Annotated in this window: 85 protein-coding genes, 1 other RNA gene and 14 pseudogenes (1 of these 100 cut by a window edge); 57 read left to right on the top strand and 43 right to left on the bottom strand. The window is 43.2% G+C overall.

Annotated elements, in window-relative coordinates; translation table 11 throughout:
• Positions 1-68 precede the first annotated feature (68 nt).
• The 6 genes from CCS41_RS08640 to rfaC all read left to right on the top strand — a co-directional run bounded on the left by CCS41_RS08640 (position 69) and on the right by rfaC (position 6,384).
• A complete protein-coding gene (locus CCS41_RS08640; protein ID WP_072549734.1) occupies positions 69-1,061 on the top strand; it encodes a lysozyme inhibitor LprI family protein in 993 nt (330 codons plus the stop codon).
• Positions 1,062-1,270: 209 nt separating this feature from the next.
• On the top strand, positions 1,271-2,782 hold the full coding sequence (gene pitA, locus CCS41_RS08635; RefSeq protein ID WP_072549735.1) for an inorganic phosphate transporter PitA: 1,512 nt from the start codon (positions 1,271-1,273) through the stop codon (positions 2,780-2,782).
• Positions 2,783-2,840: 58 nt separating this feature from the next.
• On the top strand, positions 2,841-3,287 hold the full coding sequence (gene uspA, locus CCS41_RS08630; RefSeq protein ID WP_072549736.1) for a universal stress protein UspA: 447 nt from the start codon (positions 2,841-2,843) through the stop codon (positions 3,285-3,287).
• A 78-nt stretch (positions 3,288-3,365) separates the two neighbouring features.
• Positions 3,366-4,301, top strand: coding sequence for an ADP-glyceromanno-heptose 6-epimerase (rfaD, locus tag CCS41_RS08625; protein WP_072549737.1), 936 nt, complete (start codon positions 3,366-3,368; stop codon positions 4,299-4,301).
• A gap of 56 nt (positions 4,302-4,357) precedes the next feature.
• A complete protein-coding gene (gene rfaF / locus CCS41_RS08620; protein WP_072549738.1) occupies positions 4,358-5,419 on the top strand; it encodes an ADP-heptose--LPS heptosyltransferase RfaF in 1,062 nt (353 codons plus the stop codon).
• The gene (gene rfaC / locus CCS41_RS08615) at positions 5,419-6,384 is read left to right on the top strand and encodes a lipopolysaccharide heptosyltransferase RfaC (protein WP_072549739.1); all 966 of its coding nucleotides are present in this window, start codon (positions 5,419-5,421) and stop codon (positions 6,382-6,384) included. The genes rfaF and rfaC overlap by 1 nt, the downstream gene beginning before the upstream one ends.
• Before the next feature lie 145 nt (positions 6,385-6,529).
• Here the strand turns inward: rfaC and rpsT are convergent, their stop codons facing one another.
• The 12 genes from rpsT to CCS41_RS08555 form a co-directional block, all read right to left on the bottom strand.
• The gene (rpsT, locus tag CCS41_RS08610) at positions 6,530-6,793 is read right to left on the bottom strand and encodes a 30S ribosomal protein S20 (RefSeq protein WP_072549740.1); all 264 of its coding nucleotides are present in this window, start codon (positions 6,791-6,793) and stop codon (positions 6,530-6,532) included.
• A gap of 267 nt (positions 6,794-7,060) precedes the next feature.
• Positions 7,061-8,734 (bottom strand): kdo(2)-lipid A phosphoethanolamine 7''-transferase, encoded by a 1,674-nt coding sequence (gene eptB, locus CCS41_RS08605; RefSeq protein WP_072549741.1) that lies wholly within the window; start codon positions 8,732-8,734, stop codon positions 7,061-7,063.
• Between the two features lie 62 nt (positions 8,735-8,796).
• A complete protein-coding gene (gene folA, locus CCS41_RS08600; RefSeq protein ID WP_072549783.1) occupies positions 8,797-9,306 on the bottom strand; it encodes a type 3 dihydrofolate reductase in 510 nt (169 codons plus the stop codon).
• 14 nt (positions 9,307-9,320) lie between these two features.
• The gene (gene carB, locus CCS41_RS08595; protein ID WP_072549742.1) at positions 9,321-12,620 is read right to left on the bottom strand and encodes a carbamoyl-phosphate synthase large subunit; all 3,300 of its coding nucleotides are present in this window, start codon (positions 12,618-12,620) and stop codon (positions 9,321-9,323) included.
• Between the two features lie 15 nt (positions 12,621-12,635).
• Entirely contained in the window at positions 12,636-13,805 is a 1,170-nt protein-coding gene (carA, locus tag CCS41_RS08590; protein WP_072549743.1) for a glutamine-hydrolyzing carbamoyl-phosphate synthase small subunit, read from the bottom strand.
• 229 nt (positions 13,806-14,034) lie between these two features.
• Positions 14,035-14,847, bottom strand: coding sequence for a 4-hydroxy-tetrahydrodipicolinate reductase (gene dapB, locus CCS41_RS08585; protein WP_072549744.1), 813 nt, complete (start codon positions 14,845-14,847; stop codon positions 14,035-14,037).
• Between the two features lie 81 nt (positions 14,848-14,928).
• Positions 14,929-15,882 carry a 4-hydroxy-3-methylbut-2-enyl diphosphate reductase gene (ispH, locus tag CCS41_RS08580; protein ID WP_072549745.1) on the bottom strand — a complete coding sequence of 318 codons (954 nt, stop codon included), beginning with the start codon at positions 15,880-15,882 and terminating at the stop codon, positions 14,929-14,931.
• Entirely contained in the window at positions 15,863-16,333 is a 471-nt protein-coding gene (fkpB, locus tag CCS41_RS08575; protein WP_072549746.1) for an FKBP-type peptidyl-prolyl cis-trans isomerase, read from the bottom strand. Before fkpB ends, ispH begins: the two co-directional genes overlap by 20 nt.
• Positions 16,334-16,339: 6 nt before the next feature.
• Positions 16,340-16,852 (bottom strand): signal peptidase II, encoded by a 513-nt coding sequence (gene lspA / locus CCS41_RS08570; protein WP_072549747.1) that lies wholly within the window; start codon positions 16,850-16,852, stop codon positions 16,340-16,342.
• Complete coding sequence (gene ileS, locus CCS41_RS08565) at positions 16,852-19,668, bottom strand: isoleucine--tRNA ligase (protein ID WP_119797478.1); 2,817 nt, start codon at positions 19,666-19,668, stop codon at positions 16,852-16,854. Before ileS ends, lspA begins: the two co-directional genes overlap by 1 nt.
• 32 nt (positions 19,669-19,700) lie before the next feature.
• Positions 19,701-20,777, bottom strand: coding sequence for a bifunctional riboflavin kinase/FAD synthetase (gene ribF, locus CCS41_RS08560; protein ID WP_072549749.1), 1,077 nt, complete (start codon positions 20,775-20,777; stop codon positions 19,701-19,703).
• 425 nt (positions 20,778-21,202) lie between these two features.
• Positions 21,203-21,382: a hypothetical protein gene (locus tag CCS41_RS08555; RefSeq protein ID WP_119797477.1), complete on the bottom strand. Its 180-nt coding sequence runs from the start codon at positions 21,380-21,382 to the stop codon at positions 21,203-21,205.
• Positions 21,383-21,450: 68 nt separating this feature from the next.
• Here CCS41_RS08555 and CCS41_RS17695 point away from each other — a divergent pair, with 68 nt between their 5' ends.
• A complete protein-coding gene (locus CCS41_RS17695) occupies positions 21,451-21,510 on the top strand; it encodes a hypothetical protein (protein ID WP_420836463.1) in 60 nt (19 codons plus the stop codon).
• Between the two features lie 420 nt (positions 21,511-21,930).
• Here CCS41_RS17695 and CCS41_RS08545 read toward each other — a convergent pair whose 3' ends face one another.
• Positions 21,931-22,626, bottom strand: a complete 696-nt coding sequence (locus CCS41_RS08545) for a LysO family transporter (protein ID WP_162860036.1) — start codon at positions 22,624-22,626, stop codon at positions 21,931-21,933.
• Between the two features lie 193 nt (positions 22,627-22,819).
• Positions 22,820-23,581: a 2OG-Fe dioxygenase family protein gene (locus tag CCS41_RS08540; RefSeq protein ID WP_083429568.1), complete on the bottom strand. Its 762-nt coding sequence runs from the start codon at positions 23,579-23,581 to the stop codon at positions 22,820-22,822.
• Between the two features lie 596 nt (positions 23,582-24,177).
• Here CCS41_RS08540 and CCS41_RS08535 point away from each other — a divergent pair.
• Entirely contained in the window at positions 24,178-25,278 is a 1,101-nt protein-coding gene (locus tag CCS41_RS08535; protein ID WP_072549751.1) for a methyltransferase, read from the top strand.
• A gap of 253 nt (positions 25,279-25,531) precedes the next feature.
• On the opposite strand, the pseudogene CCS41_RS08530 reads toward CCS41_RS08535, so the two are convergent.
• Positions 25,532-25,708, bottom strand: a pseudogene (locus CCS41_RS08530) (transposase); the annotation flags it as partial.
• Positions 25,709-26,529: 821 nt separating this feature from the next.
• Here CCS41_RS08530 and rlmKL point away from each other — a divergent pair.
• Together rlmKL and CCS41_RS08515 are read left to right on the top strand one after the other, a co-directional pair.
• A pseudogene (gene rlmKL, locus CCS41_RS08520) lies at positions 26,530-28,664 on the top strand (bifunctional 23S rRNA (guanine(2069)-N(7))-methyltransferase RlmK/23S rRNA (guanine(2445)-N(2))-methyltransferase RlmL).
• A 5-nt stretch (positions 28,665-28,669) separates the two neighbouring features.
• The gene (locus CCS41_RS08515) at positions 28,670-30,601 is read left to right on the top strand and encodes an ABC transporter ATP-binding protein (RefSeq protein WP_072549752.1); all 1,932 of its coding nucleotides are present in this window, start codon (positions 28,670-28,672) and stop codon (positions 30,599-30,601) included.
• Between the two features lie 44 nt (positions 30,602-30,645).
• On the opposite strand, the gene CCS41_RS08510 is transcribed toward CCS41_RS08515, so the two are convergent.
• The gene (locus CCS41_RS08510) at positions 30,646-32,028 is read right to left on the bottom strand and encodes a hypothetical protein (protein WP_162860035.1); all 1,383 of its coding nucleotides are present in this window, start codon (positions 32,026-32,028) and stop codon (positions 30,646-30,648) included.
• 297 nt (positions 32,029-32,325) lie between these two features.
• Between CCS41_RS08510 and rmf the strand changes: the two genes are divergently transcribed.
• Complete coding sequence (rmf, locus tag CCS41_RS08505) at positions 32,326-32,496, top strand: ribosome modulation factor (protein ID WP_072549754.1); 171 nt, start codon at positions 32,326-32,328, stop codon at positions 32,494-32,496.
• A gap of 78 nt (positions 32,497-32,574) precedes the next feature.
• Here rmf and fabA read toward each other — a convergent pair whose 3' ends face one another.
• Together fabA and CCS41_RS08495 are read right to left on the bottom strand one after the other, a co-directional pair.
• The gene (gene fabA, locus CCS41_RS08500; RefSeq protein WP_072549755.1) at positions 32,575-33,111 is read right to left on the bottom strand and encodes a bifunctional 3-hydroxydecanoyl-ACP dehydratase/trans-2-decenoyl-ACP isomerase; all 537 of its coding nucleotides are present in this window, start codon (positions 33,109-33,111) and stop codon (positions 32,575-32,577) included.
• Positions 33,112-33,237: 126 nt separating this feature from the next.
• Positions 33,238-34,983 carry an AAA family ATPase gene (locus tag CCS41_RS08495; RefSeq protein ID WP_072549756.1) on the bottom strand — a complete coding sequence of 582 codons (1,746 nt, stop codon included), beginning with the start codon at positions 34,981-34,983 and terminating at the stop codon, positions 33,238-33,240.
• A 218-nt stretch (positions 34,984-35,201) separates the two neighbouring features.
• On the opposite strand from CCS41_RS08495, the gene matP reads away from it, so the two are divergent.
• Positions 35,202-35,651: a macrodomain Ter protein MatP gene (gene matP, locus CCS41_RS08490; RefSeq protein WP_072549757.1), complete on the top strand. Its 450-nt coding sequence runs from the start codon at positions 35,202-35,204 to the stop codon at positions 35,649-35,651.
• Positions 35,652-35,728: 77 nt separating this feature from the next.
• On the opposite strand, the pseudogene CCS41_RS08485 reads toward matP, so the two are convergent.
• The 4 genes and pseudogenes from CCS41_RS08485 to aspA all read right to left on the bottom strand — a co-directional run.
• Positions 35,729-36,569, bottom strand: a pseudogene (locus tag CCS41_RS08485) (tRNA/rRNA methyltransferase); the annotation flags it as partial.
• 109 nt (positions 36,570-36,678) lie between these two features.
• Positions 36,679-37,209 carry a DedA family protein gene (locus tag CCS41_RS08480; RefSeq protein ID WP_072549758.1) on the bottom strand — a complete coding sequence of 177 codons (531 nt, stop codon included), beginning with the start codon at positions 37,207-37,209 and terminating at the stop codon, positions 36,679-36,681.
• A gap of 191 nt (positions 37,210-37,400) precedes the next feature.
• Entirely contained in the window at positions 37,401-39,146 is a 1,746-nt protein-coding gene (locus CCS41_RS08475; RefSeq protein WP_072549759.1) for a protein-disulfide reductase DsbD, read from the bottom strand.
• 155 nt (positions 39,147-39,301) lie between these two features.
• A pseudogene (gene aspA, locus CCS41_RS08470) lies at positions 39,302-40,756 on the bottom strand (aspartate ammonia-lyase).
• 379 nt (positions 40,757-41,135) lie between these two features.
• On the opposite strand from aspA, the gene CCS41_RS08465 reads away from it, so the two are divergent.
• Positions 41,136-41,642, top strand: a complete 507-nt coding sequence (locus tag CCS41_RS08465; RefSeq protein WP_072549760.1) for an FxsA family protein — start codon at positions 41,136-41,138, stop codon at positions 41,640-41,642.
• 34 nt (positions 41,643-41,676) lie between these two features.
• On the opposite strand, the gene ffs is transcribed toward CCS41_RS08465, so the two are convergent.
• An RNA gene (ffs, locus tag CCS41_RS08460) (signal recognition particle sRNA small type) lies at positions 41,677-41,773 on the bottom strand.
• A gap of 418 nt (positions 41,774-42,191) precedes the next feature.
• Here ffs and nrdA point away from each other — a divergent pair.
• The 5 genes and pseudogenes from nrdA to CCS41_RS08435 all read left to right on the top strand — a co-directional run bounded on the left by nrdA (position 42,192) and on the right by CCS41_RS08435 (position 47,016).
• Positions 42,192-44,491, top strand: a pseudogene (gene nrdA / locus CCS41_RS08455) (class 1a ribonucleoside-diphosphate reductase subunit alpha).
• A 15-nt stretch (positions 44,492-44,506) separates the two neighbouring features.
• A complete protein-coding gene (gene nrdB, locus CCS41_RS08450; RefSeq protein ID WP_072549762.1) occupies positions 44,507-45,637 on the top strand; it encodes a class Ia ribonucleoside-diphosphate reductase subunit beta in 1,131 nt (376 codons plus the stop codon).
• A 4-nt stretch (positions 45,638-45,641) separates the two neighbouring features.
• Positions 45,642-45,902 carry a class I ribonucleotide reductase maintenance protein YfaE gene (yfaE, locus tag CCS41_RS08445; RefSeq protein WP_119797740.1) on the top strand — a complete coding sequence of 87 codons (261 nt, stop codon included), beginning with the start codon at positions 45,642-45,644 and terminating at the stop codon, positions 45,900-45,902.
• Between the two features lie 382 nt (positions 45,903-46,284).
• Positions 46,285-46,745 (top strand): annotated as a pseudogene (locus CCS41_RS08440) (beta-eliminating lyase-related protein); the annotation flags it as partial.
• Positions 46,744-47,016, top strand: coding sequence for a hypothetical protein (locus CCS41_RS08435; RefSeq protein WP_072549765.1), 273 nt, complete (start codon positions 46,744-46,746; stop codon positions 47,014-47,016). The pseudogene CCS41_RS08440 and the gene CCS41_RS08435, both read left to right, overlap by 2 nt.
• A gap of 302 nt (positions 47,017-47,318) precedes the next feature.
• On the opposite strand, the gene CCS41_RS15660 is transcribed toward CCS41_RS08435, so the two are convergent.
• From CCS41_RS15660 to CCS41_RS08410, 6 genes and pseudogenes are all read right to left on the bottom strand, one after another.
• Positions 47,319-47,480 (bottom strand): hypothetical protein, encoded by a 162-nt coding sequence (locus CCS41_RS15660; RefSeq protein WP_162860034.1) that lies wholly within the window; start codon positions 47,478-47,480, stop codon positions 47,319-47,321.
• Positions 47,464-47,802, bottom strand: a complete 339-nt coding sequence (gene glnB / locus CCS41_RS08430; RefSeq protein ID WP_072549766.1) for a nitrogen regulatory protein P-II — start codon at positions 47,800-47,802, stop codon at positions 47,464-47,466. Before glnB ends, CCS41_RS15660 begins: the two co-directional genes overlap by 17 nt.
• A gap of 8 nt (positions 47,803-47,810) precedes the next feature.
• Positions 47,811-49,459, bottom strand: a pseudogene (locus CCS41_RS08425) (NAD+ synthase).
• A 40-nt stretch (positions 49,460-49,499) separates the two neighbouring features.
• Entirely contained in the window at positions 49,500-50,837 is a 1,338-nt protein-coding gene (glrR, locus tag CCS41_RS08420; protein WP_072549768.1) for a two-component system response regulator GlrR, read from the bottom strand.
• On the bottom strand, positions 50,824-51,546 hold the full coding sequence (gene qseG / locus CCS41_RS08415) for a two-component system QseEF-associated lipoprotein QseG (RefSeq protein ID WP_240313738.1): 723 nt from the start codon (positions 51,544-51,546) through the stop codon (positions 50,824-50,826). The genes glrR and qseG overlap by 14 nt, the downstream gene beginning before the upstream one ends.
• A gap of 60 nt (positions 51,547-51,606) precedes the next feature.
• Positions 51,607-53,039: pseudogene (locus tag CCS41_RS08410) on the bottom strand (sensor histidine kinase).
• A 570-nt stretch (positions 53,040-53,609) separates the two neighbouring features.
• On the opposite strand from CCS41_RS08410, the gene ompX reads away from it, so the two are divergent.
• From ompX to CCS41_RS08345, 12 genes are all read left to right on the top strand, one after another.
• A complete protein-coding gene (gene ompX, locus CCS41_RS08405; protein ID WP_072549771.1) occupies positions 53,610-54,134 on the top strand; it encodes an outer membrane protein OmpX in 525 nt (174 codons plus the stop codon).
• A 176-nt stretch (positions 54,135-54,310) separates the two neighbouring features.
• Positions 54,311-55,891 carry an ABC-F family ATPase gene (locus tag CCS41_RS08400; protein ID WP_072549772.1) on the top strand — a complete coding sequence of 527 codons (1,581 nt, stop codon included), beginning with the start codon at positions 54,311-54,313 and terminating at the stop codon, positions 55,889-55,891.
• A 106-nt stretch (positions 55,892-55,997) separates the two neighbouring features.
• Positions 55,998-57,953, top strand: a complete 1,956-nt coding sequence (gene thrS, locus CCS41_RS08395; RefSeq protein WP_072549773.1) for a threonine--tRNA ligase — start codon at positions 55,998-56,000, stop codon at positions 57,951-57,953.
• Positions 57,954-57,956: 3 nt separating this feature from the next.
• Positions 57,957-58,508, top strand: a complete 552-nt coding sequence (gene infC, locus CCS41_RS08390) for a translation initiation factor IF-3 (protein WP_072549774.1) — start codon at positions 57,957-57,959, stop codon at positions 58,506-58,508.
• A 160-nt stretch (positions 58,509-58,668) separates the two neighbouring features.
• Positions 58,669-58,872 carry a 50S ribosomal protein L35 gene (gene rpmI, locus CCS41_RS08385; RefSeq protein ID WP_072549775.1) on the top strand — a complete coding sequence of 68 codons (204 nt, stop codon included), beginning with the start codon at positions 58,669-58,671 and terminating at the stop codon, positions 58,870-58,872.
• A 39-nt stretch (positions 58,873-58,911) separates the two neighbouring features.
• The gene (rplT, locus tag CCS41_RS08380) at positions 58,912-59,295 is read left to right on the top strand and encodes a 50S ribosomal protein L20 (RefSeq protein ID WP_072549776.1); all 384 of its coding nucleotides are present in this window, start codon (positions 58,912-58,914) and stop codon (positions 59,293-59,295) included.
• Positions 59,296-59,620: 325 nt separating this feature from the next.
• Complete coding sequence (gene pheS, locus CCS41_RS08375) at positions 59,621-60,604, top strand: phenylalanine--tRNA ligase subunit alpha (RefSeq protein ID WP_072549777.1); 984 nt, start codon at positions 59,621-59,623, stop codon at positions 60,602-60,604.
• Between the two features lie 14 nt (positions 60,605-60,618).
• Positions 60,619-63,006 carry a phenylalanine--tRNA ligase subunit beta gene (gene pheT / locus CCS41_RS08370; RefSeq protein WP_072549778.1) on the top strand — a complete coding sequence of 796 codons (2,388 nt, stop codon included), beginning with the start codon at positions 60,619-60,621 and terminating at the stop codon, positions 63,004-63,006.
• 4 nt (positions 63,007-63,010) lie between these two features.
• On the top strand, positions 63,011-63,310 hold the full coding sequence (locus tag CCS41_RS08365; protein ID WP_072549779.1) for an integration host factor subunit alpha: 300 nt from the start codon (positions 63,011-63,013) through the stop codon (positions 63,308-63,310).
• A 357-nt stretch (positions 63,311-63,667) separates the two neighbouring features.
• On the top strand, positions 63,668-64,384 hold the full coding sequence (locus CCS41_RS08360; protein ID WP_072549780.1) for a helix-turn-helix transcriptional regulator: 717 nt from the start codon (positions 63,668-63,670) through the stop codon (positions 64,382-64,384).
• Between the two features lie 578 nt (positions 64,385-64,962).
• Positions 64,963-65,337, top strand: a complete 375-nt coding sequence (locus CCS41_RS08350) for an IS4/Tn5 family transposase DNA-binding protein (protein ID WP_119797475.1) — start codon at positions 64,963-64,965, stop codon at positions 65,335-65,337.
• A complete protein-coding gene (locus tag CCS41_RS08345; protein WP_162860033.1) occupies positions 65,327-66,331 on the top strand; it encodes an IS4 family transposase in 1,005 nt (334 codons plus the stop codon). The genes CCS41_RS08350 and CCS41_RS08345 overlap by 11 nt, the downstream gene beginning before the upstream one ends.
• A 10-nt stretch (positions 66,332-66,341) precedes the next feature.
• On the opposite strand, the gene CCS41_RS08340 is transcribed toward CCS41_RS08345, so the two are convergent.
• From CCS41_RS08340 to glnA, 4 genes are all read right to left on the bottom strand, one after another.
• The gene (locus CCS41_RS08340) at positions 66,342-66,821 is read right to left on the bottom strand and encodes a transposase (protein WP_240313906.1); all 480 of its coding nucleotides are present in this window, start codon (positions 66,819-66,821) and stop codon (positions 66,342-66,344) included.
• Between the two features lie 25 nt (positions 66,822-66,846).
• A complete protein-coding gene (locus CCS41_RS17190) occupies positions 66,847-67,041 on the bottom strand; it encodes an IS630 transposase-related protein (RefSeq protein WP_119797472.1) in 195 nt (64 codons plus the stop codon).
• A complete protein-coding gene (locus tag CCS41_RS17185; protein ID WP_119797471.1) occupies positions 67,032-67,211 on the bottom strand; it encodes an IS630 transposase-related protein in 180 nt (59 codons plus the stop codon). Before CCS41_RS17185 ends, CCS41_RS17190 begins: the two co-directional genes overlap by 10 nt.
• A 440-nt stretch (positions 67,212-67,651) precedes the next feature.
• Positions 67,652-69,037, bottom strand: coding sequence for a glutamate--ammonia ligase (gene glnA, locus CCS41_RS08325; RefSeq protein WP_420836472.1), 1,386 nt, complete (start codon positions 69,035-69,037; stop codon positions 67,652-67,654).
• A 287-nt stretch (positions 69,038-69,324) separates the two neighbouring features.
• Here glnA and typA point away from each other — a divergent pair, with 287 nt between their 5' ends.
• The 3 genes and pseudogenes from typA (at position 69,325) to CCS41_RS08310 (ending at position 73,633) form a co-directional block, all read left to right on the top strand.
• Positions 69,325-71,157, top strand: a complete 1,833-nt coding sequence (gene typA / locus CCS41_RS08320) for a ribosome-dependent GTPase TypA (RefSeq protein WP_072550666.1) — start codon at positions 69,325-69,327, stop codon at positions 71,155-71,157.
• An 88-nt stretch (positions 71,158-71,245) separates the two neighbouring features.
• Positions 71,246-72,174: pseudogene (gene fabY / locus CCS41_RS08315) on the top strand (fatty acid biosynthesis protein FabY).
• A gap of 157 nt (positions 72,175-72,331) precedes the next feature.
• On the top strand, positions 72,332-73,633 hold the full coding sequence (locus CCS41_RS08310) for a cytosine permease (protein ID WP_072550664.1): 1,302 nt from the start codon (positions 72,332-72,334) through the stop codon (positions 73,631-73,633).
• Between the two features lie 180 nt (positions 73,634-73,813).
• On the opposite strand, the gene CCS41_RS08305 is transcribed toward CCS41_RS08310, so the two are convergent.
• Together CCS41_RS08305 and cysQ are read right to left on the bottom strand one after the other, a co-directional pair.
• Positions 73,814-74,551 (bottom strand): PAS domain-containing protein, encoded by a 738-nt coding sequence (locus CCS41_RS08305; protein ID WP_162860032.1) that lies wholly within the window; start codon positions 74,549-74,551, stop codon positions 73,814-73,816.
• Positions 74,552-75,206: 655 nt separating this feature from the next.
• Positions 75,207-75,953, bottom strand: a complete 747-nt coding sequence (cysQ, locus tag CCS41_RS08300; protein ID WP_072550663.1) for a 3'(2'),5'-bisphosphate nucleotidase CysQ — start codon at positions 75,951-75,953, stop codon at positions 75,207-75,209.
• A 527-nt stretch (positions 75,954-76,480) separates the two neighbouring features.
• Here cysQ and rsfS point away from each other — a divergent pair.
• The 14 genes and pseudogenes from rsfS (at position 76,481) to lipA (ending at position 98,944) form a co-directional block, all read left to right on the top strand.
• The gene (gene rsfS, locus CCS41_RS08295) at positions 76,481-76,801 is read left to right on the top strand and encodes a ribosome silencing factor (RefSeq protein ID WP_072550662.1); all 321 of its coding nucleotides are present in this window, start codon (positions 76,481-76,483) and stop codon (positions 76,799-76,801) included.
• 355 nt (positions 76,802-77,156) lie between these two features.
• Positions 77,157-77,588, top strand: a complete 432-nt coding sequence (locus CCS41_RS08285) for a hypothetical protein (RefSeq protein ID WP_162860031.1) — start codon at positions 77,157-77,159, stop codon at positions 77,586-77,588.
• Between the two features lie 197 nt (positions 77,589-77,785).
• Positions 77,786-84,349 carry a TcdA/TcdB catalytic glycosyltransferase domain-containing protein gene (locus CCS41_RS08280; RefSeq protein ID WP_119797469.1) on the top strand — a complete coding sequence of 2,188 codons (6,564 nt, stop codon included), beginning with the start codon at positions 77,786-77,788 and terminating at the stop codon, positions 84,347-84,349.
• A 17-nt stretch (positions 84,350-84,366) separates the two neighbouring features.
• Positions 84,367-87,510 (top strand): C80 family cysteine peptidase, encoded by a 3,144-nt coding sequence (locus CCS41_RS08275; RefSeq protein ID WP_119797468.1) that lies wholly within the window; start codon positions 84,367-84,369, stop codon positions 87,508-87,510.
• A gap of 44 nt (positions 87,511-87,554) precedes the next feature.
• On the top strand, positions 87,555-88,958 hold the full coding sequence (locus CCS41_RS08270) for a hypothetical protein (protein ID WP_119797467.1): 1,404 nt from the start codon (positions 87,555-87,557) through the stop codon (positions 88,956-88,958).
• A gap of 20 nt (positions 88,959-88,978) precedes the next feature.
• On the top strand, positions 88,979-90,526 hold the full coding sequence (locus CCS41_RS08265) for a hypothetical protein (protein WP_119797466.1): 1,548 nt from the start codon (positions 88,979-88,981) through the stop codon (positions 90,524-90,526).
• Positions 90,527-91,112: 586 nt separating this feature from the next.
• Positions 91,113-91,676, top strand: a complete 564-nt coding sequence (locus tag CCS41_RS08260) for a hypothetical protein (RefSeq protein WP_162860030.1) — start codon at positions 91,113-91,115, stop codon at positions 91,674-91,676.
• Between the two features lie 521 nt (positions 91,677-92,197).
• Complete coding sequence (rlmH, locus tag CCS41_RS08255; protein WP_072550659.1) at positions 92,198-92,668, top strand: 23S rRNA (pseudouridine(1915)-N(3))-methyltransferase RlmH; 471 nt, start codon at positions 92,198-92,200, stop codon at positions 92,666-92,668.
• 41 nt (positions 92,669-92,709) lie between these two features.
• Positions 92,710-94,614, top strand: coding sequence for a peptidoglycan DD-transpeptidase MrdA (gene mrdA, locus CCS41_RS08250; RefSeq protein WP_072550658.1), 1,905 nt, complete (start codon positions 92,710-92,712; stop codon positions 94,612-94,614).
• Entirely contained in the window at positions 94,607-95,719 is a 1,113-nt protein-coding gene (gene mrdB / locus CCS41_RS08245; RefSeq protein WP_072550657.1) for a peptidoglycan glycosyltransferase MrdB, read from the top strand. The genes mrdA and mrdB overlap by 8 nt, the downstream gene beginning before the upstream one ends.
• Positions 95,720-95,776: 57 nt before the next feature.
• A complete protein-coding gene (gene dacA / locus CCS41_RS08240; RefSeq protein ID WP_119797465.1) occupies positions 95,777-96,988 on the top strand; it encodes a D-alanyl-D-alanine carboxypeptidase DacA in 1,212 nt (403 codons plus the stop codon).
• Positions 96,989-97,009: 21 nt separating this feature from the next.
• Positions 97,010-97,272 (top strand): annotated as a pseudogene (gene ybeD / locus CCS41_RS08235) (DUF493 family protein YbeD).
• Between the two features lie 3 nt (positions 97,273-97,275).
• Complete coding sequence (gene lipB, locus CCS41_RS08230) at positions 97,276-97,941, top strand: lipoyl(octanoyl) transferase LipB (protein ID WP_072550654.1); 666 nt, start codon at positions 97,276-97,278, stop codon at positions 97,939-97,941.
• Between the two features lie 37 nt (positions 97,942-97,978).
• Positions 97,979-98,944, top strand: a complete 966-nt coding sequence (gene lipA, locus CCS41_RS08225) for a lipoyl synthase (RefSeq protein ID WP_072550653.1) — start codon at positions 97,979-97,981, stop codon at positions 98,942-98,944.
• A gap of 42 nt (positions 98,945-98,986) precedes the next feature.
• Here the strand turns inward: lipA and CCS41_RS08220 are convergent, their stop codons facing one another.
• A complete protein-coding gene (locus CCS41_RS08220; RefSeq protein WP_072550652.1) occupies positions 98,987-99,697 on the bottom strand; it encodes a Bax inhibitor-1/YccA family protein in 711 nt (236 codons plus the stop codon).
• Positions 99,698-99,947: 250 nt separating this feature from the next.
• On the opposite strand from CCS41_RS08220, the pseudogene CCS41_RS08215 reads away from it, so the two are divergent.
• From CCS41_RS08215 to CCS41_RS08200, 4 genes and pseudogenes are all read left to right on the top strand, one after another.
• Positions 99,948-100,504, top strand: a pseudogene (locus tag CCS41_RS08215) (transposase); the annotation flags it as partial.
• Between the two features lie 233 nt (positions 100,505-100,737).
• Positions 100,738-101,700, top strand: coding sequence for an IS110 family RNA-guided transposase (locus CCS41_RS08210; protein ID WP_072550650.1), 963 nt, complete (start codon positions 100,738-100,740; stop codon positions 101,698-101,700).
• A 14-nt stretch (positions 101,701-101,714) separates the two neighbouring features.
• A pseudogene (locus CCS41_RS08205) lies at positions 101,715-101,930 on the top strand (transposase); the annotation flags it as partial.
• A gap of 97 nt (positions 101,931-102,027) precedes the next feature.
• Positions 102,028-103,122 carry an ISAs1 family transposase gene (locus tag CCS41_RS08200; protein WP_119797464.1) on the top strand — a complete coding sequence of 365 codons (1,095 nt, stop codon included), beginning with the start codon at positions 102,028-102,030 and terminating at the stop codon, positions 103,120-103,122.
• Positions 103,123-103,283: 161 nt separating this feature from the next.
• On the opposite strand, the gene CCS41_RS17690 is transcribed toward CCS41_RS08200, so the two are convergent.
• From CCS41_RS17690 to CCS41_RS08180, 3 genes are all read right to left on the bottom strand, one after another.
• Positions 103,284-103,475 carry a transposase gene (locus tag CCS41_RS17690; protein WP_240313880.1) on the bottom strand — a complete coding sequence of 64 codons (192 nt, stop codon included), beginning with the start codon at positions 103,473-103,475 and terminating at the stop codon, positions 103,284-103,286.
• Positions 103,476-103,740: 265 nt separating this feature from the next.
• The gene (locus tag CCS41_RS08190; RefSeq protein WP_119797707.1) at positions 103,741-104,109 is read right to left on the bottom strand and encodes an IS630 transposase-related protein; all 369 of its coding nucleotides are present in this window, start codon (positions 104,107-104,109) and stop codon (positions 103,741-103,743) included.
• 583 nt (positions 104,110-104,692) lie between these two features.
• Positions 104,693-105,478 carry an N-acetylmuramoyl-L-alanine amidase gene (locus CCS41_RS08180; RefSeq protein WP_072549702.1) on the bottom strand — a complete coding sequence of 262 codons (786 nt, stop codon included), beginning with the start codon at positions 105,476-105,478 and terminating at the stop codon, positions 104,693-104,695.
• A gap of 776 nt (positions 105,479-106,254) precedes the next feature.
• Here CCS41_RS08180 and CCS41_RS08175 point away from each other — a divergent pair.
• Positions 106,255-107,871, top strand: a complete 1,617-nt coding sequence (locus CCS41_RS08175) for a peptide ABC transporter substrate-binding protein (protein ID WP_072549701.1) — start codon at positions 106,255-106,257, stop codon at positions 107,869-107,871.
• A 97-nt stretch (positions 107,872-107,968) separates the two neighbouring features.
• Here the strand turns inward: CCS41_RS08175 and CCS41_RS16080 are convergent, their stop codons facing one another.
• Positions 107,969-108,118: a hypothetical protein gene (locus CCS41_RS16080; RefSeq protein WP_205411406.1), complete on the bottom strand. Its 150-nt coding sequence runs from the start codon at positions 108,116-108,118 to the stop codon at positions 107,969-107,971.
• Between the two features lie 262 nt (positions 108,119-108,380).
• Here CCS41_RS16080 and slyA point away from each other — a divergent pair, with 262 nt between their 5' ends.
• Positions 108,381-108,824 carry a transcriptional regulator SlyA gene (gene slyA / locus CCS41_RS08165; protein WP_119797462.1) on the top strand — a complete coding sequence of 148 codons (444 nt, stop codon included), beginning with the start codon at positions 108,381-108,383 and terminating at the stop codon, positions 108,822-108,824.
• Between the two features lie 82 nt (positions 108,825-108,906).
• On the opposite strand, the gene CCS41_RS08160 is transcribed toward slyA, so the two are convergent.
• The gene (locus tag CCS41_RS08160; protein WP_072549699.1) at positions 108,907-109,374 is read right to left on the bottom strand and encodes an outer membrane lipoprotein; all 468 of its coding nucleotides are present in this window, start codon (positions 109,372-109,374) and stop codon (positions 108,907-108,909) included.
• A gap of 272 nt (positions 109,375-109,646) precedes the next feature.
• Here CCS41_RS08160 and pdxH point away from each other — a divergent pair.
• Together pdxH and tyrS are read left to right on the top strand one after the other, a co-directional pair.
• Positions 109,647-110,314: pseudogene (pdxH, locus tag CCS41_RS08155) on the top strand (pyridoxamine 5'-phosphate oxidase).
• Positions 110,315-110,429: 115 nt separating this feature from the next.
• Positions 110,430-111,703: pseudogene (gene tyrS, locus CCS41_RS08150) on the top strand (tyrosine--tRNA ligase).
• Positions 111,704-111,971: 268 nt separating this feature from the next.
• On the opposite strand, the gene sodC reads toward tyrS, so the two are convergent.
• Both sodC and CCS41_RS08140 read right to left on the bottom strand, forming a co-directional pair.
• Entirely contained in the window at positions 111,972-112,511 is a 540-nt protein-coding gene (gene sodC / locus CCS41_RS08145) for a superoxide dismutase family protein (protein ID WP_072549714.1), read from the bottom strand.
• 223 nt (positions 112,512-112,734) lie between these two features.
• The gene (locus CCS41_RS08140) at positions 112,735-113,505 is read right to left on the bottom strand and encodes a 4'-phosphopantetheinyl transferase family protein (RefSeq protein ID WP_072549696.1); all 771 of its coding nucleotides are present in this window, start codon (positions 113,503-113,505) and stop codon (positions 112,735-112,737) included.
• Positions 113,506-113,813: 308 nt separating this feature from the next.
• Between CCS41_RS08140 and CCS41_RS08135 the strand changes: the two genes are divergently transcribed.
• Both CCS41_RS08135 and CCS41_RS15655 read left to right on the top strand, forming a co-directional pair.
• Positions 113,814-114,956 carry an alginate lyase family protein gene (locus CCS41_RS08135; RefSeq protein ID WP_205411405.1) on the top strand — a complete coding sequence of 381 codons (1,143 nt, stop codon included), beginning with the start codon at positions 113,814-113,816 and terminating at the stop codon, positions 114,954-114,956.
• A 183-nt stretch (positions 114,957-115,139) separates the two neighbouring features.
• On the top strand, positions 115,140-115,343 hold the 5' portion of the coding sequence (locus tag CCS41_RS15655) for a hypothetical protein (protein ID WP_119963657.1). Its footprint extends 588 nt past the window's final position; 204 of the gene's 792 nt are visible here — the first part of the coding sequence; the start codon lies at positions 115,140-115,142; the stop codon falls past the right edge of the window.

Raw genomic sequence — 115,343 nt, 5'->3', positions numbered from 1 at the left:
GGAGTAGAATGCACTGTCATTGTAATGCTACTTAATTTTTGACCTATTTTCATTAGGCTTATAAAAATATGAAGATTGTTTATTTCCATTTAGTATGTTGGCTATTTTATGGCCTTATTTCATATTCTGCTCTTGCTATGCCTTGTCAAAGTGTATCGACGCCGGTCGAATATACAATATGTAATAATGATAATTTACGATGGTTAAATGATGTACTCTATGATATTTACCAAAAAGTTCTTGTTAATAAAAATACACAAGAAGTTTACCAGCAACATTTAGATTGGTTGAAAGTACGTAATAGTTGTACCACTGATGGTTGCATTGAACGGGCTTATTATCAGGGGATCGCTTTACTTTCCGATGTTGATGACAAATTTGACTGGGCAGGTAATTGGTGGAATTTAACCGCGACTAATGGCAGTGGTGGCAACATACAGATTAATGAAGTGAGCCAGTGGACAGCTTGTATGAACAGCAATATTTGGGCAGGAATTAATCATGGCAGCTATCGGGCTGAGATCCGGAAAACAGCAGGCTTAGGTATTGTTAATCATATCGCCGATACCAGCGATTGTCAGTTACTGTTGATCCCGCTGAAAAATGCTTCTATTGAGGTTTATAGCAATGCTGATTGGGGCTGTCAATTGTCGATGCCGAAAGATGTTTTTATTGACGGACATTATACTCATGCGGATAAAGATCCGCGGTCTGAAGCCACATTATTTTCTCTTGGTATTTTTACTGAAGAATATTTGGATAAACTGTTCAAGCAATTGGTAAGTGATTACTATAGCCGTTTCGTTAAAACAGCAAATGTTTATGTTTACAGTAATGATTTGGATAATATGGGTGCGAAAGTATTGTCATTATGGGTGAGGGGGATGGCAAATAAACAGGCGGCGATTATTATGTATACGCCCGGTGGAAAAATATGGGCAGCCTGTGTTGAACCTGATCGTTTGGGAGAATTAAAGGTAAATTATTGGAGTAATGTTTCTACGGATAAAAATAAGATGCCAAAGACATTGACCGTATGGCAGCAAAATTTTATCGATTAAATGGCAGCAAAGGATGTTGATTTTTGGAGCACGTTAAAAAATAGCAATGAGATAAAAATAAGGTAACTTATTGATATAAAATATAGATATTCCATATAAAGTGACGAGGAGCCGAGCTAAAGAAAAAAAAGGTTATATTTTTCTTTTCCCTAACCCCCATTGTCGCAGATAATGGAATGCGTTGATGTCCAAAAATGGCGTAACATTATATGCTGCATCTTTTTGCTGGTCTTGATTTCCATACTGGCCTAATGTTGGTTCTTGCTCTGTTTTTTGTACTATTTTATGAAGCCATTAACGGTTTTCATGATACCGCTAATGCTGTTGCAACAGTGATATATACTCGTGCGGTACGTTCGCAAGTTGCTGTTGTCATGGCGGGGATATTTAACTTTCTTGGCGTGATGCTGGGTGGTTTAAGTGTCGCTTATGCTATTGTTCATTTGCTGCCGACCGATTTGCTACTCAATGTGGGCTCAGCCCACGGGCTAGCGATGGTTTTTTCTATGCTACTGGCAGCGATTATCTGGAATCTTGGTACTTGGTATTTTGGTATACCTGCTTCCAGCTCGCATACACTGATTGGTTCTATCATTGGTGTAGGATTAACTAATGCCTTGATAACCAGTGCATCGATTGTCGACGCATTAAATGTTCCCAAGATGATACAGATCTTTTTGTCGTTGATTTTATCCCCTTTGGTAGGGTTGATTATCGCGGGCCTGATGGTATTTCTACTACGCCGTTATTGGAGCGGAACGAAGAAACGCCAACGTATTCATTTAACACCTACCGAACGTGAAAAAAAAGACGGCAAACGTAAGCCACCTTTTTGGACACGTATCGCCTTGATCGTTTCCGCTATCGGCGTTAGTTTTTCTCATGGTGCTAATGATGGTCAGAAAGGGATTGGTCTGATTATGCTAGTATTAATCGGTATTGCACCGATGGGGTTCATCGTGGATATGAACGCCACCAGTTACGATATTGCACGTACACGTAATGCGGTGACTAATCTGCAACAATATTATCGGCAGCATAGTACCGAGTTAGCTCCGGCTATCGAACCCAAGCTCTTGACTCCTCTTCCGACTCCAACCACAGTGAATACAGCAGTGAATACCACGACGCAATTTCACTGCGACAGCGTCTCGGTTATTCTGGCACTTGACCATGCAGCTACCTTATTGAATAATTTGCAAAGTTATGATCGACTGAATGCAGATCAACGCGGTCGTATGCGTCGTTTGCTGCTGTGCGCAGCGGAAACCGCAGCCATCGCCGCTAAATCACCTGAGACCAGTGCTGAAAATCGGCGTTTTTTGCATGATCTGCGTAAAGATTTACTCGAAACGGTGGAATATGCTCCCACCTGGATCGTCGTCGCCGTCGCTTTGGCGCTTTCGTTGGGAACAATGATCGGCTGGAAACGTGTTGCGGTAACTATCGGTGAAAAGATCGGTAAAAAAGGCATGACCTACGCCCAAGGTGTTTCGGCACAAATGACGGCAGCGGTTTCCATCGGCATTGCTAGTTATACAGGTATGCCGGTTTCCACCACTCAAGTACTTTCTTCGGCGGTTGCAGGTACTATGCTAGTCGGTGGTAGTGGCTTACAAAATAAGACGGTGAAAAACATTACACTAGCCTGGATTTTGACCTTGCCGATTTCTATCGTGCTTTCTGGAACATTATATTGGATAGCGTTGATGTTCCTTTAGAGCCTATTCGAAATCGTAATGAGCGATGTTCACTTAATTTTATGGAAGGAATAGATATATGGCTTATAAACATATTTTGATTGCGGTTGACCTTTCTTCCGAGAGTAAAATGTTAGTGGAGAAAGCCGTTTCTATCGCCAGACCCTATGATGCAAAAATTTCTCTTGTCCACGTAAATGTTAACTATACAGCGCTTTCCTCCAGCCTAATGGACGTACATATTGGTGATATGCAAGAGTCTATTTCTGAAAAAACTGATGATGCATTAAAGCAATTAGCGGACGAGGCAGGTTATCCTATCGAACAAACACGAAACGCCAGTGGTAGTTTGGTGTCGGCTTTGGTTAAGATTATTGAAGAATGCCGTATAGATTTAGTCTTGTGTGGTCACCATCAAGACGTCTGGAGTAAGTTTGTATCTTCCGCTCGTGAGCTGATCAACTCCTTGCCGGTCGATATGTTGATCGTGCCGCTACTCGAGGTTAAAGAAACTGAAAACAGTTAGCTCTATGTTGAAAAGGATTAACTGTATTAGATCGTGTAACATGGTGCCTAACCGAAAGAGTTAGCAGGAGTGAATACAATGATTATCGTCACTGGAGGCGCCGGTTTCATTGGCAGCAATATCATTAATGGGCTGAATAAGGAAGGGTATAAAGATATTTTAGTGGTCGATAATCTAAAAGATGGCACCAAGTTTATTAATTTGGTCGATCTCGATATTGCCGATTATATGGACAAGGAAGACTTTATCGCTGGCATTGTTGCTGGAGACGACATGGGCGACATTGATGCTGTTTTCCATTTGGGAGCTTGCTCTTCAACCACTGAGTGGAATGGCAAGTATATAATGGATAATAATTATCAGTATTCCAAAGATATCTTGCATTTTTGCCTCGATAACGATATTTCTTTTTTATACGCCTCTTCCGCTGCTGTCTATGGTAATCGCACAGATAATTTTATCGAAGAGTGTCAATATGAAAAACCTCTTAATGTATATGGTTATTCTAAATTCCTCTTTGATCAATATGTACGAGGCATTTTACCTGAGGCGGTTTCACAGATCTGTGGTTTTCGTTACTTTAATGTTTATGGTCCACGTGAAAGCCACAAAAATAGTATGGCGAGTGTTGCTTTTCACCTGAATAATCAAGTCAATGCGGGTGAGAGTCCTAAATTATTCTTCGGTAGTGAAAATTTTAAACGTGATTTTATCTACGTGGATGATGTCACTGCAGTGAACCTCTGGTTCTGGAAGAACGGTATTTCTGGGATTTATAACTGTGGTACGGGTCATGCGGAATCATTCCAAACGGTAGCTGACTCGGTGGTGGAGTACCATCAGAGTGCACCAGTGTCATACATTGAATTTCCTCAACAACTAAAAAAGCGCTATCAAAGCTTTACGCAAGCTAACCTGGGTAAACTACGTGCCGCCGGTTATGGGGAACCTTTTAAAAACGTCTCTGAAGGCGTGAAAGAATATTTAACCTGGCTCAATATCCTTAATGATTAAGGATACAAAGTGAATGTGTAGCACCCATGATCACAGTAAGGAAGGAGATAAATGGCATGAAAATACTGGTCATCGCTCCTTCATGGGTTGGCGATATGATGATGTCGCAAGGCATGTACCGCACGCTCAAAGTAAAACACCCGACAGCAAGGATCGATGTAATGGCGCCTCAGTGGTGCCGTCCATTATTAGCGAGAATGCCGGAAGTGAATCAAGCGTTACCGATGCCACTGGGCCACGGTGTTTTAGCGATTAGTGAACGCCGCCGTTTGGGTATATCTCTACGTGAAACCCAATATGAGCGTGCCTACATATTGCCTAACTCATTCAAATCAGCGTTAGTGCCTTTTTTTGCCAATATTCCACAACGTATCGGTTGGCGTGGTGAGATGCGTTATGGCTTACTCAATGATATTCGTGTGTTGGATAAATTGGCTTTCCCAATGATGATACAACGCTATATCGCGCTGGCTTATGATAAGCAAAATGTACGTTCAGCCGCCGATTTGCTACAGCCGTTGCTCTGGCCGCAATTGCAAGTTCGGGATGAAGAAATCTTAGAAATAACCACCCTATTTGACCTTACTGATCAGCGCCCTATTATCGGCTTCTGTCCTGGTGCTGAATTTGGCCCAGCCAAACGCTGGCCCCACTACCATTATTCTACATTAGCCCAACAACTCATTGATAATGGTTACCAGGTTGCTTTATTTGGCTCAGCAAAAGATCATCCAATTGGTGAACAGATCCGTTTGGCCATCAACAAAAATAATCACCATAACTGTTTGAACCTGGCAGGTCAGACTTCACTTGAACAAGCGGTGGTACTGATCGCCGCCTGTTGCGCTCTGGTGAGTAATGATTCAGGATTAATGCATATCGCTGCCGCCTTGGACAAACCCCTCGTTGCTTTATACGGACCAACCAGTCCAGATTTTACTCCGCCATTGTCGAAAAAAGCCAAGGTGATCCGTTTAACGACTGGCTACCACAAAATACGTAAAGGCCCTGCTGCTCAAGGCTATGATCAGAGTCTGATTGATATCACACCCGAACAGGTTATGACAGTCCTTAACCAGCAATTATCATCTGAATTTCCAGCAAAAAAGGCTTATTGATGCACATTCTCCTGGTTAAGACTTCGTCAATGGGCGATGTGCTGCACAGCTTGCCAGCGCTGACCGATGCGCTGACCGTTATCCCCACGCTGCGTATCGATTGGGTAGTGGAAGAAAATTTTCGTCAAATTCCCAGTTGGCATCCAGCGGTTGATCACGTGATACCGGTAGCCATCCGCCGCTGGCGTAAAAGCTGGTTTAGCAGTAATACCCGTCAAGAACGTGATGCTTTTAAGCAGCAAATACAACAACGTCATTATGACCTTGTGATTGATGCACAGGGTCTGATGAAGAGTGCCGCGTTAATTACTCGCCTAGCCAGGGGAATAAAACATGGTCTCGATTATAGAAGTGCACGAGAGCCTTTAGCGAGCTGGTTTTATCATTATTGCCATCATATTGATAGACAACAACATGCAGTAGAACGTATCCGTCAGTTATTTGCCCAAAGCCTTCATTACGATAAACCTCAAAGCGACGGTAATTATGCGATTGCTCAGCGTTTTTTACATACGTTGTCCGCTGATGCAGGGCAATATTTAGTATTTTTACATGCAACAACGAGAGCCAATAAACATTGGCCGGAGACGCACTGGTCTCGACTGATTGAATTGGTACAACCGACGGGTTTAAAAATTAAATTGCCTTGGGGAGCAGAACACGAATATCAGCGTGCTATACGTTTAGCCGCTTCTTTCCCTCATGTGGAAGTATTGCCTGAGCTTCAGTTGCAACAAATCGCTGAAATTCTGGTTGGAGCCAAAGCCGTGGTTTCCGTTGACACCGGGCTAAGTCATCTGACTGCGGCCTTGGATCGTCCCAACATCACGTTGTTTGGTCCAACAGATCCTGGTTTGATTGGTGGCTATGGGAAAAATCAAAATGCGGTGCTCTCCGAGCAAAAGAAGATGTCTACTCTCTCAGCCGCCACTGTCATGGCTAAATTGGAAAAAATCATTTTGTGAATAGCTTACAAGGGGATACGTTAAGGTCCTACAAGCTTATCATGCTAATAGATAAACTATTTAGTAGGAACAAAAAAGCCGATCAGAGATCGGCCTTTCTTCAAGGATCTATTACACCTGATTTTTTTCTTCTGAACAGCGCTTATCAAAGCATTTTCTTGATTTGCTTTGATAAGTTTGACTTATGACGTGCTGCTTTATTTTTGTGGATAAGACCTTTGCAGGCATGACGATCCACTATAGGTTGCATCTCTTTAAACGCTTCTTGCGCGGCAGCTTTATTGCCCTTGGCAACGGCGGCATAAACCTTCTTGATAAAGGTACGGACCATCGAACGACGACTAGCATTATGCTGACGGCGCTTTTCAGATTGTTTAGCGCGTTTCTTAGCTGATTTGATATTAGCCAAGGCATGACTCCCAAATATATTCTACCGAAGACAACTCAAAGGCCAGAAACCTACTCTCTTAGCCTTTGTTTGTCAATGAATTTGTGCAAACAAGCGCCTTTATGTACGGACAACACTTGCTACCTTGCAGTGGAACGCGATTCTATCAGTTTCGTTCTATGGAATACAGCGTTGTGAATAAGAAAATTCGATCTACCGTAACAATCCTGGTTTTTCCTCGTCTGAACGGAGCTCATGACGATTTCAAACAGATCCCAAGAGTCTTAATTATTTTGGCGACAGGTGACACCAGTTGTTTTTTTCCACGATCCCTCCATCCGGCGAACTGTAGCCCAAGCAACCCAAAATACTATCAAACAATTGAGTCTGTTTTTTCCTCGCATCAAGGCGCTGTTGATCTCGCAGTCGATCAAAATGTGCTCTATGTTGTGGCTCCTGTAAATACTGATCAGAAGCCCAAACAAGTATAGGTACTCGAAACTGTTCCGCGGGTGCCACCTCACGAGGCGTACTGTGAAAAAAGGCATTTTCATCAATTGACTCGCCATGATCCGCGGCATAAAACACGATCGCTTTCTTATTCCGTACCTGATCAATAACTGCTTTGATAAAGGCATCAACATAGCGCACCGTATTATCGTAAGCATTAATCAGTTCAGCTTTACTACAAAAAGCATCGGTGCCCATACATTCCGGCTGGTAATAAGCGAAACTACGTGGATAACGCTGAGAATAATTATAATGTGAACCGATAGTATGCAATACCACCAGGTGCTTACCCTTTGGATAATGCGTTAGAGACTTCCATAATTCATTCACCAGCATCATATCTCGCATCGGTTGATTGTCATCACGTTTTTCAGCAGCAAGTAACTCACGGAACGAATAACTATTAGCATTCAGCAAACTGTAAAACCAGAGATCGCTTTGTATCGAGAATGCTTCAGAGGTAAAACCCAATGATCTCAACACAGCAAAGACATTTTGTTCTTTTAAGGTACGTTGTGGATCGTCTGCCGTTCCCCCTTCACGTACAAACATACAGCGAAGTGACAGCCAGGTCGCGGTATCACAGGATTGCCCTTTAAATGCTACTAAATTCTTTTCTCGAGAAAGAAACGGCGTGGTATCGCGAGAGTAACCCAATACACCCATATGATCCCAGCGTGTGGTTTCACCAATGATAAACACCACATAAATATCATCGATATCTGCTGGTGCCACATATTGATATTGATCCGTTGGATTTAGCAGAGAAGTTTGGTTCTGGATTTGATGAATTTGCGTATAAGTAAACAAAGCAAGAGGCGTTAGCCAGTTAGCAGGCAGATAGGAATGCGCCACAACACCCCCGTAGCTGGGTACCTCGATGTTATGCTTCTTCGCGTATTCTTTATGTACGTAACCCATGAATTTCAGCGGCAGCCAAACCAATAGACTCGTCACAACCAGTAGCAATAAAGATCTTAAACGCTGACCCGGTGTTTTAATCTTCTCAAGTAGAGTAAATTTTAGCGGAGGGTACCAGATAAGTAACAAGGGCAAAGTGCTAACCAACAACATCCAGATAATAAAATGGTTGCTGATCATCTCCTGGGCAAGCGTCCGATCGAGGGTCATAACCGATGCAACCACACCGTATCCGATCACTACGTTAAAAAAAGTCATATAATAACTAGCAGCAACAGACATTATCGCCAACAGAGTCGCAAATACCCGGAAAAATAGTCGCCCACCCAGTGAAGCCAAGCGCATCAGAAAAAAAGTCAATGAGGTAATGGCGACCATTTCAGTCAAAACTGAAAAAAGGCTAATCCACCCAAGACCAAGCTCTAACGGATTAAATCGCCGATAAAAAACCATACTATTCAACAGAATACCAATGTATATCGCGAGCAAAAATGAAACCTTTGATTGAGACAGTGATTTAAGAAGCTGCATCCCTCGGTACTCCGATTTTTTAATCTTGAATTCGCAGTACTCACTACGGTTCTGCAAGAGGTCTATTTTAAAATTTCACGCCGTTCAAGGATCTCAAAACAATAACGATAAGCATTGGTCTCATCCGCATTACAAGACTTTGTAAACGATCTACGCCATTCATTGGCTGAATAATATGGAAAGTAAGTATCACCTGTCACTTCGGCATCAATATGCGTTAAATAAAGTCGATCGGCGTACGGCAGAAATTGAGTATAAATGTTGCCGCCACCCACTATCATCACCTCTACCGCATCTCCCGCTGTCGTATTTTGTGCTACAGCTAACGCCTGCTCAATTGAAGTCACCCAGGTCACTCGATGATCACCGCCCGACTGGCTGCTTAGTATAATATTTAAACGCTTAGGGAGAGGACGCCCAATGGATTCGAAGGTTTTACGTCCCATCACGACAGGTTTACCCAGCGTATTCGCTTTAAACCATGCGAGATCGGCCGGCAAATGCCAAGGCATCGCATTCGTCATACCAATTACGCGATCCTTCGCCAACGCAGCGATCAGACTGATCATCATTTTATTCGCGGTGTTCATTTAATTTCGTCATGCATTTCTTGCACTGAAATAACACGTTCGGTCGGATCAGCATTGAGCGCCATTGTGGTCGCAAAACCGCCGTTTAGCGTGGTGTCATAATGCACCTTATACTGTAAAGCACTACGGCGTAGTAATTTAGAATCTTCAATCGCTTGACGCCCCGCTGTTGTATTCACAATATAAGTATATTCTCCATTTTTAATTCTATCCTGAATATGTGGACGTCCCTCACAGACTTTATTGACTAAACGCGGGTTAATCCCAGCCTCTCCCAACACGATTGCCGTACCATGTGTTGCATCCAGCTCAAAACCTTGTGCTAGTAGCTTGGCCGCCAGATCAACCACCCGCGCTTTATCACCCGCCCGTACAGATAACAACACACGTCCTCGTTTTTTTATCCCGGATTGGCTCGCTAACATCGCTTTAGAGAAGGCTTCAGAAAAGGTTCTGCCCACACCCATCACTTCGCCGGTTGAGCGCATTTCGGGGCCTAAAATCGGATCAACGCCCGGGAATTTATTAAAGGGCAACACAACTTTTTTTACCGAATAATAAGGTGGGATCACTTCAGCTAATACACCCTGTTGCGTCAATGATTGACCGACCATGACTCTAGCGGCAATTTTTGCTAAGGGCACACCGGTCGCTTTAGAAACGAAAGGGACGGTACGGGCAGCACGCGGGTTAACTTCAATCAAGTAAACTTCTTGATTTTTTACCGCAAATTGCACATTCATCAAACCTCTGACACAGAGCTCAAATGCGAGTTTTTCTACCTGCTGACGCATAGTATTCTGGATTTCCTGGCTCAGAGTATAAGCCGGTAATGAACAGGCAGAATCACCAGAGTGTACACCTGCCTGTTCAATATGTTCCATGATACCGCCAATCAGCACACGTTCACCGTCACAAATGGCATCGATATCGACTTCAACTGCATCATCTAGAAAACGATCGAGCAATACTGGCGCATCGTTAGAAACATTCACCGCATTTTGGAAATAACGACGTAGATCCTGTTCATCGTAAACGATTTCCATTGCTCTTCCCCCTAGTACATAGGAAGGGCGTACCACCAGTGGATACTCCAAGACATTGGCTTTTTCAACCGCCTGCTCGAGTGTGGTAACGGTGGCATTAGCCGGTTGTTTTAAACCCAAGCGATTAACTGCCTGTTGGAAACGTGCTCGATCTTCTGCGCGATCAATTGCATCAGGATTCGTGCCGATGATAGGCACGCCGGCAGACTCTAACTCACGCGCCAATTTCAGTGGTGTTTGACCGCCATATTGCACAATAACACCCTGTGGCTGTTCGATCCGCACGATTTCCAATACATCTTCCAAGGTGACAGACTCGAAATAAAGTCGATCGGAGATGTCGTAATCCGTTGAAACCGTTTCCGGGTTACAGTTCACTATAATGGTTTGATAACCGCTTTCACGCAATGCGAGGGAAGCATGTACACAACAATAATCGAATTCAATACCCTGACCAATACGGTTAGGTCCACCGCCCAGAATCATGATTTTCGGTTGATTATGGCTGGGATTAGATTCGCATTCTTCCTCGTAGGTTGAGTACATATAAGCGGTGTCAGTGGCAAACTCCGCTGCACAGGTATCAACCCGTTTATAAACCGGATGAAGAGCAAATTTGTGGCGCAATTTACGTACTTCACTTTCAGAAACACCGACTAATTTTGCTAAACGTGCATCAGCAAAACCTTTACGCTTCAGTTGGCGTAAAAATACAGCATTGAGACCGTTGATACCACATTCAATGACGCTTTCTTCTAAACGCACCAACTCTTCAATTTGTATCAAAAACCAGCGATCAACATTCGTCAGATTGAAAACACCATCAACCGACATACCTGCACGGAAGGCATCAGCAATATACCAGATGCGCTCAGCACCGGCTTCTTTCAGTTCACGACGGATTTTGCTCAGCGCCTGGGGATCATCCAAACTAATCTTGGCATCAAAACCTGTTGCACCGATTTCTAATCCACGCAAAGCTTTTTGCAATGATTCTTGCTGATTACGTCCAATGGCCATCACTTCGCCTACGGATTTCATCTGTGTTGTCAGACGGTCATTAGCCCCGGCGAATTTTTCAAAATTAAAACGTGGAATTTTAGTGACGACATAATCGATGGCAGGCTCGAAAGAAGCAGGAAAAGAAGCAAAGCTTACTGTATTTTGCGGGTTCTGAGTGACAGTTTGCTCACCACCTTTGCGCAAAATATCTGCCGACGTACCGCCACCTGTGATGTCATTCATCAATTCATCCAGCGTATAGCCCACAGCGAGTTTAGCGGCAATTTTTGCAATCGGGAAACCGGTCGCTTTTGATGCCAATGCGGAAGAACGTGAAACACGCGGATTCATTTCAATCACTATCAGCCGGCCATTTTTAGGATTAACCGCAAATTGTACGTTAGATCCTCCGGTTTCTACGCCAATCTCACGCAATACTGCCATTGAAGCATTACGCATGATTTGATATTCCTTATCGGTCAACGTCTGTGCCGGCGCAACAGTGATGGAATCACCGGTATGGATCCCCATCGCATCAAAATTTTCGATCGAGCAGACAATGATACAGTTGTCATTTTTATCGCGAACCACTTCCATTTCATACTCTTTCCAGCCAATGAGTGATTCATCGATCAGCAATTCTTTGCTGGGTGACAGATCCAGACCACTTTGGCAAATTTCTTCAAATTCTTCGTGGTTATAAGCTATCCCTCCACCGGCACCACCCATAGTGAAAGAAGGACGAATAATGCAGGGGAAACCGACCTCAGCCGCCACCGCTAACGCTTCTTCCATATTATGTGCAATACCGGAACGTGCGGTTTCCAGGCCGATTTTTTTCATCGCGATATCAAACAAACGGCGATCTTCTGCTTTATCAATAGCCGCCGCAGTGGCACCTATCATGGTAACACCAAATTCAGCTAAAACACCTTTATGTTCCAATTCTAAAGCACAGTTCAAAGCCGTCTGTCCGCCCATTGTCGGTAACACGGCATCTGGGCGCTCTTTTTCGATGATTTTACGTACCACTTCCCAATGGATTGGCTCAATATAGGTGGCATCCGCCATTTCAGGATCAGTCATAATGGTTGCCGGATTGGAGTTAAGCAGGATCACCCGATAGCCTTCCTCCCGTAGTGCTTTACAAGCCTGAGCGCCGGAATAATCGAATTCACAGGCCTGACCAATAACAATAGGCCCTGCGCCTAAAATCAGGATGCTTTTTATATCTGTACGTTTTGGCATGATCTGTGCTCTTGATTAGTGACTGTCATGATGTTGTGATTGTGTTTGATAGGTTTTCATCAACTCGATAAAGTGATCAAACAAGGGGGCCGCATCATGTGGACCAGGACTGGCCTCAGGGTGGCCTTGAAAACTGAACGCAGCCTTATCCGTACGCGTGATCCCTTGTAAAGAAGCATCAAATAAAGAACGGTGGGTGGCGCGTAAATTAGCCGGTAAACTTGCTTCATCTACCGTAAAACCGTGGTTTTGAGCAGTAATCATCACCGAATTGCTGCGCAAATCCTGCACCGGATGGTTAGCACCGTGATGACCGAATTTCATTTTTATGGTTTTCGCACCACTTGCCAATGCCAATAGTTGATGACCTAAACAGATACCAAATAGTGGAATATCAGTTTCAAGTAAACGTTTAATCGCAGTGATCGCGTAGTCACAAGGCTCGGGATCACCTGGGCCATTGGATAAAAAAATGCCATCTGGATTTAATTGTAGTACGTTTTCCGCCGGCGTCCGCGCTGGAACCACCGTCAAACGGCAGCCTCGATCAACCAGCATGCGTAGGATATTATGCTTAACACCATAGTCATAAGCCACCACATGGAAGGGCAGGCCAGTTAATTTTTGCGCCTCTGGCAGTTTTCTCTTCTGTACCGAACTCCCCTGTAACCAAACATAGCTTGCTTTGGTGCTCACCTCTTGCGCCAAATCCATCCCTTTTAGACCAGGAAACTGTTTTATTTTTTCCAATGCTAAGGTGAGCAATGCATCGGAAGGATCACCCACAATAATACAGCCATTTTTTGTGCCTTTATCACGGAGCAAACGCGTCAGCTTACGCGTATCGATATCCGCAATAGCAACAACATGATGACGCTGGAGGTATTGAGATAGATCTTCTTCATTACGATAACTGCTGGCGATCAAGGGTAAATCACGGACAATCATGCCTTGAACCTGTATTGTGGCAGATTCCTCATCGGCACTATTGGTGCCGGTATTACCGATATGGGGATAAGTGAAAGTGACGATTTGGCGAGAATAGGAAGGATCAGTAAGGATTTCTTGATAACCAGTCATTGATGTATTAAAGACCACTTCCCCCACTGCCGCCCCTACTGCTCCTATCGATCGACCGTGAAATTGGGTTCCGTCTTCGAGAACCAATAGCGCTGACTTAATCAAAATATCCTCCAGGTAATGAAAAACCAGATTATTTGCCTATTAATTTATCTGAAGAACATGTAAATCAATATAAAATCGTTGTTAACGTTAATTTTTTGGCAAATTGGGCGCATTCTAATAGTGGGCGATCGGTTTGTCCACTTATCGCGAGCGCTTTCTTCGTAAGCATTCACGTCCGCTAACATGAGACTTCTTGCAAAACCGTCGCGAATTCACAGCCCGCAGCAGGTTATGCAAGAGGCCTATTATCAAGCACATCATGCATATTAAATAGACCACATAGTTTGTGATTGTTTTTTAACCAAATAGCAGCTTTAACTGCGCCATTAGCAAATGTCATCCGGTGGGTAGTTTTATGGGTGATTTCGATTTGCTCACCGATATCGGCAAACAGGGCTGTATGTTCACCGATAATATCCCCCGCGCGGATAGAAGCGAAACCGATGGTACCCGATTTACGTTCATGACCACTACGAGAATAAACCGCACAATCTTGTAAATCACTGCCTAATGTTTGTGCAATGACTTCGCCCATCGCCAGAGCCGTTCCTGAGGGGGCATCCACTTTGTGACGATGATGTGCTTCGATAATCTCAATATCACTGTATGCCCCCATCACTTTTGCTGTTTTTTCTAATAGTTGTAACATCAAATTCACACCAACACTGAAATTGGCAGCACATACGACAGCAATATCTTTGGCTGCCTTTTCAATCATCCTTTTTCCTTGCTGATCAAAACCCGTGGTACCAATTACCATGGCCTTTTTGTGTTGACGACAAAATTTCAGATTCACTAAAGTTGCCTGTGGTGTAGTGAAATCAATAAGAACATCAAAATCATCAACAGATGCGTACAAATCATCGCTGACCATGACATATAATCGATCAATACCGGCTAGCTCACCGGCATCGTTCCCCACGAGTTCTGACCCCTGACGCACCAATGCTACAGCCAACGTCAGTGCTTTGCTGTGTACAACAGCCTGAATAAGTTGTTTGCCTATGCGACCCGCTGCACCTGCTACAGCAATGCGTATCATTTTAGTTGTTAAATCCTAGTCATGTTAATAGGTAAATCAGATGTCGGGCAATCTGTGCAAAATATCTGTTTAAATGCATAATTAATCAAGCTGCTTAACACTCACTCGCAGTTCTTTGGGCACTTCAAAAACAATATTTTCTTCACGACCGATAAGCTCAACAGACTCTTGAGCACCTAATGATTGTAAGCGTTTGATAACCTGTTGTACCAAAATATCAGGTGCTGAGGCACCCGCTGTGACGCCGATACAGCGAATATTCGTTAGCCAATCTGCTTGAATATCAGACGCGGAATCGATCAAATAGGCTGGTTTTCCCATACGTTGTGCTAGCTCAGCAAGACGAGTGGAGTTGGAAGAATTTTTAGAGCCAACAACGAGCACAGAATCCGTTTTCTCCGCTAAATTGCGTACTGCTTCCTGGCGGTTGGTGGTGGCATAGCAAATATCGTCTTTACGCGGGCCAATAATCTGTGGGAAACGCTGCCGCAAGGCATCGATCACCGTTGAAGTATCATCCACCGATAGCGTGGTTTGTGTCATAAAACACACATTATTTTCATCCTTGACGACCAGTTGCCAAACATCTTCTGCGGACTCCACTAAATACATGCCGCCTTGTGGATTATTGTATTGACCCATAGTGCCTTCCACTTCAGGATGCCCCGCGTGACCGATGAGAATAGCCTCTTTACCCTTACGGCTGGCTCGTGCGACTTCCATATGAACTTTTGTCACTAATGGACAGGTAGCATCAAGTAACAGATGTAATTGACGGGCTTGGGCTTCTGCCCGTACCGCTTGGGAAACACCATGAGCGGAGAAGACCAAAATAGCACCATCGGGCACCTCTGAAATATCTTCAATAAAAACAGCGCCACGCTGAAACAAGCTATCAACTACATAGCGGTTATGTACCACTTCATGCCGCACGTAGATAGGCGTACCAAACATCGCTAAAGCACGTTCAACAATGCTGATTGCCCGATCGACACCCGCACAGAAACCACGTGGATTAGCCAGTAATATTTGCATGGCTTGTCTCCTGTTTGGGATCAATTTCCAATACGTCAATAGCAAAACTGAGTGCTTGCCCTGCTAACGGATGATTAAAATCAACAGTGATCGATCCCTCGGCTACTGCGCGCACGATACCTGGCATTTCACCACCATCCATTGCGGTAAACAACATGATAGTACCCGTATCAGGGATACCGGTTTGAGCAAAATCACACGGCGAAAAAGAGTGAATCAAATCGGGGTTTGCCATGCCAAAAGCCGTTTCCGCTGATAAAGTAAAATTGCGCTTATCACCAACCTGTAATCCTAGCAATTGTTGTTCTAATGCCGCGGATAAACTGTTATCGCCTAAACGAAACAGTGCGGGTTTACCCTGAGCACGTGTTGACTCTGCCGTTGAACCATCCGCCAATTGCAATGTGAAATGTATCAACACTGTGCTGTTTTTCTGTATCCGAACTGACATCACCCGTTACCTTTTTTTAGCACCGTTTTCTCTATTTCGCACAGGCTCCAGGAACCCGTCGAGTACCACCAATATCGCGCCGATACAAATCGAAGTATCAGCCAGATTAAACGTTGGCCAGTGCCAATCATTGACGTAAAAATCGATAAAATCAATGACCACACCATGTACCATGCGATCAAATAAATTACCCAGTGCCCCGCCAATAATCAATGCATAAGCACAATTTATCATGTGTTGCTTGCTGCTCGAACGGTACATGAATACCATCAGTATCAGCGAGATAACCACGGCGATAAAAGCAAACAACCAACGCTGCCAGCCATTTTTATCCGCCAAAAAGCTGAAAGCCGCTCCAGGATTTTGTGCATAGGTGATATTTAACAAGGGGATCAATGTCATGCTTTCATGCAATGAAAAATGCGCGATAACCCACTGTTTACTAGTTAGATCTAATACCAGTACTACTGCCGCCAGCCATAGCCAGCGCAATCCAGTCGAACTAAGCTGTTTACTCATTAAGCAAATCTACGTTCTTCACCGTTACCGGCAATATTAGTGACACAGCGACCACATAATGTTGCATGTTCCGCTACCAAACCGATATCCCGCGTATAATGCCAGCAACGCGGACATTTCTCACCCTCCGCTTTATTAAAAGCGATTTTCAAACCACTAATCAGCTCACTTTGCTTGGCTCGATCATCGACAACAACGTATTCTTTTACCTCTACCGCCGAAGTGATCAAGATAAAACGTAATTCATTTTCTAGGCTCTCCAATCGAGCAGCCAGTAATGGCTCAGCATACAAGGTAACAGCCGCGTCTAATGATCCTCCGATTTGCTTATCATTACGCGCCTGTTCAAGTACTTTGTTCACTTCCGTGCGAACTTTAAGCAACTCTGCCCAAAAGGCGTCGTTCATGTTTTCATGTGCACCCAGCGTAAACAAAGCATCATACCACTCTTGTGTAAAGACGTAAGCTTGACGTTCACCTGGTAGATATTGCCAAATTTCATCTGCAGTGAAAGACATAATTGGTGCCATCCAACGTACCAACGCCTGGGCAATATGAAACAAGGCCGTTTGACAACTACGACGTGCCACACTGTCGCTTTTGGCCGTGTATTGACGGTCTTTAATGATATCCAGGTAGAAAGATCCCATTTCAACCGAGCAAAATTGCATTAAGCGTTGTACCACCAGATGAAAATCATAATTTTCATAAGCAGCAATGATCTCTGTTTGTGCCGCCTGAGCGCGCGCCACCGCCCAACGATCCAGAACGGTCATCGCTTCGGGTTGTATTTGATGTTGCTGTGGATCAAAACCGGTGAGATTAGCCAACAAAAACCGCGCGGTATTGCGAATACGGCGGTATGAATCGGCAGAACGTTTTAGAATTTCGTCGGAAACCGCCATTTCACCGCTGTAATCTGTGGAAGCAACCCACAAACGTAAAATGTCGCCACCCAGTTGATTGATTTTGTCTTGTGGATTGATGGTATTACCGATGGATTTAGACATTTTTCGTCCTTGCCCATCAACAGTAAAGCCATGAGTTAACACTTGTCGGTAAGGTGCCTTGCCCTTGATCGCCGTCGCAATCATTAACGATGACATAAACCAACCGCGGTGTTGATCAGAACCTTCCAGGTATATATCGGGTGAATGTCCGTTAAACTCGGGACGGGCATCGACAACAGAAGCATGTGTCGAACCTGAATCAAACCAAACATCGAGGGTATCAGGGACTTTAACGTAATCGGCCGCATCTTCGGCCAAAATTTCCGCCACATCCAGATCCCACCAAGCCTGAATACCGTGTTGTTCCACTCGTTTAGCCACTTCCTCGATCAATTCAAGGCTACGTGGATGCAGCTCTTGCGTCTCTTTATGGACAAACAGAGACATTGGTGTACCCCAGGTTCGTTGGCGTGAAATGCACCAGTCAGGGCGTTTCGCTACCATCGTTTCAATACGCGCCTGCCCCCAATCTGGGATCCAATGTACGTTTTTAATCGCTTGCAATGACTGTTGACGCAGCCCTTGTTGATCCATACTAATAAACCATTGCGGGGTAGCACGGAAAATAATCGGCGTTTTGTGACGCCAGCAGCAGGGGTAACTGTGTACGAGTTCTTCAACATGTAGCAATGTGCCACCGTCATTCAAGATTTTAACGATAATATCGTTCGCTTTTAATACAAATAAACCGTCCAATGCCGGGTGAGTTGCCTTTAAATAACAACCGTTAGCACCCACGGGATTGGCAATTTCTAACGCGTATTTTTGTGCAGCAACAAAATCCTCCGCCCCGTGGCCCGGCGCAGTATGCACCGCGCCAGTACCCGCATCTAGTGTCACATGATCACCCAAAATGATAGGCACATCAAAAGCCATAAAAGGATGCTGACAGCGCAATAGTTCCAAATCGGTACCGTTACAACTCCCCAGGATTTGCCATTCTGTGATAGCGGCACGTTTCATGACGCTAGCAACTAAATCGGCTGCAAGGATCAGGCATTCACCGTCGATCTGCACCAGTTGATAAACAAATTCACGGTGCAATGCTATTGCCCGATTCGCGGGCATTGTCCAAGGTGTGGTTGTCCAAATCACCACAGAAACAGGATAATCTAAGGCAGTAACAGAGAATTTGTCACAGATCGCGGCCACATCAATTACCCTAAAACACACATCAATAGCAGTAGATGTTTTGTCATAGTATTCAACTTCCGCTTCCGCCAGTGAGGAACCACAATCGGTACACCAATGCACCGGCTTGGCACCTCTATGTAAATGACCATTAGCAATAACCCGACCCAAGGCACGAATAATATTGGCTTCGGTTTTAAAATCCATCGTCAAATAAGGGTTATCCCAATCACCTAATACGCCAAGGCGGATAAAGTCTTTTTTCTGCCCCTCAATCTGCTCGCTAGCATACTCCCGACAAGCACTGCGGAACTGCGCAGCACTGACTTTTTCACCTACTTTGCCGATAAGCTGTTCAACTTTATGTTCGATAGGCAGCCCATGACAATCCCAACCCGGGACATAATGTACATCGTAGCCCATCAAACCCTTAGATTTAATAATAATATCCTTAAGAATTTTATTAACCGCATGACCAATATGAATATTACCGTTCGCATAGGGAGGACCATCGTGCAGGATGAAGATTTTTTTGCCTTTTTTAGCTTTACGGATCATTCCGTATAAATCTTGCTGATACCAACGTTTAAGCATTTCAGGTTCACGTTTGGCGAGATCTCCACGCATCGGGAAGCCTGTTTGCGGCAAATTAAGGGTATTTTTATCGTCACTCATGAGATTTTTTGTTCCGTTCTCGGCTAAAAATATTAAATCTGTGTCTCCAACTCGAAAAATTTCCGAGCTACCAGCACATCATTGGCAATTTGCTGTTGTAAAGCATTAAGTGAAACAAAACGACGTTCATCGCGTAATTTTGTGAGTAGCACCACCTCAATGCGGCACCCATAACAGTCCATCGTTAAACCTTTCGCCAAAGCTATTCTGTGATGTGAACTCTGTGGAGTATAACGCTCACCATTTTCATGCACCTGAGTTCTTTTCGTGTGCCGTGTGCCGAGCATTTTACCTTCACATGATAGATTAGGGTCGCGCAAAAAATCTGTTAACAGGTGAACTTCAAGTTGTTGATGGATCCCAGCCACTGTTGGGCGGGTACCAATATTAGCAACAGCAGGCAAAGGTTCGTGACTCAAGCCATGGACATTAACCACGTAGACCCCTTTAACCGGAGCAGCTAGACGTTTTAACGGCACATTTGCCGTAGGGAAACCTAATGTTCGTCCCACCTGATCGCCACGAACCACACGTCCAGAAACACTGTAAGGACGACCGAGCAAGGCTGTCGCCAAAGCAAGATCAGCATTTTGCAATGCCTGCCGGATAGCAGTACTGCTGATGCGTAAACCACAATCGCAAAAACTGCTGGTGTTGATAACATCAAAAGCAAATTCTGCCCCTGCTTGTTGCAACAATTTAACATCCCCTCGACGATCGGCGCCAAAGCGAAAATCATCGCCAACAGTCAAAAATTTAATGCCCAATTTCTCTACCAGTAACTCTGTAATAAAAATGCGTGCACTGATAGCCGCGAAGAAGGAATCAAATTTGACACATAATAAATAATCTACCCCCGTTTGCGCTAAATACTTGATTTTATCACGCAAAGGAGTTAAACGAGCGGGAGCTTTTTCTCCGGCGAGAAGTTCCAATGGCTGCGGTTCAAATATCATTACCATCACTGGTAACCCTAGACGCTGGCCTTCGTGTTTTAACTGCTGTAACAACGCCTTGTGCCCACGATGGACACCATCAAAGTTACCAATAGTCAGCACACAACCATGGTGACATGCCCGAACATTGTGTATACCGCGAATCAGCTCCATACCCAGCTCAAAACAATAGGAATCGGTGGATTATACCTCGTACAGCGATTAAGGTTAACCGGCAATTATGACCTTTGTTAAAGGTTATTTTACATTAGAGCCGGTTCCCAATCTTTTCGCTGTATTGGGAAGAGGAAAAAATAGGCAAAAACGCGCCGTCTACTCTTTGTATACACAAAAGGGAGAAAATGAGCATTTTTGACGAAGTATCAGCGAGCACAAGAGATTTTTAACAGGTTTTTTGAGCTCTTGAATAACCTGCTGCGTGGTGTGAATTCGGCGTTACGTGGCGATTACAATCTTCATATGCTTGTATGTTAACGAATATAGCTGTGCAATTTAATTTTGATTGCCTAACGGGTACATTGAGGAGTAAATCTACGGGTGGCTCATATTTGAGTGCTAATCAAAATTAAATTGCACAGCTATATCGCCTCCAATACCCATCTAGCAGCATTGACTTTCGAGAAAATATTGAAACATTGCTCGATAGCGTCTGCTGTAGCTCTTCCTGCCCGAAACCCATAAGAATGTGGGCCTGCTTTGGTTTCCGAGAGAGGTTTCATGGTCAGCAGATAAAGTGCCTGCATTGCACGGTCAATCATAAAAAAGCGGGGTCAGGGCTGAAAGGGGGTGATATAGCTGGCCTGATGAAAAACATTTCTCATCATGGTTGTGTCTGTCACCGAGAAATAAAATATCAGGGGGTAAAGTTTTGTCTTCGAAGACGTGACGTTCCTGTAGCCGATTAGGCAGTGGCACTTCGACTTGCTGCAACACTGATCGGGCGGGGTGAGACAGCACTGGGTGCATTAGACTTGTTGCCTGACCACTGTTTGCAATCAAAAAATCATTACCTATAGAGTTCAAGTTCTTTAGATTTTATTCCGTAAAATTCATCTTGGGAGGTGAGATATAATATCGAATATTATCTCATTTTACGGGGCTGCTGTGTAACATCAGTTAATAAATCATCATGGATCTCTGGAAAAATGAAAGGGATTTAGCTTCTACAGGAAAGTTGCGCCTTGTATTTAGGAATGAGTGTTTTTTATACAAAAATTATTCTGTAATAACGACAGTATTCTACCGGGTCAGCAGAATAAATATATGCTCATTTTACTGTGAAGGAAATTTTTTAAATTCCTACTCCTCAACTAAAAATAAAAATAAAGAAAGGGGCTAATATTGTCAGTATTAAACCGCTGACAATTGCATACTTTATACTTTCTTCGTCACAGTTTTCTTTTACAAACGGGAGCGCAGAATCTAATGCGGCTGCACCTGATACGCCGATAGCACTATGAGGATAATGGCTGCCAAAGATATATAATAAAAATATGCTGAAAAATTCTCTGAATAAATCAACCATGAAAGCAAGGCTCCCATGATCTTCTCCAAGGATATTGCCTACCATTGCACCTGAAAGAGAAAACCACCCATAGCCAGTTGATAAAGCCAGCGACTCTATAAATAAGTGTTTTGTCAGTAGCGAGAATATAAATGCACTGATGATTGTTGCTATTATCGTCAAAAATGGCAACTTGAGGTGGTGTAGACTTATTTTTTTTAGATTAATGCTTACAAGATCAATGCCGACAAGATATATTACAAAATATAAAACATAAGCACTCGATAAGTTATAGTCGGCTAATTTTATTTTGCTGATATAATAGATAAAGACACCGATTAAAAAGAAACTTATCGCTTTAACACAGCTTATAACAGGATCCATAAAATATTTTCCTGTATTTTTTATTTTTAGCCCCATTGCTTTGCTTGGCTTCCTCAACAAAATAAAAAATGTCGTGACGGATATGATGAATGAAAATAGTAAAGCGTGTAACACGATACTCCCCCGATGCGGGGAGAAGTGAAAATTTCACCAAATTCAATACCCATCATTAAAAGCAGGAGCATAACGAAATGAGCCATCTGCCTGGTAATAAATTTTTTACTGGCGTCTTTTAGCAGCTTTCCGGTGGCAAAGCCCAGCATCAATAAGGCTCCGATTGTTACTATGGAAAATAATGATCCCAACATTATATGTCCTGTTTGGTTTTTGAGTAATCAATCAAAATTATACACCGTTCTGCTTTCCCATTGGAATCTTTAATTTTATATATTGGTGATACATAGTGGCTGACGGCTTCATCGCAAACAGCAAAGCTATCAAGAAACTCATGCAATGTGAATTCATTTAAAATTTCTTGCTTGTCTACCTCCTCCAGTCGCTTATTTTTAGCTGAAACTTTACCGATAAAGTTTATTCCTCCCGCTGTATTTTCCTTTCTGGAGATTAAATGAGCAAAAGTGAAAGGTTCGCCATCTTGATGGAAGCAATTTGGTGAGCTTATCCCAGGCTTTGTGTTATCACTGCATTCTATTTTAATGAAATGTACACCAATATATATCGGTAAATAATGTGTTTTTAGATTGAATGTATCGTTAAAATTATTAATAATTATTTTTTTTAAAAAGTGATTGTTTTTGATGTTTTTACTCAGAGAATGAAAATATCGCATATTACCATGCTCAGGGTTGTTATTTCCTTGATCATAGCCTGATAAATGGTTTCCGTTTTCATCTTGTATCGTCGGGATCCATAGTATTTCTGGCTCATTAAACCAAGGCAATAGTAGTGCACTGCCATATCGTCTAAAGCGGGCAACATTTTCAGGGGCATAGTTATCTAACGCTAACATATTAAATTCAGCTGAAATTTCTTCTTTTTCTTTTTTTTCACAATCGATATCCAGGTGATAATTAGCAAACCCATGCTTTACGAGTTGTTCCTTAACCATATTCCATCATCCTTGTTATGAATAAAAATAGCACTTGTCAAAAATAATATACCGTTGTTTATTACTACAATATTTCTCTAAAAAAATTATAGAGTGAATTCAACCGGTAAACACAGCATCATACTTCAACATAGCCAAGCCCTATACATCAAAAAAAATAATACAAATTCAGAATTTTATTTAGAAAGCTGGCTAAAATCCAATTTCAGCGACGACTAACACCACCAATGTGCTGGAGATCCTGGAATATGGCTGGGGTGCTCTTGCTATCGGTCAGTGAACAGGCGGAAGATAAAGCGACACCGAATATCAGTGATGGTTATATATAGGGAGATATAATAAATTTCAAACAGAGTAAAATCGTTAATGGAATAACAGTAAATAGTTTAATAATTTTATCCATATTTTGCTACATTATGCAGGGCAAAATATTTATCTATCATTGACGAATAAATTTTATTTGTAATGCTGAATAATAAAATAGATATATTTAAATTGATGAACGATCCCATTATATCAAGCCTATAAAATTATCCATATTAGATCACAAAATCACCTATTAACTTATTTAATAATAATTAATTAGAGGTTTTAAAATGACTATAAAAGAGATGGTGCCACCTGTGTATAATAATCAACCCATGGTAAATATTGTCATGGGTCTGTATATTGGCCCTACAGTGCTTATTGCACACGAATTAGGTATTTTTAAATATCTTGCTAAATATTCTAGAGAGTTTCAACCTATAGAAAATATTCAAAAAAACATAAAAAAAATGGATAAGGAATTTGAATCGAGGCCTCTAAAATCTATTTTATCTGTTACACAAGTAGCAGGATTAGTTAAATCAGATGGCCATGGCTACATGTTAACCGATATGGCTCTAGAATATCTTAATGAAAACAGTCCTCACTATTTTGGTCATGCCTTCGATTTCATGTGGAGAACCAGGAAGAGTTTCTCTATAGATGGTTTGATGGCTGCTATCATGGCAAATAAACCACAGGCAAAAAATGCGTACGAATTAGATCTTGTAAAAAAAGAAGATATAAAAGATGAAGAAAATCAAATACCCGAATTAGCGGAAAAAGCCATGCATTCGTTACGTTTAGGGGCTGACAGTAGCTGGGTAGGGAAAATAATTTTGACCCCGTATCACAGGCTGTTAGATATTTGCAATCACACTGCTACTGGGGCTATCAGTGCCGTCAAGCGTTATCCACATCTTCAAGCCTGTACTTATGGCTTTGCTGAAGGATGCAAAAATGCGATTAAAGAGTATGGTCTTGAAAAGAAGATCACAGTGATTGACTCTGCCGGAAAAAATATCTCAGGGAAGGAAAATCCATTTTACAGCGTAGAGGCTGATATCCATTTTTATTCCAATGTGTTGCATAATTGGGCATTTACTGACATTGAACAGATTATACAGCACAGTTATAAAAGCCTAGTCGGTGATGGCATAATCATTATACATGAGATGTTCTGGAATCAAGTTTCAGCAGCACCCTCTGCTGCAGCTGGATATAACATGTTGTTGCAATATTGGACAGAGGGACAACAACTTTCTATAGGTTATATAACGACTGTACTTAAAGATACTGGTTTCAAGGTACTCGATCCCATACCCACCTGGGGTGATTACAGTATGGTAATCGGCTATCGGGCTAAGAAACCAGAAATTGAGAAGCAGTAATAACCGGTATTTTTTAAAAAGCACTTAATTATTGACACCAGGTGGACCCGTTTACCATCTGGTGTTTTTAATCAAGGCTTCTTTCTAAGCCTATTATGTGACACGAACTCTGCATTGCATTGTATGCTGAATTTTGTGGGTAAATATTTTTTATATTATATAGTGTCGTCATGAAATTTTGAGCCATAGAGCAAGGCATCGTATTTGTACAGCAGCGATAAAAACGGCGATGCGTATTCTTCCAACCACCCTAATCAGGCGATAAATCACGCCAGGGGGCGCCGGTTCTCACTATCCAGAACACCGCATTAATACATTGCCGGTTATCTCGAGCTATACCAACACCGGTGCCTTTTTTTCCCGGCAGATGAGGTTCCAGTTGGCTCCAAATAGGATCGGATATATCGTGGAGGCGATGGGCTAAACTCATTTTTAAATCATCTCAGCAATTATCGTTATTTGTTACATGATAATCTATTTTCTATTACCTGACGATGCTCTTTAGAAGAGTGCTTCTACTGGGGAGAGAAGGGAGTCTCTGTCACAGCAAATCCGATTTCTTGCATGAATATCACCTGTGATGGCGTTGACTATGAAAAACGCAGCCAGTATAAAAATAGCCTGATTAAGATCAATACCCTCCTATGAATTTTACTGTATGTAGGATGACGTTTTTTGTCATCCAAAGTTTTATATAAAATAGATGCCAAATAACCACATAAATTAACGGAAATAAGAATGGACTGATATAAAATATCGCTCTTCAGGATAAGCATGAAATATATAACGGATTTAGCATTGCCCACTGATGGGCAGAATAAGTCCCTCACTCTTTTCCCAACTTGTTGGCTAACATAACCTTGCGCATCCTGTTAGCGATTTACCCAAGCATTCAAAAGGCTCACAGGCTATGTAACAGACAGTACATCCTATTATTCCGTAGATGGGGGGCAAGCGGCGTCTTGCCAGGCGTTTACTCCTGTTTTTTCCACAACATGAATGTTACGTCTAACCTTATGTCTGTTGCCTAATAAAATTCTTTTTTATCAGGCAAACAACGGTAATATTAACGTACAATGGTGTAAATAATAGGTCAAAATGAAGAGGTAACTGATTGATAAATAGTGACTGAAAAGTTGTGTTTTATCTTTTTTTGTTGCCTGTAATTTAGGCGAAAATATTTTATTTATTTGTTTTTAATGGGTTATTTTATTTTGTGGCTACTTATTTTATCGAAGGTGATAGTACGGTATGGATCCCCGATTTTTCAATAAACTGTTTGCCAGCACCGCGCGCGGTCTTGAAGAACTGCTCAAAAACGAACTTGAAATGCTGGGCGCTAGCAACTGTAAGTTAGTACAGTGTGGAGTGCATTTTCAGGGTGACGATCGGGTGTTGTACCAAAGTCTACTGTGGAGCCGCTTAGCTTCACGCATTTTGTTACCACTCAATGAATTTAGTGCCAATAATGATCAGGATCTGTATCTTGGCGTGCAATCTATTGATTGGTCGACTATCTTTTCAGTCGATAAGACGTTTGTGGTGCATTTTAGTGGCGTTAATGACAGAATCCGTAATAGCCAATATGGTGCGTTAAAAGTAAAAGATGCCATTGTCGACAGTTTTGTCAGTAAAACAAAACAACGCCCCTCAGTGGCTAAACAACAGCCAGATATCCGTATTCATGTTTTTTTACAGCGTAATACGGTCAGTATAGCGCTGGATCTTAGTGGTGATGCGCTACACCAACGTGGTTATCGTGAGCTAGCGGGTCAGGCACCACTTAAAGAAAATTTGGCAGCCGCGATTATTCTACGTTCTGGTTGGCAATCAGGTACACCCGTGGTTGATCCCCTATGTGGCTCTGGTACTTTTTTGATCGAAGCGGCCATGATGGCTGCAGATCGGGCGCCCGGGCTATATCGTCAGCATTGGGGTTTTAGCGCTTGGCAGGTTTTTAATAAGGAGTTATGGCATCAACTGATCAGAGAAGCGCAAATGCGGTTTACTGCTGGTTTACAGCGGGCAGGTTCGTGTTTCTTTGGCTCTGATAGTGACCCACGGATGATTGAGATCGCAGCATTAATGCTGTTCTGGCAGGGGTTGCTGAGTTAATAACCTTTAATACTCATGATATCAGCAAGCTGGTTAACCCTTTACCGCAAGGTGTTGTCGGCAATATTATTAGTAACCCACCTTATGGTGAACGACTAGAAAGTGAACCAGCGTTGATTGCGTTGCATAATTTGCTCGGACGTGTAATGAAGACTGCCTTCGGCGGTTGGCGTTTATCCCTGTTTAGTGCTTCACCTGGTTTACTGAGTTGTTTACAACTGCGTGCCGAACGCGAGTTTAAAACCAAAAACGGCGCACTGGATTGTATACAAAAAAACTATCAGTTGTCCGCGACTCGACATTGTACTCGCGGCATACATATCGCTGAAGACTTTGCCAATCGCCTGCGTAAAAATAAGCGTAAATTGGAAAAGTGGGCGCAACAACAGGGGATCGAATGTTATCGCCTGTATGATGCTGATTTGCCAGAATACAATGTGGCAGTAGATCGTTATGGCAGTAAAATTGTTGTACAAGAGTACGCCGCCCCAAAAACAATTGATGAAAAAAAAGCACGGAAACGGTTATTTGATGTGATAAATGCAACTCTAGCGGTGTTGGAGTTACCATCCAATCAACTAATACTGAAAACCCGTGAACGGCAGAAAGGGAAGAAGCAATACGAAAAGTTGGCACAGCAAGGCGAGTTTTTTTTAGTCAATGAATATAACGCTAAATTATGGGTTAATTTGACCGATTATCTCGATACTGGATTGTTTCTTGATCACCGCATTGCCCGCCAAATGCTTGGCAAAATGAGTCAAGGAAAAGATTTTCTCAACCTATTCGCTTATACGGGCACGGCAACGGTTCATGCAGGTTTGGGCGGCGCACGGAGCACTACGACGCTAGATATGTCACGTACCTATTTACAATGGGCGGAGAAAAATTTGCAAGCCAACAGATTAAACGGTCAACAGCATCGTTTGATTCAAGCAGATTGTTTGTCTTGGCTAAATAGTAGTCGTGGGCAGTTTGATATTATCTTTGTCGATCCGCCAACTTTTTCCAATTCCAAACGTATGGAAACCACTTTTGATGTACAGCGTGATCATTTGTGCTTGATAAACTCGCTTAAGCGATTATTGCGTACTAATGGAACCATTATGTTTTCTAATAATAAACGTGGCTTTCAAATGGACTTGATGGGAATAGAAGCACTTGGGCTGGTAGCGAAAGACATTAGTGTACAGACACAATCGACCGATTTTGAGCGTCATCGCCAGATACATCACTGTTGGTTGCTAACGCACACCAGTAAGGAAGAATAGAAACTATGTCATTAATTAGCGTCTCTAATGCCTGGTTGTCGTTCAGCGACGCTCCGCTATTAGATCATACTGAATTGCATATTGAACCGAATGAGCGCGTCTGTTTGGTAGGGCGTAATGGTGCAGGGAAATCCACTTTACTCAAAATTTTGAGTAAAGAAGTGACGTTGGATGACGGGCGTATCATTTATGAACAGGATTTGCGAGTAGCACGTTTGCAACAAGATCCACCGCGTAATGTGGATGGCACAGTATTTGATTTCGTCGCTGAAGGCGTGCAGGAGCAATCTGAACATTTGCGTGCTTATCACGTGGCTCTACAGCAGGTAGAGCAGGATCCCAGCGAGAAAAATCTTAATTGCCTGGCTGCATTTCAGGCAATTATTGATCATCAAGATCTGTGGCAATTGGATAGCCGTATTCATGACGTATTGGAACAACTTGGTTTATCAGCCGATGTACCTCTGTCGTCATTATCCGGCGGCTGGTTACGTAAAGCGGCACTGGGTCGTGCATTAGTTAGCTCACCACAGGTATTATTACTTGATGAACCAACTAATCATCTTGATATTGAAACCATCAACTGGTTAGAGAACTTCCTAAAGGAATTTCAAGGTAGTATGGTGTTTATTTCCCATGATCGCTCTTTTATCCGCACTATGGCGACGCGTATCGTCGATCTTGATCGGGGTAAGTTAGTCTCGTGGCCAGGTGATTATCAATGTTATCTTGCCAGTAAAGAAGAAGCGTTACGGGTTGAAGAATTTCAAAATGCAGAATTTGATCGCAAATTAGCGCAAGAAGAAGTTTGGATCCGTCAAGGTATTAAAGCACGCCGTACTCGTAATGAAGGTCGAGTGCGCGCGTTAAAAGCTTTAAGGGCTGAGCGGTCACAACGTCGTGAAGTGATGGGAACCGCCAGGGTACAGGTAGAAGAAACGGTGCGTTCCGGCAAAATTGTTTTTGATTTAGAAAAAGTGCATTATCAAATTGACAGTAAAATTCTTGTACAGGATTTTAGCGCACAAGTACAACGTGGCGATAAAATTGCCTTAGTTGGATCCAATGGTTGTGGTAAAACGACCTTATTGAAACTCATGCTGGGGCAGCTTAAAGCGGATCATGGTAAAATACATTGTGGCACCAAACTGGAAGTAGCCTATTTCGATCAGCATCGTGCTGAACTCGATCCAGAACGTACGGTGATGGACAACCTAGCTGAAGGGCAACAAGACGTGATAGTCAATGGGCGGCCGCGTCATGTGTTGGGTTATCTGCAAGATTTCTTGTTCCAGCCTAAACGTGCGATGACACCGGTTAAAGCCTTGTCGGGAGGCGAACGTAACCGTTTATTATTGGCTAAATTATTTTTAAAACCCAGCAACCTATTGATTTTAGATGAACCAACCAATGATTTAGATGTAGAGACATTAGAATTGTTGGAAGAAATGGTGAATAGCTATCGGGGCACAGTGCTGTTAGTCAGTCATGATCGCCAGTTTGTCGATAACTCAGTCACGGAATGTTGGATTTTCTCAGGAAACGGTCAAATCAGCAGCTTTGTTGGTGGCTATTATGATGCCCATCAGCAGCGTGCAGCAGCTAGGCCTATGCGTCAGGTGGAGCCAGAGGCTTTAGTGACGAAAAAAAATACAATAGCAAAGAAATCAGTGCTAAAAAGTAGCACCCACACGGCCAAACATCAGCCCAAAAAATTCAGCTACCAGCTACAGAGAGAATTGGACCAACTTCCCGAAAAGTTGGAGCAACTCGAAGCTCAAATTGGCGTACTGCAAACCCAGTTAAACGATAGCCATTTTTTTTCTAAATCTAAGGCAAAAATTCAACAGGTTAAAAAAGATCTGAAAGAAACAGAAGCTGCATTAGAGGTTGCCTTTGAGCGCTGGGAACTATTAGAAGCACAGAAAAATGGCTAGAAATTTTTCTGTGCTGTTCACAAAGGATACAGATCGATGGTGGGTTATCGACTACAGCTTACACGACCTGCAGCAACTCTACTAAGTGAGAGAAAAGCATGCGTGGTGCTGTTGGCGCATCCAGTGAGCAGGCTAGAAAAATTTGCTGAGTTGATGCTGTTCACTACTAAATTGGATACACCTTTTAATCTATTTCCCACAAAATGGGATGTATTCTTTAATCCGTTCACCACGGAAAAGGATATATCGTTTAATCCATCATGCGCTAGATAACGTACTTTAGTTGTTAACATTCCTCCTGTTTTTTTATCTGCAGCGGTATATAGTGCTGTAGCTCCACTGCATATGAAAGCACTATACGGGCTACCTAAGCCACAATAATATAAACCTAAGCTAATCAATGTTAGCTGCATGTTTTCATGTATTGGTATCCTATTTAACCAGGGGGTATATTCTAAAAGCATATCTGTTATCAATGGAGCAAATGTCACTGTCGTAGCTGTGGCTAAATTAGGAAAAGTAGGGTTAGCAAGACAAGAATAGACTATACCCATTTGGTTTCCGACACGAGCAGCCAGTACGGCATTCGACCCCACCTCATCACTACCAGCAGGTGTTCTCAGTAACCATCCACCAATCATAGCACCAATGCCAGTGGCCCATTTTACCGGCTCAAGTTGTGGCTGTAGAGGGTCCGAAAGCCGAGCGAATGCAAACCCAACGGTACTGGATGAAGCCCCTGCCGCCGAGGTATTACCCGATGCCCAGCCTAGCAGACCGGCTACGCTTCCAATACATGCTGCCGTGGTAGCATCGCTCATATTTGCATCATTGCCGGCAGCAACAGATCCGGCTATCAACGTACAGCCTACAATATGTGTCAATACTGACCCGCCCTGCATATAAGCAATGACACCCAACGTGATACCCTCAGATATTTTTTCAGAATGAAATTTTATTACCACGCAGCAAATAAAAGTAGCGCCAACTAATCCCACAGCAGCCATAAAAGGTATAGAGACTACCGGTGCTAGCACTCCAACAAGAGCATAAACAGCTATTGCACCAGCTAAACCAAATTTACAGGCGTTGAATATTTTTGTTGGATCGAGTTGTAACCGATTTAGCTTGAACCATCGGTTGTCTGCTACTTGTGGCATCGAGCTTAGTTCTCTCGAAACTAAGGGGTTAACGAGATATGAAGGCTCTACCTCGTGAGAAGCTACAGGTAAGCCAATAGCATGGGTATCTGATTGATACGCGTTATTAGAGCAAGTTATAGGATTACACATCATCTGAAAAGTATTACCTGTTGAAATAATGCTATTTCTAATTCTACTACTTTGATCTGCCAATGCTCTGTGTCCGTAACTCACTACTGGCAATAGGCGTCCTGAAAATGAAACCCCTGGTGAAGTTGGCATCATAGACTCCTTATCATTTGCATTATGATTTGTATTTTTTATGTTTCTAAAATGTTATATATGTAAAATAATTAATAATGGAGAGTAACGCATACTTTTAAAATCATATTATTTATATTTAGTCAATAATTATATAAGGAAATAAAATTAAAACTAACGTATTGGCGTCACTTAAAAAATATTGGCGTGAATATTGCGTATTGCTTTTTGTTATTAAAACGGTTATCTCTGGTATGTGGTCGTGTACAAAGCGACCATTGTTTTTTTTCCAGCAAAGTTATCAAGTGAGGGAAACAAGGCATGAAGAGACTGAAACGAGATCGTCTGCAAAGGGCATTATCACGGGGTTATCAGGCGGGTATTACCGGGCGTTCAAAGGAGAAATGCCCCTATCAATCATTGAAAGCGCGCGGTTATTGGTTAGGAGGCTGGCGACAAGCCATGGAAGACAGAACGGTGGTCGTTACTTAGGTAAAGGCTCTGATGCGCTGTAGAAAGATGAAAAAACCTCCGCAAAGCGGAGGTTTTTATGCGTTTGACGTAACTGCGTCAAAACATGGAGTCATCTTTAAACAACCCCACTTTCAAATCGGTAGCAGTGTAGATTTGCTTATCATCAACCAATACTTTTCCGTCGGCAATGCCCAAGAACAATTTAGACTTGCAAATACGTTTGAAATTAATTTGATAAGTGACTTTTTCGGCTGTAGGCAATATTTGACCACTAAATTTTACCTCGCCAACACCGAGTGCTCGGCCTTTACCTTCACCACCTAGCCAGCCAAGATAAAAACCCACCAATTGCCACATGGCATCGAGACCCAGGCAGCCAGGCATCACGGGATCATTGATAAAATGACAACCGAAGAACCACAAGTCTGGGTTGATATCCAGCTCGGCTTCAACGTAACCTTTTTTATGGCTACCACCGTCACCTGTAATGTTAACAATACGATCTATCATTAACATATCACCGGCTGGCAATGCTGGCCCATGTATCCCAAAGAGTTCACGACGGCTTGATGCTTGAAGATCTTCTTTTGTATAAGAACGAATTCCTTTAGCTGATTCGCTTTCATCTACCATATTCTCAGTAAACCTTATTTTTATTAGCGAGTATTAAAACTGTTAACAGTAGTATCGGGTACAATGCAGCTGTATAACTCCCCCGATGACAGCATATATCAGTCCATGTAAGCTGAGCCAATCTAATCAGCGTAGCCAGTTTAACCAGCGGAATAGCCAATGTCTCCGCCGTTCATGCATATTCACTTGTGCGATTCGTTCCTGGATTATACCTAATAGGTTCGTTTGTTGTTCATCTGAATAGGACAGACCTGTCAGTAATGGCAGCGTTTCAGCTACCGTAGACACAGCCCATAGATGGAATTGACCATTTTTAACCGCTTCAACAATCGGTTGATGTAAACAAAGATGGCGCACGTTGTTACAAGGAAGTATCACTCCTTGCGTCCCACTTAAGCCACGTCGTTGACAGATTTCGAAAAAACCCTCGATTTTTTCGTTGACACCACCAATAGGCAGAATATTCCCAAACTGATCGACAGAACCCGTTACCGCAATCTGTTGATTAATGGGTTGTTGAGAGAGCGCACTGATCAAGGCACATAATTCAGCCAATGAAGCACTGTCACCATCAATATCACCATAAGATTGCTCAAAAACTATCGATGCAGAGAAAGGCTGCTGCTGTTCTAACGCAAGCTCAGAAATTAAAAAGGCCTGCATAATCATCATTCCTTTGGCATGAATATTGCCTCCTAGCTCTACTTTACGTTCCACATCCACAAATTCGCCATCACCAAGGTGTACAACACAACTTATACGTGTTGGCTCCCCAATCATGCGCGGATGACCTGGGTATTCCAGCACAGACAACCCGTTGATTTGACCAACGACCGATCCTTCAGTCTGGATCAAGATTTGCCCCAATTCAATTTCATCCTGTAACCGTCTGGCAAGATAATTTTGCCGCCAATCCCGCATATTCAAAGAGATGTTCAACGCGTTGGCGGTAATAGTTTCTTGTTTTTCTTCATGTAGTAAAGCTTCGGCTAATTGATGACTGAGCCAGCTCGGACAGAGTGGCAAGTAATCTTGATCACCGCTGTAACGAATTGCTTGTTGAAATAAGACTGCCCACGCGTCAGAGGCCAACGGAGGCAAGTGATCTTCTTCCCGTAAGGCGTTAATGTAACCACACCATAATGACATATCATTAACATTGTTCAGTGGTAACTCAGCCTCACATTCACCATAGACAGATAACTCACCCAATTCTGGCTCTATATCATGGAAATCTCCCAAACCCAGCCGATCTCCAACGATAACCAAACGCAGATCGAGCGGTATTGTGGGGATCTGGAGTGGCAAAGGACGTGTTTCATCAGAGGATAGCCATTCGAAACGCTGTTGTATGACCATTTGCTTAAGACGTAGCCACATCAAAGGTTGCGCAAGCAATGGGCGCACTGAAAGGACTAATACACCGCCATTCACTTGATGTATCAAGCCAGGCTGTAGGCTGATTTGATCTTTATGACATCTAACGCAGCCAAATAATTGCTCTGGCTCGATCCATTCTTGATAGAGACAACTTGCTTTCGCTACGAAGGCTTCATCACCTTTCTGAGCCGGTTGCCAAATCATTTTGTTGTCTTGCATCCGATAGTCACCACCACAAAGGATAAGATCCTGTGGCCGAAATTTTTTTATCGTCTGAGTGATTAGGGCAAGATAGTGGCTATTCTCCGGCGCTTTAATCTGCATAAAACGTGATTTTGACTGTGGATGGCAAAATAGCTTTATGCTGCTTTTTAACCGCAGCTGTACCTCGGAAAAAGGCACCGCAGCCAATTGGTCGGCACTAGAAAATAATGCTTCATAGGGTGCGGTATCGGGCAGTAGAGACTGCCATTCAAGTCGTTTATTAGTCAAAATGTTAGATGCAATTGTTAAAAAGGAAAGGGCGATTATACAAGAATAAAGTAAACTGCATAGTAAAGTAGGTGGCTGTAATCGGAGACTAAACGAATATCCGATGATATCCGATGATATTCGTACGAAGAATCGCCGAATAAGACGTTTTTTATACGGTGAAATTTTTTATAAAGCTGTTATGCTTTTAAAGTTACGCGGTCACTGAAGAGCTCTCCATGAAATATCAACAATTAGATAACATTGAAAGTGGTTGGAAATGGGCGTATCTGGTAAAAAAACACCGTGAAGGTGAAAAAATTACCTGCTATATCGAGCAAAGTGCTGCCGATGAAGCCGTAGCGCAATTACTAAAGCTGGAAAATCAACCCGTGAAAGTGCGGGCATGGATTGACCAGCATATCAACGCAGCCCTGTGTGACCGTCTGAAGCAGACTATCCGAGCCAGGCGCAAACGCCACTTCAACGCTGAACAGCAGCACACTCGTAAAAAATCTGTCGATTTAGAGTTTTTGGCATGGCAGCGATTGTCGGCATTGGCCCGAAACCGTCAGATGACACTCTCAGAAACACTGGCTCAGTTGATTGAAGATGCCGAACTGAAAGAAAAATATGCGGCCAATATGTTATCTCTCAAGCAAAATCTAAAAGACATTCTTGGTAAATAAGACCACACCTTTAAGAGCCTATTCGAAATCTCTTGTGCTCGCTGATACTTCGTCGAGAATGTGCTCAAAATCCCTATTTACTGCCTTTGACGCCACCACTCCGCAATATAATAGCGGTTGCAACCGAAACATTGAGACTATCGACTGAACCGGTACCAGCGATAGTGACGTTAATATCACCTTGTTGCCAGATATTTTCTGTCAAACCATGACTTTCCTGCCCGAGTAGCAGTAGCATTTTGTCAGGTAATATGGTTTTTGCCAGGCTTTCCCCTTTATGACTGGAGGTAGTCACTATGCTGTAACCCGCTTTGCGAAAAGCCTCCAACGCCAGTAGAAAATCATCCGTTTCGATGGCCTTAATGTGTTCCGCTCCCCTTCAGCAGTACGTACTGCTGCTCCAGATTCTAGCAGTGCTGAATTCGGTAACAACAGTGCATTAACACCAAAATGCGCGCAGCTACGCATAATTCCGCCAAGATTATGAGGATTGCTTACATTTTCTAATGCCAATACGCAATTTTTTTCAGCTGCTTGCTGCAAATACGCTTCTACACTCAGTCCCTGACGTTTTTTAATTAAAAAACAGATACCACCATGATGCTCGGTACCCGAAACGTTGCTCAATTCTTCTGCATCAACAACACGATAGGCTTTGTGATTGGCGGCCATCCATTTCAGCGTTTTCCGGAAACGTGGTGTTACTGATTGCAGCAGTCAGGCACGTACGATGGCATCTTTACGATGGTGAAACAATGCCTGGCACGCGTTTTCACCATAGACACGTGTTTCTTCAGTTCGTTGGCGGCGTAACTGCTCGGGATCAATTTGACTGTGACCACTGATACCTAGGTGATCCACTTCTGACTCTGCTAACCGCGCCCGAGATACCCTTTTCCATGGTGAAGGGGCAGGGCTAAGCTCTTTTGGAGATGTCGGGTGGCGCGGCTTATCCTGTTGTGCCAATCTGCTACGGTGCTTTTTGTTCATTATCTTTCTCCAGCAACGCATAGAGCGTGCCGATTAATCAACCCATCCAATGAGCAAGCCATTGAATGCCGAATGCTCCCGGGGCTAATATACCGAAAGCCCAAATAAGGGCAGAGGTAACATTAGCAAACTGAAAATGACCCTGTGGCATGGCACAAACACCAGCAACCAATGGAACAACAGCACGTAAAGGACCAAAAAAACGTCCTATAAATGCACCAAAAATGCCCCAGCGTTCAAAAAATGCATGTCCACGTTCTAACAAGTGTGGATTACGTGACAATGGCCATAGAGTATTGACACGATCTTTATAGTGAAAGCCAATCCAATAGGAAAGCCAGTCACCAAAAAATGCGCCAGTGGCAGCGGCAACCCATATTGGCCAGAAAGAAATACCACTTTCGCCAATTAAAGCACCGAATCCCAGTAAAATAATCGTTGCAGGCAGAAGTAAAGAGAGAAAAGCCAAGGATTCACCGAATGCAAGGAAAAAGACCAGAGGAATTGCCCAAACTTCGTGCGCGCGGGCAAAATCTGTAATGTAAGTAACAATATCGTTCAGGATCACAGTGTTTCCTGTCAATGGTTAATTAAAGATAACATGCTTGGTCGCAGTGTACACACGAGTATATGAGGATTGCGAGCACCATGTAACGCAGAATTTGCAGCATGCATCAGGTTTTGCAAGAAGTCTATTATCGTAATCAAAAGACTTGATGAACGCCGCCCGAAACAATTATCGATATGCTGGCAAAAATATCAAAGTAAATTATTCTGTATATGAATTATAAAATCATTGGCATTCATAAACCCGTTGATCCGTGAACCCACTATTTCACGCCCTTGTTTATCAAAAAAAAGGATAGTGGGCAGTCCTAGCACGTGCAGTTTTTTTAGCATTGCGGCCTGTTCGTGACTGTTACTGGTAATATCTGCCTGTAATAGCACAGTGTTCGCCAGTCGTTGGTGCACATCAGGATCGCTAAAAGTATATTTTTCAAACTGTTTACAAGTGATACACCAATCGGCATATAAATCTAACATCACTCTCCGCCCTTTTGCCTGCTCGAGTGCATTATACAACTGTGACAGATTTTCAACCTTTTGAAAATTTAGATGATTACCCGTCGCTTGTTGCTGTGGATCTGTAGTAAATACCCAATCCTGTAACGGGCGAGCGACAATTAACAGCACGGTCAATAGCAACAATTGTAATACACGACCCCAACCGCGAGCGATTGTTAGACTCAACGTGAACGCCCAGCCAAAGAAAGCGATGGCGAGTAAGCTCCACAGACGTATTCCCCAGTGGGCGTCCAATACCCGCTCAAGTAGCAGCACAGGGAGCGCTAAAATGACAAAGCCGCAGGCCTCTTTAACGTACTGCATCCAACGTCCATTGCGTGGCAATAGCCGGTTGCCAAACAATGTCACTATAATCAAAGGGATCCCCATTCCTATTGCATACAGGTATAGGATCCCTCCCCCCGCAAGTACATTGCCACTTTGCGCGATATACAACAACATGGCACTGAGAGGAGCGGTGGTACAGGGGGAACAGATCAATCCGGCCAACATACCCATGATAAAAACACCCGCCAGCGAACCGCCTTTTTGATGGTTACTCCATGTCACCAAGCGAGTTTGCAGAGCAGAGGGAAGATGAAGTGAGTAGCACCCGAACATTGATAATGAGAGTAAAATAAACAGCACCGACAAGCTAAAAAGCACATAAGGATGCTGTAGGGCTGCCTGAAATTGCAGCCCTGCAGCAGCGACTATGAGTCCTAATAGCGTGTAGGTCAGCGCCATACCCTGCACGTAGAGTGCCGCCAATAATAAAATTTGTCGCTGACTCTGCTGTTTTTCGCCTCCGAGAATAATCGCTGAAATTAAGGGATACATCGGCAATACACAAGGGGTAAAGGCAATGCCGATCCCGATCAGTAACGCCCAAAACGGAGAAAAGGGAAGGGCAGTAGGTGATGTTATTGCGGCAATCGCCGGCATATCTTCAATTCTGTTAGCCGATGGGGTGTCAGTCGATGGTTTTAGTTTGTGGATGGCATTGAGTGGAATAATGCGAGTTTCTGGTGGATAACAAAACCCAGCGTCGGCACAGCCCTGATAAGTCACACTGATACTGGATACATCCGTCGCCTGTGTTAACGGAATTTTCAATATCAGTTGTTGTTTAAAAATTGTTGTTACACCATAAAATTCATCCTGATGAGCGAGACCTTCAGGTATGACGAATGCCCCCAGTTTAACCTGTTGCGGCACAATTTTTAGCTGCTGACGGTACAGATAATAGCCGGGACGAATATGCCAACTCAGGTCTAACTGGTCATTTTTCTGCCTGAAATCAAAGGTGAAGGCCTGATCGACAGTCATAAACTGACTCTGTTCATTGATCAGCGGTTTGAAAGGCGAAGCCTTGGCATGTGGTGCCAGTAGTAACAGGCTATACAGTAGCAAAATCCATTTAAGGTAAGGTTGTGTCATAACAAATCATCTTTAATCTTCATAAAAAGGCACGTAGCCTAGAACCTGTTCTAAATCTATTACGTTCACTGACATTTCGTGAAAAATCGGCTCAAAATGTCCAGATTTTTAGAAAGCCGATCTAACGTGCCTTTAAGCATTAATAAGCAGTCATTTTACTGCTTATTTTCATCGTTATAACGTTTTGCTTTTATAGACTGGGTTCATCAGGTTCTTGATAGAGAAAATATCATCAAGTTGTTCCTCAGTCAGTAATGCCAGATCCAACACCACCTCCCGTACACTCTTACCCGTTTCAGCACACATCTTACCCACCTTGTCACCATTATGATGACCAATGAATGGGTTGAGATAAGTAACAATACCGATTGAATTAAATACGTAGTGTTCGCAGATTTCTTTATTGGCGGTGATACCGTTAACGCATTTACTCAACAGGTTGTAGCACGCATTAGTAAGAATATGGATCGATTCAAACATGGCTTGACCAATGACCGGTTCCATGACATTTAATTGCAGCTGACCCGCTTCAGCCGCCATGGTCACACACATATCATTACCAATCACTTTAAAGCAAACCTGATTAACCACTTCAGGTATCACCGGATTCACTTTAGCAGGCATAATCGAAGAACCGGCCTGTAGTTCTGGCAAATTAATTTCGTTCAGGCCAGTGCGAGGACCTGATGACAGCAGACGTAAATCATTGCAGATTTTTGACAACTTAACAGCTAAACGTTTCAGCGCACTATGCACCATGACATAGGCGCCACAATCGGAGGTGGCTTCAATCAAGTTTTCCGCCGTGATACAAGGCAACTTACTCACTTCACAAAGCTTTTTTACCACTAGTTGTTGATACCCTTCAGGTGTATTCAAACCCGTACCGATAGCGGTCGCACCCAGGTTCACTTCTAACAAAAATTCAGCGGTACGATGCAAGTTTTTGCTTTCTTCTTTTAGTAATACCTGAAAAGCACCAAATTCTTGACCCAATGTCATGGGTACAGCGTCTTGCAATTGTGTACGCCCCATTTTCAGAATAGGCGTGAATTCTTGCGACTTCATACCAAAGCCTTTACTTAACAGGTCGATAGCATCGATCAACTTCATAATAGAGTTATAAACTGCAATACGAAACCCTGTTGGATAAGCATCATTAGTTGACTGAGACATGTTTACATGATCGTTAGGGCTAAGATGTTCATATTCGCCTTTTTTCTTCCCCATCAATTCCAGTCCAATATTTGCCAAAACTTCATTAGTATTCATGTTTAACGAAGTACCCGCTCCCCCTGAAAGACATCAACCTGGAACTGATCCATACATTTGTTCTCGTCCAATACCTCGTCACAAGCGTTAATAATGATCGATGCAATGTTGGACGGGAGGGTATGTAACTCCTTATTAGCCATTGCCGCCGCTTTTTTTACCATCACCATGCCACGAATAAACTCAGGCACATCATTGATTGTACTGTTGCTTATCTTAAAATTTTCAATCGCACGTAGAGTATGAATACCGTAGTACGCCTCTATGGGAACTTTTCTTTTACCTAATAGATCTTCTTCGAAACGAAACTCTTCTACGGGACAAGTGTGATTTGACATGAGAACCTTCTCTTGTGTGCTGTCTAATTTTCTGTGTATCAGTTAATTTTAGCCGTCATGCACAATAAATGCGCAGAGATGAATTGCTTAATTTATTGTTGGCATGATCATATGCTGCCTAGTAATAAATACGTTGAACTTAGATCACTATTATCGCGGTAATTAATTAGGATGATCTAATATTTGTGATTTTCTTCACAGTTAACTCAACCATTGACATAAAAAGAACGACCTTATCTTGAAAAATATTAAAGACGCCTCCACGTTACAGAAATTAACCTGAAGCAAGCCTCCAGTGTTTAGAGTATTTAGCTGTTTGCATTAGCATTTAGCTTGCTGGTGAGTGCTGAGTCGATTGCAGTTTCATAAGGAGAGTACGGTGCGTTGGTTACCGTTCATGTTAATATTTTCATTAGCTTATATAGAGATTTCTTTGTTTATCAAAGTCGCGGCAGCTTTGGGTGTGGCCATCACTCTGCTGCTGGTGATTTTTACCTCTTGCGTGGGTATTTCGTTGGTATGGAATCAGGGGGTAAAAACGTTGATACAGATGCAGCAAAAATTGGCAAAAGGTGAAAGTCCTGCTCAGGAAATGGTAAAAAGTGTTTCGTTGGTATTAGCCGGATTTTTACTGCTGATCCCGGGATTTTTTACCGATTTTCTTGGGTTGTTGCTGTTGTTACCACGGGTGCAAAAATTACTAACACTGAAATTAATGCCTTATTTTAACCTTTCCCGCTCTGGCACGGCGAATACATCGGGTAGCGGCAATATTTTTGACGGAGAATATCAATGCAAAGAGGATGACAGTGACAAAATAGAAGACCAAAAAAACAAAGACGGAGCTGACAAAAATCGCAACCCTAGAATAACAAATAAAGCCTGATCCCACTTATAAGGAGGAAGACAGAGGGCGGTAACTCCGCCAGCTACATCCCGGCACACACATCACTCGCTACGGCTGCTTCCTTCCAGACCTGACCGAATTCACGAGCTAGCATTGCGGGAGAACCAACAGAGCTACCATTGATCTGAGCGCTTATCGACTTCAGCGCGGGCGCGCATTATTAACTATGCCTTGGAAAATAGCAAGAGCTCTATGATTATAACCCGACTATTTTGTTATCCAAATCGGTGATATCAAAAAATCAGCGAAAAGATCACTAGCACAGAAGGCTTAAATGTAAAGACGCTAACCATTTGTAATCACATTATTTGTAGTCATTTGCTAAAAATTACCCCAAGTTTATCCACATAATCCCCTCATTTTGTTCACTTGCCAAAACGGCAAGAACACACTATCTTGTTATCACATCAATCCATAACCACCATATATTGTGTTTATAGACTAAGCAGTCCTTCCAACTCAGCTTTACCCCCCCCCTTCACCCGTGGAGGGCGGCGAGGTGTCAGTATTTTAAGGGTACAACAGCACATGAACCAAGGCTTACTTGTTACAAAACGTGATGGCCGTAAAGAACGCATTGATCTCGATAAAATCCATCGAGTGATCGAGTGGGCTGCAGAAGGCTTACGTAATGTCTCTGTCTCTCAAGTAGCATTACGTTCCCACATTCAATTTTATGATGGCATAAAAACCGCCGATATCCACGAAACTATTATTAAAGCTGCTGCTGATCTGATCTCCAGTGACGCACCGGATTACCAATATTTAGCCGCTCGCCTGGCGATTTTTCATCTGCGCAAAAAAGCCTATGGTCAATTTGAACCACCGTCGCTTTTTGACCATGTGTCAAAAATGGTTCAAATGAATAAATATGATCAACATCTATTGATAGATTACACCCCAGAAGAATTCGCCCAGATGGATACCTTTCTTGATCATTGGCGTGATCTCAATTTCTCCTATGCTGCGGTAAAACAGCTAGAAGGCAAATACTTGGTACAAAATCGAGTCAGTGGTGAAATCTACGAAAGCGCCCAATTTTTATATCTTCTTGTTGCTGCTTGCCTATTCTCCCGCTATCCACGAGGAACCCGCCTCGATTATGTTAGACGTTTTTACGATGCGATATCCACTTTTAAGATCTCGTTGCCGACACCCATTATGTCCGGTGTACGCACTCCCACGCGTCAATTCAGTTCATGCGTATTGATCGAATGTGGTGATAGTTTGGATTCAATTAATGCCTCGGCCAGCGCCATTGTAAAATATGTTTCGCAGCGTGCCGGCATTGGTATCAACGCGGGTCGTATCCGCGCACTGGGAAGCCCTATTCGCGGAGGTGAAGCTTTCCATACCGGTTGTATTCCATTCTATAAATATTTTCAGACCGCCGTTAAATCCTGCTCGCAAGGTGGGGTACGCGGGGGGCTGCCACACTGTTTTATCCATTATGGCATTGGGAAGTAGAAAGCCTGCTGGTGCTAAAAAATAATCGTGGTGTTGAAGGCAATCGGGTGCGCCATATGGATTACGCGGTACAGATCAACAAATTACTGTATCAACGCCTGTTAGAAGATAGAGATATCACCCTGTTTAGTCCCTCCGATGTGCCAGGGTTATACGATGCTTTCTTTGCGGATCAATATGAGTTCGAACGGTTGTATTTATACTACGAGCAAGATAAAAACCTTCGTCAGCAACGAATAAGAGCCGTTGACTTATTCTCTTCGATGATGCAAGAACGTGCTTCTACCGGCCGTATTTATATTCAGAATGTTGATCACTGTAATACACACAGCCCATTTGATCCCAAAGTAGCACCAATACGCCAATCTAACTTGTGTTTGGAAATCGCATTGCCCACTAAACCGCTAAATGATATCAGTGACGAAAAAGGTGAAATTGCCCTCTGTACACTGTCTGCTTTTAATTTGGGTGCGATTGATCATCTCGATGAATTGAAAGATTTGGCGACATTAACAGTACGTGCGCTCGATGCCCTACTCGATTATCAGGATTACCCGATTGCAGCAGCGCGTAATGGCTCGATGGGGCGTCGTACTTTGGGTGTTGGCGTGATCAATTTCGCTTATTATTTGGCGAAAAACGGTCTGGGCTATTCCAGTACTGATCCCGATCACAGTGCTAACAACCTGACGCATCGTACTTTCGAGGCTATTCAATACTATCTGTTGCAAGCGTCGAATGAGTTAGCGAAGGAAAAGGGTGCTTGCCAATGGTTTGCGCAAACCACTTATGCGCAAGGTCTGTTACCGATCGATACCTATAAAAAAGAATTAGACAAAATCTGTAATGAACCACTGCATCTTGATTGGGAGAGCTTACGCCAGAGTATTAAACAGTTTGGGCTACGTAATTCAACCCTTTCCGCACTTATGCCTTCAGAAACATCATCACAGATTTCTAATGCGACTAACGGCATTGAACCACCACGTGGTTACGTCAGTATAAAAGCGTCGAAAGACGGTATTTTGCGTCAGGTGGTACCGGAATATGAGCGACTAAAAGACAATTATCAGTTGTTATGGGATATACCGAATAATGAAGGTTATCTGCAACTGGTTGGTTTGATGCAGAAATTCGTTGATCAGTCTATTTCGGCAAATACCAACTACGATCCCACTCGTTTCCCCAACAATAAAGTACCCATGAAGCAATTGCTGAAAGATTTGCTTACTGCTTATAAATTGGGCATTAAAACGCTCTATTATCACAATACACGTGATGGGGCGGATGATGCTCAAGGAGATATGACAAGCAATCAAGTTGTTGATAACGACTGCGAAAGCGGTGCCTGTAAGATTTAATTGTCAGAGGAAGTTATGGCCTATACCACATTTTCGCAAAAGAAAAATGATCAATTAAAAGAGCCGATGTTTTTGGGTCAGTCAGTTAACGTGGCACGCTTTGATCAACAAAAATACGCCATTTTTGAACAACTTATTGAAAAACAACTTTCTTTTTTTTGGCGCCCAGAAGAAATTGATGTTGCTCGTGATAATATCGATTACCAAGGTTTGCCAGAACACGAAAAACACCTTTTTATTAGCAATTTAAAGTATCAAACCTTGCTTGATTCCATTCAGGGCCGTAGCCCCAATATCGCGTTATTACCGCTGATTTCGATTCCTGAATTAGAAACTTGGGTAGAAACCTGGTCATTTTCAGAAACAATTCATTCCAGATCCTATACCCATATCATCCGTAATATTGTTAACGAGCCTTCATCCATATTCGATGATATTGTCACTAATAAAGAGATTCTGAAACGCGCAAAAGATATCTCTGCTTATTACGATGATTTGATAGAGATGACCAGTTATTACCATTTGCTGGGTGAAGGAACCCATCAGGTTAACGGTGTCACTATAAAGGTGGATCGGCGTGCGTTGAAAAAGAAGCTTTATTTGTGTCTGATGAGCGTCAATGCATTGGAAGGTATCCGTTTTTATGTCAGTTTTGCCTGCTCTTTCGCCTTTGCAGAACGAAAATTAATGGAAGGCAATGCCAAAATTATTAAGTTGATTGCTCGTGATGAAGCACTCCATCTGACTGGGACACAACACATCCTTCATTTAATGCAAGGGGGTAAAGATGACCCCGAAATGGCAGAAATTGCCAAAGAATGCAAAGACGATTGCTATAAATTATTTGTTAAGGCAGCTGAACAAGAGAAAGAATGGGCGGAATACCTCTTCCGCGATGGCTCCATGATTGGCCTCAATAAAGATATTCTCTGCCAGTATATCGAATATATCACCAATATTCGTATGAAGGCTGTAGGGTTAGAGGCTCCCTTTTCAAACCGCAACGATCCGCTCCCGTGGATCAAGCCTTGGCTCTCTTCTGACAATGTACAGGTGGCACCACAAGAAGTTGAGGTGAGTTCTTATTTGGTGGGCCAAATTGATGCTGAGGTCAATGCCGATGACTTACGCGGTTTTGAACTGTGATCTCATGGCAAACTCTACCATTAACTTACATCAGAGTGGATCACAGCTTGATTACCCTGTTGACAGCAACAATTTGCTAGAAGCGCTGGAACAACATCAAATAGCAGTCGAGTATCAATGTCGCTCGGGTTATTGTGGTACATGCCGTCTGGTATTGCTAAAAGGCGAAGTTGACTATTTAACACAACCCCTGGCCCTTATTCAGGAAGGTGAAATATTGCCCTGCTGCTGTAAACCACGGGGAGATATTGCAATTGAGATTTAATGTAACCCGCTGATGGATCCTTCTGTGTCATTACCGTTTTCATTTTTTTATGTTTAAGGCAACGTTCAGTTGCCTTGGGATAAAATACGTGCTCTAAGCACAAGATACCCATAGTTAACACATGAATAAAATTAGATAGGCAAATTAAATAATTATTCTTTGTTATAAAAGTATTACATTTGAAATTATATATGTAATAAAATTAACATGTATCTTTATGGCTTTAGATAAATTATATTGTTACTGACATAATAATAATATTTTTAAAACATTAACAACCAATATATAATAGGATAAATTTGTATAGCTGATTGAGCAGGATATATTTAAAATATACAGAAATTTATCTTTTTTTTGCGTATCTTTTGAGGAGTAATTAATGATGTCTAATAAAGAGCCTTGTCGTATAGCAGAACCATTTCGCATTAAAATGGTTGAAAACATACGTAAGATTAACAGAGAAGAACGTGAAAAAGCGTTAGCAGCCGCTTATTATAATACTCAAAAATTAAACAGTGAAGAAATCTATATTGATTTGTTAACCGATTCTGGAGTCTGTGCTATGAGTGACACTCAATAGGCAGGACTGATTACAGGTGATGAATCTTATGCGGGCTCACGCAGTTATACACGGTTGTGTGAACAAGTAAAAAATTAATTAATTACCCTTATACCATTCCAGTACATCAGGGTCGTGGTGCTGAACAAATATTGTTTCCATGTTTAGTTAAAAAAAGTAAAAATAAAACACAATCTGACGTATATAAACCAACTTTTATTTCTAATTTTCATTTTAATACCACTGCTGAACACATTGAATCAAATGAAGAAAAGGCTATTAATGACAGATAACATAGAACCAATTCAAAATAAACCAATACAGGATACAGAAGCTAACTCATCAATAGAGGATTGTAATCTAGAAAGAAAGCCTCAATTAGCATTATTACGCTTAGCCATTCCACGAAGAATGTACACTAACGATCATATGGACTATGTTGCTGATGTTATAATCAATTTAAAAGAGATAAAAAATAACATTAAAGGGCTCAAAATTACTAATAGTCCAACTCAATTTCGCTTTTTCTTCGCAGAATTAAAACCTATAGAGTAATTCAATGACCGAAACAAAATACTTTATGAAGAAATGGAAGCTATTTTTTATCAATGATTTAACGAAAATAAACTGGCTTTTTTTATCCCGAACTCTACGGAGAGGGTTATTCACCTAGAGGGTAGAGTTGTTACGGTCAACATAATTGGCAGTCCAAAGTGCGCACTATATTGATTACGATAAAAACAATCTCTAAAAAGGTGTGTGGCTTGAGTTTTACTGTGAAGCTAAACAATTAAATGGTCTTGAGCGTTGCCAGTGCCGTAGAACACGAATTCAAGAACCATATTATTTGTGCTCTTCTAGTCTAGGTAAGGTTTGTTGATATCGACCGGCAAACTAAACGGACTCTCTATCAAGTTAAATTTGGCTTGCTCGACCATCTTCTTTGTCAGCAATTGAAAAATCCATCTCAGGGAATGACGCTTGCGTAACTCATCGATAAGGTTAAATAGCTTCTTCATCTTGTTCACCAGTACGGATGCGTACTACTTTTTCTATAGCGAAAACAAAAATTTTGCCGTCACCAATTTTGCCAGTCTGAGCAGTTTGCATAATAGTGGCAACGCAAGTTTCAGCGATGTCATCTGTCACCACAATTTCGATTTTTACCTTGGGTAAAAAATCGACCATATATTCAGCACCTCGATACAACTCAGTATGCCCTTTTTGGCGCCCGAAACCCTTTACTTCTGTCACTGTCATACCGGTGATGCCCACATCAGCTAAGGCTTCACGGACATCATCGAGTTTGAACGGCTTAATAATTGCGTCAATTTTTTTCATGGTTAATGTCAGGACTCCCAGTTTTTACGACCAAAACCACAGGTGATCGGATAACGTCGATCTTTACCAAAATCACGGCTGGTAATACGAGGGCCGATAGCGGATTGACGTCGTTTGTGTTCGTTGATATCGACCAATCGGATCACGTTACGTACCGTCGCTTCGTCATAACGGCCTGTGACATCACACGCGATCAAATCGGCAACAGACTCATCTCGCTCGATATAGCCTTCAAGAATGCCATCCAAAATATCGTAAGGGGGTAATTTGTCCTGGTCGAGCTGCTTAGGTGCCAACTCCGCCGAAGGAGGACGATCAATGACTTCCTGTGGGATCACTTTCATTACGCTAAGAGAATTACGGTATTCAGCTAATTTGAATACCAAAGTTTTCGGTACATCTTTCAGTACATCAAAACCGCCAGCCATATCACCATACAAGGTGGAATAACCGACAGCGAGTTCACTTTTATTACCGGTTGTCAATACAATACTACCGAATTTATTGGATAACGCCATCAACAACATGCCACGGCAACGCGCCTGTAAATTTTCTTCTGTAGTATCCACCGGTTTGTCTGCAAATAGCGGGGCTAATTGTGCCATAAAAGCATTGAACATTGGCTCGATGGAAAGTACATCAAATTTAATGCCTTGTGTTTCAGCCTGCTGTTGCGCACATCTTATGCTTAATTCTGACGTGTGGCGAGATGGCATCATCACGGCATGAACCTTTTCTTTACCCAACGCATCAACAGCAATGGCCAAGGTCAGCGCCGAATCTATACCACCAGATAAGCCAAGTAATGCGCCTTTAAAGCCATTTTTGCTGACATAATCACTGACTGCCATTACCAATGCTTGATATTCCCCGGCAAAGGGCTCGGTTGCACAGCCTACCGCGGGTTTCTGCATCGGTATGATATCCAGATCTTTTAGTTGACATAGGGTAGTTTGCTCAGCAAAGGCAGCGAGGTGGTGTGTAATTTGACCTTGTGCATCAAATACTTTCGAACAGCCATCAAAAATGAGATCATCTTGTCCCCCACCTGGTTGAGATAGACCAATGGCAATTTAGTACGCTGACAATGACCGACCAGTAGTTGATTGCGAATATAAGGTTTTTCACGGTGATAAGGGGAGGCGTTGATCGACAACAGTATTTCTGCACCTGCTGCTTTCACCGCATCCACTGGCGCAGGAGACCAAATATCTTCACAAATTAGCATCCCCAAGCGATAACCTTTTAGCTCAATGACACAACTTTGGCTACCTGGCGTAAAATAGCGTTTTTCATCAAAAACACCATGATTTGGCAGTGATTGCTTAAAATAACGATCAAGTAATTTCCCTGCTGAGAATACCGATAACGCATTGTATAATTTTTCGCCTTCACGCCATGGATGTCCTACCATAATGGCAATCTGCAAAGAAGCCTGCTGTAATAGTGGTAACTGATCGACACAACGCTGATAAAAATCGCTTCGTAATAAAAGGTCTTCTGGTGGATAACCACACAATGCCAGTTCAGAGAACATGACTAAATCAGCTTTTCCCTGTTGTTGAGTCACGATTTGCAACATACGCTCAGTGTTACCTTCAATATCACCAACCAACCAGTTAAGCTGGGCTAATACAATAGACAGTGATTTGCTCATATCGATTCCGATCCCTTCATGCGATAATTGTTAATAAACGTTATTCTTTAAAATCGTTGCTGTCTAGTTGATGACGTGCCAGAAATTTGTAAAACTCAGTACGGTTGCGTCCAGCCATATGTGCCGCCTGAGCCACGTTACCTTTGGTAATCTGTAAAAGCTTACGTAAATAATTCAATTCGAATTGATTACGTGCTTCAACGAAAGTAGGTAAAACGGTATTTTCCCCCGCCAACGCCTGTTCGACTAAAGCTTCATTGATAACCGGAGCCGATGTCAGCGCGACACATTGTTCAATTACATTCACCAACTGGCGCACATTACCCGGCCAGCGGGCGCTCATCAGCCGTTTCATGGCATCAGTCGAGAAATTACACACAAAAGGTTTATGCCGCTTGGCCGCCTGACGTAACAGATGATTAGCCAACAATGGAATGTCTTCCGATCGTTCGTTTAATGCCGGTAGATTCAAATTAACAACGTTTAAACGATAGTAGAGATCTTCACGAAATGTATTTCTGAGCATGGCTTTCGGTAGATCACAATGGGTCGCAGAAATAATGCGTACATTAATATCAATATCCTTATTGCTGCCTAGTGGGCGAACTTTACGTTCCTGTAACACACGTAATAATTTAACTTGCAAGGATAAGGGCATATCGCCGATCTCATCGAGGAACAAAGTTCCGCCTTGTGCGGCTTGAAATAAACCTTCACGGTGGCTCATGGCACCCGTAAAAGCCCCTTTGGCATGACCAAATAATTCCGATTCCAGTAATTGTTCTGGCAATGCGCCACAGTTGATGGCGATAAAGGCTTTTTTAGCGCGTGGGCTAGCAGCATGAATGGCTTGCGCCAACACTTCTTTGCCACTACCACTTGAACCATTGATCAAAACACTGACATCTGATTGTGCCACCATTCGCGCCTGTTCCAGCAAACGTAACATTAATGGGCTGCGAGTGACGATATTTTCACGCCATGTTTCCTCACCCAGTGGATGCGACAACTCAAGTGCGGCATTAATCGCCTTGTATAAGGCGTCACGATCGACCGGTTTGGTAAGAAAACTAAATACCCCTTGCTGAGTCGCCGCCACTGCATCAGGAATAGAGCCATGAGCTGTCAAAATAATGACCGGCATTCCTGGCTGGAATTTTTGCACTTCAGCGAAGAGTGCCATGCCGTCCATCTCGTCCATCCGTAAATCACTGATAACCAGATCAACTCGCTCTCGTATCAATAAACGCAAAGCCTCTTGACCATTTTCCGCTGTTGCGACCTGAAATCCTTCACTTCTTAAGCGCATACCTAGCAGTTTTAACAGGCTGGGATCATCATCGACCAGCAGTAATTTGGCTGTTTTACATGCTGTCATCCGATTGGTGCTCCTTATTGAGGACAGGTAGTGTTGTGGGATCTGTTGTAGGTGTTGTTTGAGTGGATGGTTTTGTTTCTACCCGTAAGGTATTCTGCAACTGTTTTCGGGAAGAAAGCTGGCGTTCAATATCTGTCAAATTCTCCAGTTTATTTTTGGTATTCTGCAGGTTGTACTTAAGCTGTGCCAGATTTTCACGGAGACGATCAATCTGGTTATCTGATTCGTTTTGCAAACGTTGATAACGGATCCGTGCTTCCGCTAAAGCGATCTGTAACATTTGCCGTTTATGCCATAGCTGGACTAACTGACGGACGGTGTTAGGGATCAATGGGCTGTAATCTTGTAGCTGTTCAACAATTTTTCTCCGTTCGTCTAATGCAGGATCGGCGTTAGCAATCAAAATGCCTTGTTTAAACGCGGTTGACCAAGAAATATTCGATAAATTGTTCGCTAGACTACGTGCTTGTATTGATCTTAGAGGTTCGGCACAATCCATTGCCTGTAACCAAAATGATGGATTTTTCAGCGTTTTTTTATCATCGAGACTCCATAGCATATCGCATTGAGAGACATGTTCATCGATAATCTTATTTTCTGAGGTATCCGATTCGGTTTGGGAAGTACTGCCATCGACAATGTGGCCCGTACATCCATTCAACAAAAGCGGGATCAGTAATAAACGTAACGCAAATGCAGTTTTTTTCAAAAAGCGGTTAGCAAACCATCTGTACATTATCTTATGTTACTCTTAGTTTATATTCTCAGCTTAATTTTCAGAGCGCAATGGCAATTCAATACGGAAACAGACTGCTGCATAATCCACTGTGACCAGTTGCAGACTGCCTTGCATACGTTTGATGCAATCTTGAGCGATACTCAGGCCTAGCCCACTTCCCTTAACTGCTCCTTTACGTTGATGACTTCCCTGAAAAAAAGGTTCAAATATCATGGTTTTTTCTGTTAGAGGAATGGCATCGCCACTGTTAGCAACATCAATTTGTATACGATTACCTAATTTCCGGCTGCATAGCCAAATATCACCGGATCCTTCACCGTAGTGCACTGCATTGGAATAGAGATTATCAAGCACACGTATTAACAGTGTCGGTTCTGCCCAACAACTCTCAGTTTGTAGATCCACTTGGGTACGGATCATTTTCGCGCGCGCAGGAAGACTGTGGGCAGCGATCACTCTATCCATTATCGTTGTTAGCTGAATATTCTCATGTTTTCCCGAGCCATCCGCCCATTTACGATTATAATCTAAAAGTTGTTCGATGAGTTGCTGTAAATGGCTGCTGCTGTTATCTAAAATCGCCACTATTTCTTTTTGATCCTGAGTCAATGACCCCGCGACTTCATCTGCCAGCAACGCTGTTCCTTCACGCATACTCGCTAGGGAGTTTTTAGTTCGTGTGAAATATGTCGCAGGAATTCATGTCGTTGCGATTCCAGCCAGGCTAAGCGTTCACTTAACCAAAGGATGCGTTGTGCCAATGAACGTAGTTCACTGGGTCCGGTAAATAACCGTGTATTTTCCAATGAACGTCCCTCCCCAAGGTAATTAATCATCCTCTCTATTCCCTTAACGGGATCAATAATCATACGAGTAAACAGTATGACTAACATCACACTGAGCAAAAACAGCAACAGCGACTGCCAGCCAAAAAACTTTCCGCGTGCGGCGATATCTTGTTGTAATTTCTGGCCACGTGCGAAAATGACGTCACGAGTAGCTTGCCCCATTTCAGCATTAGCATGGGAAAATTTTTCTAATTGTATCGATGCTTGAGGCAAAGGTTCACTGTGTTGACAGTGTATTTCAGTTAGCTGGTCGAATAATTCACGTAGAGTCTGATAATAACGGGTATCGGGTAAAATAGTTGCGTGGGTATTTAGCATCTGATCATACTGCTTACGTTGACTCTGATAGAGTGTCGCGAGGGTTACATCATCTAGTACGCAGTATTGACGATAGCTACGCTCCATTTCGAGGGCGATACTGGTCATTGCTTCACTACGTCGGGCATCTGCTAGCACTGTGTGGTTAATATCCGCTGCCTGGCTACTAAGATGATCCAAGCTTTGGTAGGCTTGATACGCCAACACCAGTAAAGGCAGTAGCACTAACAAGAATGCCATCAAGACTAACTGGCGTAACGAACGTGGAAATAAGCGCACTTTTTTTAACAAAATCATCTGATTAGCTACCGATGTTACCCTGTCCTTAAATTTTGAGTCCCATACATCAGGGTGGAAAGACCTTTTGCGACCTCTTGAGCCTATTCGAAATCTCTTGTGCTCGCCGTATTTTGGTCAAGTAATTCGTCAAAAACGTGCTCAAATGCTCATTTACTCTCTTTTGTTGTACACTTAGAGAATAGACTGCGTTTTTTCGCCCGTTTTTTCCTCTTTCGAGCATAGCGAAAAAGATTTGAAACAGACTCTTAGAGCCTATTCCAAATCCATCAGGGCTTCTGAGTGTACACAAGACTTCTTGCCGAGTACATGAAGATTACCGGTGTCGAGTCGCCTGGCTGACAGTGCTATAAACGACAAAATCATCAAAAATTTTTGTGAATTGCAGATATAATTTTCTTATTTTTATGCAATAAAAACCTAATTATTTTAATAAGATAACTTAATTTGATAATATTTGTTACAGCAAACGTATCATCGGGCAATAAAATAAGTTATATAGTCCCCCTGATAGTTTGTTATATTTTTACTGTTTTCTTACATTATTTGAATGGGTGTCTTGAGGTGGTTATGAAAAAAGTAACATGTTTTTCAGCTGTGGCAGCGTTGGTTTTTACGGTAGTCGCAGGTAGTGCGCTCGCTAATCAAACTACGGTTTCTGGTGGTTATGCTCAAAGTGATTACCAAGGGGTGGTAAACAAAGCCAAGGGTTTGAATTTGAAACTCTACCAGGAATGGGATGATTCTCCATTGGGTGCCATCGGTTCTTTCACTCATACTGAAAAGAGCGGCTTTGGTGGTGCACCAGGTTACAACAAGATGCAATATAACTCGATTGCCGTAGGTCCTGCTTACCGTATTAGCGACTGGGCCAGTGTTTATGGCCTGCTTGGCGTTGGTCACGGGCGTTTCTCTAATAATTCTCTGAAGGATGGTAATGACAAGCGCAGTAACAGCGATTACGGTGTTACTTACGGTGCTGGTTTACAATTCAACCCAATGCAAAATGTTGCTCTGGATTTCTCTTACGAGAAAAGCCGTATCCGAAGTGTTGATATCGGTACTTTTGTTGTTGGCGCAGGCTATACCTTTTAATAGGATAATATCGTTTTAATGGCTGTTGATAGCTTTGTATTGTTATTGGTATCAGGCTTCTTGTGAAATTCCTAACAAAAAATCCGCCGTTTGGCGGATTTTTAATGGGGATTGTGGCATAATCCGCGTAAAATAATATTCCTAATTTTTCAGTTAGTTAATCGAGAGTGGTCGCTGTGCTAAGTACTAACAATATCACCATGCAGTTTGGCAGTAAGCCATTGTTTGAAAATATTTCTGTTAAATTCTCTGGTGGCCACCGCTACGGGCTGATTGGTGCCAATGGATGTGGTAAATCTACCTTAATGAAGATCCTCGGTGGTGATTTAGTACCGAGCAATGGTAATGTTTCCCTCGATCCTAATGAACGTTTGGGTAAATTGCGTCAGGATCAATTCGCGTTTGAAAAATACAGCGTGATCGATACCGTGATTATGGGACATGGGGCACTGTGGTTAGTCAAGGCCGAGCGTGACCGCATTTACGCTTTGACTGAAATGAGCGAAGAAGATGGCTATAAAGCGGCTGATCTGGAAGCTTCCTACGGTGAAATGGATGGCTACAGTGCTGAAGCACGTGCTGGTGAGTTATTGCTTGGTGTTGGTATTCCTCTTGAGCAACATTATGGTTTGATGAGTGATGTCGCTCCTGGCTGGAAGCTTCGGGTATTGCTAGCACAGGCTTTGTTTGCTGATCCTGATATTTTGTTACTCGATGAACCCACCAATAACCTCGATATCGATACCATCCGCTGGCTGGAGCAAATATTAAACGAGCGTAACAGTACCATGATCATTATTTCTCATGATCGTCATTTTCTCAATATGGTTTGCACTCACATGGTAGATCTGGATTACGGTGAGTTACGTGTCTATCCAGGCAACTATGATGAATATATGACTGCGGCGACTCAGGCTCGTGAGCGTTTGTTGTCAGATGTCGCTAAGAAAAAAGCACAAATTTCCGAATTGCAATCTTTCGTCAGCCGTTTTAGCGCTAACGCGTCTAAATCCAAACAAGCTACCTCGCGCGCTCGTCAAATTGATAAGATCCAGTTAGATGAAGTGAAAGTTTCCAGCCGTCAAAATCCCTTTATCCGCTTTGAACAAGATAAGAAATTGTTTCGTAATGCGTTGGAGGTGCAAGAACTCAGTAAAAAATTTGGCCAGCAAAGCGTGTTCAATAACCTCGAGTTGAGGGTTGAAGTTGGCGAAAAAGTCGCTATTTTGGGCACTAACGGTATCGGTAAATCGACCTTACTGAAAACCCTGATTGGCGAGCTTACCGCTGATGCAGGTACGGTAAAATGGTCAGAGAACAGTAAAATTGGCTATTACGCACAGGATCACGCCAGTGATTTTGCGGTTGATTTGACGGTATTTGACTGGATGAGCCAGTGGAAACAAGAAAAAGATGATGAGCAGGTGGTGCGTAGTACACTCGGGCGTTTGCTGTTTAGTCAGGACGATATTAAGAAAAAAGTGAGTGTGCTGTCTGGTGGTGAAAAGGGGCGTATGCTCTTTGGTAAATTGATGATGATGAAGCCAAATATTCTGGTGATGGATGAGCCAACGAATCATTTAGATATGGAATCTATAGAAGCTGCGAATATGGCATTAGAAATGTATGAAGGCACGCTACTTTTTGTTTCTCATGACCGTGAATTTGTTAGCTCATTGGCAACGCGAGTTATTGAAATGACTCAAGATAAAATTATCGATTTTAGAGGTAACTATGAAGATTATCTGTGCAGTTAAGCGGTTAAATCCTGATCAGTATACCCATTATCTTTCATCCTCGGTGTGAGTGACGGTTGTAGTTACTGACTGGACCCGTTTTAAACTGTAGTATTAAGGAATTAGCATGCCCGTTATTACTTTTCCTGACGGTGGCCAACGTCATTATGACGACGTGGTTTCTGCTTTTGATATCGCTGGTGATATCAGCACCAGTTTAGCGAAGGCTTGTATTGCGGCTCAAGTGAACGGTCAACTCGTCGATGCCAGGGATCCCATAAAAGAAGATGCTCAACTTGCGATTATTACAGCTAAAGATGACGAAGGACTGGAGATTATCCGTCATTCTTGTGCACATTTATTGGGGCACGCTATTAAGCAACTTTGGCCTGATACCAAAATGGCGATTGGTCCAGTGATAGAACATGGTTTCTATTATGATGTTGAGTTAGAGCACCGATTGACACAAGAAGATCTGCTTCTGTTGGAAAAGCGGATGCACGATTTGGCTGCTAAAAATTATGACGTGATTAAGGAAAAAGTCAGTTGGCAACAAGCTCGTGATATTTTTTCTACACGCAGTGAAAACTATAAAGTCTTGATCCTTGATGAAAATATTGCCCCTGATAGCCATCCTGCCTTGTACCATCATCAAGAATATATTGATATGTGTCGTGGCCCCCATGTGCCAAACATGCGTTTTTGTCACCATTTTAAATTACAAAAAATCTCGGGTGCTTACTGGCGCGGCGATAGCAAAAACAAAATGCTACAACGCATTTACGGTACCGCATGGGGTGATAAAAAACAGCTCACAGCCTATCTAAAGAGGTTGGAGGAAGCGGTAAAACGTGATCACCGTAAAATCGGCACACAGCTTGATCTCTATCATGTGCAGGCAGATGCGCCCGGGATGGTCTTTTGGCATGCTGACGGTTGGACTCTTTTCCGTGAGCTGGAAAACTTTGTGCGTATCAAGCTTAAAGAGTATCAGTATCAGGAAGTGAAAGGGCCATTTATGATGGACCGCGAATTGTGGAAGAAAACGGGTCACTGGGAAAACTATGGTGAACATATGTTTACCACCTCATCGGAAAATCGTGAATACTGCATTAAACCGATGAATTGTCCCGGGCATGTACAAATTTTCAACCAAGGGAGAAAATCTTACCGTGATTTGCCCCTCCGTATGGCAGAGTTCGGCAGCTGTCACCGCAATGAGCCTTCGGGTGCATTGCATGGCTTGATGCGTGTGCGTGGTTTTACACAGGATGATGCTCATATTTTCTGTACAGCAGAGCAAGTACGTGCCGAAGTAAATAGTTGCATCAAGATGATCTATGATATGTACAGTGTTTTTGGTTTTAAGACAATTGAGGTTAAACTCTCTACTCGACCAGAAAAGCGTATCGGCAGTGATGAAATTTGGACGGCTGCTGAGGAAGATTTAGCGGCTTCGTTGGCTGAAAACGGTATCAATTTTGACTTACAGCCAGGCGAAGGGGCATTTTATGGGCCGAAAATTGAATTTACCTTGCATGATTGTTTGGAGCGTGCATGGCAGTGTGGTACCGTACAACTCGATTTTTCATTGCCGAGTCGTTTGGATGCTTTCTACATCGACGAAGATAACCAGCGAAAGGTACCTGTGATGATTCATCGGGCTATCTTAGGATCGATGGAGCGTTTCATTGGTATATTGGCTGAAGAATATGCCGGATGCTTTCCTACATGGCTTGCTCCACTGCAGGTGGTGGTAATGAATATCACCGACGGCCAGGCAGATTATGTCCAAAAGATCAGCCAAAAATTGCAAAATGTAGGCATTCGGGCAAAAGTAGACTTGAGAAACGAGAAGATTGGCTTTAAAATCCGCGAGCATGTGTTGCGTCGGGTTCCTTACCTGTTTGTTTGTGGCGATAAAGAAGTCGAATCGGGTAGGGTTTCGGTTCGTACGCTTGGTATACGTACCCGTAGTGGTGCTTTGCACGATAAAGATTTGGGTTGTCGCGATTTTGGCGTCATTATGGACCAACTGCTGACAGAAATTCGCAGCCGTAGTCTTCATCAACTGGAGGAATAAAGTATTAAAGTCGGAAAACGAGTTCAACCGGTGCGACCTAATCGAATCAACAGAGAGATCTCTGTGAAAGAGGTTCGCTTAACGGGCGTCGATGGTGAGCAGATTGGCGTTGTCAGTCTGAATGAGGCTCTTGCAAAAGCTCAGGAAGCAGGTGTTGATTTAGTAGAAATCAGTCCCACTGCGGAACCGCCGGTCTGTCGTGTTATGGATTACGGCAAATTCCTCTATGAGAAGAGTAAGTTAACAAAAGAGCAAAAAAAGAAGCAAAAAGTTATTCAAGTCAAGGAAATAAAATTCCGTCCAGGCACTGATGATGGCGACTATCAGGTAAAACTACGCAACCTGATACGCTTTTTGGAAGATGGTGACAAAACCAAAGTTACCTTACGGTTCCGTGGACGTGAAATGGCGCACCAGGAGATCGGCAAGGAAATGCTTGAGCGTGTCCGTAAGGATTTGTGTGAGACGTCTGATTTGGCCGTAGTTGAGTCTTTCCCTGCGCGGATTGAAGGCCGTCAGATGGTCATGGTTCTTGGGCCTAAGAAGAAACAGTAGGGCATACAACCTGTTGCGGAAACCTGGTTCTATGAGTGTTGAAGCCAGGGTGTTGGTTGTTCTCAATTTTCGCAATAGGTTTTTCAAGTGGCAGGGGGATTAATGCTTTCTGTTCGCCAGACTGTTTCATTTAATCAACAATGCGAAGTGGATATGTTCAATGCCAAAGAAAAAAATGAAAACCGTGCGCGGTGCCGCTAAACGCTTCAAAAAAACCGGGAGTGGTGGTTTTAAATGTAAGCATTCTGGCCTACGTCATATTCTGACTAAAAAATCGACTAAGCGTAAACGTCATTTGCGTCCAAAGGGTCTGGTATCTAAAAATGATCTGGGTCTGGTTGTGGCGTGTCTACCGTATGCATAAATGATTTTTATTCTGAATTAAAGACGATAGGAGAGATAAATGGCTCGGGTAAAACGTGGTGTGGTTGCGCGTGCACGGCATAAGAAAGTATTAAAACAGGCGAAGGGATATTACGGTGCACGTTCGCGCGTGTATCGTGTTGCCTTTCAGGCGGTGATCAAAGCCGGGCAATATGCTTATCGTGATCGTCGGCAACGTAAGCGTCAGTTCCGCCAACTGTGGATCGCACGTATCAATGCAGCGGCGCGTCAAAATGACCTATCTTATAGCCTTTTCATTAATGGTCTGAAAAAAGCCTCTATTGAAATTGATCGCAAGATCCTGGCTGATATTGCGGTTTTTGACAAAGTGGCTTTTGCTGCCTTGGTCGAAAAATCGAAGTTAGTGCTGAAATCTGAAAAAGAGAAATTGGCGCTAGCGTAAGTTAAGGATAAAAAGGGAGATGACGATAAATACTGTTATTCTCCTTTTCTTTTTTTGAATGCTGATCCCCCGTGGCTGGTGCGTAAAAAAAAGATGAAAGATAGCGCTGATGCCTCCCATCGTGGAGGTTTTTTTTGTGTAAAACAATAGCCAACAGACTTCTTGCAAAACCGTAGCGAGTGCTGCAAAGTCAAGGCGCGTAGTGCGCAGCAATCTTAGTGTACATGAGGATTGCGAGCACCTAGGTAACGCAGAATTTGTAGCACATAGTAGGTTTTGCAAGAAGCCTACACATAGGTGATACTCGCCAGAGGATAAGGAAACAATGCCACATCTCGCAGAATTGGTTGCCAGAGCTGAAGTAGCCGTAGAAAATGCCGAAAATATTACCGCCCTCGATGCGGTGCGTATCGAATATTTAGGTAAAAAAGGCTATTTAAGTCTTCAAATGATGTCACTACGTGATCTGCCAACCGAAGAACGCCCCGCAGCCGGTGCGGTAATTAATCAGGCTAAACAAAAAGTGCAAGAAATGCTCAACATCCGCAAGAAGATGCTGAGATTAAAGGCGCTTAATGCGCGTCTGGCGGTGGAAACCATTGATATTTCACTGCCTGGACGTCGTATGGAAAACGGGGGGCTACATCCCGTAAGTCGTACTATTGATCGCATTGAAACCTTTTTTAACGAGCTGGGTTTTTCTGTCGCCACAGGGCCGGAAATTGAAAATAATTATCATAATTTTGATGCGCTAAATATTCCGGTTCACCATCCAGCGCGTGCTGATCATGATACTTTCTGGTTTGATAGCACCCGTTTATTGCGTACCCAGACCTCAGGGGTACAGATCCGCGTTATGCAAGGACAGCCACCGCCAATTCGCATTATTGTGCCAGGGCGTGTCTATCGTAATGACTACGACCATACTCACACGCCAATGTTCCATCAGATGGAAGGTTTGATGGTTGATCGCAACGTCAGCTTTACTAATCTGAAAGGAATTATCCATGATTTTCTGAAAAATTTCTTTGAAGAAGATCTGCAAATCCGTTTCCGTCCTTCTTATTTTCCATTTACTGAGCCTTCGGCTGAAGTTGATGTCATGGGCAAGGATGGCAAATGGCTCGAGGTGCTTGGTTGTGGTATGGTTCATCCAAGTGTGCTACGCAATGTAGGTGTCGATCAGGAGATTTATTCCGCTTTTGCCTTCGGTATGGGGATAGAACGCCTTACCATGTTACGTTACGGCGTCACTGATTTACGCGCATTTTTTGAAAATGACTGGCGTTTTCTCAAACAGTTTAAGTAAGACGGGATCTTTTTATGAAGTTCAGTGAACTTTGGTTACGCGAATGGGTTAACCCTGCGATTAGCAGTGATTTATTAGCCGATCAAATTACGATGGCGGGCCTGGAAGTCGATGCGATTGATACGGTCGCGGGTGATTTTCATGGCGTGGTTATCGGTCATGTTGTCGAATGTGGTCAACACCCGAATGCAGATAAACTACGAGTAACAAAAGTTGATATTGGCACGGGTCACCTCCTGGATATTGTCTGCGGCGCGCCAAATTGTCGGCAGGGATTGAAAGTGGCAGTGGCGATTGTAGGTGCAGTGCTGCCCGCTGGGCTTAAGATTAAAGCAACCAAGCTACGTGGTGCTCCTTCTGAAGGGATGCTGTGTTCGGCATTTGAACTCGGTTTCGGTGAAGATCAGGTCGGTATCATTGAACTCCCTGCTTCAGCATCTATAGGTACGGATATTCGTGAATTTTTGCAATTGAACGATAATATTATCGAGATCAATGTAACGCCGAACCGTGCCGATTGTTTAAGCATTATCGGTGTAGCGCGTGATCTGGCTGTTGTTAATCGATTGCCGTTAATAGAGCCAGAGATCATTCCGCTAAACGTTACCCTCCAAGACACTTTGCCAATTCATGTGTTAGAGACGTCAGCATGTCCCCGTTATCTTGGTCGGATAGTTAAGGGGATTAATCTGTCTATTGCTACTCCACAATGGATGAGTGAGAAGCTGCGTCGTTGTGGCATTCGTCCGATTGATCCGGTGGTTGATATCACCAATTATGTGTTGATGGAACTGGGGCAGCCGATGCATGCCTTTGATCTGGATCGCATTGACAGTGAAATCGTGGTTCGTTTCGCGGCGGAAGGTGAAAAGCTAACATTATTGGATGGTAGCAAAGCGCACTTAGACGCTGATACATTAGTGATTGCCGATCGACAAAAGGTGTTAGCGATGGCGGGTGTTTTAGGCGGTGAGCACTCTGGTATTAATAAGCAGACCCGTAATCTACTGTTGGAATGTGCTTTCTTTAATCCATTGGCGATTGCTGGTCGTGCACGTCGCTATGGTTTACACACTGATGCCTCTCATCGCTATGAACGTGGGGTAGATCCGGCGTTGCAATATAAAGCAATGGAGAGAGCGACCCGTTTACTGATTGATATCTGTGGTGGAGAGGCGAGTTCGATTATTGATGTGACCACAGAAAAAGCTCTGCCAAAAGTGGCAACTATCAACCTAAGGTATGAAAAATTGTGCCGTTTGTTGGGGCATTCTATTCCAGAGCAGCAAGTGAGTGATATTTTACGCCGTTTAGGTTGTCAGGTGACGGAAAAAGGAAATAGTTGGCAAATTGTGGCTCCGAGCTGGCGTTTTGATATGCAGATTGAAGAAGATTTGATTGAAGAAATTGCGCGTATTTACGGTTACAACTGTATTCCAAATATACCGATAAAAGCGGATTTGCTAATGACTCCGCATCCTGAAGCGGATTTATCACTGAAGCGAGTGAAGACGCTGTTGGTTGACCGTGGTTATCAGGAAGCCATCACTTATAGTTTTGTTGATCCTGAAATGCAAGCTTTACTGCATCCACAGCAAGAATCCCTGATTTTACCAAACCCAATCTCGGCTGATATGTCAGCCATGCGTTTATCACTGTTAACCGGCTTACTCTCCGCAGTGATTTATAACCAGCATCGCCAGCAGACACGTTTGCGTATGTTTGAAAGTGGTCTACGCTTTACCCCTGATAAATCGGCTGAGTTTGAGGTGAGACAAGATCTAATGCTCGCTGGTGTTATTACCGGTAATTGTTTGGAAAAGCATTGGGATCTTCCCAGTCGACAGGTAGATTTTTATGATTTAAAAGGGGATCTCGAGGCTATTCTAGAGCTTACTGGCAAACTGTCCATGGTGCAATTTCGTGGCGAAACCCATCCGGCGTTACACCCGGGACAAAGTGCAGGAATTTATTTATCTGATGAATCGATTGGTTTCATCGGTGTGGTTCATCCAAGATTGGAAGAGAAGCTAGGTTTACATGGTCGTACAGTGGTGTTTGAATTACAGTGTAATAAGCTAGCAAATCTTACCTTACCTGGTGTCTGCGAGATCTCTCGTTTTCCGGCAAACCGTCGTGACATCGCGATTGTCGTGGCTGAAGATATCCCAGCAGCGGATATTTTGGCAGAATGCGAGAAAATTAGCGTAAATCAGATAGTTGGAGTAAACTTGTTCGATGTGTACTGTGGTAAGGGCATCAGTGAAGGCCGTAAGGGCTTGGCTATTAGTTTGACGTTGCAGGATACCACCCGGACACTAGAAGAAGAGGAAATTGCCGCTACTGTTGAAAAATGTGTAACGGCTTTAAAACAGCGATTCCAAGCATCCTTGAGGGATTGAATTTATGGGGCTTACCAAAGATAAAATGTCAGAAAATCTGCTTAACAAGTTTGAGATACTTAATCAGGAGATGGCCAAAATTCTGGTAGACTTGTTCTTTAGTGAGATACGTCATGCTTTACAAAATGGTGAAGAAGTTAAATTATGTAACTTTGGCAGCTTTAAGTTGCGGGATAAACCTCCGCGTCCGGGGCGTAATCCGAAGACCTCTGAACCGAAACTTATTACGGCACGTCGTGTCGTGACTTTTCGTCCTTCTGATGAGTTCAAAAAGCAAGTAGTGAATGCTTCACCCCAAAAATAGTCAGCTAGCCAATTAACAAGTCCGCGTAAGCGGCCTTAAAAGTGTCAATTATCATACTGCATAACCTATTGCGTGGTGTGATTTACTTCATCCCTGCCTTTATCGTTCTGTTGACAATAACTCTGATAGTTGAGGTTTTCCACGCCTATTATGCGATGGTGATCTGTCTTAATGGTGAAAAAAAGACTCAACATAAAAAGCAGAAAAATTAATAGATTGAATGTAATTGACAAAAAAGTATTGTCTTCAGCCTTGTGATTTCCGCTTTTTGAGCGTACTTTTTATACTCAATGGCTTTAGATCGCAGCACCTGTTGTCGTCACCTTGAGGTGTTTGCTTAGACTTTAGGAGGCTATTATGGATAATACTGATCATGAAAAATCTACTGATTTTAAACAGTTAATTGTAGGCTCGCTTGAATCACCTGCGCTTAAGTCGTTTATGGAGAATAAAGAGGAGGCCTGGGGAATAAGGGATATCAAGTCGAGGTTTGTGTATATGAATAGAGCGACCCTCGATTTTGCTAATCTACCGCCCGGGTTTGATTTTGAGGGTAAGCTGGATAGTGAATGTCCGGCGTCTTTTGCAGATTTTGAAACCGAACTCCAGGAGCAGGATCGTAAAACTGAAGAGAGCCGGCGATCGGTTTCTGTCATTGAGACACATTATTTTGGACGGGAAAACAAACTTCAGCCCTATTTGTGTCGCAAGTCTCCTTTGTATAACGAAGCTAAAAAGTGTATCGGCACCGTTTTTCAGTTAAAAAAGTACAACTCCCTCTCGTTACCGCACTATGTCAACAGACTCGCTCCCTCTGTATTGCTTTTGGATCCGCCTACCGAGATATTCACTGAAAGAGAACTTGAAGTGGTGTTTTTCCTGCAACACCCCTTACAAGCTAAGACGATAGCGCAAAAATTCGGTTTTTCTCAGGGGGAAGTAGAAAAGCATAGGGAAAATATCTACCAAAAGACGAATGTTTATTCATCAAACCAATTTAAGGAATTTTGTAAAGCAGCAGGCCTGGATCGGTATATTCCCCCCAAATTAATACAGCCTAACGTTAAATGTTAAATTTATTTAATTCTTTGCCGCCTTGTAGCATCAAAATTGTGTAGCAATGAAGCGAAATTAATAGCCTCAGTTAGTCATAGGGGGTTTCTCACTCTTTGGCTTTCTGAGTAAGCCTTCTTCATCGAATATGGAGTGTAGGTCCTCTCTTAAAACATTTTGACTTATTTCGCAGATGACATTGAAACCATATGCGGAGAATTCTCTGCGGACTGTTTCCGAGTTATCCTATTTTTCGATCAATTTTTCGCCTAATTTGGTCTCCTGGAGATATATTTTCATGGGGTTTTTTATAGAGCCTTGCAAGCCTCTCAAATTGTGGTAAAGCGTCTTCCTCCTGTCCAAATTTTTCGTTTTTGGAGATATCCAATCTTTTCAAATTGTCGGACATTAATAAATTACTGAAGCTTTGCATGCTGCTCTGGTCGTTGCCAGATATGGCTGAACGACATAATAATGATTATGCACTATATTGAGAGAATAAGGCGTCAAGGCTGCAATTTAAGTCCCTTCTTTTGCTTTTGGCTTGTGCCCATTTATGTTCAATGGGATTGAGAGCTCACTTTTACCCACAACGTTGAATGAAAAATGATTCAGGTGAAATTGGATTATTGGTAGAGTCAATAGTTAAATCAGGAAACAGGCACATGAAAACAGTAACGGGTAATGGGAATGAGTGGATCCGTGAAGAATTTCATCAAATTGATTTCGGAGATAAACGCCTTAAAGAGCGTTTTTTTGAAACAGCGGGCTTATTATCATCAAAAGCGTCAGGTTCAATTTACCCAAGCTGTCATGGCTCCTGGTCACAGGCCACAGGAGCTTATCGATTTTTTAGCAATGAGAGAGTGAGCGAGAGCGCGCTATTCCGTACACATTGTGTGCAAACACAAAAACGTCTGGAGGGGCATTCACTGGTTTTTTTCTCTTCAGGACAGATCAGAGTTGGACTTTGACACACATAAAAAGACAGAGGGGTTGGGAAGTATATCTAAAGCCTATCACAAACATAAAATGGGGTTGATGCTTCATGCAAGTTTGATGGTAACTCAGGAGGGCTTGCCGCTTGGGTTATCCTCGCTTAAATGCTGGTCACGTGTTTCCCGAGAGGAACCCCCTCAGGAAAAACAGCGGCGGCTTTATCAATCGACAATGAAAGAGAAAGAAAGTATTAAGTGGATAGAGACCCTCTACGAGACAGCGGCGCTGATACCCAAAGATACCTGCTTAATCACGCTGGGAGACAGAGAAGCGGATATTTTCGAACTTTTTCGGGTTGCAAGCTCACTAAAAACATTTTTTATTATCCGCAACCGGAAAGACAGAAAATTTATCGATGAAAAGGGGAAAAAAACAACGGTGCAAACCGCCTTGTCAAAGACGCCGATTTTAAAAACCATAGCACTCACCCTGCCCAAAAATCAGCAAAGGGTAGCAAGAACGGCTTATGTGGATATGCGCTCCATTTCAGGCTGGCTTCCCATTAGAAATAATCTAGTTTATGGGCCTACCAATAAAGACGCTTCACGGCATATCCATGAAAAGGTTCACGTATCTGCCATCAGTGTTAAAGAACAGCCTCCTCCAGAAGGAGTAGCGCCTGTCGAATGGGTATTATTGACCAATTTGACGGCCACTGACGCCTTTGAAGCAGAAGAGCAAGTGAATTGGTATAGACTGAGATGGAAGATAGAAGAGTTCTTCAAAACACTGAAATCAGGATGTTGTGTTGAACAATGTCGTTTAAATACGGCAACCAAACTAACGAAAATGATCACCCTCAAAAGCATTATCGCCTTCAAACTGATGTATATGACCAAAATGGCAGCGTTGTGTCCTGAGGCTACCTGCACCGATGTGTTGTCAAAGATAGAATGGCAAACGCTGTATTGCAGAATACAGACAACAAGCCGCCTTCCCGAGCATCCCCCACAGTGCTTCAGGCAATAACATGGCTGGGTCAATTGGGAGGATTTCTTAACCGACGTGCCGAGGGTTTACCGGGAATAATGTCGCTTTGGCGAGGGTATGAGATCCTGCAAGAAAATGTGAGATTGTTCATTATTCTTAATAACAAAAATTGTGGGTAAAAGTGAGGATTGAGAGCAGGTGAGTAGGGAGTGAGATATTCAATCCGATGCCCGGCTTTACTGATAGCCTGCTGAATGTCGAGACGTTTGTGGAAACTGGCGTTATCCATCACGATGACACAATGAGGAGGAAGAGTAGGCAAAAGGCGCTGGGTAACCCAGGCGTAAAAAACATCACTGTTAATGGAACAAAAAAATAATCCGACCGCCATCAGGACGGTTCCCAGTAACGCACCAATGACATTTGTTCGGCCCTTAGGCTGCCCATCCTGGGTACCCCAACAGCGTTGACCTCGTGCAGCATAACCGTGGGTTCGTGGCCTATCGTGTGCGAAACCGCTTTCATCCAGATAAACGACCGGTTTTCCCTGCTTTTTATAGCAGGCTATCGTGTCCTGGAAGGCGCGCCGTGTCTCTTCGTCTGCCTTGGGATGACGCAGGGTTTTTTTTATAGGTGACGCCCAGGTTTTTCAGTGCCTGCCAAATGGCTTTCTGGCACACCTGAAAGCGCGCCGCCCGTTCCCGTTGGTAAGCATCGGGATAAAGTGCAACATCTTCAGCTAACGCCACTTTATCAAGCTTACGCCGACGGGGGAAGAAGCTTTAACCTCGATACGACTGAGCCAGCGGGTAACGGAAGCTGAACCAATGTGGAAGCGTTTAGCGGTCTCTCTGATACTCAAGTTTTCTTGCTCTCGAATACCCAGAACTTTACGGCGAAAATCGACAGAGTGGCTCATCGCTAACTCCCTGTTAAATAATTTAGCTATACATTGTAATCAAAATTAATACGTTACGCTATATATTCAAATCCTTTAAGTTATGTAACTTTGCTAAACCATCTAATGCTTTTGGACTAAGGTCCAGAAAATTATCACTGAAATCTAAGGAGGTTGTTTCGGGGGAGAGGTGGTATTTCTACCTCCGGTTCATTATGATTCATGTTGGGAGTGGTTGAATACACTGCTAAAGTACAACCAAGCTAAGGCCATAGGGCATTAGTTTTTATCCTTTATTCAGATGAAAATGATTTTTAAATAAGATACGAAATTAATTATTAGCCAATTTATTATTTAATTCTAACGAAAACAAGACCCCTAATGTAAGAGAATATTAAAGGCAAAGGACAGGGATTTTTGAACGGAACTCACCGGCTTCAGCCGGCGAGTCTGACTAAAAGTTATACACTGTAATACATTTCAAATTCAAGCGGATGAGGTGTCATACGTACGCGGTCTACTTCTACGTTGCGCAAAGCGATGTAAGCGTCAATGGCATCCTGAGTAAAAACACCACCACGGGTTAAAAATTCGCGATCGGCATTCAAGGCTGCCAGTGCTTCTTCTAGAGAACCCGCTACTGTTGGGATCTCTTTGGCTTCTTCCGGTGGGAGGTCGTATAAATTCTTGTCCATTGCTGCACCAGGGTCAACTTTATTGGCGATGCCATCAAGACCCGCCATTAATTGAGCGGCAAAGGCCAAATAGGGGTTGGCAGCAGGATCAGGGAAACGAACTTCAATACGGCGTGCTTGGGGGTTGGCAACAATAGGAATGCGGATAGAAGCAGAACGGTTACGGGCAGAGTAGGCCAACATGACCGGTGCTTCATAGCCTGGCACCAAACGTTTGTAAGAATTGGTGGTCGGGTTGGTAAAAGCGTTGATGGCTTTCGCATGTTTGATGATGCCACCGATATAGAACAGGGCTGTTTGAGACAAACCACCGTATTGATCACCGTCGAACAGGTTAATTTTTCCTTGTAATAGTGACATATGGCAATGCATACCGGAACCGTTGTCACCAAACATAGGCTTTGGCATAAAGGTTGCGGTTTTACCAAAGGCATGAGCGATATTATGTACGACATATTTGTAAATCTGAATTTCATCTGCTTTTTTGGTCATGGTATTGAAACGGGTTGCCACTTCATTTTGACCTGCAGTTGCTACCTCGTGATGATGCGCCTCAACGGTCAGACCCATAGACTCCATCGTCAAACACAGAGCAGAACGTAGATCTTGTGAGGAATCTATTGGGGGAACAGGGAAATAACCGCCTTTCACCGCGGGTCGATGGCCTTTGTTACCGGTCTCGTATTTAGTAGAAGAATTCCATGCACCTTCGATATCATCTATAGCGACATGAGAACCTGAAATGCTGCTACCAAAGCGGACATCATCAAACAGGAAGAATTCGGGTTCCGGTCCGAATAACACACTATCAGCAATCCCTGATTTTTTTAAATAATTTTCTGCACGTTTAGAGATAGAGCGCGGATCACGGTCATACCCTTGCAGGGTGCCAGGTTCGCAAATATCACAACGGATAATCAGGGTAGCATCTTCGAAAAACGGATCCATCACTGCTGTTTCAGCATCTGGCATGAGCACCATGTCAGATTCGTTGATACCTTTCCAACCGGCAATGGAAGAGCCATCAAACATTTTACCGTTTTCGTGGAAGTCATCATTGATTTGGTGAGCAGGCACAGTGACATGCTGCTCTTTCCCTTTGGTGTCGGTAAAACGTAAATCTACAAATTTCACCTCATGCTTTTGTATCATATTTTTAACAGCGGATATTTCTTCGGCCAGTTTATCAGCAACGGACATTCTTTATCTCTCCTGGATGAGTCATTGTTATCGTTTGGCAACGATTAGCGGGTATTTTTGTCTAAAAAAGGCTTAACAGCAAAAATATTTACTTGAAAAAGCGCTGCTGGCAAAACATTTCGTGTCAAAAAGGCGGCTCAAGCCACCTAAACTGTTCAAACGACCCACTTATGCCATATCATGGGAACTTACTATACGTGTACAATACATTATTTATAAATATCTGAGGCAAAAAAGCTGTGACTAATAAGAATTTGCGCAATATCGCCATTATCGCACACGTTGACCATGGAAAAACCACCCTGGTTGACAAATTGTTACAACAATCCGGTACCTTTGATGAGCGTGTTGAAGCGACAGAGCGAGTAATGGATTCCAACGATTTGGAAAAAGAGCGCGGGATCACTATCCTGGCAAAAAATACCGCCATTAAATGGAAGGGATATCATATTAATATTGTCGATACACCGGGGCATGCCGATTTTGGTGGCGAGGTGGAGCGGGTAATGTCGATGGTTGACTCGGTGTTGTTGGTCGTCGATGCGATGGATGGTCCAATGCCACAAACGCGTTTTGTGACTAAAAAAGCCTTTGAACATGGTTTGAAACCCATTGTGGTTATCAACAAGGTTGATCGCCCTGGTGCGCGTCCTGACTGGGTGGTTGATCAGGTACTCGATCTGTTTGTCAACCTGGGTGCTACTGAAGAACAGTGTGGTTTCATAGACCATATCATCTACGCATCAGCATTAATGGGTATCGCAGGTAATACTCATCATGAGATGGCGAAAGATATGACGCCTTTGTATCAAGCTATTATTGATCATGTTCCTGCCCCTAAAGTTGATCCTGATGGCACATTACAGATGCAGATCTCACAGCTGGATTACAACAGCTATGTGGGTGTTATCGGTATCGGTCGCATCAAACGTGGTGTCGTTAAGCCTAACCAACAGGTCACTATTATTGATAGTACAGGTAAAACACGTAATGGCAAAGTGGGTAAGGTATTCAGTCATATGGGGCTGGAACGTATTGAAACCGCGTTGGCGGAGGCGGGTGATATTATTGCTATTACTGGCCTCGGTGAGTTGCATATTTCTGATACCCTTTGTGATGTCAATGCAGTTGAAGCACTGCCTGCGCTTTCTGTCGATGAACCTACCGTTAGCATGTATTTCTGCGTTAATACCTCGCCATTTTGCGGTAAAGAAGGTAAATACGTTACCTCGCGTCAGATCTTGGAACGTCTGAAAAAAGAGTTAATACACAATGTTGCCTTGCGAGTAGAAGAAACAGAAGATGCTGATGCATTCCATGTTTCTGGCCGTGGTGAACTTCATCTATCAATACTGATCGAAAATATGCGCCGTGAAGGTTTTGAACTGGCGGTATCTCGTCCAAAAGTAATTAATCGTAAAGTCGATGGCCGTGATCAAGAGCCTTTTGAAAACGTAACCCTGGATATTGAAGAACAGCATCAGGGAGCGGTTATGCAGGCCTTGGGGGAGCGTAAAGGCGAGATAAAGAATATGGATCCTGACGGCAAAGGCCGTGTTCGTTTGGATTATTTGATCCCAAGTCGTGGTTTGATTGGTTTCCGCACTGAATTTATGACCATAACTTCGGGCACAGGCTTACTTTACTCAACTTTTAGTCATTATGATGATGTGCGCCCAGGCGAAATCGGTCAGCGTCAAAATGGCGTACTGATTTCCAATGGTCAAGGTAAAGCGGTCGCTTTTGCACTGTATGGCCTGCAAGATCGTGGTAAGTTGTTTCTGGGGCACGGTGCTGAAGTCTATGAAGGCCAGATCATTGGTATCCATTCACGTTCTAATGATCTCACGGTTAACTGTTTGACAGGTAAAAAATTAACCAATATGCGTGCATCCGGTACTGACGAGGCCACGACCTTGGTTCCTCCTATCAAAAAATCTTTAGAACAGGCATTGGAATTTATTAATGATGATGAGCTTGTGGAAACAACGCCAGTATCCATCCGCATCCGCAAACGTTATCTCACGGAAAATGATCGTAAGCGTGCTAACCGTGGTGGCAAAGATGCTTGATCTTTTTCTCATTCACTGATTATTCAGGGCGCGTATTCGCGTCCTGAATTTTTTCTTTTTGTTGATGGTTTAACGGGAGACGAGCTTCATGTATCACCTACGTGTACCTATAACAGAACAGGAGTTGAAAGATTATTACCAATTTCGCTGGGAGATGTTGCGTAAGCCTCTCCATCAGCCAGAGGGTTCAGAAAAAGATGCTTATGACACCTTGGCCCATCATCAAATGGTGGTGGATGGACGAGGTAAACCCGTTGCCATAGGACGACTGTATATCAATGCAGATAATGAGGCATCTATCCGTTTTCTGGCTGTCGATCCCGCGGTACGGGCGAAGGGACTCGGCACCTTGGTGGCAATGACGTTAGAGTCAGTTGCTCGCCAAGAGGGGGTTAAACGTGTGGTTTGCAGTGCCCGCGCTGATGCTGTGGAATTTTTTGCCAAATTGGGTTTTGTCAGTGAGGGCGAAATTACCGCGCCGCAGACAACACCAGTAGGTCATTTTTTAATGGTCAAACCGGTAGCAACGATGGACGATATTTTGTGTCGTCCTGATTGGTGTAGTCAATTACAGCAGGCCTGGTATGACAATATTCCGTTGAGTGAAAAAATGGGGGTACGCATCAGTCAATATACGGGGCAACGTTTTATCACTACGATGCCGGAAGCAGGTAATCAAAATCCGCATCATACTTTATTTGCCGGCAGTCTGTTCTCATTAGCAACCTTAACTGGCTGGGGACTGATTTGGCTCTGGTTACGTGAACGTCATCTGGGGGAACCATCATTCTGGCAGATTCTCATATACGCTACAGTAAGCCGATTACAGGCAGACCAAAGGCAATCGCTGATCTGAGTTCTATTAGTGGCGACCTTGACCGCTTGGCACGTGGATGTAAAGCCAGAGTTCAGCTAAAGGTTAAGTTATTCGGTGATAACAATGATAAAGAAAATACTTTATTTTCGGGGGTTTATGTGGTTCTGCCAGTCTCTTTGAATGAAATACATCTTGATTAATCAGACTTTTTGTAAAACTTGCTGCGTGGCCTATGCTCCTTTTTTAACCATATAACTTCGGTTGTTTTCATCGATAGGGTTGTGATTGTTTTCATTTTTTTCTGTAGCGTCTATTCTTTATCCATTGGTGGTCGCAACAGTTCCTATAGGAAGAAAAATGAACCAAGACAACGCTATCCACGACGATTATCTCGCTAATCCTGTCCCTCAGACCGCAAGATCAAGTTTTCTCAGTGTTGTTCTAATCCGTATTGGTATGATGACCGCGATGGCTCAATTTATGTTGGGTGCTATGTTGGGTAATTCGATGACCTTTGGTCAAGCGATGCTTGCTACCTTACTGGGTAGTTTAATCCTCGAATTTATTAGCCTGGGGCTTGGATTTGCAGGAGCACGTGAAGGGTTGTCAACCAGTTTATTAGCCCGTTGGTGCGGCTTTGGGCGTTTCGGATCGGCCCTGATTGGGATCGTTATCGCGATTAGCTTATTAGGTTGGTTTGGTGTGCAAAATTCGGTTTTTGCCAAAGGTTTGGATTATGCGTTTGATGGTCGTTTGGGCTTTGGTTTGTCAGCAGCGATTTCAGGCGTCGCCCTCACTGCATTGGTAGCCTTTGGATTCCGCGCTTTAAGCTGGACAGCAAAGGTGGCAGTGCCGTTATTTTTTCTTGTGATAGGCTGGATTGTGTTAGTGTTGCTATCGGGTTATAACATCATTGATCTTGCGACTACGCTTCCCAGTGGCACTCCTCTTGCCTTGGGGGCCGCGGCCACCGCCGTCGCCGGCGGATGTGTTGCCGGCGCATTAACCACGCCGGATATTAGCCGTTATTGTCAAAATGGACGGCATGTGTTCTGGATGATTACTATTTCTATTATTGTCGGCGAATTTGTTGTTAACAGTATTGCGATATTGATTGCCCATGCACTTAAAACCGCCGATGTTGTCGACATTATGACGCAAACGGCCGGTTGGGTTGGTCTGCTTTCTGTTATTCTGGCGGCGGTTAAAGTTAATGATGTTAATCTATATTCTTCCTCTTTGGCCTTCGCTAACGTTATTGATTCTGTGTTAGGAAAAAAGTCGCGTCACACAGAATTAACCATCATTCTTGGTACTGTGGGCACTACGCTATCAATTCTGGGAATTTTAGACAATTTTATCGATTTTCTTACTTTAATCGGTGTCGTTTTTCCTCCTATAGCCGGTGTGATGCTGGTCGATTATTATATTTTGCGTACCAGTCGTCATTTATTTGATGCCGCACGTTTACAGCAAACGTTGCCGACATCAACTCCGCGCATGGGCTGGCAAGCCGTCGTCGCATGTGTTACTGGAACACTGGGGGGGTTATTCATTGATTATGGTATTTCATCACTCAATTCAATTATCATTGCCAGTGCTTTCTATTGGATGACGAATGTGGTTAAAAATAAATTTTTTACCCTTGCTGATAACTGAAAATTTTTCATACGCAACCACCAAGGGGCAATATACGCCTTGACGGTTGTGCACGAAAAATTTGTAGGTGATATCAGTGAGATTAATTCATATCATCCATTACGGTCAGTATAGCTGGAGCTACGTTGATGTCATTATGTGTAGAGACTCACATTGAGCACTGACATCAAGGTGATGTCTCTATCTTTCAATAGTATGATTAATGTGCAGGAATTTGGCAGGGATATAGCAATCATATCCTTTTTCCTCACAAAATGATTTGAAATCGTCGAAGGAGCTAGCCGCGGCTTTACGATAGATCCGTCGTGCGTTATTTTCTATATTGTGATAAGGGAGATTTAATCTTTTAGCGATTTCTGTCGTTGGTATTAACTGTAACAGAAAAAATATTATCTCAAATTCTTCGTGGGTAAAAAATTGATCGGGCTGTGTCAGCATCAATGAACTGGGCATTTTCATCTTTACATGATCATTTATAGAACAAATTTCTAGTTTTTTACCAGAAAAAATAGTCCCAATACATCCTTCTGTGCTATCAGTAAAGGGGCGTTTATCGAAGATATAGGCCTGTAGCTTTTTTTCACGCCCATAAAGATGTGTTTCAAGTACGGGGATGGGTTGCATAGTCTGTTCAACAAGTCGATCGTGTGTCTGGAATTTTGCGGAAAATTCTGCCATAGGTAACGGTATTTCGTTGTCGAACATTCCTTCAATCTTAAATTCTGCAGGGAGGTTATACAGTTCGATATGGGCTGGGTTAGCGTAGAGATAACGCGATTCGCGATCTTTTATTGCCAAAGGCTCCACGAGGTGATCCCATAATGATCTTCCAGTCGCCAAGTTAAGTGGTATTTGCGGTTCTGCAACAAATAATTTAGGTTTTTTCTCTGTGGCATTTTTACTATTACTCTTAACCATATAGTCTCCTTTGGCCCAGATGAGCCGCTGTTTATACATAGGTAAATTTTTCTTTGCTTTTTCTGCCCGCCATATAGATATAAATGTTGGTGAAGTTATTAGTGAGTAAATTACTTTTTCATCCTACATTTCTTACCCTGTACTGGCTATAACCCTGGCAGGTGAATTGTTGATATTGAGCGGTAAATTATGGAATTTTTATTTTTTTTTTACAAAAGATTGTAATAATTTATTTTTTTATCAACTTCTTATCTAAGAAGTGTCAATGGAGTATAAGAAATTGTAAAGTTAGGAAAATAATACATTACTGAGTATAATTCTCCTAAATAGGGCAGGTATTTTAAGTTTAGAACAGTAAAAAACAGAAGAGTCAGTCAAAGCCCTAATATAAGTCAATGTGGAATTGTTAAATATATATCAGATAAATAAACGTGCATTATTGCCATCAAAAGAAATGTCGTGAGCGATAGAATATAGAATGTCCTTAAATTTTATTTAGCACTGCAATAGATCAACGAATTAGAGGGTATAGCTGCATGATTTAATTTTGATTGCTTAACGGATATATTGAGGAGTCAATTTACGGAGTGGCTCATATTTGTGTGCTAATCAAAATTAAATCGTGCCGCTATATTAAGCAAATTACCTCAACAAATTAGAACAGAGACACTCTAAAACCAGGATTGAGGAAAGATTCGCGAGGGATATAGGATAAAGTTTTACCTTCCCAGTCACGCACTTTAGCGCCGGCAGCGGCCGCGACTGCGTGACCGGCGGCGGTATCCCATATATTCGTTAGCCCAAAGCGTGGGTAAAGCTGTGCACTCCCTTCTGCCACCAGACAGAATTTTAACGACGATCCCACGGCGACTGTCTGATGCTCACCTAAATGTTGTAGGTAGTCGGTGAGCTCATTGTCGTTATCACTGTGGGAACGACTGATCACCACCAACGGGGGACGGGCGTCGCACACACGGAGAGGTAAACGTTGTCCACCTTTTTCTTTCCACGCTTTGCCATTCTCAGCGCTATACATGGCTTCCGTGACTGGACTGTAAACGACGCCTAATACCGGTTCCCCCTTATTAATCAACGCAATATTTACCGTAAATTCACCGTTACGATCAAGAAATTCTTTCGTGCCATCAAGCGGATCAACCAACCAATAGTGCTGCCATGTCTGACGTACAGACCAGTCAGGCGGATCTTCTTCTGATAACAACGGGATCTTCGGCGTCAATATCGCCAGACCCTTTTTAATAATCTGATGGGCGGCGAGATCGGCGTTAGTAACGGGTGAATCATCAATTTTATGTGCCACATCAAGCGGTTTATCATGCTGATAAACAGTCATAATCGCTGCGCCAGCCTCTCGAGCCAATTGGCAAATTTGCTCTAACATTGTAGGCCCCACATTGTTAATTTTATTATCAATCTATTATAACAATCTGCCCTTTTACGTCCATTTATCGGATCTCTTCATTAGACTTTTTACAAAATCTACTATGTGCTGCAAATGTCTGCGTTACGTGGTGCCCGCAATCCCCATGTACTCGCTTGTACTGAGCAGTGGCTGTGTCGGTAACACTCGCGACGGTTTTGCAAGAAGTCTATTCTTTATTTATAGCAGAGAATAGGCTGCTTTCTAAAGCCATTGTGTGACACACCAGGGTAACGATACAAAAAGAGCATGGTGATCACCTCTTTTTTACGATATATTTTATTAGAACCTGTTCAGAATCTCTTGTGCTCGCCGATACGTCGTTAAAAACGAGCCTAAAATGTTCATTTACTCTCTTTTACAAAGAGTAAACTGCACTTTTTCGCCCCTTTTTTCTCTTTTGAGCACCGCGAAAAAGATTTTGAACAGTCTCCTCTTACAAGACCTATTGTGTTATGCAACAGATCCGATGAAATCAAGGTGAACCTTTGCAAAGTAAAACGCTACGAGAATTTATTATTGATAAGCTTGATGATCTAAAAGGCGATGCTATTGTTGCCATTGATGTTCAAGGGAAATCAGACATCACCGATTGTATGATCCTCTGTACAGGAACATCAACCCGACACGTTAGCGCTCTGGCTGATAATTTGATACAGGAATCACGGCTTGCCGGCATAAGAGCGCTAGGCACTGAAGGTCAAAAGCTTTCTGATTGGGTTGTGATCGATTTTGGCGAAGTGATTGTACATGTGATGCAAGAAGAAAGCCGCCGTGTCTATGAATTGGAGGCGCTTTGGAGTGAATAGGGATTAAACTTTATTTATCATAAAAATGTATCAAATCTTGTCCTACTCACTCCCTCTGCTATCACGACATTTATCCGTCGTAGCAGAGGATTCGTGTCCCAGTAATTTCTGCGCAAAATCCTTACTTTTAGCCCACTACCCATAATGAATGCCATGCGGCATAAATATACGACATGAATCATAGAGTTGTTCTACTATATCAATCAGTCAGAATGGGGAATGTAAAGAAAAGGCCATTGTCGTACGCCAAAGTTCTATATTATTTTTTATTTAATAAGATGATATCTTATTAACTCCTCTATGTTTTTTTAATTCATCCATTAAAGTTATTCCCATTTATGTTATCAGGGATAAAATGATGAATTATACCGAAATAGAAAATAAATTATCGAGTATAGCTGGGGATAAATATATTTTGGTATTCAGCGGATTTTCTGGTCTAGGCTACGAAAATCCCGCCCAGCTAGAAGAAAAATTAGAAAATATTTTGGATGACACAATCCGTGATTACGGCCGGGCAAATATCCTGGTTGTTGCCGGTGCCACGGAGGAAGGTATTGGTACGGTCTATCGTCTTGCTAAAGCAAAAGGAATTGCTATCTTAGGCATTGTCTCTGAAGAAGCCGAAGAAATGCCATTGGCAACGAATGAGCAAGAAACCGTTTTGATCCCTGATCCGGGTAAAACATGGAAGGTACTGGATGAAAATGGCCACTCCTACATGGTGAATATACTACAAGATCGTCGAGGCGTGTTCTATGCGTTAGGGGAGGAAAAGTCACCTTAACAGAATTAAAAGAAGCGCAGGGAGCAGGTTACACCACAAAAGTCTATCCAGATTTTGCGCCTGATCCAGAAAAAGTCACCGTCTGCGTAGAAAAGTTTAGGCAAAGGGCAGAGCAACAAGGGGAAGAGTTTGACAACAACGTCAGTTTTACAGAAGTAGCGGATGATTTTAGAAGAAACCGAATCAATATTGTCGTCATGGACAGTCAAACCGCCGCGTTAATCCCTCCTGATATTAACGGCCTGTCCCATCAGGAGAGAGCGCAAACATGGCAACAAGATGATCCTACAAAGCGGATCGTGCTGATTCGACACGCAAACGATCATTGGCAAGTCATCGGTGATTTGCCGCACGCGCTGAGTGATGGCGCGCCAGGCGGTGATCAAACCCGTTTTACGGGAGAGGAGATAAAAACAGGTTTAGCCGATTGGAGTAGAGATAAAAACATTGCAATAGATTATTTCCCTGCCACTAGCATCAATCCACAACAGTTACGTTCTGAACTCTTTGATGACAATGCAATTTATGCTTCCATAGAAATAAAAAGCAGGGCGGGTCTGCGAGGGGGAGAATATCCTCAAAGAGCAGTGAGCTTACAACAGACCGATGTAAGAAAATTTCTACATTTTATTTGGTTAGGAAAACTGGAAGCAATACAACAGGATTACATTACTGTTTGGCAAAAAATCAATCCGGATTATGAGATAAAAATCTGGTATGACTCAACGGCATTGTTAGCCCATGAATTGGATAAGCAGATAAAAAGTTTCGTCGCACGGGAGCTGATAGTCGGCGAAGAGGCTTACCTTCAGCGTGTCACTGAACTCAAAAATCAGGCACATCAGGCAATATCGCAAACGATGGAGAGGGAAGATAAAACCTTTGACCAGGCAGCGATTGAGTTTATGGTTCGCCATCTGGATGGTTCAGCAGAGGATCTAGCGCGTATTAAAACAGAAAAGCAGGATGCTTATACGAGATTTATAGCGCAACAAAAGGATGCCGCTTCAGATTACCGGCTGGAGGATATTTATAGCCCAACAGACAGCTTCATCGAGAGAAAATATTATTATCGGGAACTCGCTTTGGGGCAGGACTTAACTGCGGCCTTCAATATCGCCCGGCTGAACATCCTTAGCCAGCAGGGCGGCGTTTATCTCGATGCTGATTTATTGCCAGCACTGAAACCGCTTCTGCCTGATCCGAATTTAGCAAACATAGCTGATATCAATCTTGTTAAGGCGCAGCTGGTGACTGAATACTTAACAAAAACAGGAAAATTTCCCCACCACCAGAGAACAGTGAAAACTGGAGAGCATGATTATGCCAGGGATTTTTCTGCCCGCAGTCCAGAACATAAGGTGTGGGTAGAGCAACTGCGTGCTGCCATCAATCCTGTCAAGATGAGCAAAACGACCAGGTCGCTTAATGATTTTTTCCAGCCGTTAGGTCAACTGTCTATCAATCATAATGGCCTACGGGTGGCGAAGAACAATGGCACTGTATCGAATGCCGGGATGGTAGCGCCCGCGGGCAGTAATATGCTTAAAGCGGTTTGTCAGCATATCAATGACAATTATCGTCGCCAGGTTAATATGGATCGGGATATAGCACTGGATGCGAGGAACGGATCGATAGCCGTCAAGCAGGGTATGGAAGAATTTGCCCGTCAGCGTAGTGGTCTGTTTATGGATTTCACCGATGCTGAGTGGTTTTTTGAGGAGTTTGATCCTTATAGCAAAGAAGTGAAACGTCACTCTCAGGTGAGACAAAGAATCGATCATCGCCCTGTTTTCACTCATGATCAATTATCGCTGCGGCTTAAGGATATCCCGGTACTGACCAGGTTAATTCGATTGCAGCCTATGCAGGATCAATTACATCGCACAACAGGTGTGAAACAGGTTGAAATCGCCTTTAGATTGCAAGAAGAGATACGACGGTTATTGCAAGACCCAAATCAAATTCCTTATCCCTTGTATTCTCAGGTTTTAACGGAGTTAAATCAGCAAATTAATCACATGCTATTCAGTCAGCCGTTACCTGGCAAGGCGTATATTATCGATATCGCCAGGCAACGGCCCTCTCTCGCCGCTCAGCTATATAAAACCGCCTTTAATGAAGCACAGGGTTATCATCCTGGTTTAACCGACTTTTTGTGTTTTTGGATCAATGAGGACCCCTATTTAAAGCCGTTGATAGGTTCTACCATCGAGGCAACGCCTATGCCGTTCGAGGTGACCTTTCGTATTCCGTTGGGTGAGAGTTTTGCTCAGGTGCAAGCAGCACTATTACAAGCACAGGCTTCGAATGTGATGATGCGGGCAGAGCTCGATCAAAAAACAAAAGTGCTGTCTCTGGGTTACAGTTACCAGGATCTTAGTGATTTGGCTACCGGTGATGCGCCGGCGGCTATGGTTTTTACCTACCTGAAAGAAATCGCTGAGAGATTGAATGCCCATTATTCAGACGCGCCCTTTGACCAATTGATGCTAAATCAGTTTGCAGATAGGGAATATCTGCATCGGCTACAGGATACACGTTTAGCCCAGGCTACACGCATGTATTATCACAGCCGTAATATGGATTTTGATACCTGGGATAGACAATATTCCAAGCAAGGAACTGCTGCTCTCAATCAGGGGCTACGCAATCTGGCATTCTCTGAACAGCTGGCTTTGCTTTTGCAAGATCGCCCAGGACTGTTGATGGGAGAAGAGGGGGACACTATCACTGGCCAGCGTGTTGTCATAGCGCAGATAGATAGCTTAAAGCAACGGGGCATCACCACCCTCGGTTTGGGGTATTTACGCCATGATCGGTATCAACCGTTAATTGATGAATATCTAGGTAGTACTGCCCCTATGTCTGGTGAATTAAAAGCCATATTAGCAGGCAAATCGGTTGACATAACAACAAATGGTATCAAAAAGAAATCGTTGATCCTGTTGTTTGAAATAGCCCGCGCCAAGGGCATGAAGATACTGGCCCTGGGTGACAACAATATGGTTAGGCCAGAGACGGAAAATGGACACATTTGGCAGGCGGTAGCAGCGAATAGCAGGGTGGTGGATATCCTGAAAGCATTGCCAGAGGGTGAAAAATTTGTAGTGATCCATGACAGCAGGTACTTGACATCTCAACAGGGCATTGACCGTTTTATCCCAGGGCTCGCTCAGCGTCTTGGACTGCCGGCGCTGGCGTTCAATGCTAACCAGCTCCAGGTGATCGCGGATGAGGATGCTAATCGCCCCCTATTTACCCTGCTAGATAGCATCATTGAACAGAAACAACAAACCAGCCACAACCACTGGAGCCAGTGGTATGCCATGGCGTCAAAAGAGAATATAGCCTATAAAATGGCCGTACTGCGGCATCTGGATGCACTACAGCAAGAAACTTTTAGTGTGTTGACGGCAGAGTATCTACAGATGAGTGATAATCCACATTCTTTAGATCAGCGTATCACTGCGTTATCCAACGCTATAAAGGGCACGGAAAACAATATTAGCCAGGATGGCGGTAGCCAAAAAGATAAAGACTATCTGTCGACGTTGCAAGATATGCGCACTATGTATCAACAACATAAGAAAAGAGAAACGGATTATGAGGATCACTGGGAAACCAGTCGGAACGATTTGCTGGTCGGTGGTATCAAGACAAATAATACTGGCAAGCTGACTGAGCTTAATAGGAAGATAGCTACCCTGGAAGGACAGATAGCTGATCTTAATATCTTGCAGGTATTTTATAAAAGACAGACGTCGGTTGAGCCACCCCAGCAAAATGTCCGCATGCCACATCCACCGCTGGTAAGACAAGGATCAACACCTTGGAGTTTCGGCGCATCACGCCAGGTATCCGTTTTGCAAAGACAACATTCTGTCCCCTCGGGCAAGGAAGTGAATTTAATAATACCCGCAGATTTTTTACTACGGCGATTATTTACGCAAGGACAACCGTCGATCCTTACAGCAAAATTGTTACGGTACCAGCAGTTATCTCCTCAACTGGCCGCTTATAAGGACATTAAGGAAAAGTACCAGGATGAAATGACAAAATCGGGTGACATTGACAGTGACATTAACGGTGCAACACTGCACTTGCCATCTGATGGCAAGCTAACGAGAACAAATATTTCATTACTGCAAATGGAGGAAAAACCAGGTTGGATCCGTATGTATATCAGTCTGGTCGATGCCAATTATGATAGTAGCCAGAAGGAACTTTACCTGAGAAATAATAAAATTATTGTGCAACCACGAAAGGCAGGTGGGGACATTAATTTTTCGTTTGGCACAACCTATCGTAGTCTGGCCTGGCATCAGCAGTATCGCCTCAGCCCGAATATCAAACATGGCCCAGTCCATGCGCCGATCCGTTCCGTACTGGTCAAAACAGATTTTATCCGTGACTTTTTCGGTACTTTTATGGAATCCGAACATTCAGAACGTCATGCGATGCAAATCCAGTTCGTCAAGGAAAGTGAAACCGTAAAATTGGTCAGTGTCGATCAAAGACATCCCAACCAGGCAGGGCTAACTGTTGATTTAAAAAGTAATTTTCAGGAACTGTTAAATCAACATGCTGATGTGTCTTCGTTTACCACCATTGCCTCGAGAAGTTACCAGCAAAGCTTTTACCATGCTGATCGCGACGGTGAATTTTATGATATTCGTGAGATACAGCACGCCATTGGCCTGGGTGACGAGCAGTACCTCTTGCCATTTTCGTGGCAAAATAAATCAGAACTGGATATGGCCACCGCTTTTAACCGCATTATGACAAGAGGTAATAAAATAGAGGTCGGGCACCTCAGTCAGCGTGAATTGGTTCTCCTGTATGAGCAGAACAGCGCATTCTTCAATAAGCTAGAACAGGTCAGAAATGGCTCGGCCAGCCTGGCAGCCTGGTATCTGGATCCGATACAAAATCAGGCGTTCAGAGACCAGCTAACGCATCTACTAGAAATAAACTACCTCACCCCGGCGCGGTTACTGGAAAACAGTCAGGTTCCGCTATGGGGATCCCAGCGTGATGTCAATGGTAATCCCTGGTTGAAAGCACAGTGGGAAGGTGACTTTGCTCAAAGCTATCTGACCGATGAAGCCGCACAACAGGCTGTCGATCAGCTGATGGAAAAATTTGCCGACCAGTTGGCTCAAGACGAATGGGCAGTGCGGGGGACACCCAAAACGGAAGAGATGTGGCAAGAGCAAAAAGAGAGCATAAAAAACAGTGAAATGCAAAAAAGTAAAACAGAAGCAGAAGCAGAAGCAGAAGCGAGAGCTAACATAAAAATGAAGAGGTTTCGTGCGGCGGATAAAAAACGTACTGAAGAGGCAATAAGGAAATCCCTGCTTACCAAGATACTACAAGTCGACTACGTCCGTAGTGATTTGGCGCGTCTACGTCAAAAATTGCTCCAAGTCTGGAATAATGTTACCGATAGCGAACTGCTGCAGAAGTTACTACGTAATGAATTACATATAAACGGCACCTGGGCAGAGCTACGGTCCTTACGTCAGCAGATTTTTTTCCATGCCCTGCGTCCAGCAGCCCAGTATTATCAGAGTAAGAGGCCGGTCAAGTCTCCTGAAGGTCTGAAAGTTAACACCCGTGAAGAACGCCAGGCGCCCTGGTTTATTCTTAACAGTGATGACATTGATGGTATGAAAATTACGGATGACAAACTCAAAAGCCGTAACTGGTATCGTCCTGATCAGAGTGAGATGAGCGCCTTCATGGCGGATTTGGATACGCCTTTCAGCGGAGGCATATCGGGTACCACTCGCGATGTGACCCTACAACTTACTAATTTATTTGGCCCCTTGAATGTCCGCGAATACTGGACGCTGCAACTCTTCAATGCGGCTCAGATGATTAACAATGGCTATCATTCATTTTTTGAAGCGCTTTATGTTGCCGCATTTTTAGAGGACCGTTTTGTTGATCAGCAACAGTGTATTGGTAAACAGCTACGGGATACATTTGATGCATTACGTCAGCGTGCTAAGCGGGGAGAGATACTTAATGGTCAGCTATACGAGCAGACGCTGGCTTTGATTTTACCCAAACTGGATAACAGCGTGGCGGCACGTTATCTACCGCCAGAATATGGGCGTCAACACCACCTGTTGGCAACAGAATCAAATCGGTTTCGTGATCTGATGTCTATTGGGCAGTTACACCGGCGGGTCTGGGTATTTTCACGGCAGAAAGAGCCTGATTGCAATGATATTCTACAGGCGCTGGATCGATTGCGTGTAACTTCTGGTAGAGAAGGCATTGAAATGGCCTTTATTCTGCAAAATCAGCTGCGTAATCATCAGATGTGGTATCCGGACTCCGGTAGTAACCCCGCGTTTAAGGAATTAGATCAGCAGATTGAACAACGGCTGTTTTCTACAACCAGGATAACGGCAGCTGATCGCGCGAATCTGGTGCAGATAGCAGAGCAGCAGCCGACACTCGCGGCCGAACTCTATTATAAACTGGATCAGGCACAAGACAGCCTGCCGGAATTTGCAGAATTGCCTGATGGGCTTCTGATCGAGTCACATGTCGCTAAAGAACAAGGCACCGTCAATAAGATAAAATCTGGATTGCAGGAAATACAACAGCCTGCCAATGATGATAAAAGAGCACGGGAGGTGGACGCCACCAAAGCAAAAGGCGAGCACACGAGCAGTCTACTGACGCCTGAAGAAAAGCAGGCCATTAAAAATCGGGGGTATTTGAACGTAAGATACTGTCACTAGAGGCGCTACAGCCTGAGATGCAGCGTGCGGCAGAGGGGTTGAGGAAGCTACCTGGCTATCAAGGTACGGTTTACTATTCGCCTATGCCTTTAAACACCAGGGAAGTCACCCTGTTATTTGGTCGGCTAAAACCGGGTCAGGTGATGAGTTATCGAGGTTTATTGACCACGGATGCCAGTGTTGAAACGATCGAGGCGCTAAGAACTCCCAACGAAGGTAGAGTCATCTATGTGCTGGAAGGGATCACTGTAGGCTATAATACTGCCGGTATCACGGATAGAAATACCGCAGAAATCCTGTTAAACCCAGGCCAATACTTTCGAGTTACCGCTACTCAGAAAGTGGGGGATCACCTATACGTAATATTAAAACAGGAGGTTGATTTAACAGCAGGTGAAACTATTCGGGATCTCCACAAAGGTAACCTGGCAGGTTTTGTAGATTATGACTCAGTCAGTTTAGGCAATGACTTCAAGAGCATTTTCAATTATCCGGATCTTAACCAGGATCAGTCGATACGTATCCGCAATAGCGCGTTACCTGCCGGAAGATCGAGTTCAACCGACGAAATACCATTTTCTGGATCGTTAAGCGGTTTAGGCGTGGCGCAGCGGGATAATATTGCTAACTGGGCGATGCCGGAGGTCGCTGGGGAACGGGCTGTTGTTGGTGGCGAGACGCCGCGTAAGCGTCGTATTATCGTCCAGTTGGAAGATGACGCAGAGAGCTTACGTTCGGCGATAGCGCTGGCAGATAAACACCCGGGTGAGGCAGCGGTATATCAGCTGGATGTGCAAGGCCAGATGCGTCCGGTGTATGGCGACCCGACGGTGCTGGGTGGTAGCGGTGAGGTGGAATTGTTATTGGTCGGTCATGGCCGAGGGGGCGTTGGGGATGTGCAGAATAATACCAGCCTGGCGGGTTACACGGCGCACGAGCTCGCTGCTCTGCCTCGGCAAATATCTCAAAAATTAGCCCTACATTCTCAGATCAATAAGCTAGTGCTGATGGGTTGTGCGTTGGTTAATCATGACGATAAAAAAAGCGGATTTCTGTTTGATGCCGCTGCCGCACTGGCGCAACAAACGGGCCAAAAACCGGCTCAGTTAGTCGCCTATGCCAGCGAGCTATCGATAACTGCTGCTGTAGTACATGAGCGCAAGGTCGGGCATCGCCATCAGTTCGTTGAGGGGAGGATTGGCGAGCCTGCTCGCCAGGCGCGGATGAGTTTGGCATTCGACAGCCAACGACAGAGATATTTCCCTGCATTCGTATTTTCTATACAGCAAGAGGAAGGAGAGATCGCATCAAAGCAACCGATCGTGACAGAGGGCTGGCATCCGAATGCTCGACCTCTGGCGATCACTCCAGCAGATGAGATTGCAATTAAAACATCAGTAAAAGAACAGACGCGCGTCGAGTTACAACAACTAGAGCGCATGGCAAACAGGCTCATTAAGCATTATGAGCAGGCGTTAACCCAATACTATAAAAAAGAATATCGCTTTTTTGGCTTCGAGAACGTGGGGGATCAGGTTGAATGTATTTTTAAAACAACAGCCGATCAGCAAGATAAGCGTGTCATGGTAAAACATGATAGCAATAACGCGGTACTCTTTTTAGAGGAAAAACCGTCAGCACAACAAGGTGCACTGCCAGGAAGACGCATCGCTTTACAATACGGGAAAGACGGTGATGTCTTTAGGTTTTCTGTAGTAGAAGGGCTATCAGGACAAGCTGGTGTATCGCGTGAAAATGCTGTGTTTACGCAAATACGCGATAAAATGCTTTTGCTGGAGCCAGAGATAGCGCAGGCAGAAGGTATTTCGACGATGAATTTGGCCTTCCTCGCGCTGCATCTTTTATCACAGCCTCATGATGATGACCTTTCACCGTGGAAAAAATTTGTCGGCATGGCCAATTTGGGGCAGATACTGCATGGGATCGGGCAAGATATCGGCACTCTGGTCAGAACGGTCAAGCTATTACGCGGTGCAGGTGCCCAGGCTGAAGGCCTGTTAGGCAAACTGTTAGGGGGGACGGCTTACACGCACTCCGGTAGTGTGGTCAATGTCGCGGTGGATATCATCAATTTCATTGATGCTGTTCAGGATCTCAACGCCATGCCGCCAGGGCCGCAAAAAGATTTTGCTATCGCGCGCGTGGCATTAGCCGGCACACAATTGGCGGTAGATACCGGGCTGGCAATATTGCCTGTGGTTGCCAGTATTGCCCCTGCCACTGCACCTGCTATTGCCAGTTTCATGGGGATCGCGGGTCCCTTGAGTGTGGTTTTCGCCGGTCTGATGATTGGAACCAATGCGTTACTGGAGGCTATCGCTTTTAATAATACTCATTACCAAATTGAATTGGATGAAGTCATTGCGCCTTTTCGCCATTCAAAAAACAAAACCGTCATCACGCCTACGGGGATTGCGCAAGTAAGTGACGATGGGAAAATAGTCTCTCTTGAACCTTACGTCCCGCTGAGAAAGATCCGGATAAACGGGGAGATCCTGTCAGTACAGGTAGCGGATATCGGCATTCCCCGGTTTAATCCTGCTAATCGCGAGCATTCGACAACATACGGGAACTCGCTTAGCGCCTATCAGGCACTCGGTTTTGATCTTTCCCAGGTGATACAACAAAATACGGCGCTGAAATCGACCCAGTACTTGCTGTTGCCGGCGGCGTTGGATGGGCATTACAATTTTATGCATGATGTCGGTGCTTACGGGCGCTTAGACGGAAAAGAAATCTTCAATAGATTCAGCGCGTATTACAACTCATCGGGTGCCAATGTTTTTCACCTTGGTGGTGATCATGCACCAAACCATGCGGTCTTCACCCCTCGCGCAACAGAATACACGATAGAACTGGATGCGGGTGAGCGTAGTATTGGTTTTCAATCTCCCCAGAAGTTGGCTTCTATTAAGGGTGATGATCATGAGGGGCTTCACTCTGGGAGATTACCCACCCCGATGACAGATGCAGGGCATGCCCATTTTTTAACCTATCGATTCAAAGGGGGAGGGGCACCACCCGGATTGATTTATTTGATGATAGACGGCAGATCATCATTCAACCCCATCAGGACCCGGTACAACGGAAAAACGAACGTTGGGTATTCGATATCACCCCGGATACACTCGACGCGATAGCAAACAGAAAAAAAACTCGGTCGGAATGGCAACAACGCTCGACTATGGCATACGGTGAAGCTGTCTTGGCATTATTGAATATGGGGATTGATCCGGCCGATGTGTCAAAGGTACACGATCTGTTGGTAGTGCATATTCGAGAAGCAGAAATCCCAGGGAGAGTTTTGTTAGGAGGATTAGGAGGATTAGGAGGATTAGGAGGATTTGTTTGGAGTGCCTATAACGTTATCCAGTCAATGTCTGATCCCTTGAGTGACTTGCATACTAAAGTGGATCTGCGAACGTTGATGGAAGCCGCCGAGCCTTTTGTGCGAAAGTTAAATGAGCAAGATCAGGCTAGCAGTATGGCGTCACAACAGAGCAACATCGCGCAACTAGGGTTAGAAAAGAGGAGCGGCGGATGGGATCTACAGTTAGCGCATAATAAAAGGGTACAGATTGACGGCGATCTGCCGGGCCATATTGCGTTACAGATGCGTATTGTCGAGCTACCGGGGCTGATGTTTACGTTAACAGCGTCAGCTCGCCCAGGAGAGGAAACGCCTAAATTTTCTGTCGGACTGGAAGCGGCAAATAGGGAGGCGTTATTGGGTAACAATCTCACCCAAGCCGTGGCGTTTATCCAGAGCAAATTCGCTAATGATCCGCGGTTTATTATTGATGGACGAGTGCCTATCGCTATCCGGATCGGGGAAAATGAGATGGCAAAAGGATTATTAGATTTAACCACCCAGCGTTGGCAGGCGATCAGTAATATAGAGAGGGATAGCGTTACCCATCCCCATTTTTATAACAGTCAGGGGGATATAGCAGAACTATTTGATTTTGATTACAGGATAAACAGGAGCAGTTTCATAGAAACTACACCAAAAGTTTTTACTTTTGGAATCAAACCTTTCAGCTCTATCTTTCCCTGGATTATCGCCGCTACATATACCCCCAGTGTTGCCCATATCGAGTACGATACCACGCAACAACAGCTCGTTGTTGTTGGTGTCGCCCACCCTTTTAATAATAGAAAAAGTCGTGTTGACTACCGCTATTTTCATGATTTGCCGCAAAATACGCGCTATCAGCAGCTCAAAGCCGTCTACGTCGATGAAGAAAATGATATGGGGCAAGCGCCCTTGATGGTGCTACTGGATACACTTCATACTCAGTCAAATCAACAGATGATACCTATCAAAGAATCTGACAAAGCATCTGAGATGCCTATGGATATAGAGCTGGCCTGGGATACAGAAGGAAAACGTTTTTTCCGCAAAGCGACCTGGCAAAAAGACGGTTATCAATTTACCACCTTCGCCACAGATGCAAGCAGTCCTCCTCGTCTGGCGATGACTGTCTTGCCGCCATCGACAGGACAGCGCCAGGAATGGTTGACGTTAACTCAGAGTGATATCGGTTTTCCTATCTCATCGTTAACACTCTCACTACCCCTGAGATAAGCGGTATCGATTTATCCGCATTGCCTGCGATACCGATCAAAGTATTTGCGCCGGTAGGGACAAAAATCCGGGGTTTACATCACCAGACGACGCTTTTTCTACACACCCAAGGTCAGCCCAAGGTCACCTTAAAATTGAAAAAGCTGCCTTCCCCTGCGCCCGGCACAGCCAGAACAACGGCAGAGGTCCGGCTACGCTGGGGCCTGGCGCTCATGATTGACAGCCAGGAGGCATTAGGCTCGGCGATAAACCTCGCACAGATTAATCAGGCATTACGCACACATTTTACCGATCAAACGCCATTTACAACTGATCCCTATCTGCCGTTGCTCCTTAGTAACCGTAGAGGTGAAACCGCCGAAGGCATCTTTGATATCAACAGGCATAATTGGTTAGCAAAAAGTGGGTTAGCAAAAAATCCGGGCGGGTCCATGCTCTATACTCCTGAAGGTACCACGTTATCCACTGTTGCGGCTCAGGTTGAATACGACGGGGAGGGTATTTATTTTCGTTGTCTGCTGACCTTGATACAGGACAGTGATCAAAGACCTCTGGTGCAGATAGGTTACCACGACTACGGTTTACGCCCACAGGAACAGGATCGTTATCAGCAGTTGACGGTTTATTTCAATGACAGTGAGGCATACCGTCTCAACGCGCTAGATAAACGTTCTTTTTTACAACAATTAGAGGACGGGGATCTTGATGGATTACTTCCCTTAGTGAGTTGCTTACAAAAACTGAACCCGGCACAATCGGTACACGTCATCGATACCGTCCGCAAAAAAGGGGCGCGCTTTGATTGGCACAGCCAACCTGATGTTGCGGCAGATCCTGTGCTTTTTGCCTTGGAAAGTGATCATTATTTTGCGGACGGTATAGCAAATAATACCTATCACTACAGGCTGGGTGATGGTCACACGGTTATCCAGGATAGTGGTGGAGTTGACATTCTGGTGTTACTGGGAGAAATCACGGAAGAAGCGTTGGCGTTACAACGCACAGGGGATGATTTACAGCTTATTATTTATCGGGATGTAAAAGAAGCAGGGATAATAACCTTAAAAAATCATTTTACTGTCTCCTCGGCGCGCATGGAAAACATCATGGTGGATGAGAGGAATTACAACATCACTCGCCTGTTACAAGGTCGTCTAACGCTGAGCGGTAAGAATTCAGGCGCGATAACCCGCATGCCCTTCGAGCATCATTTATTGGATTACAGCAACAATCTGTCCGAACATGGTGAGGGTAATAGCCTCTATCTCCTCACGCCGGATAGCAAGGGATATTATGCCATCAATGACGCAGATGGCGTGGATATGTTAGAGCTGCCTGAAAATATCAGGCGAAATGATGTTTGCTGGCAAAAAAGGGAAATGACCTGGTCATCAGCCTCAGCATATCTAATAATACTGTCCCTATCAGGGTGCAAAACCATTTTGCGGCCTCTAGGCATCGGTTGGAGCAAGTCAGGATACAGAACGTTATTTATCGCCTTTATGATAGTCGTGAGCCTGTTCCTCGTAGGGAGAGCCAGAGAAAAAGTCATCAACCTCAAGCGGTAGTAGGTGATGTTGTGTACTTGGTTCGGCTTGCAGATACGGGGAATCAACCCGACGCCTTAGCACAGTCGATGAGTTCATTTCCAGAAAAAACAGGAGAGATTGGACCCGTTAATAGGCTGCCATCGATAGATAATGTGGGTAAAAACATTTTGATTGGAAGCTAACACTGGTTGATTGTGATCTGTATCACAGTCACTCGTCTGTGACATTGTCTGGATCTTTTTGGTTTATCACCCTGTCATTCTGGTGGATATTGACTAGAATATAATCAAGGTAAAGAATGATAGGGTGCTGATAGGAAGAGCAATTTTATTGAAAGTACGTTGAATCAACACCCTGTGAGGGAAAACAGACAGATACCTGGTTTCGATAGAAGTTGATTGTGTAACAGCAAAACGACGTCCATCAGCGATGGATGCGTGTTTTTTCCACAACGTCAATAAAAGGAGATACCATGGACATTTGACCCTGTGGCTCTTTTCAGACTACGCGATCCCAAGAAGCAAGCGGAAATTTCTTATATGCGATACCCTCAGAAGTAGGGCACTATGCCGTGAATTACGTTACATCGCATATACGAGACAGTGTGAATATCGAAAGGCTAACCAAAGGATTATATTGTAAAGAGTTAGGAAAACGGCAAAGAGATATGCATAGACAAGCCGGCACTTACGGTAAACCTGTTGACCAATTTACTCCGCAAGATTTTAAAAATCTAACCCGTGCAGCTGAACGTTGTTCAATCGGAAATTGTGCGGATCTTTGCATGATTGCCGCACGAGAAATAGTAGAAAGTGGGTACCCACATCCCATCGAACTGTGCACAATTGAAGGTAAGGTAGAAGGTTTCACCTTAGATCATGCTTTTTTACGTATCTACTGTGATCCAAAAGATCAAGATGCAGAGAATTGCATTATAGATCCTTTTATGCAAATGCTAAGTAAGCCACAGCAAACAAAGTTAGTGGGCATGAATCAACCGATAACGTTTGAAGAACCCGAGTATGAAAAATATTTATTCTGTTATGCCATTCACCAAGAGACAGATACAGCTCAATTAGTGCCTATGAGTCGTATCAATAATTTAGGAATACACTCCATCGGTAAAATCTTTTTAGACCCTAAGAGAGAATTTCAATTTACTCATTAGGGAACGAAGCTGAAGTGAGACCTGGCCCCTTCAAAGGCAACATTTGAAGGTTGGACAGCGTCCCGGTTTGCTGTGAAAATCAGAACCATTTTGGCTAGAACTGAACGATATATGCTTTTATTTTTGCGCCCGCATGGTCGGCGAGTGTGTATCTTGACCACGCGGATGATCTGCGATGAGAACTGTTCTCTTTCCGTCTGTTAATATTCCTGGCTCACTCTGCGTAGGCTGAGGCGGCGTTGTAGCCGTCGCTTGCGGGCCGATGGTGGGCCTGTAGGCATTGGTAGGTGTGGTATGGCTGGTTTTTAGAGAATAAACTTGTTGCTAAAAAAAAGCATTTTATTAGGAAAATGACGGCAATATTGACGTATACTGGTACGAATAATAGATCAAAATAAAGAGTCGATTATTGGTGAATAATGACTGAAAAGTTGTGTTTTGTTGCCTTTAATTTAATCAAAAAATAATTTATCTGTTTTTTTAGTAGATTATTTTATGTTTGGGTGCCTTTGGAGTGAATAGTGAAACTGCAAGTGATCGCCGTTGGGACTAAAATGTCCGCTTGGGTGCAAACGGGTGTCGCTGATTACTTGTGCCGCTTTCCTAAAGATATGCCTTGTGAACTGATAGAAATACCCGCGGGAAAACGAGGCAAAAATGCAGATATTAGCGGTATTCTGGAAAAAGAAGGGGAATTGATGCTGGCCGCCGCGGGCAAAAATCACCGAATTATTGCCCTGGATATCCCTGGCACACCTTGGGGAACCTCTCAGTTGGCAAAGCAATTGGCAAATTGGCAGCAAGATGGTCGCAATCTGAGTTTTCTTATTGGTGGCCCGGAGGGATTGGCTCCGGTTTGTAAAGCAGTAGCAGAACGAAGCTGGTCGCTTTCTCCGCTCACGCTGCCTCATCCTTTGGTGCGTATTTTGGTTGTAGAGAGCCTTTATCGCGCGAGGAGTATTAACGTTAATCATCCTTATCATAGGGAATAATCGGGTGATGAATTTGAGTAAAGTGAAATAATAGTCGTCGGATGAAAAAAAAACTTAATCCTTTTCGCGATTATTCGGCTGAGTCAGCTCTTTTCGTGAGCCGTGCCTTGATTGCGTTTTGTGGCATCTTGTTGTTAAGTGGCATGCTGGTGGCGAATCTCTATCATTTGCAAATCACACGTTTTGAAGATTATCGTACACGTTCTAATGAGAACCGTATCAAACTCGTACCGATAGCACCGAGTCGCGGTATTATCTATGATCGTAATGGTATCCCTTTAGCGTTGAATCGTGTCATTTACCAGTTAGAGGTAATGCCGGAAAAAGTAGCAGATTTGCCAACAACCCTGCAAGCGTTACGTTCGATTGTCGACCTGACGGATGAGGATATCGCTAACTTTGAAAAAGAACGTAAGCGTTCACGTCGTTTCACTTCCATTGTGCTTAAAACTCCGCTCACAGAGGTGCAGGTTGCGCGTTTTGCCGTTAACCAGTTCCATTTTCCAGGCATAGAAGTCAATGGTTATCAACGACGTTATTACCCTTATGGCTCTGCGCTTACCCATGTGATCGGCTATGTTTCTAAAATTAACGACAAAGATGTCGAACGCCTGAATAAAGAGGGGATTTTGGCGAACTATGCTGCGACTCACGATATAGGAAAATTAGGGATAGAACGTTATTACGAATCGATACTTCATGGTAAAACAGGCTATGAAGAAGTTGAAGTTAATAACCGAGGGCGTGTGATAAGGCAGCTCCAGGAGCAACCACCACAGGCTGGAAAAGATATTTATCTGACACTGGATTTAAAACTGCAGATCTATATTGAACAGTTAATTAGCGGTAGCCGGGCTGCTGTGGTAGTGACTGATCCACGAGATGGAGGGGTATTGGCTTTGGTTTCTAACCCTAGTTATGATGCCAATCTATTTGTTGATGGTATCTCCAGTAAAGATTATCAGGGATTATTAAAAGATCCTGATCGTCCGCTCATCAATCGTGCGACACAGGGTATTTACCCACCCGCATCAACAGTGAAACCCTATATCGCGGTGTCTGCGCTGAGTGCCGGTGTGATTAATAAAAATACCAGCTTGTTTGATCCTGGTTGGTGGCAGCTACCTGGCTCAGAAAAGCGTTTCCGTGATTGGAAAAAGTGGGGACACGGTCGTTTAAATGTCGTTAAAGCGATAGAGGAATCGGCGGATACTTTTTTTTACCAGGTTGCTTACGATATGGGAATCAATCGGTTATCGGAGTGGATGACAAAATTTGGCTATGGTGAGTATACCGGTATCGATTTATCCGAAGAACGTACCGGTATTATGCCAACACGTGAATGGAAACAAAAACGTTATAAAAAACCCTGGTATCAGGGTGATACTATCCCTGTTGGCATCGGTCAAGGTTATTGGAGTGCAACACCTATCCAGATGGCAAAGGTGCTAATGACACTGATCAATGATGGTGTAGTCAAAAATCCTCATTTGTTATTAAGTACCAGGATTGATGGTGTCTTGGTACCTTATCGACAGAAGGAGCAGTTACAGATTGGTGATATTCATTCTGGCTATTGGGAGACAGTAAAAGAGGGCATGTATGGTGTTGCCAACCGTGCTAACGGTACGGGTCGCAAGAGCTTCGAAGGTACGCCCTATAAAGCGGCGGCTAAATCGGGTACGGCACAAGTTTACAGTTATGAAACTTACAATGCCAGTAAAGTTGCTGCACACTTGCGCGATCATAAACTAATGACGGCCTTTGCACCCTTTGCAAATCCGACAGTGGCAGTGGCCATTGTGCTGGAAAATGGTGGTGTGGGTGCTGCTGTGGGTACGATTACTCGCCAGATCCTCGATCATATTTTACTCGGTGACAATAATACTCAATTACCGCCAGCAGAACAGGGTCGCCTTAATGTCGAGGGGTTTGATGATGACTGAAAACCAACAAAAAGGATCACTATCGTCAAAAATACACATCGACATGCCGTTGTTGATCTGTATTGTTGCGCTCCTGGCTTATAGTGCTTTTATTATGTGGAGTGCCAGTGGGCAAGATGTGGGGATGATGGAGCGCAAGCTTACTCAGATTGTCGTAGGTTTATTTGTGATGTTGCTGATGGCACAAGTCCCACCACGGGTATATGAAAATTGGGCACCCTATCTTTACTTTGCCTGTATTGTTTTATTGGTGCTGGTCGATACCTTTGGACAAATTAGTAAAGGAGCGCGGCGTTGGCTTGATCTCGGTGTGATCCGTTTTCAACCGTCAGAGATCGCCAAAATTGCGGTTCCTTTGATGGTAGCACGCTTTATGAACCGTGATATCTGTCCGCCCTCGTTGAAAAATACCACTATTGCGCTGATCCTTATTTTTATGCCGACCTTATTGGTAGCGGCGCAACCTGATTTGGGTACCTCGATTCTGATTGCTTCTTCTGGATTATTTGTCTTGTTTTTGGCCGGAATGAGCTGGCGTTTAATTGGTATCGCTGCTTTGCTTCTGGCGGGGTTTATTCCCATTCTCTGGTTTTTTCTTATGCATGGTTATCAGCACGATCGGGTGATGATGCTACTTGATCCAGAAAAAGATCCTTTGGGTGCTGGTTATCATATTATCCAGTCAAAAATTGCCATTGGCTCTGGTGGCTTGTTCGGCAAAGGCTGGCTACATGGCACTCAATCGCAGTTGGAGTTCTTACCCGAACGCCATACTGATTTTATCTTTGCGGTACTGGCAGAAGAGTTAGGGCTGGTGGGTGTGTTAATTTTACTGACACTCTATCTCTCTATCATCATGCGTGGGCTAGTGATGGCAGCTCATGCACAGACCACCTTTGGTCGTGTGATGATCGGCGCTTTGATGCTAATTCTGTTTGTGTATGTATTTGTCAACATTGGTATGGTAAGTGGGATTTTGCCTGTTGTTGGCGTCCCTTTACCTTTAATCAGCTACGGTGGCTCGGCGTTAATCGTCCTGATGGCAGGTTTTGGCATCGTGATGTCGATACATACGCATAGAAAAATGTTATCTAAAAATTTATAGTTCGTTATATAGTAGGCAGCATCGTTAACTTGCCCCCACGGATGATATGCCTTGCTTATGAAATATATCACTACTTCTGGTTTAATTAACAGCATAACGTTAATCGGCGTTATTAACATCGGTGCTGCTTCCTTCGCTAATGCCGACGATGCTAATTTGAGAACCATGATCCCTGGCGAACCGAAAATAAATGCAGAAGCCTACGTATTGATGGATTACAACTCTGGCAAAGTATTAGCCGAAAATAATGCTGATGTACGACGTGATCCCGCTAGCCTGACAAAAATGATGACCAGCTATGTTATTGGTCAAGCTGTTAAATCAGGGAAAATCAGCGCCGATGACAAAGTGATCATTGGCAACGACGCGTGGGCGACGGGTAATCCCGTTTTCAGAGGTTCCTCGTTGATGTTCCTCAAACCTGGCGATAGCGTGCTAGTTTCTAAATTAATCCGTGGTATTAATCTACAGTCGGGTAATGATGCCTGTGTTGCCATGGCTGATTATATTGCTGGTAGTCAAGATTTTTTCGTTAATTTGATGAATAACTACGTGACTACCCTCGGATTGCAAAATACACATTTTAAAACAGTTCATGGGCTAGATGCCGAAGGACAGTACAGCTCAGCACGAGATATGGCATTGATTGGTCAAGCATTAATCCACGATGTGCCCGACGAATATGCCGTTTATAAAGAGAAAGAATTTACCTTTAATAATATTCGGCAGTTAAATCGTAACGGTTTACTCTGGGATAAAGACCTGAAGGTTGATGGTATTAAAACCGGTCATACTTTAGCTGCGGGCTATAATCTGGTGGCCTCTGCGACGGAAGGGCAAATGCGCTTAATCTCGGTAGTTCTGGGCAGTAAATCGCTTAAAGGACGTGAGATCGAAAGTAAAAAGCTGTTAACCTGGGGCTTTCGTTTTTTTGAAACCGTCGCACCGTTGAAAGTCGGTAAAGAATTTGTTTCCGAACCTGCCTGGTTTGGCGATAGTGATAGGGTTCAATTAAGCGTGGCGAAAGATGTTTACCTTACTATCCCTCGTGGTAGAGTGGCGGATCTAAAGGCCAGTTATGTCCTTAACATACCAGAGCTACACGCACCATTGGCAACAAATCAAGTGGTGGGTACTATTAACTTTCAGCTCGATGGCAAGACTATCGATCAGCGTCCATTAGTCGTTATGAAAGAAGTGAAACAAGGTGGCATCTTTAGCCGTTTCGTCGATTATATCAAATTGGCATTCCATCACTGGTTCGGTTAAAAGACGACAATAGGAGTAGAGATGAAAACTAAACTGGACAAGCTACTTGAATTTCCTTGTTCTTTTACTTACAAAGTTATGGGTTTTGCCGATCCTCAGTTAGTTGATCAAGCGCTTGCCGTAGTACAGCGTCATGTTCCGGGGATTATATGCCAGAAGTGAAATCTAGCAGTAAAGGCAGTTATCACTCGGTTTCTATCACTATTACTGCGACTTGTACTGAGCAAATAGAAACGCTGTATCATGAATTGGGTAAGCTGCCATTAGTGCGCATGGTGTTGTGATCGATGGCTTCTTTACAATCCCAGCAGATTATTTTACGTCAGCTGGCACTAAAGCCTTACACGCTAGTATGCCAGGCGATGCATGATTTTACTGAGTATCGTACGCAAAACACCCTGGATGAGATTTGGTTGGTTCAACATCACCCTGTTTTTACTCAGGGTAAGGCGGGTAAAGCCGAACATTTGTTGGCACCTAAAGAGATCCCTGTGATCCAGAGCGATCGTGGTGGGCAAGTCACCTATCATGGCCCTGGTCAGCAAGTGATGTATGTGATGATAGATCTAAAACGATTAAAAATCGGCGTGCGTCAGCTGGTTACAGCAATGGAAAATACGGTGATACAAACGTTAGATGACCTTGGAATAATTTCCCATTCATGTCCTCATGCACCGGGTGTCTATGTTTTAAAGGCTGATCCACAAAAAATTTGCTCTTTAGGATTACGTATCCGTAAGGGATGTTCATTGCATGGGCTTGCACTTAATGTCGCGATGGATCTGGAACCTTTTCTACGTATCAACCCCTGTGGTTATGCCGACATGAAAATGACGCAAGTCAGTGCGTTGACTGACAGCGCTGTGACTTTCAAAAAAATACAAACGATTTTAGTGGATAAATTTGTCCAGCAGCTAGGTTATACAAAGGTCATTCGGCAAGCTTGGACTTGACAAAAAGTCTATTTACAAAATTGGAACCTATATCACCATGAACAAATCGATCCCTATGGAACTTGGCGTAAAATACCGTGATCTAGATAAGACGGCGTTAATCCCGGTTAAAACCTTGATGACTGAGCATCAGGCACCATTACCTAAGCCCGAATGGCTGAAAATAAAGCTTCCTGCTGATTCGAGTCGTATTCAGGGGATCAAAGCGGCAATGCGTAAAAACGGTTTGCATTCGGTGTGTGAAGAAGCTTCCTGTCCCAACTTATCTGAATGCTTTAATCATGGAACGGCAACATTTATGATCTTGGGGGCGATATGTACGCGTCGTTGCCCATTTTGCGATGTTGCTCATGGTCGCCCGATGGTACCTGATAGTAATGAGCCTGAAAAATTGGCACAAACTATTCAAGACATGGGGCTGCGTTACGTGGTGATTACTTCCGTCGATCGGGATGACTTGCGTGATGGTGGTGCACAACATTTCGCTAATTGTATCATCCGTATTCGAGCCAGGAACCCAGCGATTAAAATTGAAACATTGGTGCCAGATTTTCGCGGGCGCATGGATCGGGCGCTAGATATTTTGACGTTAACTCCACCCGATGTATTTAACCATAATCTGGAAAACGTCCCACGGATCTATCGACAGGTGCGGCCAGGAGCAAATTATGAGGGTTCGCTCAAGCTACTAGAAAGCTTTAACGTGCGGCATCCAGAAATCCCAACCAAATCTGGCCTGATGGTTGGTTTAGGTGAAACTAATGCCGAAATTGTTGAGGTTATGCACGATCTACGCCGCCATGGTGTCACTATGTTAACGTTAGGGCAATATTTGCAGCCGAGTCGACATCATTTGCCTGTTCAGCGTTATGTTAGCCCTGATGAATTTAATCAAATGAAGACACAGGCTTTGGCGATGGGATTTACCCATGCTGCCTGTGGCCCTTTTGTTCGTTCTTCCTATCATGCAGATTTACAGGCCAAAGGCGTAGAAGTGAAATAACTTTCCTTAAAAAAAAAGACACCCTAGGGTGTCTTTAGCTGATCAACGGCGGTTGCCGAAAATACGCAATAACATCAGGAACAGGTTAATAAAATCAAGATACAGCGTCAACGCGCCAACTATGGTGTACTTACGGAATCCATCTTGATCACTGGCATCTAATTGACTGCCCATGTTTTTCAGTTTCTGAGTATCATAGGCAGTCAGACCGACAAATAGCACGACACCGATATAGGTAACAGCCCACATCAATGCACTGCTTTTGAGCCAGATGTTAACCACTGAAGCTAAGACGATGCCGATAAGTCCCATGAACAGCATATTGCCAAGGCCACTTAGATCGCGTTTAGTGGTATAGCCATAGAGACTCATAGCCCCAAACATCCCCGCTGCAATAACAAAAGTACTGGCAATGGATGAGCTTGTATATACAACGAAAATACTGGATGTGGTTAAGCCGGTTAAGGCGGAATAGAGCATAAACAGACTGGTTGCCAAGGTTGCACTCAGGCGATTAATCATCCCCGAAATAACAAAAACCAGACCCAATTGAACAATGACAAGTCCAAAAAAAGTGATTTGGCTGGAAAAAATAAGATTCATGATAGCGGGAGTATTAGCCGCGTACCAAGCGATAAAAGCAGTCAATAAAAGGCCACAGCTCATCCAGCCATAAACCTGTGCCATATACGCCTGAATGCCTGTGTTGGTTCGCTCGACAATCGAACCATTAGGGCGTGGATATCGTTCCATATTGGTACCTCTATATATTAATGTGATACGAGTTGCTGTTAACAGCTTAACTTTGGCTAAGAATACCACAGAAACAACCTTAATTACGATGTTGGAAGCCGTGATAAAAGTGTTCTGCTCTTAGCGATGTTCAGGGATAAGGAATTGACGTTTATTTTCTCTAATTTTTTGCTCAAGAAGAGATAAGTGCCTCGTACTTCAAGATAATGATGTTTGCGGACATTATTCATCACGAAATAGCGAGACACTCATGAACGATATTACCGAACTTTATTGCTTAATGGATGATTTTTGCAAAAAATTTGAGCCACTACTCAATGCAAAGCTCCTGATGGGTCCAAGCGGCGTATCCGTGCCAGTTCTCTTTCTTTGGCAGAGCTGATGACGCTAGTGGTATTGTTCCATCCAATTCGTTATCGCCAGTTCAAATCATTCTATCTTCATCATGTGTGTCAGCATCTCAGGGCTGAATTTCCAACCTTTCCCTCTTATTCTCGCTGTATTGAACTCCTTACCCGCTGTGCAATGGCGCTTTATGCTTTCTTTGACACAGTTAAGGGCGAATGTTCAGGGTTCTCTATTGTCGATTCCACGCCGCTTGCCGTTTGCGATAAGCATCGGGGAGAACTACTCAGTATTCGTTTAACCCGTGGGAATGGTGACGATAGAAAACCCCTTCCTGACTTGGTCACAGGGCTTTTTGGCCAGCTTTATGCAGATAAAGGAGATATTTCTAACACATTGTTACAACAGCTGAAAGAAAAGGGAGGCGCCTTGAACACTCGAGTTCGTCGCAACATGAAGCCTTATATCTTGATTATTAGCTTTGAAAGGATAATGATCCCCAACTGATCATTGGGATGTCAGCGGTGAGTTTGAATGAAGCCTTAAGCTTTAAAGCTTGTAAGACAGATAAAACCCCGGTGACATATTCATCATCGCCTTCAAGACCGAACGGTATCTTGTGCTTCGAGCACGTATTTATAAGGATGATCTTGGCGAATTCTCTGATTTTTACTGTCATGTCTGGAGTGTATCTGATGGACAAAACCCCCGTCGGTATTGATATAGCAAAATTAAAGTTCGATGTGGCTGTCTGGATTGAAAGAAAAAAATATAAAACAAAAGTGTTTAACAATACCCCATCCGGTTTTAGCGACTTGCTGAAGTGGCTACTTCCTTACGGTGACTGCCACATTTGCCTGGAAGCAACCAGCCATTACAGTGTGCCACTGGCCACTTTTTTGGTGGATAACGGGATTGAGGTCAGTGTGGAAACCCCCGCCCGCATTCATGCCTTTGCTCAAAGTGAGCTGAGTCGTAACAAAACGGACCAAGGGGATGCGAAGATGATTGCGCGTTATTGCGCGCTTTATTCGCCAGCACGCTGGTTTCCCGCCCCGTTAAATGAACGTCAGCTTATGGCACTGATACGTCGTCTTAATCATTTAGTCGAAATGAAACAGATGGAATGTAACCGAAAAGAGGGGGCAGATGAAATAGTCCAGCCTTTTTTGACAGACAGTATCTGTGCATTAGAAAAACAAATTGTCGAGATAAAACAGAAAATTAAAGAGCATATTAATAACTCCCCCGGGCTGAAAAAGAATAAGCATCTCTTGGAGAGTATTCCTGGTATAGGCGAAATATTGAGTGCCACTTTATTGGCGTTTGTCGGTGATGTATCAAAATTTACTAGCAGCAAGCAAGTGGTCGCCTACGCAGGGCTTAATCCGAAACTGTGCGAATCAGGTGCATTTAAAGGGCGTAGCCGCCTCTCAAAAGTCGGGTGTACAGAACTCAGAAAAGCGCTATATATGCCAGCCCTTAGCTCCATCACTTACAACCCAATAATAAAATCTCAATGGAAACGATGGGTAAAACGAAATAAAGGGGGAAAAGTCGGTGTCTGTGCTGCAATGCGTAAATTACTCCAACTGGCCTATGGCGTGCTGAAATCAGGTCTCCCTTTTGATACAAAAATAGCGCTTGCAAAGACGTAATCAAGACGGTATCTGTCGAGCACACGGCGTTTGATAACGCCCTTTTGCGTAAACGGTCATTGGTTGAAACCGTTTTTGAACAACTAAAAAATATGTGCCAAATAGATCAGACTCGTCACCGCTCACCACAGAGTTTTATCGTCAACTTACTCGGCGGCATCGGCGCTGCCTGCTTTACACCATCCAAACCAAAATTAGCTCTGCATTGTGCAAATATCGTCACATTATAAAATAGTCGGTTTATCCCCAGGGCGGGATCCCACTTTAATGTGAACTAATAATAGGCAGTAAGCTCATAATATTATGTATCCTAAAGAATATGTAATCATGAGTATTTTAAAGCAATTAGCCCTGATCCCTGACCCGCGTAAAGATATTAATATCAAACATCACCTGCTCGATGTTATTTTCCTGTTTTTTGCCGCCGTGTTAAGTGGGGCCTCGGGATGGAAATCCATCCAGGATTTTGGCGAAGCTCAGCTCGATTGGCTAAAAAAATATGGCTCTTATCATGGTGGGAGCCCACGTCGTCATTGTATTGCTAAAATCATCAATGCATTAGATACAAATTTGTTGATTCAATCCTTGTTTTTATGGATTAACGAACGACGCCAACGAGCCGGTAAGACGTTGCTCGCCATCGACGGTAAAACCTTGCGGAGAACCTGGTCTGAAGAGATTTGCACTGCGCTGCATGTGGTGAGTGCCTATGATGTTGATGCTGGTATTACGCTTTATCAAAAAGCGGCGAACAATAAGGGAAAAGAAGGAGAATTAGCCCGTCAGAGCATTGACGCGTTAGCGCTGGATAATGCTATTGTGACGCTCGATTCATTGCATTGCCAAACCTCAACTTCATCACTTATCACGCAACGTAAAGGCAATTTTGTGGTGCAGCTTAAAGCGACTCAAAAGAAGCTGTTTGAACAGGTAAAACAGCAATTTGCTTTTGCCTATGATAGCGATAAATTGCACGAATATACGCAGACTAATCAGGGGCATGGCCGGATAGAAAAACGTACGGTTATGCAAATTAATGCGGAATTACCCAATGAATTAAAAGCGAAATGGCCTACCATTCGTACTTTCATTGAGGTCGCTAGTGAACGAACAAAAAATAATGTCACCCACTGTCGGTCACGTTGGTATGTCAGCTCATTACCGCTGAATGCAGAACAAGCGGCACAGGCAATTCGGCTGCATTGGGGGATAGAAAATCAACTTCACTGGGTATTGGATGTGGTGTTTAGAGAAGATGAACTCTTGATAAAAGCTCCGGATGGAGCAGCCCATGTCGCTCTTTTCAATCGCGTCGCGTTGGGTGTGATTAAACAGCACAAAGGTAAACAAGATAGTATTGCCAGTAAACGTAGACGTGCCGCCTGGTCAGCCGATTTTCGTAGTAAACTTATTTTTGGTTAAAAAATTAGCAAAGTGGAATCCCGCCCTGGGCTTATCCCGAACTCAGGTCAGTTTAAGTCGAATTCTGGCAAGGCAGTCAGGCTGTGAGCAATAAAAGTGGGAGAGTAGACGCTCCAGGTTGTTGGTGTCTTACCACTATGGCTGTAGCCGTATAAATTGATTCAAAATAAAGGGTCAGAAAAGAGAGTGTCGATATCGCATTGTCGTTTCCTACGAAGGGCTTTAGCCTGAGCCCATTTGTGCTCAATCGGGTTGAGGTCAGGAGAATACGTCGGGAGATATTCCAGAATAAAACCAGATTTTTGTATAGTAGACTGGATATCCTGGCGTTTGTGAAAGCTCACATTATCCATCACGATAACAGCCCCTTGAGGGATTTTTGGCAGTCAGTCTTGGGTTACCCACGCATGAAAAATATCGCTATTGATATTGTATTCAAAGGCACAAACGGTGGTTAATTTTCCGTTAAGCTGAGCGCCAATGACATTGGTACGTGCTTTAGCGTGCCAATCATGTTGACCGTAACACCGCTTACCTTTAGCTCAATAGCCGTAGAGGCGGGGCATGTCATGAGCAAAACCGCTTTCATCAACGTAAATAATAGGGGTCTCGCTGGCTTCATAGGCCTGGATCTTGACCTGAAAATCTTCTCGGGATTGGGCGTTGGCTTTTGGATGATAAAATGTTTTTTTTATAGCTAAACCCTGCCCGTTTCAACGCATGGCAGATACCTCTAGCGCTCACTCCCATACGTTGGGCTCGCTCGTATTGAGACGCGTCAGGGTAGGTTTCCACATCAAGAATCAACGCCGCTCGAGCTATTTTACTGGCGGGTTTATCACGTGTCAGACAAGGTTCTATTCGTTTAGCCCAGCGCATCAGACTTGCGGTCCCAATACAAAAACGTGTGGCCGTTTGGGCATATGTAAGCTTTTCTTGCTCTTTAATAGCCAATACATGTTGGCGAAATTTTAATGGATAAGTCATCTTGAAATTATACATCAATTTATACAGCCTACGCTATACTTTGGAAGGAAGATTGGATAATTTCTTCACGTTTTTGGCTGACCTATTTCAGTAATTATTCTATTTTTGCAAGTAATTCCTTATCAAGAGGATGTCTCCTTCAAACATTTTTTGAAAATTAAGCAAAATTTTTTTTTGTCTTCTGTGGTGGGTATTTCAACAAAATAAAAAACAGATCGGGGCACTGGTGCACACTGAAGAATATCTTTTATATATTTATTACCGAATATATCGCAATAAATTTTTTCTAGGAAAAGGGGTATATTTATAGATTCTGTTGAACTTGTTTCAGTTGTCATAAATTATTTCCTTATTTAGCCTATCTGCAAGCAAATATAATAATAAAGATAAGTGAATTGATTTTTTAAAAGGTCAGCGTTTGGGTAATGAAGATAAGAATGGCATAAGACCCGTGGCATTGTATTAGCTAATTTTTAATGTAATATAATTAATTATTAATAATTAATTATATTGTGATCCTATACCTTGACTTCACCTAATGAACGAGGGTCATGCAAGAGGTCTAATGATTAATTCAAGTTCATCAATCTCTTGGTTGTGGGAAATATTTTTCTACCAGTGCGGCCAATATTGCGCTGGTTTCTATATCCATCACGCCGTCATAATTATACGGGCGGAAATGCAACTGAAATGCTCGGACTAGCGCTTTAAACCCTTCTGGTGTGGTCGCTTGACTCACGTTGTAACCGTATTTTTTAAAAAGTGCTAAGGTGGTTTCCTTCGATGGTGATGTTTTTCTATATTGATCAATATATTGGCACTTTGTTGTCGCATCATGCCAAGCCCCAATGCCTGCTTCATAAAGTTTAAACCATGGAAATGTTGCACCCGGATCACTTTTGCGCCCTAGGGAAATATCAGAATGACCCACAACATGAGTAGGTGAAATATCCGGATAACGTTGCAGGATACTCAGTGCTAACTGTTTAACGGCCTCAATTTGAGCATCATTGTAAGGAAGGAAAGTAAATACACCTCTAATCTCTGAAGCCTCATTAACAATCTCAATCCCAATTGTACTATTATTGAGATTAGTGTGATTCTCCCAGGCACTCACACCGGCATGCCAGGCGCGTTCTTTTTCATCAACCAAGTTAAAAATCTTCAGCTCCTTAAACCTTGTACTGATATAGGTGGGATCCACAGGATTTGGCACAAGATAATGCACACTCACCGATTGCCCGGTTAATGCGGAGACAGAAGCTAAAAAATTTGAAGCGGTATAATGCATAACCAAAAAACGCACTTGGCTACCTTTTCGGCTATTAAACCCTTTTGAACGGTAAGAATTATTATCAATCGCTATCATTTTTCTGTCCTTCCTTAATTTATTGGGGCTTCGACAGAACCTGTTTTCGTTATGATTACGATCCAGTTCCGTTACGGTATATTACAACCTACCTGCCAGGGCATGGACGGAATAAGTATGATAAAGGCCATATTTGTTGTTGGCTAGAAGTAGGTATAAAATCTCTGTGCTTGCAACTATCCTAACTAACAATAATAAAATAATTTTATTATTGTTGATTTTTAATTAAGTCTACACAAAAAAATGACATAATGTGTCATTAAAAATTAATATCGATTTAATATTATGTATTTTTCTCTTGTAAAAAAATTATTTTCATAAAATAAAGCTAAATAATTAAATGGCTATTTAAAATAAAAATTTTATTATTTAATCTAGCTCGTGATAAGTATAGCGTTAAAAATTCGTTAGATAATAAATAGCATGTCCATTTGCGTACTATTACAATAATTAAAATTATTATAATAGTACATGCTCTATAATTTGGAGCAATCGTTATTGTTTATTTTTAAATGGATTTTATTTACGCTAATATGATTAAGTAGCCAGAGGGTATATTTCTTTCATATTTTCATGTAAAAACATTTCGGTAGTGGATTAACCCATTACCGATTTTATTATCATAATTTTCTTTCTTATTAATGACAGATTAGTTTTTCAATGTATTATACATATTAATAGCAATAGCCTAGCTGTCACAGAAATGCTAGGCTAGCAGCAGTAGATGCTGATTTTTCTTTATTTGCTATAAATTAACAAAAGTAAGGTTATCGAATATGCGATGTTTTTGTTATCTGTTGTACGCCACTTTGATCACGGCATGTTTGAATTTTGCAACGGCTGCTAATATTCCACCGGGCACCCTGTTAGCTGAGAAACAGGAAATTATGCGTCATATTAAGAATGAACCCGTTTCTCTTGATCCGATCAAAGGGGTCGGCTTGCCGGAAGCGCATGTTATACATGATTTGTTTGAAGGTTTGGTTAATCAGGATGCTGATGGCAATATTATCCCGGGTGTCGCCGAGAGATGGCACACGGCGGATAATCAAACCTACATCTTTACGTTACGCAAAAATGCTCGCTGGTCTAATGGTGATCCTGTGGTTGCTAATGATTTTGTTTATAGCTGGCGTCGTTTGGTTGATCCAAAAAATGTTTCTCCTTTATCTTGGTATGCTCAACTGGCTGGCCTCGATAATGCGAAACAGATTATTGCCGGTCAATTACCAGTAGAAAAACTGGGTGTTATTGCGATAGATAAACGTATCTTGAAGGTACATCTCAACAGGCCAGTGCCTTATTTTACTCGTCTATTGGCAAATTTCAGTATGTTTCCAGTGCATCCGGCAACAGTAGAAAGATATGGTACTGATTGGATTAAAGTCGGTAATTTAGTGGGTAATGGTGCATTTAGGTTGCAAGATCGCGTAGTGAATGAAAGGTTGGTTTTGGTTCCTAATAACTATTATTGGGATCACAGTCATACTGTATTGACTAAAGTGACTTTTATTCCAATCAATCAGGAATCTTATGCAGCTCAACGTTATCAAGCTAATGATATCGATATTACCGAATCTTTCCCGAAACATATGTACCATAAATTGATGCAAGATATTCCTGATCAAGTATATACGCCTGATCAACTGGGAATTTATTATTATGCTTTCAATACCCAGAGAACACCGACCGATGATGCCAGGGTGCGTAAAGCACTGTCATATTCGATAAATCGTAAGATTATTGCTGAGAAAATGTTAGGTACCGGTGAAAAACCTGCCTACAATTTTACGCCTGATGTGACTAATGGTTGCCAAATCACAAAAGGTTTTTTGCAACAACATGATCAAGAAGAGCTGGATGAACAGGCTAAGGCATTGATGTATGCTGCGGGTTATAGTGCTAGTCATCCATTAAAACTGTCGTTATTGTATAATTCTTCAGAGAATAATAAAAAGTTAGCGATTGCTATCGCTTCCATGTGGCGTAAAAAGCTGGGAGTGGAGGTTAAATTGATCAACCAGGAATGGAAAACCTATATTGATAGCCGTAATAGCAGTAAATTTGACGTAATAAGCTCCTCCTGGATCGGTGATTATAATGAACCATCGACCTTCTTATCGTTGTTAACTTCAACCCACAGCGGCAATATTGCTAAATTTAAAGATGCTGAGTATGATCATGTTTTGAACGATGCCAGTATGCAGACAAACAGTGTCGCCTTGAACGATGATTATAATAAAGCCGAAGAGATTATTGCGGAGCAAGCACCCATTGCTCCCATCTATCAATATACCAACGGGCGTTTGATTAAGCCGTGGCTTAAAGGGTATCCGATAACGAATCCGCAAGATATGTCTTATAGTCGCACCATGTATGTGTTGAAGCATTGACTCTGTGTTGCAACGGTGACGTGTTGTAGTAACCGTTGTAATTATGTGTGGCTGGTTTTTTAGGTACAACGTACTTAATTTTTTAAGAACATTGGTGTTACTTTTCCAGGATGACTCGGTTAAACTGCAGTGTAATCGCAATAATCAGCTTTGCTTTAGTGGCCAATTGATTATCATGAACTACTATTCTTGCCAACTGATCATAAATTTGGAGAGTGATATTATAGTCGGCCGTGGGTTTATCCATATTTAAACGACGGAAATAGTAGATAGCAGCGCGGAAAAGTGAGTCCAATAGGAGTGAATGTCAGAGGCGATATACTCTAGATGGGAGTAATTTTTACTATATTTAACCTAAACAGGTATCTCGTTGTAGCTATGTATTCACTATATTGATTGCTTAAGCATGAAATTAGCAGTATATATACATTTATATTTTTAATGTGATTTACTCAAAAGAGATTGGACTCTGGGAATTATGCTAGCACGCTAATTATAAGGAGAAGCAGGTGGAATCGACATTAGGATCTGATTTAGCACGATTAGTTCGTCAGTGGCGGACGAGAATCGATGATAAGCTAAAACCACAGGGGCTGACTCAATCCCATTGGGTTACGTTATCTAATATTCGTAGTTTAGGCGAAGCACCGTCTCAGATACAACTTGCGAAGACTATCGGTATTGAACAACCTTCACTCGTCCGTACTTTGGATCAGTTGGAAGAAAAAGGATTAATAGAACGGCATATTTGTTCCAATGATCGCCGTGCTAAAAAGATATCGTTGACTGATAAGGCAAAGCCGATTATTGAGCAGGCTGATGATATCATCAGAAAAATGGACGAGGAGATCCTCGTCGATATGCCACAAGAGGATGTTAAGCGGCTACTAGAGGTAATTGGGATACTTGAGAGCAATGTTGGGAAATTACAGACCGTGAAAAATGACAAGTAACAAAAAAATCTACTTATTTGTTTACAGCACGACAGCACGCCGGGTTTCATTTGAAATCCCGGCTTTTTTATTAGTGGAATAATTAACGCGGGCTAACAGTGATATTGCTACCGTTGCCAACTAACATGACACGTTGACCCACACTAAATTTGCTTGTACCTTGTTTTTGTACCACTGAAATTGTAGTGCGGTCATCTTTACGAATTTCTAGTTGCACACCTTTAGTGCTATTTAGTTTGCTCTGTATTCCTTGACCCGCAACACCCCCGGCAACCGCGCCCGCTGCTGTCGCTAAGCTTTGTCCTCTGCCACCCCCGATGGTATTACCTACAAATCCACCTAACACTCCCCCAGCAATGGCACCAATGACGTTGGAATCACTCCCTCCTTGAATTTTCACTGGGCGGACAGTTACCACTGTACCGTAAGCTACATTTTGCACTTGTTTCGCCTGATTCGCGCTGAAAGTATCATCTGATAACGTGTTAAGATTGGAACATCCGCTTAAGGTCATTATAGTGAGAGTAACGACAAGTAATGGTTTAATCATAAAAACTCCTATTGAAAATGGATAACCGTTCTCGGGCTGATCACGCTTATTTCTTAAATAATACTAAACGCTGGTTTGATTTTCTGAAAGTATAAAATAAAAAAGAAAGTGATAAGTGGCTGATGCAGTTTGTTCGACAGGAAGAAGACGGTTGAAGTAAAATCGAATTGTGACTACAGGGGAACTATGTTGTACTCCGTGCGCTTCTTTGACTGCATCTTACTCGCTACGGTTGTGAAAGAGGTCTCTTATCCGTGTGTTACTGGGGTTCTATGGCTAATAATGAATTTAATGTCGCAGATGAGCGACGTGAGTACACCCATAATGGCAGATTACACCGAGTGGATTTGCCTTCTGATCCTTTAACTTTGTTCACCAGTTGGTTAAAAAAGGCTTATGAAGCGCGTCTGGTCGACCCTACCGCTATGTGTGTCGCCACTGTAGATAGCGATGGACAACCTTTCCAGCGCGTAGTACTACTTAAGGATTATAGCGTTCGAGGAATGGTGTTTTATACTAATCTGGAGAGTCCTAAAGCTTTACATCTGGCAAAAAATTCTCGTATTAGCTTGCTATTTCCTTGGCATGAGTTAGATCGGCAGGTTATCTTTCTGGGTAAAGCTGAACGGCTAGCCACTGAGGAAGTAAAAAATTATTTCACCCGTCGACCAAGGGACAGCCAGATTGCTGCCTGGGTATCTCATCAATCCGCAAGCATTGCTAATCGAGGGGTATTGGAAAGTCAATTCATTGAATTAGAAAAAAAATTCCGGTCGTCCGATGTTCCTGTGCCGGATTTTTGGGGGGATTTCGTGTGGTTTTTGATAGTGTAGAATTTTGGCAAGGAGGAACGCAGCGCCTCCATGATCGTTTTGTCTACCGGAGGAAAAAAGATTTAGAGGGTACCCGTGACTGGAAAATTGATCGCCTGGCTCCCTAGAACCTATGAGAAATCTATTGTGTTTGTTGATATTTCATCAAAAACAGGCTTCTGGATCGCGGAAACTGTATTTTTAGCCAGATTTTTATCAAAATAACGAATAATGGAGTCATTAATGACGAGTCGTAATCTGATTCAACAATTGCAAGAGCGGGGCTTGTGGCTCAGGTCACGGATGAAAAGGGATTAGTAGACAGATTGGCGCAGGGTTCCATTTCGTTGTATTGTGGTTTCGATCCTACCGCCGACAGTTTGCATTTGGGTCATCTCGTTCCTTTACTCTGTTTAAAACGCTTTCAGTTAGCGGGCCATAAACCGGTTGCACTGATAGGTGGCGCGACAGGACTGATAGGCGATCCCAGTTTTAAAGCGGGCGAGCGTCAGTTGAATGACAAGGAAACGGTTAACCAATGGGTAGAAAAAATTCGTGAGCAGGTTTCGCCGTTTCTCAATTTCGACTGTGGTGACAACAGTGCGATCACAGCCAATAATTTGGATTGGTTTGCTAATATGAAGGTACTGGATTTTCTACGTGATATAGGCAAACACTTTTCGGTTAATAAAATGATTAATAAAGAGGCGGTTGAAAGTCGTTTGCACCGTGATGACAGCGGTATTTCTTTTACCGAATTTTCTTATAATCTGTTACAGGGTTATGATTTCGCTTATTTGAACGACGCCCTAAAGGTAGAGTTGCAAATTGGTGGTTCTGATCAATGGGGCAATATTACTTCAGGTACAGATTTAACACGTCGTTTACATCAAAACCAGGTTTATGGCCTGACAGTGCCACTGATCACTAAAGCTGATGGCACTAAGTTTGGCAAAACAGAAAGTGGTGCCGTTTGGTTAAATGCCAAGAAAACCAGCCCGTATAAATTTTATCAATTTTGGATCAATACTGCTGACACTGATGTTTATCGTTTCCTGAAATTTTTCACTTTTATGACATTGGAAGAAATCAGCGCGTTGGAAGATGAAGATAGAAACAGTGGCAAAGCACCGAAAGCACAACAGGTATTGGCGGAACAGGTCACTGGGCTAGTGCACCGTGAGAAAGGGCTAGCAGCGGCACAACGTATCACACATAGCCTTTTCTCTGGTAATTTATACGAAATGACTGAACAGGATTTTGCTCAATTAGCACAGGATGGTATGCCTGCTATTGAGTTGACCCATGATGCTGATTTGCAACAAGCGCTGGTTAACGCTAAGTTGGTGCCATCGCGAAGTCAAGCTCGTACCCTGATAAACTCGGGTGCAGTTACCCTGAATGGCGTAAAGCAGTTTGATGAGGCGTACTGCTTTACTGAAGCTGATCGCTTGTTTGGGCGCTATAGCTTGCTGCGTCGTGGAAAAAAACATTATCATTTGCTGATTTGGAAATAGATCGTCCACTGTCCATTTAACAAACCTATGCTGTAATAGAAGAATAGACTTCTCGCAAAACCGTAGCGAGTGCTGCAGAGTCAAGGCGCCCGGAGCACAGCAACTGCAGTGTATAGCGAGTAGGATCGCGAGCACCACGTAATGCAGAATTTGCAGCACGGCAGCACGTAGTAGGTTTCACAAGAAGTCTAATGTGAAGAGGGGCGCCCTGGCCTCTCACAACGGGCTGAAATTTAAGCGATGAAAATGGCGCCTGGGTTGTTGATCGTTATTGAACTACGCCATTGGCTATGACACCACAAGCAAAACGAGCACCACCGCCTCCCAATGCTTGAGGATGATCTGAATAATTATCACCATTGATATGGATCATCAATGAACGATTTTCAATTTCTTTTAAAGACTTAATACGTGGAGCTAAAACGGCGTAAGTTGCCATGCCATCGTCATTTACCGGCAATCCGGGTAAATCGCCAAGGTGTCCTTGATCATTATAAGGACCAAGATGACCGCCTGTTGTATTCAAATTAAGATGCCCTCCAGCTTGCAGTGCAACAATGGCTTTTCCCTCTTTTTCACCGGGTTGACAACTCGGATTTTGGTGAACATGGAACCCATGGATCCCTGGTGTTAAATTTTTAAGATCAGGCGCGAAGATCACTCCGTATGACGTTTCTGCTAGTGTGATATCCCCAATATAGTTACCGTTTCCTGATGGCGTTGCCTCGTGCATCTTGACCGTTAGGTTGGATGCAGATGCAACGCCGGAAAAGAGCAGGGAAAATAAGATAACTTTTTTAAATTTCATGTTAATAGTCCATTTTATACACGGGTATTGGTAGGTTTCTTGCGAAGCCTGCTGTGTGGCATTTGTCATCCTTATGTATCCATTACTGCACGCCGGGCATGTTGATTTCACTCGACAAGCCAGCGGTTTACAAGAGGTTGAATGGGTAAATAGCGGCTAGGAGTGTATAATATCTACCGTGTGTCGTCATCACTTCTTTACTAAATCCTTCTCAGGATAAAGATTAACAGACAATCGATGTCTGAACATCTTTGTCGGTATAATTGAAACATCCTTGAAAACAGCGTCCAGCATGGAATTCTGGCGATAAATCACGTAAAAGTTGTAATTCAAAACAGCCTGTTGACAATGAGCAATTGAGCAAACATGCATCCAGAAAATCGAAGTAACAACCCACTTGTGGATAAAGAGCCTTAAATAAACTTTCTTTGGCTGAGAAAACCAGTGTTAGCAACTGATTAAATGGCCAAGGCATCGTTTGTAATTGAAAATATTCTTTCTTTCCTAGGATATTAGGCCATATTTCGGCGACTTTTGTGACTGGCAACCAACTTTCTATATCCAGGCCGATACCACTACTGGTTTTAGCAGAAAGGGTATCAGCAGAGACAGTATGAGCCGGAGAAATGAGTAATGCGGCACAGAGAGCTGTATCGTCATTGTGGCTGATAGAACCAATAATATTGACCGGCCATTGCGGTGCCCGATCGGCACCATTTTCCAGCCGAAAATTTTTCACTCCCAGTACATTTAGCACTTGCTGAGCGACAAAGCGTCCTGCTAAAAATTCTGCGCGGCGTTTTAGTACTGCTTTGTGCAAATTGTGTGGAAAAGAAATATGATAAGTATCAAAGAGAGCATCCTGATAGCTATCAATATCAAAATGACACCTTGCTTGCAATCCCGAATAAAGATATTGCTTATTCATGCCAGCAGTAGCAATGGCAGAAAAGGTGAAATTGCGGATAAAAGGTAACTTGATCGATAAATTCATAAAAATTTTCCTGATTAGCGATTTCATTATGTGGTTAATTTTACAGTAAAAAATATCTTATTATCCTGTATGAGATCGATGAATTAAAGTTAATATACTAATAAAAAATCGTTTAATCCTTTTTCTCGATTACTTGTTATATTACTTACCATTGACCTTCATTTTTAGCGGAGGTCAGAAAATAAAAAATATGCGCGTCAACGTTGTTTATTGTAAGTTCGCGCCGTTATTAAACGGAAAAAGGGAATTAGCGGATGTTAGCCAGGGTAATACGTTGTTTTTTTATTATATTGATATCGATAGCTATATTGTTAACCACTTTGGTCGGTAAATTAGCCGCACAATCATTTTTTAAACATCCTGGTATTTTGGTCAGTATCGAGCAATTAGATTACGTAAAACAGAGAATTACTGCCGGCGAGGAGCCCTGGTCATCAGTTTTTGACGTGGTAAAGCAAGACTCTTTAGCAAAGTTAGATTATCAACCTGATCCTTGGTTTGCTGTGAACTGTGGTAGTTATTCCAGGCCTAATTGGGGTTGTTCAGATGAGATTAAAGATGCGCGTGCGGCGTATACGCAAGCGCTGCTTTGGTATTACAGTGGGGATAAAGTTTATGCGGAAAATGCTATTAACATTATCAATGCCTGGTCATACAATTTCACTGGTGGGCACAGTGGAGCAAATGAAGTTTTACAGGCCTCTTGGGCAGGGGCATTATGGCCACGGGCGGCAGAAATAATTCGCCATACTTACGATGGCTGGAAAAATAAAGATGTGCAGCAATTCGAAAATATGTTAAGGATGCAGTATTTGCCTTCTGTGACAAAATCCATTGTTTGCTATCATGGGAACTGGCTGGCAGCCTCCATCGAGGCGAGGGCCAATATCGCTATTTTTCTCGAAGATATAAAACTTTACCGTAAAGCAATAAGAATGTGGCGTGAAAGTGTGCCTGCTTATATTTATCTTGAATCGGATGGCATATTACCAAGGCAACTACCAGGCTGTTGGCGTAATAAACAAAAATTAATTGCCTACTGGCAAGGGCAAAGAACCTTTGTCAATGGCTTGACTCAGGAAACCTGTCGAGATCTTGAACATATGGCGTATGCTTTGGCGGGTTTTATTAATGTTGCAGAAACTGCTTACATTCAGGGATTAGATCTTTATGGTGAACAGGAAGAACGTTTTACATCGGTGATGGAATTTCATACTAAATATAAAAATAAGGGTTCTATTCCTCATTACATCTGTAATAGAGAATTTAAGTTGGATATGAAGGGAACCTTAGAGATCGCTTATAATCATTACGCGGTACGACGATCGAATAGGAAAGACTTGCCTCATACTTGGCAGTGGTTGAGCGAAAGATGGCCTGCTAAAGGGCATTTTCATTATGTTTGGGAAATTTTGACACACGGTAATATTGGCAACGCGGGTATTGATTAATTAGGAATGGATAAAAAAACATTATTTTTTATTAAGTAATAGGTACTTGCTATTATCCAGGTATTCACCTTATGTAATACAGAAATAAAAGAGTAATAATTGAAGTATGAGATCTCATTTAAAATAAATTATAAAAATTTTTTATCATAATAAAAATTTGTATTTTTTTGATGAGGGGAAATTATGCTTAATAATATTTCAAAGACTCTAATAAATGCAGCAAAAATGGTAACTGCACACGGAGGAACAGAACTATCAAATGTGGCTGTTTCATTAAAAAATATAACAAACTTTAATATTATACCCGTTAGACTAATGATGGCAACTTCACCTAAATACTCAGCACTATTTTCTCCGCACACATTAAGAAAACAGGACCCTAATCTA

The organism is Candidatus Fukatsuia symbiotica (assembly GCF_003122425.1).
GTDB classification, from domain to species: domain Bacteria; phylum Pseudomonadota; class Gammaproteobacteria; order Enterobacterales; family Enterobacteriaceae; genus Fukatsuia; species Fukatsuia symbiotica.
The sequence above is the reverse complement of the archived record's forward strand: the minus strand, read 5'-3'. Positions and strand labels throughout refer to the sequence as shown.

Excerpts from the sequence above, each read along its gene's own strand:
- CCS41_RS08640 (WP_072549734.1), top strand. The coding sequence starts at position 69 with ATGAAGATTGTTTATTTCCATTTAGTATGTTGGCTATTTTATGGCCTT.
- pitA (WP_072549735.1), top strand. The coding sequence starts at position 1,271 with ATGCTGCATCTTTTTGCTGGTCTTGATTTCCATACTGGCCTAATGTTG.
- uspA (WP_072549736.1), top strand. The coding sequence starts at position 2,841 with ATGGCTTATAAACATATTTTGATTGCGGTTGACCTTTCTTCCGAGAGT.
- rfaD (WP_072549737.1), top strand. The coding sequence starts at position 3,366 with ATGATTATCGTCACTGGAGGCGCCGGTTTCATTGGCAGCAATATCATT.
- rfaF (WP_072549738.1), top strand. The coding sequence starts at position 4,358 with ATGAAAATACTGGTCATCGCTCCTTCATGGGTTGGCGATATGATGATG.
- rfaC (WP_072549739.1), top strand. The coding sequence starts at position 5,419 with ATGCACATTCTCCTGGTTAAGACTTCGTCAATGGGCGATGTGCTGCAC.
- eptB (WP_072549741.1), bottom strand. The coding sequence starts at position 8,734 with ATGCAGCTTCTTAAATCACTGTCTCAATCAAAGGTTTCATTTTTGCTC.
- folA (WP_072549783.1), bottom strand. The coding sequence starts at position 9,306 with ATGATGATCAGTCTGATCGCTGCGTTGGCGAAGGATCGCGTAATTGGT.
- carB (WP_072549742.1), bottom strand. The coding sequence starts at position 12,620 with ATGCCAAAACGTACAGATATAAAAAGCATCCTGATTTTAGGCGCAGGG.
- dapB (WP_072549744.1), bottom strand. The coding sequence starts at position 14,847 with ATGATACGCATTGCTGTAGCAGGTGCAGCGGGTCGCATAGGCAAACAA.
- ispH (WP_072549745.1), bottom strand. The coding sequence starts at position 15,882 with ATGCAAATATTACTGGCTAATCCACGTGGTTTCTGTGCGGGTGTCGAT.
- fkpB (WP_072549746.1), bottom strand. The coding sequence starts at position 16,333 with ATGTCAGTTCGGATACAGAAAAACAGCACAGTGTTGATACATTTCACA.
- lspA (WP_072549747.1), bottom strand. The coding sequence starts at position 16,852 with ATGAGTAAACAGCTTAGTTCGACTGGATTGCGCTGGCTATGGCTGGCG.
- ileS (WP_119797478.1), bottom strand. The coding sequence starts at position 19,668 with ATGAGTGACGATAAAAATACCCTTAATTTGCCGCAAACAGGCTTCCCG.
- ribF (WP_072549749.1), bottom strand. The coding sequence starts at position 20,777 with ATGGAGCTGATTCGCGGTATACACAATGTTCGGGCATGTCACCATGGT.
- CCS41_RS08555 (WP_119797477.1), bottom strand. The coding sequence starts at position 21,382 with ATGATTGACCGTGCAATGCAGGCACTTTATCTGCTGACCATGAAACCT.
- CCS41_RS08540 (WP_083429568.1), bottom strand. The coding sequence starts at position 23,581 with ATGGTTAAGGAACAACTCGTAAAGCATGGGTTTGCTAATTATCACCTG.
- CCS41_RS08535 (WP_072549751.1), top strand. The coding sequence starts at position 24,178 with ATGACTATAAAAGAGATGGTGCCACCTGTGTATAATAATCAACCCATG.
- CCS41_RS08515 (WP_072549752.1), top strand. The coding sequence starts at position 28,670 with ATGTCATTAATTAGCGTCTCTAATGCCTGGTTGTCGTTCAGCGACGCT.
- CCS41_RS08510 (WP_162860035.1), bottom strand. The coding sequence starts at position 32,028 with ATGATGCCAACTTCACCAGGGGTTTCATTTTCAGGACGCCTATTGCCA.
- rmf (WP_072549754.1), top strand. The coding sequence starts at position 32,326 with ATGAAGAGACTGAAACGAGATCGTCTGCAAAGGGCATTATCACGGGGT.
- fabA (WP_072549755.1), bottom strand. The coding sequence starts at position 33,111 with ATGGTAGATGAAAGCGAATCAGCTAAAGGAATTCGTTCTTATACAAAA.
- matP (WP_072549757.1), top strand. The coding sequence starts at position 35,202 with ATGAAATATCAACAATTAGATAACATTGAAAGTGGTTGGAAATGGGCG.
- CCS41_RS08475 (WP_072549759.1), bottom strand. The coding sequence starts at position 39,146 with ATGACACAACCTTACCTTAAATGGATTTTGCTACTGTATAGCCTGTTA.
- nrdB (WP_072549762.1), top strand. The coding sequence starts at position 44,507 with ATGGCCTATACCACATTTTCGCAAAAGAAAAATGATCAATTAAAAGAG.
- yfaE (WP_119797740.1), top strand. The coding sequence starts at position 45,642 with ATGGCAAACTCTACCATTAACTTACATCAGAGTGGATCACAGCTTGAT.
- CCS41_RS08435 (WP_072549765.1), top strand. The coding sequence starts at position 46,744 with ATGACAGATAACATAGAACCAATTCAAAATAAACCAATACAGGATACA.
- CCS41_RS15660 (WP_162860034.1), bottom strand. The coding sequence starts at position 47,480 with ATGAAGAAGCTATTTAACCTTATCGATGAGTTACGCAAGCGTCATTCC.
- glnB (WP_072549766.1), bottom strand. The coding sequence starts at position 47,802 with ATGAAAAAAATTGACGCAATTATTAAGCCGTTCAAACTCGATGATGTC.
- glrR (WP_072549768.1), bottom strand. The coding sequence starts at position 50,837 with ATGACAGCATGTAAAACAGCCAAATTACTGCTGGTCGATGATGATCCC.
- ompX (WP_072549771.1), top strand. The coding sequence starts at position 53,610 with ATGAAAAAAGTAACATGTTTTTCAGCTGTGGCAGCGTTGGTTTTTACG.
- thrS (WP_072549773.1), top strand. The coding sequence starts at position 55,998 with ATGCCCGTTATTACTTTTCCTGACGGTGGCCAACGTCATTATGACGAC.
- rpmI (WP_072549775.1), top strand. The coding sequence starts at position 58,669 with ATGCCAAAGAAAAAAATGAAAACCGTGCGCGGTGCCGCTAAACGCTTC.
- rplT (WP_072549776.1), top strand. The coding sequence starts at position 58,912 with ATGGCTCGGGTAAAACGTGGTGTGGTTGCGCGTGCACGGCATAAGAAA.
- pheS (WP_072549777.1), top strand. The coding sequence starts at position 59,621 with ATGCCACATCTCGCAGAATTGGTTGCCAGAGCTGAAGTAGCCGTAGAA.
- pheT (WP_072549778.1), top strand. The coding sequence starts at position 60,619 with ATGAAGTTCAGTGAACTTTGGTTACGCGAATGGGTTAACCCTGCGATT.
- CCS41_RS08365 (WP_072549779.1), top strand. The coding sequence starts at position 63,011 with ATGGGGCTTACCAAAGATAAAATGTCAGAAAATCTGCTTAACAAGTTT.
- CCS41_RS08360 (WP_072549780.1), top strand. The coding sequence starts at position 63,668 with ATGGATAATACTGATCATGAAAAATCTACTGATTTTAAACAGTTAATT.
- CCS41_RS08350 (WP_119797475.1), top strand. The coding sequence starts at position 64,963 with ATGAAAAATGATTCAGGTGAAATTGGATTATTGGTAGAGTCAATAGTT.
- CCS41_RS17185 (WP_119797471.1), bottom strand. The coding sequence starts at position 67,211 with ATGAGCCACTCTGTCGATTTTCGCCGTAAAGTTCTGGGTATTCGAGAG.
- glnA (WP_420836472.1), bottom strand. The coding sequence starts at position 69,037 with ATGATACAAAAGCATGAGGTGAAATTTGTAGATTTACGTTTTACCGAC.
- CCS41_RS08310 (WP_072550664.1), top strand. The coding sequence starts at position 72,332 with ATGAACCAAGACAACGCTATCCACGACGATTATCTCGCTAATCCTGTC.
- CCS41_RS08305 (WP_162860032.1), bottom strand. The coding sequence starts at position 74,551 with ATGGTTAAGAGTAATAGTAAAAATGCCACAGAGAAAAAACCTAAATTA.
- cysQ (WP_072550663.1), bottom strand. The coding sequence starts at position 75,953 with ATGTTAGAGCAAATTTGCCAATTGGCTCGAGAGGCTGGCGCAGCGATT.
- CCS41_RS08285 (WP_162860031.1), top strand. The coding sequence starts at position 77,157 with ATGATGAATTATACCGAAATAGAAAATAAATTATCGAGTATAGCTGGG.
- CCS41_RS08280 (WP_119797469.1), top strand. The coding sequence starts at position 77,786 with ATGGACAGTCAAACCGCCGCGTTAATCCCTCCTGATATTAACGGCCTG.
- CCS41_RS08275 (WP_119797468.1), top strand. The coding sequence starts at position 84,367 with ATGCAGCGTGCGGCAGAGGGGTTGAGGAAGCTACCTGGCTATCAAGGT.
- CCS41_RS08270 (WP_119797467.1), top strand. The coding sequence starts at position 87,555 with ATGGCATACGGTGAAGCTGTCTTGGCATTATTGAATATGGGGATTGAT.
- mrdA (WP_072550658.1), top strand. The coding sequence starts at position 92,710 with ATGAAAAAAAAACTTAATCCTTTTCGCGATTATTCGGCTGAGTCAGCT.
- mrdB (WP_072550657.1), top strand. The coding sequence starts at position 94,607 with ATGACTGAAAACCAACAAAAAGGATCACTATCGTCAAAAATACACATC.
- dacA (WP_119797465.1), top strand. The coding sequence starts at position 95,777 with ATGAAATATATCACTACTTCTGGTTTAATTAACAGCATAACGTTAATC.
- lipB (WP_072550654.1), top strand. The coding sequence starts at position 97,276 with ATGGCTTCTTTACAATCCCAGCAGATTATTTTACGTCAGCTGGCACTA.
- lipA (WP_072550653.1), top strand. The coding sequence starts at position 97,979 with ATGAACAAATCGATCCCTATGGAACTTGGCGTAAAATACCGTGATCTA.
- CCS41_RS08220 (WP_072550652.1), bottom strand. The coding sequence starts at position 99,697 with ATGGAACGATATCCACGCCCTAATGGTTCGATTGTCGAGCGAACCAAC.
- CCS41_RS08210 (WP_072550650.1), top strand. The coding sequence starts at position 100,738 with ATGGACAAAACCCCCGTCGGTATTGATATAGCAAAATTAAAGTTCGAT.
- CCS41_RS08200 (WP_119797464.1), top strand. The coding sequence starts at position 102,028 with ATGAGTATTTTAAAGCAATTAGCCCTGATCCCTGACCCGCGTAAAGAT.
- CCS41_RS17690 (WP_240313880.1), bottom strand. The coding sequence starts at position 103,475 with ATGGATAATGTGAGCTTTCACAAACGCCAGGATATCCAGTCTACTATA.
- CCS41_RS08190 (WP_119797707.1), bottom strand. The coding sequence starts at position 104,109 with ATGACTTATCCATTAAAATTTCGCCAACATGTATTGGCTATTAAAGAG.
- CCS41_RS08180 (WP_072549702.1), bottom strand. The coding sequence starts at position 105,478 with ATGATAGCGATTGATAATAATTCTTACCGTTCAAAAGGGTTTAATAGC.
- CCS41_RS08175 (WP_072549701.1), top strand. The coding sequence starts at position 106,255 with ATGCGATGTTTTTGTTATCTGTTGTACGCCACTTTGATCACGGCATGT.
- CCS41_RS16080 (WP_205411406.1), bottom strand. The coding sequence starts at position 108,118 with ATGGATAAACCCACGGCCGACTATAATATCACTCTCCAAATTTATGAT.
- CCS41_RS08160 (WP_072549699.1), bottom strand. The coding sequence starts at position 109,374 with ATGATTAAACCATTACTTGTCGTTACTCTCACTATAATGACCTTAAGC.
- sodC (WP_072549714.1), bottom strand. The coding sequence starts at position 112,511 with ATGAAATTTAAAAAAGTTATCTTATTTTCCCTGCTCTTTTCCGGCGTT.
- CCS41_RS08140 (WP_072549696.1), bottom strand. The coding sequence starts at position 113,505 with ATGAATTTATCGATCAAGTTACCTTTTATCCGCAATTTCACCTTTTCT.